The organism is Bacteroides sp. AM16-24 (assembly GCF_003471885.1).
In the GTDB taxonomy this organism is placed as follows: domain Bacteria; phylum Bacteroidota; class Bacteroidia; order Bacteroidales; family Bacteroidaceae; genus Bacteroides.
Genome location: NZ_QRKI01000002.1, coordinates 387,111 through 502,453 on the forward strand (window position 1 = coordinate 387,111; position 115,343 = coordinate 502,453).

At 42.4% G+C, this 115,343-nt stretch carries 81 protein-coding genes and 1 tRNA gene (2 of these 82 cut by a window edge); 39 read left to right on the forward strand and 43 right to left on the reverse strand.

Features of this window, described 5'->3' with window-relative positions:
• A protein-coding gene (locus DW182_RS04115; RefSeq protein ID WP_118294757.1) for a sigma-54 dependent transcriptional regulator crosses the window boundary here: on the reverse strand, nucleotides 1–822 show its 5' portion. It extends 549 nt beyond the left edge of the window; the window shows 822 of its 1,371 coding nt (coding positions 1–822); the start codon lies at nucleotides 820–822; its stop codon lies beyond the left edge, outside the window.
• 196 nt (nucleotides 823–1,018) lie between these two features.
• Between DW182_RS04115 and DW182_RS04120 the strand changes: the two genes are divergently transcribed.
• From DW182_RS04120 to DW182_RS04175, 12 genes are all read left to right on the forward strand, one after another.
• Nucleotides 1,019–2,512, forward strand: a complete 1,494-nt coding sequence (locus tag DW182_RS04120) for a TolC family protein (protein WP_007662562.1) — start codon at nucleotides 1,019–1,021, stop codon at nucleotides 2,510–2,512.
• Between the two features lie 49 nt (nucleotides 2,513–2,561).
• Nucleotides 2,562–3,812, forward strand: a complete 1,251-nt coding sequence (locus tag DW182_RS04125; RefSeq protein WP_115503360.1) for an efflux RND transporter periplasmic adaptor subunit — start codon at nucleotides 2,562–2,564, stop codon at nucleotides 3,810–3,812.
• A gap of 11 nt (nucleotides 3,813–3,823) precedes the next feature.
• Complete coding sequence (locus DW182_RS04130; RefSeq protein ID WP_118294758.1) at nucleotides 3,824–6,127, forward strand: ABC transporter permease; 2,304 nt, start codon at nucleotides 3,824–3,826, stop codon at nucleotides 6,125–6,127.
• Nucleotides 6,128–6,150: 23 nt separating this feature from the next.
• A complete protein-coding gene (locus DW182_RS04135) occupies nucleotides 6,151–8,559 on the forward strand; it encodes an ABC transporter permease (RefSeq protein WP_118294759.1) in 2,409 nt (802 codons plus the stop codon).
• 13 nt (nucleotides 8,560–8,572) lie between these two features.
• On the forward strand, nucleotides 8,573–10,978 hold the full coding sequence (locus DW182_RS04140; RefSeq protein ID WP_118294760.1) for an ABC transporter permease: 2,406 nt from the start codon (nucleotides 8,573–8,575) through the stop codon (nucleotides 10,976–10,978).
• A 40-nt stretch (nucleotides 10,979–11,018) separates the two neighbouring features.
• The gene (locus DW182_RS04145; protein ID WP_118294761.1) at nucleotides 11,019–13,397 is read left to right on the forward strand and encodes an ABC transporter permease; all 2,379 of its coding nucleotides are present in this window, start codon (nucleotides 11,019–11,021) and stop codon (nucleotides 13,395–13,397) included.
• Nucleotides 13,398–14,530: 1,133 nt separating this feature from the next.
• Nucleotides 14,531–16,849, forward strand: a complete 2,319-nt coding sequence (locus tag DW182_RS04150) for an ABC transporter permease (protein WP_118294762.1) — start codon at nucleotides 14,531–14,533, stop codon at nucleotides 16,847–16,849.
• Between the two features lie 38 nt (nucleotides 16,850–16,887).
• Nucleotides 16,888–19,326 (forward strand): ABC transporter permease, encoded by a 2,439-nt coding sequence (locus DW182_RS04155; RefSeq protein WP_115503365.1) that lies wholly within the window; start codon nucleotides 16,888–16,890, stop codon nucleotides 19,324–19,326.
• A gap of 130 nt (nucleotides 19,327–19,456) precedes the next feature.
• Nucleotides 19,457–21,853: an ABC transporter permease gene (locus tag DW182_RS04160; RefSeq protein WP_118294763.1), complete on the forward strand. Its 2,397-nt coding sequence runs from the start codon at nucleotides 19,457–19,459 to the stop codon at nucleotides 21,851–21,853.
• A gap of 11 nt (nucleotides 21,854–21,864) precedes the next feature.
• Nucleotides 21,865–24,150, forward strand: a complete 2,286-nt coding sequence (locus tag DW182_RS04165) for an ABC transporter permease (protein ID WP_118294764.1) — start codon at nucleotides 21,865–21,867, stop codon at nucleotides 24,148–24,150.
• A 30-nt stretch (nucleotides 24,151–24,180) separates the two neighbouring features.
• Nucleotides 24,181–24,855 carry an ABC transporter ATP-binding protein gene (locus DW182_RS04170; RefSeq protein WP_007214190.1) on the forward strand — a complete coding sequence of 225 codons (675 nt, stop codon included), beginning with the start codon at nucleotides 24,181–24,183 and terminating at the stop codon, nucleotides 24,853–24,855.
• A gap of 147 nt (nucleotides 24,856–25,002) precedes the next feature.
• Nucleotides 25,003–27,327, forward strand: a complete 2,325-nt coding sequence (locus DW182_RS04175; RefSeq protein ID WP_118294765.1) for an ABC transporter permease — start codon at nucleotides 25,003–25,005, stop codon at nucleotides 27,325–27,327.
• Here DW182_RS04175 and DW182_RS04180 read toward each other — a convergent pair.
• The 5 genes from DW182_RS04180 to DW182_RS04200 all read right to left on the reverse strand — a co-directional run bounded on the left by DW182_RS04180 (nucleotide 27,314) and on the right by DW182_RS04200 (nucleotide 32,312).
• Nucleotides 27,314–27,913, reverse strand: coding sequence for an aminotransferase class IV (locus DW182_RS04180; protein WP_118294766.1), 600 nt, complete (start codon nucleotides 27,911–27,913; stop codon nucleotides 27,314–27,316). The genes DW182_RS04175 and DW182_RS04180 overlap by 14 nt on opposite strands.
• Nucleotides 27,897–28,901 (reverse strand): aminodeoxychorismate synthase component I, encoded by a 1,005-nt coding sequence (locus tag DW182_RS04185; protein WP_118294767.1) that lies wholly within the window; start codon nucleotides 28,899–28,901, stop codon nucleotides 27,897–27,899. The genes DW182_RS04180 and DW182_RS04185 overlap by 17 nt, the downstream gene beginning before the upstream one ends.
• Before the next feature lie 42 nt (nucleotides 28,902–28,943).
• Nucleotides 28,944–29,630: a hypothetical protein gene (locus DW182_RS04190; protein WP_118294768.1), complete on the reverse strand. Its 687-nt coding sequence runs from the start codon at nucleotides 29,628–29,630 to the stop codon at nucleotides 28,944–28,946.
• A gap of 216 nt (nucleotides 29,631–29,846) precedes the next feature.
• The gene (locus DW182_RS04195; RefSeq protein ID WP_021967258.1) at nucleotides 29,847–30,998 is read right to left on the reverse strand and encodes an acyltransferase; all 1,152 of its coding nucleotides are present in this window, start codon (nucleotides 30,996–30,998) and stop codon (nucleotides 29,847–29,849) included.
• A 126-nt stretch (nucleotides 30,999–31,124) separates the two neighbouring features.
• Nucleotides 31,125–32,312 (reverse strand): aminotransferase class I/II-fold pyridoxal phosphate-dependent enzyme, encoded by a 1,188-nt coding sequence (locus DW182_RS04200; protein ID WP_007214203.1) that lies wholly within the window; start codon nucleotides 32,310–32,312, stop codon nucleotides 31,125–31,127.
• 210 nt (nucleotides 32,313–32,522) lie between these two features.
• On the opposite strand from DW182_RS04200, the gene DW182_RS04205 reads away from it, so the two are divergent.
• The 3 genes from DW182_RS04205 to DW182_RS04215 all read left to right on the forward strand — a co-directional run bounded on the left by DW182_RS04205 (nucleotide 32,523) and on the right by DW182_RS04215 (nucleotide 35,826).
• Nucleotides 32,523–33,554, forward strand: coding sequence for a diacylglycerol kinase family protein (locus DW182_RS04205; RefSeq protein WP_007662542.1), 1,032 nt, complete (start codon nucleotides 32,523–32,525; stop codon nucleotides 33,552–33,554).
• Between the two features lie 107 nt (nucleotides 33,555–33,661).
• Nucleotides 33,662–35,419: an aspartate--tRNA ligase gene (aspS, locus tag DW182_RS04210; protein WP_117706303.1), complete on the forward strand. Its 1,758-nt coding sequence runs from the start codon at nucleotides 33,662–33,664 to the stop codon at nucleotides 35,417–35,419.
• A 17-nt stretch (nucleotides 35,420–35,436) separates the two neighbouring features.
• Complete coding sequence (locus tag DW182_RS04215) at nucleotides 35,437–35,826, forward strand: GtrA family protein (RefSeq protein ID WP_007214210.1); 390 nt, start codon at nucleotides 35,437–35,439, stop codon at nucleotides 35,824–35,826.
• A gap of 35 nt (nucleotides 35,827–35,861) precedes the next feature.
• Here DW182_RS04215 and DW182_RS04220 read toward each other — a convergent pair whose 3' ends face one another.
• Genes DW182_RS04220 through DW182_RS04230 form a run of 3 tightly spaced genes read right to left on the reverse strand, consistent with a single transcriptional unit; the run spans nucleotide 35,862 to nucleotide 38,341 of the window.
• Entirely contained in the window at nucleotides 35,862–36,746 is an 885-nt protein-coding gene (locus DW182_RS04220; protein WP_007662539.1) for a carbon-nitrogen hydrolase, read from the reverse strand.
• 12 nt (nucleotides 36,747–36,758) lie between these two features.
• Nucleotides 36,759–37,802 carry an agmatine deiminase family protein gene (locus DW182_RS04225; protein WP_044532750.1) on the reverse strand — a complete coding sequence of 348 codons (1,044 nt, stop codon included), beginning with the start codon at nucleotides 37,800–37,802 and terminating at the stop codon, nucleotides 36,759–36,761.
• Nucleotides 37,799–38,341: a ferredoxin domain-containing protein gene (locus DW182_RS04230; protein WP_022391572.1), complete on the reverse strand. Its 543-nt coding sequence runs from the start codon at nucleotides 38,339–38,341 to the stop codon at nucleotides 37,799–37,801. Before DW182_RS04230 ends, DW182_RS04225 begins: the two co-directional genes overlap by 4 nt.
• A gap of 185 nt (nucleotides 38,342–38,526) precedes the next feature.
• Here DW182_RS04230 and DW182_RS04235 point away from each other — a divergent pair, with 185 nt between their 5' ends.
• Together DW182_RS04235 and DW182_RS04240 are read left to right on the forward strand one after the other, a co-directional pair.
• The gene (locus DW182_RS04235; protein ID WP_044155178.1) at nucleotides 38,527–39,147 is read left to right on the forward strand and encodes an ATP-binding cassette domain-containing protein; all 621 of its coding nucleotides are present in this window, start codon (nucleotides 38,527–38,529) and stop codon (nucleotides 39,145–39,147) included.
• 16 nt (nucleotides 39,148–39,163) lie between these two features.
• Nucleotides 39,164–39,973 (forward strand): ABC transporter permease, encoded by an 810-nt coding sequence (locus DW182_RS04240; RefSeq protein ID WP_007662531.1) that lies wholly within the window; start codon nucleotides 39,164–39,166, stop codon nucleotides 39,971–39,973.
• On the opposite strand, the gene DW182_RS04245 is transcribed toward DW182_RS04240, so the two are convergent.
• Nucleotides 39,970–40,377 carry a DUF4891 domain-containing protein gene (locus DW182_RS04245; protein WP_021967257.1) on the reverse strand — a complete coding sequence of 136 codons (408 nt, stop codon included), beginning with the start codon at nucleotides 40,375–40,377 and terminating at the stop codon, nucleotides 39,970–39,972. The genes DW182_RS04240 and DW182_RS04245 overlap by 4 nt on opposite strands.
• A gap of 107 nt (nucleotides 40,378–40,484) precedes the next feature.
• Here DW182_RS04245 and DW182_RS04250 point away from each other — a divergent pair, with 107 nt between their 5' ends.
• The 5 genes from DW182_RS04250 (at nucleotide 40,485) to DW182_RS04270 (ending at nucleotide 48,681) form a co-directional block, all read left to right on the forward strand.
• A complete protein-coding gene (locus DW182_RS04250) occupies nucleotides 40,485–41,579 on the forward strand; it encodes a Nif3-like dinuclear metal center hexameric protein (protein WP_044155177.1) in 1,095 nt (364 codons plus the stop codon).
• A gap of 5 nt (nucleotides 41,580–41,584) precedes the next feature.
• On the forward strand, nucleotides 41,585–42,403 hold the full coding sequence (locus DW182_RS04255) for a zinc ribbon domain-containing protein (RefSeq protein WP_044532748.1): 819 nt from the start codon (nucleotides 41,585–41,587) through the stop codon (nucleotides 42,401–42,403).
• Between the two features lie 477 nt (nucleotides 42,404–42,880).
• Nucleotides 42,881–44,353, forward strand: coding sequence for an efflux transporter outer membrane subunit (locus DW182_RS04260; RefSeq protein WP_118294769.1), 1,473 nt, complete (start codon nucleotides 42,881–42,883; stop codon nucleotides 44,351–44,353).
• Between the two features lie 27 nt (nucleotides 44,354–44,380).
• Nucleotides 44,381–45,499: an efflux RND transporter periplasmic adaptor subunit gene (locus tag DW182_RS04265; RefSeq protein WP_118294770.1), complete on the forward strand. Its 1,119-nt coding sequence runs from the start codon at nucleotides 44,381–44,383 to the stop codon at nucleotides 45,497–45,499.
• Nucleotides 45,500–45,528: 29 nt separating this feature from the next.
• On the forward strand, nucleotides 45,529–48,681 hold the full coding sequence (locus DW182_RS04270; protein ID WP_118294771.1) for an efflux RND transporter permease subunit: 3,153 nt from the start codon (nucleotides 45,529–45,531) through the stop codon (nucleotides 48,679–48,681).
• 106 nt (nucleotides 48,682–48,787) lie between these two features.
• On the opposite strand, the gene DW182_RS04275 is transcribed toward DW182_RS04270, so the two are convergent.
• On the reverse strand, nucleotides 48,788–49,237 hold the full coding sequence (locus tag DW182_RS04275) for a type I restriction enzyme HsdR N-terminal domain-containing protein (protein WP_007218551.1): 450 nt from the start codon (nucleotides 49,235–49,237) through the stop codon (nucleotides 48,788–48,790).
• A 114-nt stretch (nucleotides 49,238–49,351) separates the two neighbouring features.
• Between DW182_RS04275 and DW182_RS04280 the strand changes: the two genes are divergently transcribed.
• From DW182_RS04280 to DW182_RS04300, 5 genes are all read left to right on the forward strand, one after another.
• Complete coding sequence (locus DW182_RS04280; RefSeq protein WP_115503377.1) at nucleotides 49,352–50,128, forward strand: AMP nucleosidase; 777 nt, start codon at nucleotides 49,352–49,354, stop codon at nucleotides 50,126–50,128.
• 8 nt (nucleotides 50,129–50,136) lie between these two features.
• The gene (holA, locus tag DW182_RS04285; protein WP_118294772.1) at nucleotides 50,137–51,156 is read left to right on the forward strand and encodes a DNA polymerase III subunit delta; all 1,020 of its coding nucleotides are present in this window, start codon (nucleotides 50,137–50,139) and stop codon (nucleotides 51,154–51,156) included.
• Between the two features lie 1,360 nt (nucleotides 51,157–52,516).
• A complete protein-coding gene (locus tag DW182_RS04290; protein WP_115503378.1) occupies nucleotides 52,517–52,987 on the forward strand; it encodes a helix-turn-helix domain-containing protein in 471 nt (156 codons plus the stop codon).
• Between the two features lie 148 nt (nucleotides 52,988–53,135).
• Nucleotides 53,136–53,912, forward strand: a complete 777-nt coding sequence (locus DW182_RS04295; protein ID WP_115503379.1) for a dihydroorotate dehydrogenase electron transfer subunit — start codon at nucleotides 53,136–53,138, stop codon at nucleotides 53,910–53,912.
• Entirely contained in the window at nucleotides 53,900–54,811 is a 912-nt protein-coding gene (locus tag DW182_RS04300) for a dihydroorotate dehydrogenase (RefSeq protein ID WP_115503380.1), read from the forward strand. Before DW182_RS04295 ends, DW182_RS04300 begins: the two co-directional genes overlap by 13 nt.
• 89 nt (nucleotides 54,812–54,900) lie before the next feature.
• Here the strand turns inward: DW182_RS04300 and trmD are convergent, their stop codons facing one another.
• Nucleotides 54,901–55,581 carry a tRNA (guanosine(37)-N1)-methyltransferase TrmD gene (trmD, locus tag DW182_RS04305; RefSeq protein ID WP_118294821.1) on the reverse strand — a complete coding sequence of 227 codons (681 nt, stop codon included), beginning with the start codon at nucleotides 55,579–55,581 and terminating at the stop codon, nucleotides 54,901–54,903.
• A 79-nt stretch (nucleotides 55,582–55,660) separates the two neighbouring features.
• Here trmD and ligA point away from each other — a divergent pair, with 79 nt between their 5' ends.
• Entirely contained in the window at nucleotides 55,661–57,658 is a 1,998-nt protein-coding gene (gene ligA / locus DW182_RS04310) for an NAD-dependent DNA ligase LigA (RefSeq protein WP_118294773.1), read from the forward strand.
• Between the two features lie 104 nt (nucleotides 57,659–57,762).
• Nucleotides 57,763–58,656, forward strand: coding sequence for a 4-hydroxy-tetrahydrodipicolinate synthase (dapA, locus tag DW182_RS04315; protein WP_007214232.1), 894 nt, complete (start codon nucleotides 57,763–57,765; stop codon nucleotides 58,654–58,656).
• A 271-nt stretch (nucleotides 58,657–58,927) separates the two neighbouring features.
• Here the strand turns inward: dapA and DW182_RS04320 are convergent.
• The 4 genes from DW182_RS04320 to DW182_RS04335 form a co-directional block, all read right to left on the reverse strand.
• Nucleotides 58,928–59,001 (reverse strand) — tRNA-Arg (locus DW182_RS04320).
• Between the two features lie 75 nt (nucleotides 59,002–59,076).
• A complete protein-coding gene (locus DW182_RS04325; RefSeq protein WP_115503382.1) occupies nucleotides 59,077–61,368 on the reverse strand; it encodes a patatin-like phospholipase family protein in 2,292 nt (763 codons plus the stop codon).
• Between the two features lie 186 nt (nucleotides 61,369–61,554).
• On the reverse strand, nucleotides 61,555–63,600 hold the full coding sequence (htpG, locus tag DW182_RS04330; protein ID WP_118294774.1) for a molecular chaperone HtpG: 2,046 nt from the start codon (nucleotides 63,598–63,600) through the stop codon (nucleotides 61,555–61,557).
• A 125-nt stretch (nucleotides 63,601–63,725) separates the two neighbouring features.
• Nucleotides 63,726–66,248: an ATP-dependent Clp protease ATP-binding subunit gene (locus DW182_RS04335; protein WP_007218560.1), complete on the reverse strand. Its 2,523-nt coding sequence runs from the start codon at nucleotides 66,246–66,248 to the stop codon at nucleotides 63,726–63,728.
• A 570-nt stretch (nucleotides 66,249–66,818) separates the two neighbouring features.
• Between DW182_RS04335 and gyrA the strand changes: the two genes are divergently transcribed.
• Nucleotides 66,819–69,389, forward strand: a complete 2,571-nt coding sequence (gyrA, locus tag DW182_RS04340; protein WP_118294775.1) for a DNA gyrase subunit A — start codon at nucleotides 66,819–66,821, stop codon at nucleotides 69,387–69,389.
• Nucleotides 69,390–69,420: 31 nt separating this feature from the next.
• Nucleotides 69,421–70,677, forward strand: a complete 1,257-nt coding sequence (locus DW182_RS04345) for a hypothetical protein (protein ID WP_199678543.1) — start codon at nucleotides 69,421–69,423, stop codon at nucleotides 70,675–70,677.
• A gap of 187 nt (nucleotides 70,678–70,864) precedes the next feature.
• Here the strand turns inward: DW182_RS04345 and DW182_RS04350 are convergent, their stop codons facing one another.
• From DW182_RS04350 to tsaD, 19 genes are all read right to left on the reverse strand, one after another.
• Entirely contained in the window at nucleotides 70,865–71,995 is a 1,131-nt protein-coding gene (locus DW182_RS04350) for a universal stress protein (protein WP_007662481.1), read from the reverse strand.
• An 83-nt stretch (nucleotides 71,996–72,078) separates the two neighbouring features.
• On the reverse strand, nucleotides 72,079–72,351 hold the full coding sequence (locus DW182_RS04355) for a hypothetical protein (protein WP_044154854.1): 273 nt from the start codon (nucleotides 72,349–72,351) through the stop codon (nucleotides 72,079–72,081).
• 198 nt (nucleotides 72,352–72,549) lie between these two features.
• Nucleotides 72,550–73,389 carry a tetratricopeptide repeat protein gene (locus DW182_RS04360; protein WP_007662477.1) on the reverse strand — a complete coding sequence of 280 codons (840 nt, stop codon included), beginning with the start codon at nucleotides 73,387–73,389 and terminating at the stop codon, nucleotides 72,550–72,552.
• Between the two features lie 12 nt (nucleotides 73,390–73,401).
• Nucleotides 73,402–75,246, reverse strand: a complete 1,845-nt coding sequence (locus tag DW182_RS04365) for a BatD family protein (RefSeq protein ID WP_044534361.1) — start codon at nucleotides 75,244–75,246, stop codon at nucleotides 73,402–73,404.
• 22 nt (nucleotides 75,247–75,268) lie between these two features.
• Entirely contained in the window at nucleotides 75,269–75,985 is a 717-nt protein-coding gene (locus tag DW182_RS04370; protein WP_117693550.1) for a tetratricopeptide repeat protein, read from the reverse strand.
• The gene (locus DW182_RS04375; RefSeq protein WP_044534363.1) at nucleotides 75,969–77,015 is read right to left on the reverse strand and encodes a VWA domain-containing protein; all 1,047 of its coding nucleotides are present in this window, start codon (nucleotides 77,013–77,015) and stop codon (nucleotides 75,969–75,971) included. Before DW182_RS04375 ends, DW182_RS04370 begins: the two co-directional genes overlap by 17 nt.
• Before the next feature lie 42 nt (nucleotides 77,016–77,057).
• Nucleotides 77,058–78,041, reverse strand: a complete 984-nt coding sequence (locus DW182_RS04380) for a VWA domain-containing protein (protein WP_007662474.1) — start codon at nucleotides 78,039–78,041, stop codon at nucleotides 77,058–77,060.
• Between the two features lie 58 nt (nucleotides 78,042–78,099).
• Nucleotides 78,100–79,179 carry a membrane exported protein gene (locus tag DW182_RS04385; RefSeq protein WP_044534364.1) on the reverse strand — a complete coding sequence of 360 codons (1,080 nt, stop codon included), beginning with the start codon at nucleotides 79,177–79,179 and terminating at the stop codon, nucleotides 78,100–78,102.
• An 8-nt stretch (nucleotides 79,180–79,187) separates the two neighbouring features.
• A complete protein-coding gene (locus DW182_RS04390; RefSeq protein ID WP_007214248.1) occupies nucleotides 79,188–80,057 on the reverse strand; it encodes a DUF58 domain-containing protein in 870 nt (289 codons plus the stop codon).
• Nucleotides 80,058–80,186: 129 nt separating this feature from the next.
• On the reverse strand, nucleotides 80,187–81,182 hold the full coding sequence (locus tag DW182_RS04395) for a MoxR family ATPase (RefSeq protein ID WP_118294777.1): 996 nt from the start codon (nucleotides 81,180–81,182) through the stop codon (nucleotides 80,187–80,189).
• A 264-nt stretch (nucleotides 81,183–81,446) separates the two neighbouring features.
• Nucleotides 81,447–82,769 carry an HU family DNA-binding protein gene (locus tag DW182_RS04400; protein ID WP_118294778.1) on the reverse strand — a complete coding sequence of 441 codons (1,323 nt, stop codon included), beginning with the start codon at nucleotides 82,767–82,769 and terminating at the stop codon, nucleotides 81,447–81,449.
• A 33-nt stretch (nucleotides 82,770–82,802) separates the two neighbouring features.
• On the reverse strand, nucleotides 82,803–83,075 hold the full coding sequence (locus tag DW182_RS04405) for an HU family DNA-binding protein (RefSeq protein ID WP_022393897.1): 273 nt from the start codon (nucleotides 83,073–83,075) through the stop codon (nucleotides 82,803–82,805).
• A 77-nt stretch (nucleotides 83,076–83,152) separates the two neighbouring features.
• Nucleotides 83,153–84,451, reverse strand: coding sequence for a 30S ribosomal protein S12 methylthiotransferase RimO (gene rimO / locus DW182_RS04410; RefSeq protein WP_118294779.1), 1,299 nt, complete (start codon nucleotides 84,449–84,451; stop codon nucleotides 83,153–83,155).
• Nucleotides 84,448–85,407 (reverse strand): signal recognition particle-docking protein FtsY, encoded by a 960-nt coding sequence (gene ftsY, locus DW182_RS04415; protein ID WP_118294780.1) that lies wholly within the window; start codon nucleotides 85,405–85,407, stop codon nucleotides 84,448–84,450. Before ftsY ends, rimO begins: the two co-directional genes overlap by 4 nt.
• Nucleotides 85,408–85,546: 139 nt before the next feature.
• Nucleotides 85,547–85,705: a DUF4295 domain-containing protein gene (locus tag DW182_RS04420; protein ID WP_007662457.1), complete on the reverse strand. Its 159-nt coding sequence runs from the start codon at nucleotides 85,703–85,705 to the stop codon at nucleotides 85,547–85,549.
• A gap of 12 nt (nucleotides 85,706–85,717) precedes the next feature.
• A complete protein-coding gene (gene rpmG, locus DW182_RS04425) occupies nucleotides 85,718–85,906 on the reverse strand; it encodes a 50S ribosomal protein L33 (RefSeq protein WP_002560155.1) in 189 nt (62 codons plus the stop codon).
• Nucleotides 85,907–85,928: 22 nt separating this feature from the next.
• On the reverse strand, nucleotides 85,929–86,189 hold the full coding sequence (gene rpmB, locus DW182_RS04430) for a 50S ribosomal protein L28 (protein WP_007214256.1): 261 nt from the start codon (nucleotides 86,187–86,189) through the stop codon (nucleotides 85,929–85,931).
• 121 nt (nucleotides 86,190–86,310) lie between these two features.
• Nucleotides 86,311–86,778, reverse strand: coding sequence for a CinA family protein (locus DW182_RS04435; RefSeq protein WP_022393900.1), 468 nt, complete (start codon nucleotides 86,776–86,778; stop codon nucleotides 86,311–86,313).
• Between the two features lie 176 nt (nucleotides 86,779–86,954).
• Nucleotides 86,955–87,977, reverse strand: a complete 1,023-nt coding sequence (tsaD, locus tag DW182_RS04440) for a tRNA (adenosine(37)-N6)-threonylcarbamoyltransferase complex transferase subunit TsaD (protein WP_118294781.1) — start codon at nucleotides 87,975–87,977, stop codon at nucleotides 86,955–86,957.
• A gap of 32 nt (nucleotides 87,978–88,009) precedes the next feature.
• On the opposite strand from tsaD, the gene DW182_RS04445 reads away from it, so the two are divergent.
• On the forward strand, nucleotides 88,010–92,665 hold the full coding sequence (locus DW182_RS04445; RefSeq protein ID WP_233564076.1) for a translocation/assembly module TamB domain-containing protein: 4,656 nt from the start codon (nucleotides 88,010–88,012) through the stop codon (nucleotides 92,663–92,665).
• Between the two features lie 32 nt (nucleotides 92,666–92,697).
• Here DW182_RS04445 and DW182_RS04450 read toward each other — a convergent pair whose 3' ends face one another.
• On the reverse strand, nucleotides 92,698–93,813 hold the full coding sequence (locus tag DW182_RS04450; protein ID WP_118294782.1) for a glycosyltransferase family protein: 1,116 nt from the start codon (nucleotides 93,811–93,813) through the stop codon (nucleotides 92,698–92,700).
• A 294-nt stretch (nucleotides 93,814–94,107) separates the two neighbouring features.
• Between DW182_RS04450 and DW182_RS04455 the strand changes: the two genes are divergently transcribed.
• The 4 genes from DW182_RS04455 to DW182_RS22705 all read left to right on the forward strand — a co-directional run bounded on the left by DW182_RS04455 (nucleotide 94,108) and on the right by DW182_RS22705 (nucleotide 99,104).
• Nucleotides 94,108–95,460: a sigma-54 dependent transcriptional regulator gene (locus DW182_RS04455; RefSeq protein ID WP_118294783.1), complete on the forward strand. Its 1,353-nt coding sequence runs from the start codon at nucleotides 94,108–94,110 to the stop codon at nucleotides 95,458–95,460.
• Nucleotides 95,457–96,824 (forward strand): PAS domain-containing sensor histidine kinase, encoded by a 1,368-nt coding sequence (locus tag DW182_RS04460; RefSeq protein ID WP_118294784.1) that lies wholly within the window; start codon nucleotides 95,457–95,459, stop codon nucleotides 96,822–96,824. Before DW182_RS04455 ends, DW182_RS04460 begins: the two co-directional genes overlap by 4 nt.
• Nucleotides 96,825–97,480: 656 nt before the next feature.
• Complete coding sequence (locus tag DW182_RS04465; RefSeq protein WP_118294785.1) at nucleotides 97,481–98,935, forward strand: potassium/proton antiporter; 1,455 nt, start codon at nucleotides 97,481–97,483, stop codon at nucleotides 98,933–98,935.
• Nucleotides 98,936–98,975: 40 nt separating this feature from the next.
• Nucleotides 98,976–99,104, forward strand: a complete 129-nt coding sequence (locus tag DW182_RS22705) for a hypothetical protein (RefSeq protein WP_255421271.1) — start codon at nucleotides 98,976–98,978, stop codon at nucleotides 99,102–99,104.
• 149 nt (nucleotides 99,105–99,253) lie between these two features.
• Here the strand turns inward: DW182_RS22705 and DW182_RS04470 are convergent, their stop codons facing one another.
• A complete protein-coding gene (locus DW182_RS04470; RefSeq protein ID WP_007214267.1) occupies nucleotides 99,254–99,472 on the reverse strand; it encodes a hypothetical protein in 219 nt (72 codons plus the stop codon).
• A 58-nt stretch (nucleotides 99,473–99,530) separates the two neighbouring features.
• Here DW182_RS04470 and DW182_RS04475 point away from each other — a divergent pair, with 58 nt between their 5' ends.
• The 3 genes from DW182_RS04475 (at nucleotide 99,531) to DW182_RS04490 (ending at nucleotide 103,196) form a co-directional block, all read left to right on the forward strand.
• Nucleotides 99,531–101,195 carry a long-chain fatty acid--CoA ligase gene (locus DW182_RS04475; RefSeq protein ID WP_118294786.1) on the forward strand — a complete coding sequence of 555 codons (1,665 nt, stop codon included), beginning with the start codon at nucleotides 99,531–99,533 and terminating at the stop codon, nucleotides 101,193–101,195.
• A gap of 390 nt (nucleotides 101,196–101,585) precedes the next feature.
• On the forward strand, nucleotides 101,586–102,296 hold the full coding sequence (locus DW182_RS04485) for a DUF169 domain-containing protein (RefSeq protein WP_118294788.1): 711 nt from the start codon (nucleotides 101,586–101,588) through the stop codon (nucleotides 102,294–102,296).
• A gap of 243 nt (nucleotides 102,297–102,539) precedes the next feature.
• Nucleotides 102,540–103,196 (forward strand): DUF4919 domain-containing protein, encoded by a 657-nt coding sequence (locus DW182_RS04490; protein WP_118294789.1) that lies wholly within the window; start codon nucleotides 102,540–102,542, stop codon nucleotides 103,194–103,196.
• A 93-nt stretch (nucleotides 103,197–103,289) separates the two neighbouring features.
• Here DW182_RS04490 and DW182_RS04495 read toward each other — a convergent pair whose 3' ends face one another.
• From DW182_RS04495 to DW182_RS04525, 6 genes are all read right to left on the reverse strand, one after another.
• Nucleotides 103,290–105,443, reverse strand: a complete 2,154-nt coding sequence (locus DW182_RS04495) for a glycoside hydrolase family 97 protein (protein ID WP_118294790.1) — start codon at nucleotides 105,441–105,443, stop codon at nucleotides 103,290–103,292.
• Nucleotides 105,444–105,466: 23 nt separating this feature from the next.
• A complete protein-coding gene (locus DW182_RS04500) occupies nucleotides 105,467–107,965 on the reverse strand; it encodes a glycoside hydrolase family 31 protein (RefSeq protein WP_007662436.1) in 2,499 nt (832 codons plus the stop codon).
• A gap of 353 nt (nucleotides 107,966–108,318) precedes the next feature.
• Entirely contained in the window at nucleotides 108,319–110,109 is a 1,791-nt protein-coding gene (locus DW182_RS04510) for a glycoside hydrolase family 66 protein (RefSeq protein ID WP_007662435.1), read from the reverse strand.
• Between the two features lie 4 nt (nucleotides 110,110–110,113).
• Nucleotides 110,114–111,610: a SusF/SusE family outer membrane protein gene (locus DW182_RS04515; RefSeq protein WP_044154851.1), complete on the reverse strand. Its 1,497-nt coding sequence runs from the start codon at nucleotides 111,608–111,610 to the stop codon at nucleotides 110,114–110,116.
• Nucleotides 111,611–111,632: 22 nt separating this feature from the next.
• Nucleotides 111,633–113,123, reverse strand: coding sequence for a RagB/SusD family nutrient uptake outer membrane protein (locus tag DW182_RS04520; protein WP_118294791.1), 1,491 nt, complete (start codon nucleotides 113,121–113,123; stop codon nucleotides 111,633–111,635).
• A gap of 12 nt (nucleotides 113,124–113,135) precedes the next feature.
• A protein-coding gene (locus tag DW182_RS04525) for a TonB-dependent receptor (RefSeq protein WP_007662432.1) crosses the window boundary here: on the reverse strand, nucleotides 113,136–115,343 show its 3' portion. It continues 792 nt past the right edge of the window; only the last 2,208 of its 3,000 coding nucleotides appear in the window; the start codon falls outside the window, past its right edge — the gene reads right to left on this strand; its stop codon occupies nucleotides 113,136–113,138.

Here is a 115,343-nt window from a genome sequence, read left to right on the forward strand (position 1 = left end):
TCGTTTTTCAATGGCCGTCAGTAGCTTGGCCTGCATAGGCAATGAAAGATTACCGATTTCATCCAGAAACAGCGTGCCTCCCGTTGCCACTTCCATACGTCCGGCTTTCGGTTTTCGGGCATCAGTAAATGCTCCCTTTTCGTAACCGAATAATTCACTTTCAAATAATTGTTCAGGAATACTTCCAAGGTCAATCGTTACAAAGGGGCGGCCATAGCGTGGCGAACAGCGATATAACAAACGTGCTATTACATCTTTACCCGTTCCATTCTCACCAAGAATAAGAATATTAGCATCTGCATCGCGTAATTTCTCTATTGTCGTAAACACCTCTTGCATCGCAGCTGATTCACCAATTATAGATTCTTCTACGCTACTGCCCACACCACTAAGAACTTCCACCTGTTCCTTCAGCAGATTCACTTCACATCGGGAACGACGCAACTTGATACCGGACGAGAGGGTAGCAAGCAGTTTTTCTTTCTCCCATGGTTTGGGGATAAAATCGGTGGCGCCCGCTTTAATTGCCCGTACAGCTTTATCCGTATCTACATATGCTGTCATGAAAATAACAACTGCCTGAGAATCGATACGCAAGATTTGTTCCAGGCTCTCAAAACCTTCCTGCCCGCTTATGGCATCGCGACTGAAATTCATATCCAGTAATATTATATCGGGCTGGAAAGTCGTCATGAAGTGTTCAATACGATCAGGGGTTACTGCTACTTTTATCTTTTCTGCATAAGGTTCCAATAAAAGGTTAAGGGCGAAAAGTACATCCTCATTATCGTCTACTATCAGTATCTTTCCTAATTGTTCCATAAAAGCTATTGTTTTTCTATCATCAGTTGCCGGCAAAGATAAGTAATATATCAATGTGTTGTGTGTGCGTATACGCACTATTTTTGTGCGGTATGGCACAGAGTAAGATTCCCTTTCTCTGAAGTAATATACTATATAACAATTAATTATATTTTTGGCACAAGATTTGAATATCTATTATTAAAAGGAATATACTATGTACAAAAATATACTTTTATCATTGATAGCCTGCGGTAGTCTGGTAACTGCTACTGCCCAAGAACATACCATGGAATTGACCTTAGGGCAAACCATAGAGCGTGCTCGCCGACAATCGCCTGATGCACAAACTGCCCAACATAGCTTCCGCTCGGCTTATTGGAACTACAAATATTATAAGGCTAACTATCTGCCTGCTCTGAAACTGACTTCCGATCCTTATCTCAACCGTGCCATTAACAAAGTCACCATGGGCGACGGTAGTGTAAAGTTTGTAGAACAAAACCTGTTAAGTACCGACCTGACTTTAAGCCTGACGCAGAATATTCCGTGGACAGGTGGTACATTGTTCGTGGAGACCTCTGCCCAACGTCTTGACTTGTTTAGCGATCACTCTACTTCCTGGCAGACATCACCTATAAATATCGGCTACAGTCAGTCGCTTTTCGGATACAACAGTCTGAAATGGAACCGTCGTATCGAACCATTACGTTACCGGGAAGCCAAAAAGACTTATGTAGAAACTCTGGAGCTTGTAGCCGCTAATGCTACACAAAAATTCTTTGCCCTTGCCACAGCACAAAGTAACTATGAAATAGCTTCTACCAACTATGCCAATGCAGATACCTTATATACCTATGCACAAGGACGCTATAATATAGGTACTATTACCGAAAATGAGATGTTGCAACTGGAACTGAATAAACTGACAGAAGAGACCAATCGTATGAATGCCCATATTGAAGTGGAAAACTGTATGCAGGAGCTTCGCTCATACCTTGGTATCCAAGAAGATGTATTGATTAAAGTCGATGTCAGCGACCATGTACCCAATCTTCAGATAGACCTGAATGCCGCTTTAATTACAGCCCGCCAAAATAGTCCAGATATACTGAACATGCAACGTCGCAAACTGGAAAGTGAAAGCAAAGTGGCTAATGCCCGCGCTAATGCCGGACTGAAAGCCGATCTTTACCTCCGTTTCGGATTGACACAGACTGGAGATAAACTTAAAGATGCCTATCATAACCCTTTGGATCAACAATATGTTACCCTCGGTATTAGTCTGCCTATATTAGACTGGGGACGTGGGAAAGGGCAGATTCGGGTAGCCCGATCTAACCGTGACTTAACTTACACTCAGGTAGAACAAGATAAAACAGACTTTGAATTGAATGTCCGCAAACTGGTAAAACAATTCAATCTGCAATCCCAGCGCGTACACATTGCTGCCCGCACGGATGAAACAGCGCAACGACGCGCGGATGTAGCCCGACGGCTCTATATTTTAGGTAAATCAACCGTACTTGACCTCAACGCTTCTATCAGCGAAAAGGATGCTGCACGACGTAATTATATAACTGCATTATATAATTACTGGAGCCTGTACTATACTCTCCGCAGCCTGACACTTTATGATTTTGAAAAAGATGCCCCGCTAACGGAAACTGAGAAAATAGAAGAAGTAATGGATGCAATGATAAAGAAATAAAAAGTCATATCATACGTCTGATCATAAATTGTAAAACAATAAAAGCACTATGGATATTAAACTTGAAAAGAAGCCCTGGTACATTCGCTACCGTTATTATTTGGCAGGAGGAATTATATTCCTTGCTTTCATCATTTACGTTATCATTCTTTCTGCCGGCCCCAGCAAACTGCGCATCGACCAGGAGAATGTACAGATTGCTGAAGTTAAGAATGATAAGTTCATGGAATATGTAGACGTGGAAGGACTTATCCAGCCCATTCTTACTATTATCGTTAATGCCCGTGAATCAGGAAGCGTAGATCGCATTGTAGGCGAGGAGGGAAGCCTGTTACAGAAAGGAGATACGATCCTTGTACTCGAAAATCCCGATCTGATACATAGTATCGAAGAGCAACGCGATGATCTGGAAAAGCAACTGATTTCTTTCCGTGAGAAAGAGATTGAAATGGAGCAAAAGAGCCTGACCCTTCAACAACAAACTTTACAGACCAACTATGAGTTAGCTCGTCTTCAAAAAAGTTTCAATCTCGATAAGGAAGAGTTTAAAATGGGAATTAAAAGCAAAGCTCAGTTGGAAGTTGCCGAAGATGAATACAATTATAATGTTAAGAAGGCAAAGTTACAACGCGAGAGTTTACGTCAGGATTCCGTCGTTGCCATTATTCGCAAGGACTTGATCCATAATGACCGGGAACGCGAACGCAAGAAGTATGAACGTGCTTGCGAACGACTGGACAATTTAATAATTAAGGCCCCCGTCGCCGGGCAGCTCAGCTTTGTAAAAGTCACCCCTGGACAACAAGTAGCATCCAACCAAGGCATTGCAGAAATCAAGGTATTAGATCAATATAAAATTCACACTTCTCTTAGCGAATACTACATAGACCGCATCACAACAGGGCTTCCCGCTACTATTAACTATCAAGGACGCAAATATCCACTCCGCATCACCAAAGTAGTGCCCGAAGTAAAAGACCGCACTTTCGATGTGGATTTGGTATTTACCGGAGAAATGCCTGACAACGTACGTGTAGGTAAAAGTTTCCGCGTACAAATAGAATTGGGGCAACCGGAACAGGCTATTGTTATCCCTCGTGGCAACTTCTATCAATCCACCGGTGGACAATGGATATACAAACTGAATGCATCCAAAACCAAAGCTACACGTGTTCCTCTCAGCATCGGGCGCCAGAACCCGCAGCAATACGAGATTACAGACGGTTTGCAACCCGGAGATTGGGTTATTACAACAGGATATGATAACTTTGGCGAAGCGGAAGAGCTAATATTAAAGTAAAGAACAAATACATGATACAACATTATCTGAAAATAGCAATAAGAAACCTGTTGAAGTACAGAATGCAGACTCTGATCAGCATTATTGGCTTAACCGTAGGTTTTGTCAGCTTTTCCCTGTCCGGCATGTGGATGAATTATGAGCAAAGTTATGATAATTTCCATGATGGAGCCGACAGAGTCTATGTGGCGAGTGTTCCTTCCGTATTTAGAACCAGTGGTTTCTCAACTACGACTTCTCCTTTGCTGGCCCCTCATCTGGTCAATACCTTTCCTGAAATAGAAGTTGCGACTTATACAAACTTCACAACAGAGTATAACGATGATCAGAACAGGCATTGGACCATGATATCGGTAGACAGTGCTTTTATCTCCATGTTTCCGGTTACGGTATTGGAAGGCAGTTTGCAGTTTTTGTACAATACTGCCGATGAGATAGCCATTAGCGATAAAGCTGCCCGCTTGCTTTTCGGTAAGGAATCACCTATTGGCAAGGAGTTTCCGCTTGATAAGAAAATGACTGTTACTGCCGTGGTTCAAAAATGGAAAGGACATTCTAATTATGAATTCGACGTGATTTCAAGGCGAAAAGCCCCGGAATATCTGGACTGGGGCTATGCATCCGGAACTACCTTGTTTCGCGTTGCTCCCGGTACCGACATGGACGCTTTGGGTAAAAAGCTAAAAGATATAGAAGTCGATATGAAAGGAAATATACGGAAATATCCTGTTCACATTACTCCTATAACGGAATATCATTATACACATCCCAAATACAATATATTTATCCGTATAGAATATGTCCGCCTCTTTTGTCTGATCAGCCTGCTAATCGTTTTGGGAGCACTATCCAACTATCTCATTATCTACCTGATACGCATTCGCATGAGGCAGCGTGAATGGGCACTCCGTAAAGTGAATGGAGCATCGGAAAGAAGTCTGGTCGCCTTGCTGATGTCTGAGATTGTATTACTACTGCTGGCTTCAGTTCCTGTCGGCTTCTTATTGGTGGAAGTTTCTCTCCCCATATTCAAGCGCTGGTCTTACATCACTGAAGAGAATAATCTCTTTTTTTATAAAGAGACGCTTATCTATATGTCAATCGTCATAGGAACCGTTCTACTTTTTGCCTGGCTCACCTTGTTGGTTCAACGGCGTTTTACATTACAGTCGGCTATATCTTCCGCTATCACCCGTCGCTTTTCTACCTTCTACCGACGGATAGGGGTTTGGTTTCAATTGGTGGTCAGTATTGGTTTTATATTTTGTACAATAATGATGATGAAACAATTGCATCATCTGCGTACATCTGCCGACATGGGAGTCACCAATACTGATATAGAGTATGTGGCCTATCTTGAAGGTATCCCTGACAGTGATAAAGAACATTGGGTAAAACTAATGAAAGAAATTCCGGACATTGATTTTCGGGAAGTCTCAAATTTCCCCTTACCGGGATTATCCCAATCTATGTTTACAGCCGTAGAATGGGATGGCAAACAACCGGGAGATAAAGAAGTAGCTGTCAATGATTTCCAGATTTCAAAAGAAACATTCGATTTATTAGGATTACAGTTAGTGGCCGGTATTTTCCCGGATGAGTCATCCAGCCCTAATGACATACTGATAAACGAATCATTAGCAAAAAAACTGGGTTGGAAAGACCCTGTTGGAAAGAAGTTTCATAAATCTTATGTGGTAGCCGGTGTTTTGAAAGATATCCGCCTTTCACCCATCACGCAGGCTTTGCCGGCTATATATACTGTATCGAAGTTTCCTCCCCGGAAACAGTATGTTTATACGTATCATGGGGAATATAAAGACGTTCTGAAGGCTATTAACAATCATATAAAGAAAAGTTATCCTGATTTTTACATGTGGTCACGGAGCGTAGGTCATATAATAGAAGAAGCTACCGCTTCCGAGAATATCTTGATGAAGCTGTTAACCTTAGCATCTATTGTTTGTGGGATTATTGCAGTTTTCGGAATATTTTCCTTAGTCAATCTATCATGCGAACAACGACGCAAAGAGATTGCTATCCGCAAAGTGAATGGAGCTACCATTTCGGACATTATCAGTATATTCCTCCGGGAATATATGATATTACTGGCATTGGCTGCAATTGTTGCTTTTGCGGCGGGTTATATCGTCATGCAACATTGGCTGGAAGGATATGTCATTCAGACTTCTATCAATTGGTGGATTTATGTAATAATTCTGATCGTAGTTATTGTAATCATTTGCATTAGTATCGGCTGGCGGATATGGCAGGCTGCATGGCAGAATCCGGCAGAAGTGATTAAAAGTGAATAAAAAACACATTATACTTGAAAAATATGAAAACACTTAAATACGCTTGGCGTTTCCTTATACGCTCAAAATCATACACTATTATTAATATAATCGGGCTGGCACTTAGTCTGGCATGTACTATCATATTAGTCCGCTACATTCACTTGGAACTCCGGGTAAACACACATTGTACGGATGCTGAAAATGTCTATATTCCACTTCGGGACATAGATGGCAACGTATTCCCAGGCAGTGTAGGACCAGACAGCGGAGCAGACACTGTTTATTTTCAGCCTGAGGCCGTCAAAGAAAGGAGTTACTTCATTACATCCTGCAATGATAATGTGACGATTGATGAAAAGCCTTATGCTGTCCAGCTATTGGCTGCTGATACAGCTTTCTTCCATTTCTTTAATTATCCGCTAAAGGGTAAACGCATGGCAGCACCGGAAGAGGCTCTTGTCACCCGGCAATTCGCTAAACGTGTATTTGGAGAAAAAGACCCGATAGGAAAGACTATGGAGTATTCCGGAGGCAAACATCTCACTATCTGCGGCATATTGGATGAACCGGCATGCAAATCCTCACTGACATTTGACATTGTGGTAAACCTGGATCTTAAAACAAGAAGAGAATGGAGCAGAATGTATGTGGAACTATTACGCTTTATGCCCGGAGTCGATGTGGATGCCATTAATGCTTCCAGTAACGTCTACCGCCAGACGTCACAGGGGTTTAGAATACGGTATAACTTCCTACCTGTCAGCCAACTTTATTGGAACAAAGAATTGGCGGCTTCCGGCGATGATCCCGAGATATGGCATTACAGCAGCCGTTCCCACATCCTGATACTCACAGGAGTATGCTTGTTGTTATTACTGGCAGGCATATTAAACTTTGTCAATATCTATTTGGTCTTCATGCTAAGGCGTTCTAAAGAATATGGTGTGAAGAAAGTCTTCGGTGTGCAGGGGCGCACTCTCTTCGTGCAACTATGGACAGAGAATGCATTAATGATATCCATCGCCTTGCTACTGGCATGGTTTTTCATTGAGATATTCTCCGGATATGCCAATCGGTTGCTTGAAAGTGACATTCCCTATACTGCTTTTGACTGGCAGTTGTCATTAGGTATCTGGGTACTTTTGCCATTAGTCACCACAATCTATCCCTTCATCAAATACAATTATCTGCCACCCATCGTATCCATACGCTCCATCGGAGGATCACGCCAGTCTGTTGCCACCCGTACAATTTTCCTGTTTATACAGTATAGCATCACTTTACTGCTCATTATGCTATCCTTGTATTTCAGCAATCACCTCCACTTTTTGCAAGATACTCCTCCGGGATTCCGGACAAAAGGTATATTGTATGCCAACTTAGTACCTCTATCCAAAACTTGGTATTTAGAGAGTGAAGAACAGAAAAAGAAGCACTGGCAAGATGCTCAGAGCATTGAGCAAAAGCTGGAAGAATGTCCCTTCATCGAACAGTGGTTCCGTGGAGAACCCACACAATGTGGCATTTTAGGAGCAGGAAGCACAGGCACGTCCGTTCTTATAAATGATAAAGACGTGAAACAAAATATGATGCTGATGTGGGTTCCTCTTGACTTTTTCAAATTTTATGAGCTACGGATGAAAGAAAATGCATTGCCCGATAAAGTTGAAGGACGCAATAAATATCTGGTAATCATGAACGAAGCTGCCATGAAAGCCTTCGGCTATACGAAACGTGATGAAGCATTTGTCAGGGGAGAGAAAGCACTTTGGATTTCCATGGGCATGGATGGAAATATTATAGAAGGCGGAACATCTCTGATGCCCGTAGAAGCAGTCGTAGAAAACTACTACACCGGACACCTTACTGCTGGTAAGAAGCCTCTTGTATTTATGGTATCTCCCAAGGCAGGTGGTTCGCAATACCAGATAGCCTGTAAAAACGGAAAAGAGAAAGAGCTCATCTCTTATCTGAAAAAGATCAGACAAGAGATTTTTAATACCGAAGAATTTGACCATCACTGGCTGGAAGAAGATGTGCAGGCACTGTATCGCGAAGATCGGCGTGTGTCAACTGTCTTCACGCTTTTCTCTGCCATTTCCATCTTTGTTTCAGCTCTGGGATTGTTCGGACTTTCCTTGTTCGATATCCGCCAACGTTACCGCGAAATAGCCATCCGGAAAGTAAACGGAGCGCAGTTACGGAATTTATATTCAATTTTATTTCGCAAATATATATGGGTGATAGGAGGGGCAACGCTGCTTACCGCACCATTATCTTACTATCTCATAGATACTTATACAAAGGATTTCGTTGTTAAAGCACCTGTCAGTATATCCATATATGTGATTGCCATACTAACTGTTGCGGGCATTTCATTGGGCACTTTGTTATGGCAGGTGAATAAGGCCGCACGCATTAATCCGGCAAAGATTATGAAAACAGAATAAAAACACATAGAGTATGAAACAAATCTTATTATCCATACGCATGCTATTGCGATTTAAGGTGTATACCTTTGTCAATTTCATAGGGTTAGCAATTAGTCTTGCCTGTGTATTTACCATAACACGATATATTCATCAGGAGAATACAGTAGACCACTGTTATCCGGAATACAAACGGATTTGTTTTATCGAACGTTCTATCAGTGACGGCACCAAAGAACTGTCCGGATACCAATCTGACTTAGAGAAGGATCCGGCAGTAGAACGTTATGCGTCATTCACTCCATGTACCGATTTGGTTATGGATTTTGGGAAACAAGAAATTACTGTAAATGCCCTGTCCATAGACAGTACATTCTTTAGTATTTTTCCTTATTCCATTTATATGGGGAGTGGGAAAATAAAGCGCCCCAACGATGCGCTCATAACTAAAGAGTTTTGGCTTCATTCCCTCAATGGAGTACCCAATCCTATAGGCGTGACTTTTAAAAATTCCGTCGGAAGAAAGTTCCGCATTGTAGGTGTATTGGATACTCAGGAAACCAAAACATCATGGCTACCGGACATGTTTTTATCGGACGAACTGGAAGAATTATGGTTTTCAAATCCGAACTACGCTGTAGTTATGACACCGGGTACGGACATTGCCAAATTGAATGAAAAATACAATAAAGAACAGCCACGAGACGAATGGAGTACATTCCAGACCATGCACTACCAGTATTTACCATTGACAGATTATTATTATACGACCTCCCATGAAAAGTCAGCATTATTCCAACACGGAAATAAAGATTATATTCGTGTATTATGGATTGTTTCCTTTCTGGTAGGTATTATAGGCATCCTAAACTTTACCAATATTTATACAGTCATCATGTCCAAACGCGCCCGGGAGTTTGGTATAAAGAAAGTATATGGAGCAGGTAGAAAAGAAATCTTTCTTCAGATATACATTGAGAATATGCTACTTTCAGGAGCTGCACTGTTTATTTGTTGGTTGATTATTGAAATAACCAGACATTTGTTCTACAATGAGATGTATATTCCTACGAACTCAAATTTAAAGTTTGACCTGAATATATCTCTTCTTATTTTATTTGTGCTTCCATTGCTAACCACATTTTATCCATTTATAAAATTTACTCATAACACTCCGGTTTCTTCCATGCGCGAACTTTCTTCCACGCATTTCTCTGTCCGTTCACGCATGCTTTTTCTTGGCTTTCAATATGTCATCACTATCTATATGATTGTCATGTCGCTTTTCTTTGTACGGCAACTTGAATACATGCTTCATTCCGACCTCGGTTTCCGTACTCATGATGTGATAGAATGCAAGATGTACGTCTTCAAAGGAGGCGGTACGTTCCATGCAAAAGAGAAAGAAGATCTTTTGAAAGAAGGGAAAATACAGCAGGCTAATAAAGAGTTAGTAAACAAACGAATGAGTGAAAGTACATTATTTACTCATTGGAGCAGGATACCAATGCCGCTTCACCAGTTCAAGCCGTCACGTTACGCTCTTAACCGGGCAGAGAATGGTTTCAAACCGGTACTAAGAGCCAGAATGTCTCCACGCTCTATGGAATTATTCGAATTCCAACTACTAGAAGGCAGGTTATGGAATGATTCAATAGATGAAATGTTTACCAAAAACAGTTTTAAATGTATCATCAACGAATCTGCCAAAAAAGTATTTGGCATCAAGGATATTACGCGTGACAAACTTCAGGGTGAAGACAAAAGTTGGGCTTCCAGTAATGTTCCATCCGAGTATAATCCTCCTGTTGAAATCGTGGGAGTTATAAAAGACTTCAACGTCAAGCATTTATCACAGTCCGCCGCTCCCATGATTATCGAATATTTTGATGAAAAATATGAGCTTATTACTGTTACTGCTTCGTATCCGCACGAACGGAGGGCAGAAGCTATCGACTTCTTGCGTAAATTATATGAAGAAGCTACGGGAAGCACTGACTTCGAATATAAACTGATAGAAGATGAGATAGCTTCCATGTACAATGAAGATCGGCGGGTGGTGGATATCTATTCATTGTTTGCCAAAGTTGCCATTCTTATATCATCCTTGGGACTATTGGCCATTTCATTATTTGATATCCGTCAGCGTTATCGGGAAATAGGCCTGCGTAAAGTAAATGGAGCACAAGGGAAGAACATATATCCTTTACTCATCAAAAAATATCTCTCAGTATTGGGGATAGCATCACTGATAGCTATTCCATTGTCTTCCGGAGCGATAATACTCTATTTAGAAGACTTTGCCCATAAGGCACCCATCACTCCCGATTTATTTATTATAGGCATAGGCGCAACAGCCTTGATATCATTGTTGACTATTATCTGGCAGATTTATAAAGCAGCCAATGTAAATCCGGCAGAAGTGATTAAATACGAGTAAGAGAAAGAAGAATAAAGAAAATAAAGAAAATAAAGAAACCATGATACAGCATTATCTTAAAATAGTCTTTCGGAATATACTGAAACATAAAACACAAAGTATAATCAGTATTGTCGGTCTGGCAATAGGTCTGGCATGCTTTGCCTTATCCACATTCTGGATACAATATGAGATGACATATGATAGTTTTCACAGGGATGCGGATCGCATCTATCTGATACGGACGGATGAAAATCATTTCGGAACACATTATTACAACTTTGTACCCTACGCTTTAGGTGGGTATTTAAAAAATTCTTATTCAGAAATAGAAGATTGGTGTGCATTCGAACAGCAATCTTTTTTCACGATGCAGAACAAACAGTTGACGGAATATCCATATATAGCGCCTGACTCTACTTTTATGCGGATGATGGATGTAAAAATTTTAGAAGGCAACAATAATTTCTTATCATCATCATCCAATGAGAAAGAAGTTGCCATTACAGAAGAGATGGCTCGCGATTTATTTGGTACTACAGATGTGATTGGGAAAGAATTGATTTCTGGCAACAACATGAAAGGATATCGTATAAGTGCCGTCATAGACGACTGGGGGAAACATTCTAATTTCAAATATTCTGTTATGGGATGGATGAGCAGTGACGACACTTCATGGGGAAACGGTCGATATAGGATGTTGATAAAAGTGAAACACGGGACAGATATCAACGCACTCATAAAAAAAATGAACCGTAACTTTCCGGAAGAGATGAAGAAAGATAAATATAACTGTAAAACCGGATTTACACGCTTCTACCTGGAACCTATTACCCAATTACGATACGCGGATGAATTTGTCCGTGGTGACGAAACAATCGTACAATTTCGTTACATTGTCTACTTCTCAATAACGGGAGTACTTATCATCTTTTGCGCATTGGTGAATTATCTGACTATTTATAGCGATTGTTTCCGCTCACGTAAGCGTGAGATGGCACTGCGTAAAGTAAACGGAGCTTCCGAACATTCGTTGTTGGCGTTGCTTTGCATGGATTTTCTGTTTACTATCTTGCTGGCGTCCATTTTGGGAATGGGCTTCATTGAGTTGCTCAAATCTTGGTTTATACACTATTCCGGAATAGCTGATACAGATATGTCCATCTATGGTTATTGCATATTATACATAGCAGGCATGTCTATATTGGCATATATCATTGCCCTGCTCTCTGTCTACATATTCCGTCGCCGTTCATTGCAACACACGCTCCATCACACAAGCGCCATAGGACGTCTTTTTCGAAGGGGGAGCGTTGTTTTACAACTGATTGTCTGCATCGTTTTCATATTCTGTACAACTATTATGCAAATGCAGCTCTATCATTTACGTAATGTAAATACAGGTATTGATTATCAAAATCGTGCATCTTTAAGTATTTGGATGAATGTGGATATGAATGTTTGGGCCGAAAAAGTAAAGGAACTGCCTATGGTTACAGAAATAGTGAAACCTGTCTATTGGCCTCTAATCAGTATGGGAGCTTATTCTCTTTTTGAGGTAACTTCATGGGATGGCCTGAACGGAACAGCAGATAATCCTATCAGTATAGACCAGTTTTTGGCAGGAGAAGATTTCTTCAAATTCTACAATATGAAGCTATTGGCAGGAGAATGGATCTCGGATAAATCAAAACTCAACGAAGTGAACATCACTGCAACAGCAGCCCGTACTATGGGCTGGACACCGGAAGAAGCTATTGGAAAACGCATCTATTATAATGAAGAAAATACCCAATCTATGACCATAGTAGGGGTAGTGAAAGATTGTGCTTACAGAGCACCTACAAACGATGTACCTAATGCTATATTTGTCAATACAAACAAATTGGAATATATGTGGCCGCGTTGTTTCGTACTTTTCAAATATAAACCGGGAACCTGGGAAGAATGCCGTCGCCGTATTGAGGAGATGCAACTGGCGGAACTTCCCGACCGCAAACTTTTTTTGGATAGTGAAGAAGAACGATACAACAAATACCTGAAATCAGAGGACGCATTATCCGGCCTTTTGAGTTTCTCTTCATTGGTTTGTATTCTGATAGCCGTGTTCGGTATCTATTCCCTGGTCACATTGACTTGCGAACTGCGACGGAAGGAAATAGCTGTCCGTAAAGTGAACGGAGCTACAATTGGCAATATTCTGAGTATTTTCTTTAGGGAATATACTTTGCTTCTAATCATATCTTCACTGATAGCTTTCCCGGTCGGCTATATTATCATGAGACAGTGGATTGAAACTTACAATCGTCAGGTGAATATAGGAGTGTGGCCGTTCATCCTTATATTTATGGGCATTATGATAGTGATTACTCTCAGTATAGGCTGGCGTGTATGGCAAGCTGCACGACAAAATCCAGCAGAAGTGATAAAGAGTGAATAAACGGAGCATAAACATAAAACGCATGGACCTATAACTTGGCAAGTAATGTGATTATGCAAAATAAGCAATGTTCTGCAATGCAAGATTGCTTATTTTGCATAATCACATTGCTTGTTATCGCCTACATTTATACTTTTCACAAGATGTATCTATGTTTTTTCAGTAGACGATAAATGATAATCAAGATATATGTCGATAAATTAAAGAAACAAAAACACAGCTTTGCAAAAATTTTTGGAAGCTATTTTAGGGGTCAAAATAGGGTCAGGGTCACTTATAACCCCACCTGATAGTTGTTTTTTCAAGCAAAAACACATAAACTGCTGTATATCAAAAGATTGTCAATTATTCTTGTCCAATAAAAAAGTGTTTCTACATAGATTTAATATGACAGCATTTTGCACAATACGAACAATCCCGGATTAAGTAAATACTATAAACAAGAAGTTAATATGATCCGTCTCTTTGACTACCTCTTTTTAGTCTGTGTCTTCTTTCCTGCTTAATGCAAATATTTAAGACACAAAAAATGAGAACATGCTACGAAACATTCTTTTTTAAGGAGGGAAGAAGAAAGATGCATCGGCAGATTACCCAGTGTAGACGGGACTAATTTCAATGCATTAGTACTAAGAGTCATATTTTTCTTTACATCCCCTTAAAATGCTTCTTCATCTGTTGTGGGGATTCGGGGTTATAGGTGACCCTGACCCTATTTTGACCCCTATTTTTCCCTTTTAGAAGATATAACATATTGATATACAATAATAAATAATAAAAAGATACTTCTCGTTACGAAATTATTTAATATACAATTTTGAGAGAAAAGTGAAAGACGTTTTCTATAACTTATAAACAAATAACTTTACATTTAATACTATATTCCTTTAGTATTTATATCCCCAATATATTCTCTCTTCTTTGAAAACCTTTCCAATAATTGAGAGTTCAATGTAGATAATGTGCGAATATGCACTATTTTTGTGCAGTATAGCACACCGAATTTATATTTAAGAAATTAATATATACCTAATATACAATCAGTTATATCTTTGGCATAAGATTTGAAAATTAAGTATTAAGAATCCTATAAAAGTCATCAAGAATCAACAACAGATAAGTAAATATAAACTATGATACAACATTACTTTAAGATAGCATTTCGTAATGTACTGAAATACAAGACACAAAGTGTTATCGGCATCTTTGGTCTGGCAGTAGGCTTCACTTGTTTCGCCCTTGCCAACCTGTGGATACATTATGAAATGACGTATGACGCTTACCACGAAGGAGCCGACCGAATGTATATTCTTTGCAAAGAAAGTGTATTTGGAGTAAACGGATATTCCACTTCTATGCCATACCCAGCATCGACTGTTCTGAAAAACGATTTCCCTGAGGTGGAAGCTGCATGCGCCTATACCAGATGGGGACAAAAAGTAGATCTTAAAGCAAATGGTCGGACGGTGGAAACTAATGATCTACAGGCAGACTCCTGCTTCATGAAAATGTTCAATATATCCATTCTATCAGGAAGTATGGACTTTATGTATTCCAATGACAAGATAGCCTTGACTGAAGATGTAGCTATGCAATTGTTCGGTTCAACGAATGTACTGGGCAAAGAAGTTAAAAACTATAATGACGATACACTGACGATTTGTGCCATTCTCTCAAGCCTCAATCACAGTAATCTGTCATTCGGTTACTGGGGACAGGGAGAATACTTTCGCAGCTGGCAGAATGATTGGAATAATGGAAGTTTCGAAATCATTATCAAGTTACGTAAAGGGACTGATCCGATAGCCTTTCAGAAGAAACTTGCTGCAAATGAAACAAAAGCCGATCCGAGAGATCCCCGCAGAGTGTTCGAGGGTATCCGGCTAATACCACTCGACGAGTATCATTATTCATCAGTTAACAGGAACCCATCTTTCCAATTCTACTATTTGATACTATTCTCTGTGGCCGGAGGTTTAGTGATTCTTTGTTCCCTGTTCAATTATCTCTCTCTGTTCATCACTCGCATGAAGATACGTAGCCGTGAAATAGAACTGCGTAAAGTATGCGGTTCCTCCATCGGGGGGCTATTTATTCTACTTTCTGTGGAGTACCTATACATCATATTTTTATCCGGCGTATTGGGGATGGCTTTGGTTGAAACGGCTTTACCCGCCTTTAAGAAAATGTCCGGGGTATCCGGAAATATTTATGGAGAATCTCTTCTCTATTTTGTAGGGATTCTTTTACTGTCTTTATTTCTGTTAGTGCCATTCGCCATCAGACGGTCGCGCATACGAAATAGCGGAAACAAGTACGCACTCCGTAAAATAAGTATTGCATTCCAATTGGTGATAGGGATTCTTGTCACGTTCTGCATAATAGTGATGATGAAGCAAATCTATTTTCTTACGAATGTAGATTTAGGATGGGAAAGAAAGAATATAGCTTCTATCAATCTTTTATATCCGGACAATGATTTTGAAGCCATTGCTGATAAGATCAGGCAATTCTCATGTACAAGGGAGGTGGTGACCGGACATTGTTGCCTATTGCCTAAATCATCAGGCTTTTCACAGACTTTCGATAATTGGGACGGAAAAGAAGATGCGACGAAGAGTATAGATATGCTATGTCTGTGGAATTGTGAAAAGACAGTGTCCTTCTACAATCTGAAATTGCTGGAAGGGGAGATAGTAAAGCCGACAGAAACGAATAGCATAATGATTAATGAATCGGCCGTAAAAGCGCTTGGAATGAGCGACCCGATTGGAAAGAAACTTTATCAGAAGGGCAGAACATGGACCATTGTAGGTATAATTAAAGACTTCCACATCACGGCACCGACAGAACCGGTGCAACCCTATACTTTGGTTGCAGTGGATATTCTTAAGGATATAGGATTTTCTTTAGGAAAAGGACAAATCTTAATTAAGTTTCATGATGGTAAATGGAAAGAACTGAGAAACCGGATAGACAGCATATTCAGTCGGGAGTATCCGGAAGTGAGATATAGATTATACAACACAGCAGAAGAATATGCCGGATATCTTAAGTCCGAAGATGCACTGATAAAGTTATTGAGCTTTGTTGCCATGGTTTGTGTACTTATTGCTGCTTTCGGTATCTTTTCTCTGATTACTTTGAGTTGCGAGCAAAGACGCAAAGAGATAGCCGTTCGTAAGGTGAATGGAGCCACAATCCGGAATATTCTAATTATGTTTATAAAGGAATACATACTTCTGCTCATTATTGCGGCTGTCATCGCATTCCCAATAGGGTATGTCCTGATGAAACGTTGGCTTGAAAACTATATAGAACAGACCACAATTAATGCCTGGATATATTTAGTCATAGCCGGTGGCATAGCCATAATTATCTTTGCATGTATCGGCTGGCGAGTGTGGCAGGCGGCACGGCAGAATCCGGCAGAAGTGATAAAGAGTGAATAAATCAGAGTATAATATATAAACTATAATATGTAAAACTTATGATACAACATTATTTAAAAATAACCTTCCGTAATCTAGTAAAATATAAACTTCAATCCATAATAAGCATTATGGGACTAGCAGTGGGAATTGCATTCTTTATTTTTAGTTTCTATTGGTTGCACTACGAAACTTCGTATGATAACTTTTATCCAGCTTCAAATCGCACTTTCTTGGTCTGTAATCAAGCAGAGACATCCCATTCAATATATCTTTCTCCCGTTATGTCAACATTTATCCGAGAGTATTGTCCGGAAGTAGAAGACATAACCTGCTCGTTTGAAGATTCTGGAATAGATTACTCAGTAAACGACAAAATTATTAAATCTCCTGCTTTTCTATTGGTAGACAAGTCTTTTATGAATATTTTCCCTCAAAAGATACTTTATGGTACTTTACCCAGGCTTGAAAATGAACTTATTATAAGCGAAACATTGGCACGACAATTTTGGAAAACTCCCCAAGAAGCATTAGGTTCCATCCTGAGGCAACAAGGAAGTCGTGGCATACATTTGGCAGATCCTCAGCAACTGCGAATCGTAGGTATAATGGCCGATAGTCCTTCTAATTCTTCTTTCCATTACACAGGATATCGCATAATGAAACAGTTCAAGTATGACATAAATAATGAACAAGAATGGAGGTTTGCCAACGCCATTATCCATGTAATGCTACGGAAAAACCAAAAACATAAAGATTTCACTCAACATCTAAAATCTCTATTAGAGAAACATAAGATGACTCCCGAAGAACTGAAAATCAAAATAACTCCTATATACAAGAAACATTTTGATTTTGCATCTGAAAAATCATTCTCATATTCCTTCATTAGTACATTTACAATTGCGACTTTCCTGCTGCTATGTTGTGTACTATTTAACTTTTTGAATCTATTCTTAAACCGTTATTATCAAAGAACAAGAGAAGTGAAATTACGCAAATCAGTTGGTGCCAATGACATTATTCTTATGAAACAATTAATGACAGAAGCTCTTTTTCACGGTTTAATGGCTTGCTTAATATCCGGATGCTTAATAGAAGTACTCACTCCATTCTTCGAAGAAATATTCCAAATTTCCATTCAGAAAAACACTCTTTGGCTGGAATACCTTGCAATTGCATTTATATCCCTGTCATGTATTGGAATCATTCTCACAGTCCCCATTATACAATTTATTCAAGTGTCCACCAAACAATCTTTAGTCAACAAAGTGCGTCCCCATAGACACCATATATTCCGACGGATAAGTCTGTCTTTACAATTGGTTATCTGCCTGTTTTTCTTAACATCAACAGGAGTATTATATATGCAGTTACGCTTCATCCATAATGTAGATGTAGGTTTCGACACTCAAAATATTATTGAAATGCGCATCAATCCACGTGAGCAAAATGGCAATGATATGTTGGAAGAAATTAAACAGTTGCCTATGATAAAGGCTACCACTACAGCTTCAGATTATATAGTTTGTAAAAATATAACTAGCTTTGAAGAGCGCGTAGAATGGAATGGACAGACAGAAGAAGATAAAAAAAGCCGTTTTGCAAGGCTGGCACTCCAAAATAGCGGAGATAAAATATTTAACTTCAGGCTCATTGAAGGAAGACTGTTCCGTGAAGAAGACTGGGTAACCAATAGTAATACACCTAGAAACATATTCAATTCACCTATCCTGAACAAAATCATATTAACTCAAAGTGCTGTTACTGCCATGAGAATTGAACATCCTATTGGAGAAATAATACGGATTCCTATTGGCATATTCAGAAAAGGTGATCTTGAATGGCACTATAGTGATTATGAAATCATAGGAGTGGTGAAAGACTTATATTCACAAGGAATGAAAACGGAAGTATATCCCACCATCATATCACAAGCACATAATTGGATGCAATCAATTAATTATTTTCAAGTTGTTCCAGGAACAGAAAGAAATGCGATAAAGGCCATCAATGAATTAGCGCAAAAACATCAGTGGGAATACAATGAATACAATACTGAACCGCAAACCGTAGACAATAAAATCCAGGAATTGAATAAGTCAGAAATTGCAATATTCAAGTTATTTTCAATTTTGAGTTTCCTTTGTATTCTCATCTCTTTATTTGGTATATACTCGATTTCATCTTCAATCATCACCCAAAGACAAAAAGAAATAGCTATTAGGAAAGTGATGGGAGCTACTATCAGTGAAATTATCATCATGTTTTTCCAGGAATACATTGCACTAGTATTCGTTGCAGCCATCATTGCTTTCCCATGCTCTTATTATGCCATGTCAATATGGTTGGAACAATATGCCTATCATGTCAATATTAGTATAGATCTGTTTATCATCATATTGAACATTGTAACTATCTTAGTATTATTCACCATATTACATCAAGTTATTAAAACTGCACGGCAGAATCCGGCAGAAGTGATAAAGAGTGAATAAATGGTGCGTATTCGCACTGTGTATGTGCAGTATAGCACACTACCTAAATGTTTCTTTTACATGTATATATTTTATATACAATATATTACAACTTTGGCATAGGATTTGAAACCTATTAAATAAATATAATATGATATTCCATTATCTCAAAATAGCATTCAGAAACTTGTGTAAGTACAAGACACAAAATGTCATTTCCATCATTGGATTGGCAGTAGGTTTGCTCTGCTTCTGTGTCTGCATATATTGCAGTCGCTTTGTAGAAAACACAGACCATTGTTTTGCTAATCATGATCGCATAGCAGAATTAAATCTCTATGATGGCAAAGCAGGCAGATATTTTTCCGGTTCTCCGGTTCCTCTGGCCGAAGAATTGCGCACATGGGCTTTGGGAGAAGCGGAAGCTATCTCATCCGTAACCTATCCTCGTGAACGTCCTTATTATGTAGAGTTATCTCCGGAAAAGACGCTGCCTTATGAACTTGAAACGATTGAAATAGATACTTGCTACAATAGGATCTTCACTCCGGAAATGGTAGCAGGACATTGGAAAATGGCAAGCCAATCTCTTAACTCCGTCATCCTGAGCCAATCTATGGCCATTAAAATATTCGGTAATGCAGAAAGTGCTATCGGTAAACACATGACTCTCATGAGAAGGCTCAATACCTCTCCTGAAAGCACTCCGAAAACAGGAGGTATCGTCTATACCATTCAAGCTGTAATGAAAGATATCCCTCTGAACAATAGCTTAGATTTTATGCAAAACATAGATATGCTGACCGTAAACGACAGTGAAGGACTTCTACAAAGTCCCAAACGGCATAACATGACGGGAGCAAATACCTACGTGCTGTTATCACCACAAACTACATGTACCGATTTAGAAAAGCAATTCTCAAAAAGAGACTATACCTATACTTTGTATGGCGAAGCTTACACTGTCACTGCCAGTAGCATGGGAGCCAGATTAAAGAAACAAGGCGCTTCCTACTTGGGGTTAGTGACCGGAATTATCGGTACACTGATATTATTAGTAGGACTGATTAACTTTTTCCATTTCCTTATCGGTTCTTTCTTCAACCGCACCAAGGAATACAGTATCATGAAAATGATAGGATGCAACTGGAAACAACTTTTCTACTTGCTGTTCACACAGTCATTGATCGTCATATCCATATCTTCCATACTGGTATTATCAGGCATAGAGTTATTGGGGAATCACATGAATTTTTCTTTACCAGGCATTGCAATGACCTTTACCACTGAAACGCTTTTAATACATGCTCTGCAATATATCGTTCTTCTTATCATACTCTGCGCCATTATATGTTTGTCTGTTTCCATTCGTATTCGTCGTATCACCGTGCAAACAGGTATTTATGGAAACAATAAACGCAGAGGGAAACAATGGGGGCGTAACCTCATGCTGGGTATCCAGTTTTTCATTTGCTGGGTATTCGTATCCCTGACAGTCGCTTTATATCTGCAGTCAGAAAAAACAGCCAATACCTTGTTCCACACATTAAGCCAACGAGAGAAAGCGGAGATATTAAGTATTCCGTTGGATTATCCCTTCATGAAGAACGAAGAAAAACTGACTATGATAGAGCGCTTCAAGCAACATGCAGGAGTGAAAGAAATTTTGCTATCAGATGTCGGTTACATGCAAGGGATGTCGGGCAATGGATTAACAACCGAAAAAGGAAATGAGAACTCCTGGATTGATATTAGTGTCATGGCTGTACCCGCCAATTTCTTCTCTTTCATGAATATTCTCATGGAACAAGGAAGACTTCCTCAAACGGAAAAAGATATTGTGGTAGACAATGTCTGGCAGGAGATGCAGAAGAAAGATGTAATCGGTATGAATTTGTATAGCGGTAATACCGACTACACAATCTGTGGAATATCCACACCTTTTCAGGCCGATGTCTATAACCGAAGTAGTGGATATGCTTTCCTACCTTATGATTCATCCGTCTATATAGGCCATTGCTATATCAAGAGCCATCCCGGACAGCAGAAAGAAGTAGCTCAATGGATTGAGAAAGTTTGTCACGAGATGCTTCCTGAAAATATAACTTATCAGGCTAAAACATTCCTGGATGATATCCATGTTTCGCAAGCTCTTGAATACAATCTGAAAGACATCATTTTGTTCTTTGCTGTTATCAGCATCATTATCACACTATTAGGTGTATACTCCAGCATCACGCTTGATACAGAACGACGTCAGAAAGAAGTTGCTATCCGTAAAGTAAATGGGGCGGATGTTCCGCAGATTATCCTGTTGTTTGCCCACCTTTATATCATTCTGTTATTGTGTAGTGCCATCATTGCATTTCCTCTTGTATATGTTGTGTTGATGTTGTGGAAACAAATGTACACAGTATTCTTTGATTGCGGTTTGCTTTTCTGGCTCTGTATATTCTTGATTGTTACTTTTATTACAGGTTTTACAATACTTTTCCGTATCTTGCGGATAGCAAGGAGCAATCCGGCAGAAATCATTAAAAACGAATAGCAAGTGAAACAATGATACTACATTATTTGAAGATATCGCTCCGAAACCTGTTGAAGTATAAAACTCACAGTCTGATTTCCGCCATTTGCCTGGCGGTGGGAATCGTATGCTACGCTTTGGTATGTTTTTTTGTTCAGCAACAGGAAAAGCTCGCCGATTTGCCCAACTGTGAACGACGGCTAAGGATAGAAGTCAGCCAAAGCGAAAGTCCCTTTTTTCGCAGTCATGAAGTGAAGCGGATGGAAGAACAAACAGTCAATGGTTTGGAATGTGTTACTATCCACTCTTATGGCAACTCTACAGAGATAGAAGTCATTGATGACGAACAACGCAATTTGCCTTTCCTGATACGCTATAAAGGAATCAATGCCAATTACTTCGCATACAATGGCAGGAAATTATTGTATGGTAACCGTTTACCCGAGGCACCGGATGAAGTGGTCCTGTCACAACAATTTGTACGCAAAGCCTATGGTAACAGAAATCCCATCGGATCAGTCATACATCTCTCTAATCCTAAAATCATATCAGAGAACCCGATACAAGACTTCAGGGTGGTGAATGTAGTAAAAGACAATGACTTGCGCATTCGGGAAGCAGATTGTTACTTCTCTTATGAAATCTTATCTAATGAAGCATTAAGTGTAGAAGGCTATTTATCTCCTGAGACAGATATAGAAACCCTGAACAAAAATTTGCAGTCGGTAGCGTGGCAGCGGGACGAGCATACGGTGCATCCTTGCGCATACTTTACTATGCGGCAAGATAAAGCTTGGGAGAAGGCAAAATTGGCTATACTGTTTGTTGCTTCGCTTATCTTGATTTCAGGCCTGATAAACTTCCTCAAATTCATAATCCAGATGTTCTACAACCGCCAGCGTGAAGTGGCGTTGCGTAAATGTATGGGTTCGGAGATAAAAGGACTGTTTCTACTTCTTTTCGCCGAGGTATTTTGGATGATGTCCATCGCTTTCCTTCTGTCATTGATGCTGACGGAAGTAGCCATAAATATTGCCGAGACATACATACCGATGCATGACTTACCCAAATTTTCACTGGCTGCAATTTACTCTGTACAATTCCGGATATATGTCGCACTCCTGCCTATATGTATGCTGGTGATATGGTTTCCCATCCGCCGATTACGGCAGGTAAGCATTATCAGCCAAATCAATAACAACCGCAGTCGCCACATTTTCCGTTCAGTCATGATGTGGTTTCAACTCAGCATTTCGATATTTTTCATAAGCGGCACGCTCGGTGTCCATTTGGTATTGGATGAAATTTGGGGGCATGCTTATAGCCCGCTTACTTCCCAAGAGGAGGATGACATTATCGCCCTGAATATAAACAGCCAGCGTATGTGGCAACATCTGAATCCGATATTAACCGATATCCAGGCTTTACCGGAGTGCGTCGGGATGCTCCCCATGATGGACCATATGAAAAACGGATTTTTCTTCATGCGCACCTACAAAAAAGCAGACCAGTCGGAAGCGCGGATTTTCTATACGGAAGGTTCTCCGAGCTACTTTAAGTTTTTAAATATTCCGATGCAAGGGAAAGAAGTAGACGAAGATGCGGAAGGATGCATTTACGTTAGCGAAAGCTTTAAACAACAACTAGATAAAGACAGTGTGCAAGGTATGGTGGAACTTAATGGACAGAGTTATCGCATCATAGGTACCTTCAAAGCGCTCTATAAAGAATCACAGAAAGAAGGAGTCATCGGTTCGGTATTCTTTCCCGGCAACAGTTTCGGAAATTTCTACTTTAAACTTGCACCCGGAACAGGCTCCGACAAAGGCGTCCGTCGTATCACTGATATCTGCCGGAAATATGTTCCTGACACTTTGCCACTCGAAATCCGTACGCTGGCCGATAATAAACAAACCACCCAAGGATCTATATATATCACCCAGGTTGCGATGACGGTACTGGCCATTATCAGCGTCTTATTAGTCGTGCAAAGCATCTATTCAGCCATTTCTATGGATACAGTCAGCCGACAGAAAGAAATTGCCATACGCAAAATCAATGGAGCTACTCCGTGGATTATCGCCGGAATCTTCGGAAAAGCCTATCTGGTTATCTTCTTGCTGGCCTTTGCTATTGCTTATCCATTGATCAGAATCATGTTGCTATCAATAGATGACACTCCGGTGCAATGCATACAAGGATGGGGGTGGGGCATTTCAATCTTCTTCAGTATAGCTTTACTGATATTCCTCACCACCGCATACAAAATTTACCGGATCATGCATATCAATCCGGCTGAGATAATAAAAAATGAATAAACAATATTACTAATTAAAATTATCACTATTATGATTAAAACAGTAAACCTGCAAAAAATCTTCAAGACAGAAGAAGTGCAGACATGGGCTTTGAACAATGTGAACATCGAAGTGAAAGAAGGCGAGTTCGTCGCAATTATGGGACCTTCCGGTTGCGGTAAATCTACATTGCTGAATATCCTCGGCTTGCTTGACAACCCTTCGGGCGGAGAATACTACCTCAATGGAAAGGAAGTATCCAAATACACCGAAGCACAACGCACCAGCCTGCGTAAAGGGGTCATTGGTTTCGTGTTCCAAAGCTTCAACCTGATTGATGAACTGAATGTATACGAAAACATCGAACTGCCGTTGCTCTACATGGGCATTCCTTCCGCCGAACGCAAACGTCGCGTAGAAACAGCAATGGAACGCATGGCCATTACACACCGGAGCAAACACTTCCCGCAGCAGCTCTCCGGTGGTCAGCAGCAACGTGTAGCCATTGCCCGTGCCGTAGTAGCCAATCCAAAGCTGATCCTTGCCGATGAGCCTACCGGTAATCTGGACTCAAAGAACGGTAAGGAAGTGATGGAACTGCTGAATGAACTGAACAAAGAAGGAACCACCATCGTCATGGTGACCCACTCACAGCACGATGCCGGTTTTGCAGGACGTATCATTAATCTGTTCGACGGACAGGTGGTGACAGAAGTGAGTCTGTAAACGTTTCTTTACTCAGTCAATTCCTGTCATCCTGGGCAAGATCGAAGAATCTCATCTCTACAACCTTGTGTTAAGAGAAGATATCTTTCGACGAGCCCAGGGTAGCAGATTGACCTACTTTTCAAATAACATATCAAGATATTAAATATGTACATTCTGAAGTTTGTCCTGCGTAGCTGGTGGCGAAACAAATTGTTCGTCACTATCTCTCTTGTCAGCTTGGTTATCGGTATCGCCTGCACCAACCTACTGACAGCCTTCGTCCTATACGAATACAACATCGAGTATAACAACCCCAACCGTGACCGCATCCTCCGGCTGACACAAACACTACCATTCGCACAACAAGAAATGCAAGGAACATTCGTATATCACGAATCTGTCCCCGAAATCATCTCACAATTCCCTGAGATAGAAGCTTCACTACGCACACAAGCTATCACTCACACAAAAATCCGTGTGGACGACCAAGAATATTCCGAACTGAACCTGCTATCAGCGGACAGCACATTACCTCTATTTATCCCCATCGAAACCCTTGCAGGAAAAATAGAAGAAGTATTGACCCACCCAGGAACCATCGCCATCAGCCAAGCTTTGGCCGAACGCTGTTTCGGTACCACCGACTGCCTCGGCAAGCTGCTGGATATCCCCCAATCCCAAAGTGCCTACCGTATCGCCGCCGTCTTCCGCCTGCCACCGCAAAGCATGTTGCAGGCAGACTTGCTCACGCATCTAAAAAGTCCCGAAGGAACCACCTGTTCGATACTTCTCAAAGAAGGAACAGACCTCAACGCCTTTCGCCAACGCTTCGATACAACCGAACTTCCTACTTTATTAGGCAAAGGGTATTATCGTACCCAGACTTTACAGGAATCCTATTTTACCACTACCACACAAGATAGCAACCAGTGTATCGAGCATCGGCAAAAGACCCTGTTAAGCGTCGGACTGTTATCTGCTTTATTAATCTTGTTCATCGGTTGCTTCAACTATATCAACCTCAGTTTTTCACGCATATTGAAGCAAATACGCACCTTGCACATTGAAAGCCTTTTAGGTGCAAGCCAGCTTCAAATCCGTAAGCAACTCTTTGCCGATACTTTCCTGATGGTGATTACAGCATTCCTGTTGTCCATTCTGTTGATGAGCGACCTGTTAGCAGTATTCAATGCAACCATATCCGCACATCTGTCGTTCTCCTATCTTTTCTCCGTTCAGGTGTTCCCTGTTATCCTGCTGTTTGTCATCATTCTATCCGTTGTTCCGGCAGAATACATGGGCCGGAAGATACAGACCTTGTCCGAAAGCCGTTACCGCAGCTTCTTTACAGGTCGTAAGAAACAGCGCATTGTAGCAGCACTGGTCACTTTACAATTCATGATTTCTATCGGACTGCTAAGTGCTTTTATGATAATCCGTAGCCAAATGGACCTGATAGAGCAGGAGGGAAGCCGCTACAAAGGAATCGTTGAGTTTGGAATCGGCGACTCCCGGCAATCCCCTTTACCTACTTGGATAGAAGACATTAAATCCATCCCCGGAGTAAAATCTGTTGTACCGTCCAAATCAGGTCTTTATACCATGAGTATGGCCGTTCCCCGCCAAAATGGAGAGAAGAATGACCTTCTGATGCTTGAACTTTATGAAAACTGTCCGGACTTCCTGGATATATACGATTTCTACTTGCTGGATGCCAAACAAACATTCCATTTATTACTCCGTACCTCTGTGCCGGTCATCATCAACGAGTCCTTCATTCGCTATCTTGTGCCCGAAGGAGAAGACCCGGTGGGACAACCGATCTCTAAATACGTGCCCGAAAAGAGTGAGAAAGGTACTATTATCGGTGTCATGAAAGATTTCAAGAAATATTCGCTCACAAACAATGTGTTTCCACTGAGAATGATTCTGCACGAAACGCCACAAGATAACTATACCACATTGACCTTACGGTTTGACGAACAAGATCGCACAGCAGTTATCCATCATCTTCGCGGATTATGGGAGAAGAAATACCCCGGTACTCCATTCAATTATGAAGACCCTTATCAGGTACTGATCTCCAATAATCAGGAAGTCACCGACTTTTCCCGCATCCTGCTGATGTATGCATCAATCAGTTTATTCCTAACACTGTTCGGGCTATTCGGCATCACCCATTATGCTATCCAGCAACGTATACGCGAAATAGGAATTCGGAAGATTCACGGTGCATCATTCGGGCAAATATTATGGCTTGTCAATCGCCCGTTCCTGTACTACATAGGCATAGCGTTTATACTCATTGTACCCCTGGTCTGCTATCTGATGAATTATTGGCTGCAACAATTTGCTTACCATGTACACATTGGTATTCTTCATTTCCTGCTTCCTTTGTTCTTCACTGTCTGCATCACCCTGCTCACAGTATGCCTGAACAGTTATCGGGCAGCAAGAAATAATCCGGTAGATAGTATCAAATACGAATAACCGTATCCCGGTTAATCTCCAGAACCAGAGACTGAAAATCAATCATCGCATTAAATAAAGCGATATGTGAATAGGAGGAAATCTCATCTGACGGAATATCACATTCCGTCAGTACCCCCTGTTCCAACAGCAATGCACGTTTTGTGCCTTTCAATAAGGGAGTCCTTGGCGTATACCAGACTCCCTCTTTTTCTAACGCCACATTAGCAATGGAAGTATCTGTCAAAAGATTGTTTCTGACAATCAGCACATCATCCTGGTTATCGCGCAGGGCATACAATGCTTCCAATTCCTTCCGGTTCGTACTTTTGTAGCGATAATCAATCGTATCCGAACCTACCAACCGGAGTGAACGTACAGCCCTTATTGTATAAACGGAAAATGTCACTTCACATACTTCTCTGCCATAAACTACCCGGCATTTATAAAAACCACTTTCAGGGCAATCCTCTATATAATTCAGAATATCCAGTTGATCCACCATTCCGAAAACCACCTGTCTCGTCTCATTCATCCTACGGTTGTGATGGGCAAGATTCTGCAACTTACCGTCACGTACTTGTATCGTTTCAATAAATCGGCACATATATTTTCTGTTTCATTTCTTCATATTCACTGTGGGCGTCACTCTTGAAAGTAATGCCACCACCGCTTTTAAAATACATTCCGTCCGCCTCTTGCTCTACAAAACGTATCATCACGGCACTATCCAGACTGTCTCCATCGAAATATCCGGTTATTCCCGTATAGAATCCCCGTTCATATCCCTCAGCTTCACGAATAATCTGCATCGTCTTCTTTTTGGGTGCTCCGGTAATAGAGCCGGCAGGCAACATACTGAAAAGAATATCACCTAACTGCTGTTTGTAATCTGCTGGAAGTTCACCGCATATCTCCGAGCTGGTCTGCAATATCGGTCCCCGGTTTGTCGGCAACACATCTATATAGCGATAACGCTCCACTCGGACACGAGATGCCACAATACTCAGATCATTCCTGATCAGATCCACAATCGTGGCATGTTCCGCCGCTTCTTTCCCGTCATTCATCAAGGTCTGTACGGCATTGGGCAGGGTAGCGTCTATCGTACCTTTCATGGGATAAGAGCTGATAATCCTTTTCTTTATCCGAACAAAAATCTCCGGAGAGAAAACTACAAAACGATTCTTTACCCATACTTTATATAAAGCACGGGAATTACAATATATATCCTTTAAAGTCAGATTGGTTTGTACCGGAGTCCGGCAAGTTAAATTCGTAAGAAAGCTGTTTCCGGCAAGAATATTCTTTTTCACATACCCGAAAGCTCGCCTGTATTCCTGAAAAGAAACAGGCTGGGAAATCCATTCTACTTGTTCCGGCAAACTCTCCGGAAGCAATTCTTCCGTTAAACCGGCAACTGCTTCATTCGTAAATCCATTCAGGTTATATATCAACTCCTCCGGTGAGACCTCTGCCGTCTCTTCCACATAAACCTGTTCCTGCGAATAATCAATCAGAAAGACGAACGACTTTGAACAGCCTGCCAGCATATTCATGCGTGCGATTGCTTCCTGCTTACTATATAGTTTCATACATCTATTTTCGTTTAGCAGGAAGCAAAGGTAATAAAAAAACTATTTCCGTGCCGCCACTGCCAGCAATACTCCCAGCACAATGCCCAGCAATGCCGCAAACAATACGCGCATGTCCGGTGGAAGCATGAAAGTAATGGTGTGTGCAGGATACCAGAAGAACGGGATTGTCTTCTTAAAAACGAAGTTCCATTGAACGTTCCAGTTCAGTCCGGTGATGATTTTCGTCATCGGGATAGGAGTGATAAGACTCTTAATAGAACCGCCGCACATCAGGATATGAGTATCTGTTATTTTATGGAAAGTCATGAATACCGGAGCAAAGATTGTGTTCATCGTTACCGATATGGCCAGCGCCACCAGCACCTTATCGAGAGACATCGCTTCACTTGTAAACGTTGCGGCAGCATTTGCCATTCCCATATACTCCATGAACTGCGGCACACCTTTTGAAAAGATAATCATAGCGGCATTGATACCCATACCAAGTATGCCCCATACCACCATGCGCGAAATAATACCGAAGCCTTTCCGGTTGTATACTCCCGCACTTATTCGTAATCCCAGCACTTCGCCCAACGAAGACAGAATGGCAAACTTCAGAAAGCTCATCACCATGCCGTGTTCAGCATTGAACGACTTATACCAGTCATAAACCGCGTCACTCAAAAAGAAGGGTAGAAAGACTACCACTACCAGAATAATAAACAGGAAATCTTGCTTTTTCATTGAAAAGACGTGTTTTTCATTAATAATGCGACAAACATACTAAAAAACTTTCAATATCAAAGCAAGATGATAACAAAATAAACAATATTGTAACTAATATGAATCCAAATATTAAAATTAGAGCTGAAATCCTGCGAAATCCGTCTTTGCCCAATCTTATTATATCAGAAAAAGGCGCTTCTTTTCAGAAACACCCCTCAACCCTGTTGTAAACTATCATTTTTTCTTCAAGAAACGTTTAGCCAAGTATTTTCGTATGGGTTCGTCATACCACTTCAAACACAAATAGGCCAGTAATATATTCCATGCATAAACACATAAGGCAACCTGCCAGGTCTGCTCTAAAGTAAAGAGTTGATTTTTAATCAACCATGCATAGAACAGATACATGAACGGATAATGTATCACATAAATCGGATAAGAGATATCTCCCAGAAACTTACATATCTGAGTTGACTTTTTATCCGTAGTAGTTCCCGATGCTCCTATCCATACAAGGACTGGAAAAGCTACAATAATACAAAATGCTTCATAAAGGCCATTTGTGCAAATCGGCTCCGCACCTTCCAGATAGGGTACTGAGAACAAAGCAATCAATACAATGGTACATATCCAGAACGCGCCTTTCACCTTCATAGGCTTGAAGTTACGCGACATAAGCATCCCCACAGAAAACGGGAACAGCATTCTCAATAATCCGCCGCCAAAGTTTACACCGTCCAATGTCCATCCTACACCTATATTTCCATAACCGGAAACATCGAAGACCGCGAATAGCGCCAATGCCACTCCCAACAATACAACGAGCACAGTCAGCGCCTTATTAGATAAGCGACGAATAAACAAAGCATAAAGAATATTACCTATATATTCAAAGAACAATGACCAGCAAGGCCCGTTCAATGGAAACATCTCACCGTTGCCACGAACTTCATAACCTACGCCCGGCATTGCGGGAATAAAGAATATCGTGCAAAGCAGAGACAGCATTATCATGGAGATGCCGATATGTGTTCCATCCCATTGCACGGAACCCTGAATACAAAACGTAATAGCCCCCAAGACAGCCCCCATTATCACCATAGGATGAAGACGTATCAAACGACGCTTAAAGAAATCTTTCATTGTAAGACTCTTACCCCAGCGGTCATCATAGGCATAGCCAATAACGAAACCTGAAAGGATAAAGAAAAAATCTACGGCTAAATATCCATGATTGAACGTCGTAATCATGGTATCGCTTGCAAAAGCATAGCCTTCGAATATATGATACCATATTACCATAAGGGCCGCTACACCACGAAGTCCGTCCAGAAGATCGTAATGCGCCTTGGTATCCGAAAAAGCTGCTGAGGGGGTATTAGACATTTGTTTCTTAGTATTAAGTTAATATTTTCAGATGGCAAACTTACATAATTTTATCAATTCCCTAAAAAAAAGAGACTGCCTTTTGAAGACAGTCTCTTTTCATTTTATCTGATTTTAGGAAAATCCTTATTCAATCACTCCGAGTTCACGGAAACATTTCGTCAACTTCTCGACAGCATAGTCTACCTGCTCTTTGGTGTGAGTAGCCATCAATGCTACGCGTACCAGCGTATCTTGCGGTGCACAAGCGGGCGGAATAACCGGATTGATGAAGATGCCTTCGTCAAACGCCATCTTAGTTACGATAAATGTTTTTTCCGCATCACGCACATACAATGGAATGATAGGAGATTCAGTTTCACCGATTTCGAAACCGGCATCACGGAATTTCTTCAATGCATAGTTGGTGATGTCCCACAAACGTTGCTGACGCTCCGGTTCGTTCATAATGATGTGAAGAGCTTCACGGGCAGCAGCAGTAGCAGCAGGCGTGTTACTTGCCTGGAATATATAAGAACGGGCATTGTGGCGCAACCAGTTGATTACCGAAGCATCTCCGGCAACAAATCCACCGATAGAAGCCAGTGACTTGCTGAACGTACCCATAATCAGGTCGATATCATCCGTCACACCGAAATGATCGCAAACACCACGTCCCTGTTTTCCGAATACACCCAATCCGTGTGCTTCGTCCACCATGATGCTGGCATTGTATTTCTTCTTCAAACGTACGATTTCGGGGAGATTGGCAAGGTCGCCTTCCATAGAGAAAACACTATCCACCACGATCAGTTTGATAGCATCCGGCTCGCATTTCTGGAGTTCTTTTTCCAGATCGGCCATATCGTTATGTTTATACTTTAATTGAGTAGAAAAGGAGAGGCGGCGACCATCTACGATGGAAGCGTGCACGCGGTCGTCACAGATAATGTAATCGTTACGTCCCGTCAATTGCGGAATAACACCCTCATTTACAGTAAATCCGGTGGAAAAACAGAGTGCATCGTCTTTTCCGACAAACTCAGCCAGTTCTTTTTCCAACTCTACGTGTATATCAAGAGTTCCATTTAATAAACGGGAACCTGCACAACCTGTACCGTATTTATCTGTGGCAGCTTTTGCGGCTTCTATTATTCTTTTATCGTAAGTCAGTCCCGTATAAGCATTCGAACCGAACATCAGGACTTTTTTACCATCCATCAACACCTCAGTATCCTGATGGCTGTCAATTGTGCGGAAATAGGGGTATACGCCCATTGCCATATATTGCTGTGGCAGGTCGTATTTCGCCAATTTGTCTTGTAGTAATCCCATGAAATGTTTATTATATAATATGAAATATTTAACTCTTAGTTACAAGCCTTTTGAAAACAGGGGGCAAAGATAGCAAAATATGTGCTTATCTGTTCTTTTTTTACTAAAAAATATATTTGCCCATGGATTAAAGCCCACTCTATGGTTAAAAATTCAAGTATTTGTATTACTTTTGCCATTTATAAAATTGCATAGTGAAACAACCCTTGCATGGACGAAGAAAAAAAGAAAATATCATTCATTATAAATCCGAAATCCGGCACGCAGAGTAAAGAGCAAATCCTCCATTTGCTCGATGAAAAGCTGGATAAGACAAAGTATGCCCAAGAGGTAATCTATACCGAATATGCCGGACATGCTGTTGAAATTGCTGCACAAAAAGCAAAGGAAAATGTGCATGCTGTAGTGGCTATTGGCGGTGACGGTACGATCAACGAAATAGCCCGCTCGCTGGTGCATACAAAAACTGCATTGGGCATCATTCCGTGTGGTTCGGGAAACGGACTTGCACGTCACCTGCAAATTTCGATGGAGCCTAAAAAGGCGATAGAAATCATCAACGAAGGAATTATAGACGTCATCGATTACGGAAAAATCAATGAAGTACCTTTCTTCTGTACCTGCGGTGTGGGTTTCGATGCTTTTGTCAGCCTGAAGTTTGCAAAGGCGGGCAGGAGAGGACCTCTTACCTATTTAGAAAAGACTCTACTGGAGAGCCTGAAGTATCAGCCCGAAACTTACGAACTGGAAACGGAAGACGGTACCTTAAAGTATAAGGCTTTCCTGATAGCCTGCGGCAACGCTTCGCAATACGGAAACAATGCGTATATAGCTCCACAGGCCATGCTGACGGACGGATTACTGGACGTGACCATCCTTGAGCCTTTCACGGTGCTGGATGTGCCCTCCCTGTCTTTCCAACTATTTAATAAAACTATAGATCAAAATAGCCGCATCAAAACTTTCCGCTGCCAGACACTGCGCATCCACCGTACAAAACCGGGGGTAGTGCACTTTGACGGGGATCCCATGATGATGGGGGAAAACATTGACGTGAAAGTAATCAAAGAAGGATTGCAGGTAATCATCCCCCGGTATGCCGAAAAAGACTCTTCGAATGTATTGCAACGGGCACAGGATTATATAAATGGCCTGAAGCAGATCAATGAGGAGATTGTGCATAAGAACAAGATGATATTGGATAAGAGCAAAGAGCAGATTAAGAAGTTAACGAAAATCTGAGTTTTTTATAAAATAAATCTGTATTTTTGCGCGTCATTAGCAATTAAGCGTGTGCCCGACAGCGCAGCCAAATTGTAAATTGTAAATTGTAAATTGTAAATATAAAGATGTTTAGATCACACACCTGCGGAGAACTTCGTATCTCCGATGTCAATAAGCAAGTAACGCTGGCAGGTTGGGTGCAGCGCAGCCGCAAAATGGGAGGCATGACATTCATTGACCTCCGCGACCGTTACGGTATCACCCAGTTAGTTTTCAACGAAGAGGTAGACGCCGCACTTTGCGAGAACGCCAACCGCCTGGGACGCGAATTCGTCATTCAGATTACAGGAACGGTGAACGAACGCTTCAGCAAGAATGCTAATATCCCGACCGGAGATATTGAAATCATCGTATCGGAACTGAATGTGCTGAATGCAGCCCTGACACCTCCGTTCACCATCGAAGATAATACGGATGGTGGCGACGATATCCGCATGAAATACCGTTATCTGGATTTGCGCCGTCCGTCGGTACGCAGAAATCTGGAACTCCGCCATAGAATGACCATTGAGGTACGCCGCTACCTGGACAGCCAGGGTTTCATCGAAGTGGAAACTCCTGTACTGGTAGGCTCTACTCCGGAAGGTGCACGTGACTTCGTGGTACCCTCACGCATGAATCCGGGACAGTTCTACGCTTTGCCGCAAAGCCCGCAGACCTTGAAGCAATTGCTGATGGTATCCGGTTTCGACCGTTACTTTCAGATTGCCAAGTGCTTCCGTGACGAGGACCTTCGTGCCGACCGTCAGCCGGAATTTACTCAGATAGACTGTGAAATGTCTTTCGTGGAACAGGACGACATCATCAACCTGTTTGAAGGTATGACGAAATATCTGTTCAAAGAAATCCGCGGTGTGGAATTGGAAGGTCAGTTCCAGCGTATGGCATGGGCGGACGCCATGAAATATTATGGTAGCGACAAACCCGACTTGCGTTTCGGTATGAAGTTCGTGGAGCTGATGGATATACTGAAAGGTCATGGCTTCTCTGTATTTGATAGTGCCGAATACATCGGTGGTATCTGTGCCGAAGGTGCCGCACACTACACCCGCAAACAACTGGATGCACTGACGGAATTCGTAAAGAGACCGCAGATTGGTGCAAAAGGTATGGTTTACGCCCGTGTAGAGGAAGACGGAAATGTAAAATCGAGCGTTGACAAATTCTATACGCAGGAAGTACTGCAACAGGTGAAAGAAGCTTTCGGTGCCAAACCGGGTGACTTAATTCTGATTTTGAGCGGTGACGACACCATGAAGACGCGTAAGCAGCTTTGCGAGCTTCGCTTGGAAATGGGTAGCCAACTGGGATTGCGTGATAAGAATACATTCGCATGCCTGTGGGTTGTAGACTTCCCGATGTTTGAATGGAGCGAGCAAGAAAACCGCTTGATGGCTATGCACCATCCGTTCACCCATCCGAAGGATGAAGATATAGCCTTACTGGACACTGATCCGGCAGCAGTACGTGCCGATGCTTATGATATGGTAATCAACGGTGTGGAAGTTGGTGGCGGTTCAATCCGTATCCACGATCCGAAGTTGCAGGCAAAGATGTTCGAAATCTTGGGATTCACTCCCGAAAAAGCAGAAGAACAATTCGGATTCCTGATGAATGCATTCAAATACGGTGCACCTCCTCATGGTGGTCTGGCATACGGGCTTGATCGTTGGGTATCTCTCTTTGCCGGATTGGATAGTATTCGTGACTGCATCGCATTCCCGAAGAATAACAGTGGACGTGACGTGATGCTGGATGCTCCTGCGGCACTTGATCCATCTCAGTTGGACGAACTGAATCTGATCGTAGATATCAAAGAATAAGAGTAGGTTAGTTTGTTGTGAGAGAGTCGAGACGCATCTTCCGTTTTGCGGTAATCGGTACGCTGAATGCCCTGATTATAGCAGCAGTCATCTGGCTGATGATGGACGAACTGGACATCGACTATATGCTCTCTAACATAACTGCTTACGTCATTGCACAGACTCATAATTTTATCTGGTGCAAGCACTGGATATTTCCTTTGGATGATAAAGAAAAGAAGAGCAACACCTGGAGGCAGGTGTTGCTCTTTTCTATCGCTTTCGGAATGGCGTATCTGGCGCAATTCCTATTTCTGGTAGTGTTGGTCGAGGCACTGAATTGTGATGAATACTTGGCTCAGTTCCTGGGACTATTTATCTACGGAGGCGTGAATTTTATAATGAACAGGAGAATCACGTTCCGTTAACGTTTTATCAAACTGCGCTTTTACCAAATTGCATTTTAATCGAGGAAGCGTTTCGTCAATCCACCGTATTCGTCGATACGGCGATCGCGTAGGAAAGGCCACCAACGGCGTACATTTTCCGAACGATCCATATCTATTTCCACTACTATATTTTCCGGGCGGTCGTTTCCGGCTTGTGCAAGGAATTCTCCTTGCGGACCTGCTACAAAACTATTTCCCCAGAATTGGATGCCATTCGTCTGCATGGATGGATCGGGTTCGTGACCGACACGGTTAACGGAGATAACGGGAAGTCCGTTGGCTACGGCATGGGCACGCTGGGAGATAATCCAGGCGTTGAGCTGACGTGCCTTTTCATCATCGGCGTCACTGCTTTCCCAGCCAATGGCAGTGGGGTAGATTAATAATTCGGCACCTTTCAATGCCATCAGACGGGCAGCTTCAGGATACCACTGATCCCAGCAAACAAGTACACCCAACTTTCCGAGAGAGGTTTGGATAGGTTCGAAACCTATATCTCCAGGGGTGAAGTAGAACTTTTCATAATAGGCCGGATCGTCGGGGATATGCATCTTGCGATATTTTCCGGCAATGCTTCCGTCACGGTCAAAAACAACGGCGGTATTATGATAGAGTCCCGGGGCACGTTTCTCAAATAGGGAGGTTACCAATACGATCTTATTGGCAGCGGCCAGTTCGGAATAAAATCCGGTGGAAGGGCCGGGAATGGTTTCCGCCAGATCAAACAGTTGCGTGTTTTCAGTCTGACAGAAATACAGAGAGTTGTGCAGTTCTTGTAATACAACCAGTTGCGCACCATGTGCAGCACAGGCTTCTATGCTTTTAGCCAGGTTCATCAGGTTCGTACGAAGATCTGCTGTATTGGCTTGCTGAATAATTCCGACTTTTATTTTTCTCATATCTTTCTAATTTTATTTCAATACACCGGCAGGGTACTGCATCGTAACACAATGGAGTGATCCATGCTGCTTGATCAGTGCCCGGCAATCAATGCCTACAATCTCATATTCCGGGAACGCTTCCTGCAAGACTTCTTTAGCACGTTGGTCATTCTCCGGCTGACGATAAGTAGGATAAAGCACTGCATCATTCATTATCAAGAAATTGGCATACGTTGCGGGGAGGCGTTCGCCCTCTTCCTCAATTTTGTCTACCATAGGCAATGCCAACAGACGATAGGGGTTTCCATTCAAAGTACGGAAGGTTTTCAGTTGCTCTTCCATTTGATGTAGAGCTTCGTAATGTTCATCCTGCGTATCGGTGCATTGCACATAGGCAATAGTATCCGGTGAGCAAAGACGAGCGAGCGTATCGACATGACTATCCGTATCATCTCCTGCCAAATACCCATGATCGAGCCAAAGTACCTGCTTCAGATGAAATACAGAACAGAGATAGTCTTCGATTTCATCGCGGCTCATCTGTCCGTTACGATTGGGAGAAAGCAAACACTCAGACGTGGTGAGCAATGTTCCCAAACCGTCGCTCTCAATGGAACCACCTTCCAGAATAAAGCCCAGACGATTAACATACCGCCCATTCAGGAAACCGGATTCCACAGCCTGACGGGTAATCAGATTGTCTTTATCTGAAGCGAATTTCAGCCCCCAGCCATTGAACATGAAATCAAGAAGCGAAGCGCCTTCTGAATCCAACATGGTAATTGCACCATGATCACGCGCCCAAGTATCATTCGTTTCACACTCCATGAAACGGACATTCTGCATATTGACGGTAGCTGAAATCTGCTTTTTGACCTCCTCCGGTTCGGGAGTTACGATCAGAAGCAATTCCCGTTGGGCTATTTCGCGTGCGATAGCGGCAAAACAGGCTTGTACCTCCGTAAGCATATGCGCCCAGTCAGTTCCGGCATGGGGCCAAGTCAGCTGTATTCCGCTTTGCGGCGCCCATTCGGCAGGTAAAACAGCATTGAATGTATCACTCATATTTATCATTCTTTCTTTTCTTCTTTCGGCTTGCGGTCAAAGAACGGATTCTTGGTCGAAGCACTGACCGGAATAGCATACACGGATCTGCATCCCGGCAACCACTCCAATTGCTGTGCAGCAAGTCCGGCAGAGAACATCACACGGGTATCCACACGCAAATCGGCTGCCGTGGCACAAGCCGAACCGATAGCTATACCTACATCGACCGAATTCACGGCACAAGGCACACCTTCAGGGCGTCCCGCACAAGTGGGGTAACCACAATGGCCGCAATTCAATCCTTGCACCTGCTCGCGCGTACCTATTATAATTACACATTCAGCCTGCAAAATGTTGGCGGCATCCCGCAAAAAGAACTTCATTCCGTGTTCTTCCACCATGGCAACCATCTTGTCCGACAATACTTTTAAATCGTCTCCGGTGACCATGGCTATTTCAATTATATCTACACCTTTTCCTTTCGGAGCGGTACGGGCAGCAGTCATCATCTGCCTTGCTACGTCCAACACATGTTCGTGGCGGCTTGCACGTTCGTTCTGTATCATAATTCTCACTTTTATTAAAAACTGATAGCAAAGATAATGCAAATTGAGTGCAGAACTTTCATGCTTGCATGAAAATGTTATGCAAAAATGCAGCTTATCTTATTTAAAGATACTGATTTCAGCCAAAAATCCGCCGTTTTTTCAGAATTCCTTTCTATATTTGCTTTCAAATGGGAACCAAGACTATACTTCAGATAGACAACGCATGTATCGCTTTCGGAGCAGATACACTTTTTTCCGGTTTTTGCTTACAACTGCACGAAGGGGAAATCGCCTGCATTTCTGGACAATCGGGGCGAGGAAAAACCTCCTTGCTGAATGCTATTTTAGGATTTGTACCCCTCAAAGCAGGAAGCATCACCGTTAACGGCATTTTACTGGAAAAAGGAACTATCGACCAAATTCGCAGGCAAGTGGCATGGATACCGCAAGAACTGGCGCTTCCATCGGAATGGGTGAAGGAAATGGTGCAACTCCCTTTCAACCTGAAAGCCAATCGGAATACTCCCTTTTCACTGGACAAACTATTTGCCTGTTTCGATGAATTGGGGCTGGAAGAGGAATTGTACGATAAACGTGTGAATGAGATCTCCGGAGGACAGCGGCAACGTATCATGATTGCCGTAGCCACCCTGATGCAAAAGCCGCTGCTGATTGTGGATGAACCGACTTCCGCACTGGATTCGGATTCTACGGATAGAGTACTTGCTTTCTTCCGGAAACGAATGAGGGAGGGAAGTGCCATCCTTGCCGTCTCTCACGACCAGGGATTTGCACAAGGATGCAACCAGATGATAACACTATAACTAAGAAATTAATAAAGTGGGAACTATCGACATATCATATACCAGTTTAGCCATCGGATTACTACTGTTGCTTATTCCGCTGTTCTACTTGTGGAAGTTCAAGACAGGGCTATTGTGGGTTACCGTGATTGGTATCGCACGGATGATTGTACAACTTTTCTTTATCGGTATCTACCTGAAATACTTGTTTCTTTGGAATAACCCGTGGATCAACTTTCTGTGGGTGATTATTATGATATTCGTCGCCGCACAAACCGCCCTGGCACGCACCCAACTGAAACGGAAAATACTGTTCATTCCTATCTCCATCGGTTTTTTATGCAGTGTTGTCTGCATCGGCATGTACTTCATTGCCATCGTATTACGGCTGGAAAATGTGTTCAGTGCCCAGTATTTCATTCCGATATTCGGTATCCTGATGGGAAATATGTTATCCAGCAATGTCGTTGCACTGAATGCCTATTACAGCGGATTGAAACGGGAACAGCAATTGTATCGCTATCTGCTTGGCAATGGTGCCACAAGGGCAGAAGCACAGGCGCCTTTTATCAAACAGGCTATCATAAAGTCCTTTAGTCCGTTAATTGCCAATATTGCCGTTATGGGCCTAGTGGCACTGCCCGGCACAATGATCGGACAAATCCTGGGAGGTAGTAGCCCGAATGTCGCCATTAAATATCAGATGATGATTATGGTGATAACCTTTACGGCATCCATGCTTTCGCTAATGATTACCATCTCGTTGGCATCACGTAAGTCGTTCGATTCCAACGGAAAACTATTGCAGGTAATGGTAGAGAAAAAGGAAAAGAAGAAAAGCCGTTAGTGCTCTACTTTTTCAGGAGTATAACGCAACTGTACATACTGTACGCCGGGTTTTATATAAGCACTGTCCATCAACACTTTCCTTACCCTGAACGTCTCAAGACGGCGATTTATATAACTTTTTATATATCCTTTCTGTGGTTTCACATACGAAAGTACTTCTATACGCCCTGCCAAATGGATATTGACTTTGGCTTTCACCGTACGTACCGCACCCGGTCTCTTTGACGGTTGTCCGGGCATTTCCTTATGTTTATCTATCCAAAAGATAGCTGTAGCCTTCGGAGTAGTATCCACAAATTCCTCTTGTGCATCCTCTTCACCGCCATCCTGGGCTTTGGGTGAGGGTTGGCACGAGAAAAGAATGCATAATAAAGTGAAAAACGAGAAAAGTAATGCTTTCATGGTATAGAGTTTTACAATTATCCGAACAAATATATAAAAAAAGAGTAAAACAAACAGTTATTCAGTGCATTTTTACTATATTTGCACCGAAATTTTCTATTCACATAATGAGAATTAAGGAGATAGTAAGCGCCCTTGAACGGTTCGCGCCTCTGCCATTGCAAGACGGATTTGATAATGCCGGCTTGCAAATCGGATTGACAGAAGCGGAAGCAACAGGGGCTTTGTTGTGTCTTGACGTTACTGAAGCCGTGCTGGACGAGGCGATTGCGTTAGGGTACAATCTTGTCATATCCCATCATCCACTGATATTCAAAGGGTATAAATCCATCACGGGCAGGGACTATGTAGAGCGTTGTATCATGAAAGCAATCAAGAATGATATCGTGATCTACTCAGCACATACTAACCTGGATAATGCTCCGGGAGGGGTGAACTTCAAGATTGCCGAGAAAATAGGATTGAGTAATGTACGCGTGCTGGAAGCCAAAGAGAATGCCTTGGTAAAATTGGTGACTTTTGTACCCACAGCACAGGCGGAAGATGTACGCAAGGCCTTGTTTGCAGCCGGATGCGGTTGCATAGGAAACTACGACGCATGCAGCTACAATGTAGAAGGAGAGGGAACTTTCCGCGCCCAAGAGGGTAGCCACCCGTTCTGTGGAAGCATCGGAGAATTGCATACGGAAAAGGAAGTGCGGATAGAAACCGTATTGCCTGCCTACAAGAAATCGGAAGTTATCAAAGCTCTACTGAGTGCCCATCCGTATGAGGAACCTGCATTCGACTTATATCCTTTGCAGAATAGCTGGACACAGGCTGGGGCAGGAGTTATCGGCGAATTGGATACACCGGAAACGGAGTTGGAGTTCCTGAAACGCGTCAAGAAAATCTTTGAAGTGGGCTGCCTGAAGCATAATAAACTGACCGGGCGTGAAATACAGACCGTGGCACTGTGTGGAGGAGCCGGAGCATTCCTGATGCCGCTTGCCATACGCAACGGTGCAGACGTGTTCATCACCGGGGAAATCAAGTATCACGATTACTTCGGACACGATACGGACATTCTGCTGGCAGAGATAGGACATTACGAAAGCGAGCAATATACAAAAGAAATATTCTATACAATAATCCGGGAGTTGTTTCCTAACCTTGCGCTGCAACAGTGCAAAGTGAATACCAACCCCATAAAATATTTATAAGTAAAATGGCTAAAGAAGCAAAAAAAGATCCTCAGGAATTGACCGTGGAACAGAAGTTGAAAGCCCTGTTCCAGTTGCAGACTATGTTGTCTAAGATTGATGAAATCAAGACTTTAAGAGGTGAACTTCCGCTGGAAGTACAGGACTTGGAAGATGAAATCGCCGGTCTGAGCACTCGTATCGACAGAATTAAGGCAGAAATAGCCGAACTAAAATCCGCTATCGCTACCAAGAAAGTGGAGATTGAAACTTCAAAAGCTTCTATCGCAAAATACAAAGAACAACAGGAGAATGTACGCAACAACCGTGAGTACGACTTCTTGAGCAAAGAAATCGAATTCCAGACTCTGGAAATGGAGCTTTGCGATAAACGAATCAAAGAGTTTGCTGCACAGGAACAAGAGAAATCTGCTGAAGCTGCAAAGAGCACAGAAGCCTTGGAAGAAAGACAGAAAGACTTGGACGTCAAGAAGAACGAACTGGACGAAATCATCTCTGAAACCAAGCAGGAAGAAGAAAAGCTGAGAGACAAAGCCAAAGAGCTTGAAACCAAGATTGAACCGCGTTTGCTTCAGTCTTTCAAGCGTATCCGTAAGAACTCTCGCAATGGATTGGGTATCGTATATGTACAGCGTGATGCTTGTGGTGGTTGCTTCAACAAAATCCCGCCCCAGAGACAACTGGATATCCGTTCTCGTAAGAAAATCATCGTTTGCGAATATTGCGGACGTATCATGATTGACCCGGAATTGGCAGGTGTAACCCTTGAACACAAGGAAGAGGTAAAGGAAAAGCCAACGAGAAGAAGGAAGACTGCGGAATAATATTCGGCAGCGTATATATAGGAAAAGACGCCCCTGCAAGCAACATCCAATTGCTTGCAGGGGCGATTTCTTTATATGATAATTATCTGCCATTTTATTATCAGCTATTACTAAATTATTTTTCTCCTATTGGGAAAAAGTATTTTTCCGGTAGGAGAAATAAAGTACACAGTCGTTTTCTCTCATGAAAATTCTGTTTACCCCAAATGGTAACTTTGTTACCCCCGCGCAGTAACTCCATTTACATGCCGAAGTAAAGGTCGTTACATACCGAGGTAAAAACCGTTACAATAGGCGGTAAAGGTCGTTACATCCTGAAGTAAATGCTTTTACATTCTGCGGTAAATGATCGGTAAATACAATCTATTGATTATCAAAAAGCTAACGAAAGTCTATCAGTAATCTTTAATTTCATTTCTAAACAAATGAAGCCCCAGGTTGTTATGAACCCTGTATCACAAAAAACAACCTAAACCTATGAAGATTAAAGCTTGGAGCAGCATGCTGCTCTTATCGTGCCTATGTTCTGCCCTCACGGCACAGAATGGCAACCGTTATCTGGAAAAACCGTTGCCCCGAAACTGGGGGAATACGGTGGTTCCGAACTCTAAAACGGTCCCTACTACCACAGGAATCGCTAATTCTACCACGGCATCTGCAGATGATAACATATTCAGCGGACAGATATTACCGGTAGACGACCAGTGGTGGAAAGCATTCAATGACCCGGTACTGGACTCGCTTATCAGCGTAGCATCCGGCGAAAACTATTCCGTACTTGCCGCTATAGACCGCATGGAACAGGCGCGTGCCAGCCTGCGGATGGAGCGCAGTAATTTTCTCCCTTCTATTACTTTAAATGGCGGATGGCTCCGCCAGCAAAGTAGTGGTAACACCACCGAATTACCCCAATCCATCACACATTATTATGATGCGTCACTCAACGCTAGTTGGGAACTGGATATATTCGGAAGCATCCGGCAACGGGTAAAGGCGCAACGGGAAACATTCCAAGCCAGCCGTGAAGAGTATATCTCCGTACAGGTATCCCTCTGTGCACAAGTCGCTTCTGCCTATATCAACCTTCGGGAACTGCAACAGGAATTGCAGGTAGTGATGCACAACTGCCGGACTCAGGAGGAAGTACTCAATATAACCGAAGTACGCTACAACACGGGACTTGTATCGAAACTGGATGTAGCACAGGCTAAATCAGTGTATTTCAGCACCAAAGCATCTGTTCCACAACTGGAATCTGGAATCAGCCAATACATCAACTCGCTGGCTATTCTGCTGGGAACTTATCCGCAGGAGATACGCCCCACATTGGAAAGAATCGGGAAATTGCCCGACTACATGGAACCCGTTGGAGTAGGATTACCCGCTGATTTATTGCTCCGTCGTCCGGATGTGCGCCAGGCCGAAAGACTGGTTAATGCACAAGCCGCACTATTGGGAGCCAGCAAAAGCGACTGGCTGCCACAAGTATTCCTGAAAGGATCTGTAGGATATGCCGCCCGGGATCTGAAAGACCTGACCCGGCGGAAAAGCATGATGTTTGAAATTGCCCCAACCCTCAGTTGGACACTGTTCAGCGGAACAAAGCTGGTGAATGCCACCAAACAGGCACGTGCGCAACTGGACGAAGCAGTGCATAACTTCAACGAAACCGTGCTTACCGCTGTACAGGAAACGGACAATGCAATGAATAATTACCGGAATTCCATCAAGCAGATTGTCGCCCTCCGGGAAGTACGAAATCAGGGGCAAGAGACACTGAAACTCTCTCTGGAGCTTTATAAACAGGGACTTAGTCCTTTTCAGAATGTACTGGATGCACTCCGTTCGCTACTGACGTACGAAAACCAGTTGACGCAGGCGGAGGGTAGTTCACTGCTGTATTTGGTGTCATTGTACCAGGCACTGGGAGGAGGATATAAAGAGAACTGAGTAATAATTCCTAAACCATAACCATATATGAAAAATGAAATGTACATCATCCTCACGCTGATTCCGTTGCTGGCGGGATGTGGGGACAAAAGAGAAGCAGCGCGCGGAGCGATGCCCGTTCCGGAGATAAGCGTAGCCCGTCCAGTGGTGAAAGACATCACACTGACTAAAGAGTATCCGGGTTATCTGAGTTCGGAAAAGACCGTCGACCTGGTAGCACGGGTGAACGGAACCCTGCAAACCATCGCCTATGCTCCAGGAAGCAGAGTTCGGAAAGGGCAGGTGCTGTTCGTCATCGAACCCACTATTTACCAGGACAATGTAGAACAGGCGGAAGCGGAACTAAACACCGCCCAAGCCAATCTGGAATATGCCCGGAACAACTATGCCCGTATGCTGGAAGCTGTGAAAAGCGATGCTGTCAGCCAGATACAGGTGTTACAGTCGAAATCGAATGTTGCCACTTCGCAAGCGGCAGTCAGCAATGCCGAAGCCGCGCTGAATACAGCACGCACGAATCTGGGTTACTGCACAGTCCGGGCACCGTTTGACGGAACTGTCAGCCGGAATCAAGTCGATGCGGGCAGTTATGTAGGGGGAAGTCTGCAGCCTGTCACCCTTGCCACAATCTATAAAGATGATCTGCTATACACATACTTCAATATCACTGATAACCAGTGGCTTGCCATGCTGATGCAACAAGGAACCGCACAGCAGAAAGATACACTACCCCGGCAAATCACTGTTAACCTGGGGGAAGACGGCATACAACCGTATCCTGCCACACTCGATTACTTCGCACCCAATGTAGACCTGAGCACCGGAACTCTGAATCTGCGTGCCCGCCTGGACAACCCGAAAGGTTTACTGAAAAGCGGACTTTATGTCAGCATCACCTTGCCATACGGCAAAGAATCGCAGGCAATACTGATACCAGACGCATCCATCGGGACCGATCAATTGGGAAAATATGTGTATGTAGTGAACGATTCCGATAGGGTGCGCTATCGCCACATCGAGGTGGGACAACTGATAGATGACACTCTCCGGCAAATAACCGGCGGACTCTCGCCACAAGAACGCTACGTCACCCGGGCACTTATGAAAGTACGGGAAGGGATGAAAGTGAAGCCCACCAGCAAATAACCAATCGTAAATAACTAAATACTAAGCTCATGTTCTCAAAATTCTTCATAAACCGTCCTATCTTTGCTACCGTGCTTGCGCTGCTGATCGTGGTGGCGGGACTGGTCACACTGGGCATACTCCCCATTGCGCAGTATCCGGACATTACGCCGCCTACCGTTCAGGTCAGCGCCGTCTATCCGGGTGCCAACGCGCAGACAGTGGCACAAACCGTGGGTATCCCCATTGAGCAGCAAGTAAACGGAGTGGACGGTATGCTTTATATGTCCTCCAATTCCTCCTCATCGGGTGCCTACTCGCTTACCATTACTTTTGCCGTCGGAACAGATATCGACATGGCAACCGTACAAGTCCAAAACCGCGTCAGCGTGGCACAGGCTTCATTGCCAACCCCGGTAGTGGTACAGGGAGTAACCGTTCAAAAGCAGTCATCGAACATCGTGATGTTCCTCACCATGACTTCCGAAAACAAGGAATATGACGGACTATACCTCAGCAACTACGCCACCCTGAACCTTGCCGACCAGTTGACGCGCGTGCCGGGCGTAGGCGCTGTCAATGTGATGGGAGCGGGAGACTACTCCATGCGTATCTGGCTGGATCCGGCAGCACTGCGTATCCGTAATCTTTCGGCAGCCGATGTCTACCAAGCCATTCAATCACAAAATGTAGAAGTCAGTGCCGGAACCGTGGGACAACCCCTACCGGAAAATCCGGCTCCGGGTAACACCAATGTCGGTAATGTTTCCTCCGGCAGCAATGCCCCTGCCTACCAATACAGTTTGACGGTGAAAGGGCGACTTTCGTCTCCCGAAGAGTTCGGCAATATCATCTTGCGAACAGAAGCGGGCGGGAGAGTGCTTCGCCTCCGTGATGTAGCCCACATCGACCTTGGCTCCGCATCCTACAGTGTCGTATCCCGGTTGAACGGGCAACCTACTGCCGCCATTGCCATCTATCAGCAACCGGGTTCCAATTCGCTGGATGTATCCAAAGGCGTAAAAGAGAAGATGCAGGAACTGTCAGAATCGTTCCCCAGTGGCGTCCATTACAGTGTAACCCTGGATACGACGGACGTCATCCACGCTTCAGTAGACGAAGTGCTGGTAACTTTCCTGGAAACAACCCTGCTTGTGGTACTCGTCATCTTTCTTTTCCTACAAAACTGGCGGGCGGTTATCATTCCGTGTATCACCATTCCCGTATCACTCATCGGTACTCTGGCAGTGATGGCACTCTTCGGATTCTCCATCAATACACTGACACTGTTCGGATTGATACTTGCCGTGGCCATTGTGGTAGATGATGCCATTGTGGTAGTAGAAAACTCCACGCGCTTGCTTGATACGGGACAGTACAATGCCCGGCAGGCGGTCATTCAGGCGATGGGAGAGATCACCGGTCCGATTGTGGGCGTAGTGCTGGTATTGCTTGCCGTATTTATTCCGACAATGCTCGTCAGCGGTATCTCCGGACAGCTTTATAAGCAGTTTGCACTGACTATTGCTGCCAGCACTGTGCTAAGCGGTTTCAACTCGCTGACACTGACTCCGGCATTGTGTGCCTTGATATTACAGCCTACAAAACCTGCACAGTCGCCACTTTTCCGGGGCTTCAACTTTGTGTACGACAAGACTCAAGGGATATATGATAAAACCGTGGGTTGGTTGCTCCGGCGTCCTGCTGCTGCACTGTTGTCTTATGCCGGGTTTACGGCACTTGCTGTGATCCTGTTTATGAAGTGGCCCAGCACCTTTATTCCCGAAGAAGATGACGGATATTTCCTTGCCGTGGTGCAATTGCCGCCCGCTTCAAGTCTGGAACGTACAGAAGCTGTCGGACGTGAGATCAATGAAATCCTCAACAGCTATCCCGAAGTGAAAAATTATATCGGCATATCCGGCTTCTCTGTCATGGGAGGCGGGGAACAGAGTAATTCCGGCACCTATTTCGTTATCTTGAAAAACTGGAACGAGCGTAAAGGAAAGGAACATACGGCTCAGTCTGTAGTAAATCGTTTCAATGCACAGGCTTATGGAATTCAGGAAGCAGAAGTCTTTGCCATGGTGCCCCCTGCCATTCCCGGACTCGGTGCTACGGGCGGTCTACAGCTACAAGTGGAGGATCGTAACAACCTCGGTACCACAGAAATGCAACATGCCGTAGAGACGCTGATGGCAACTTATCACACCAAACCTGCATTGGCATCCGTCAGCAGTCAGTACCAGGCTAATGTACCCCAGTATTTCCTGAACATCGACCGGGATAAAGTACAATTGATGGGGATTCCGCTGAACAATGTCTTCACTTCTTTGGGTTACTACATGGGAGCTGCTTACGTGAACGATTTCGTTGAGTTCGGCCGTATTTATCAGGTAAAACTCGGTGCACGGGATCGTGCCCAACGGATCATTGACGATGTACTGAAGTTGAGTGTACAGAATGTATCGGGAGAGATGGTACCATTTTCAGCCTTTATGCGGGTGGAGGAACAGTTGGGAATGGACCAAATCAACCGTTACAACATGTATTCCACTGCCTCCGTCACTTGCAACGTAGCCCCGGGAAGCAGTTCCGGAGAGGCGATACAGCAAATAGAGGCACTCTTTAAGGAGCAACTGGGTGATGAATTTGGTTATGAATGGACGTCAGTAGCCTATCAGGAAACGCAGGCAGGCACAACGACAACCGTTGTGTTTGTAATGGCATTACTCGTTGCCTTCCTGGTACTTGCAGCACAGTACGAGAGTTGGACGAGCCCGGTAGCTGCGGTCATCGGGCTTCCGGTAGCATTGTTGGGAGCGATGATTGGCTGTCTCATTATGGGAACACCTGTCAGCATCTATACACAAATCGGTATTATCCTGCTTGTGGCACTGTCGGCAAAAAATGGTATTCTGATTGTAGAGTTCGCCCGCGATTTCCGTGCGCAAGGCAACTCCATTCGTGATGCGGCATTCCAGGCAGGGCATATCCGCTTGCGGCCTATCCTGATGACATCCCTGGCATTTGTATTCGGTGTGATGCCATTGCTGTTTGCTACGGGTGCAGGAGCGGAAAGCCGTATTGCACTGGGAGCTGCTGTAGTGTTCGGTATGGCACTGAATACATTGCTTGCCACAGTCTATATCCCTAATTTCTATGAGTTGATGCAGAAGATACAGGAAAAATTTAGATTCTAATCAGTCTCATTGAGAAGGGCTACACCCTTTGCCTCACATGGCTACACCATATCCCCCAAAGGGTGTAGCCATCCGGGGTAAAGGGTGTAGCCCTTTTTAGTGGATATTATAACGTCTGATAATCAGGAATATCCGGAAGAAAAGTATAACTGTTCCGTTCGTAATCCATCCGGCAGCAATAGTGTTGCATCCCATTACTCACCACAAGGTAATCTACTTTCAGCACCATATTGTAACGCGTAATCTGGTCGAACACCGCTTGCGTAATCTCTATGTCCGGCGCTTTATACTCCACAATCATCCGTGCCGTGAGGTCACGACGGTAAAGTACTGTATCACAACGTTTCTTCGTTCCGTTGAGTTGTACCTGTACCTCGTTCGCCATCAATGTCTGCGGATATCCTTTATGGTTCAGCAGAAAATGTACGAAATGCTGGCGTACCCATTCTTCGGGCGTCAGTGCTACATATCGGCGCCGTATCACGTCGAAAATAGCAGGTTTCCCTTCACGGTTCACGACTTTAGCATCAAATACAGGTAAGTTTAACGATAACATATTGATATGTGATAAGTGATTAACAAATTTCCGAATTCTACTTTTTTATTGTACTTTTGTGAGTTAAATAATCGCTCCCTGAAAGTATTTAGGGAACAAATTTAATGAAATCTTATGAAAACAAAGCAAGAAATCGTAGCTAACTGGCTGCCTCGTTACACAAAACGTAAGCTTGAGGACTTTGGAGAGTATATTCTGTTGACTAACTTCAACAAGTATGTGGATATTTTTGCGGAGAAGTTCAATGTGCCCGTTCTTGGTAAAGACGCTAATATGACGTCTGCTTCAGCAGAAGGCATAACCATCATCAACTTTGGCATGGGAAGCCCTAACGCTGCAATTATCATGGATTTACTAAGCGCTATACAGCCCAAAGCCTGCCTGTTCCTAGGTAAGTGCGGTGGCATTGATAAGAAAAACAGAATAGGGGATCTCATCCTTCCTATCGCCGCCATCCGTGGCGAGGGAACTTCCAATGACTACTTCCCGCCCGAAGTACCTGCGCTACCGGCATTTATGTTGCAACGTGCCGTTTCTTCATCCATCCGCGACCATGCCCGCGACTATTGGACAGGTACCGTATACACTACCAACCGCCGCATTTGGGAGCATGACGAGGAATTCAAGGAATATCTGAAGAAAACCCGTGCCATGGCCGTCGATATGGAAACAGCGACTCTCTTTAGTTGCGGTTTTGCCAACCATATCCCTACCGGAGCCATCTTACTGGTTTCTGACCAGCCGATGATTCCTGAAGGAGTAAAAACCGATAAAAGCGATAATCTGGTTACCCAGAACTACGTAACCGAGCACGTTGAAATCGGCATCGCATCCCTGCGTATGATTATCGACGAGAAGAAAACCGTAAAACATCTGAAATTCGACTGGTAAAAACGAATATGGCAAAACAGGAAATCACGTGTGATGACATCTTAAAGGAACTGAGAGCGAAACAATACCGTCCCGTCTATTATCTTATGGGCGAGGACCCCTATTACATCGACCTCATTGCCGACTATATAACCGACAATATTCTGACCGAAACGGAAAAGGAGTTCAACCTGACCGTTGTCTACGGGGCAGATGTGGATATAGCTACTGTTATTAATGCCGCCAAGCGTTATCCGATGATGTCCGAACATCAGGTGGTGGTGGTAAAGGAAGCGCAGAATATCCGTAATATGGAAGAGCTTTCTTATTACCTCCAAAAGCCGCTGCTTTCTACCATATTAGTAATATGCCATAAACATGGCGTACTGGATCGAAGAAAGAAGCTGGCTGCCGAAATCGAAAAGACTGGTGTCCTGTTTGAATCTAAAAAAGTGAAGGATGCGCAACTGCCTGCATTCATCACCTCTTATATGAAACGTAAAGGTATCGACGTGGAACCTAAAGCCACTGCCATGCTGGCTGATTTCGTTGGTGCCGACCTCAGTCGCCTCACGGGAGAACTGGAAAAACTGATCATTACACTTCCAAAAGGTCATACACGCGTTACCCCCGAACAGATAGAGAAGAACATTGGTATCAGTAAGGATTATAACAACTTCGAATTACGCAGTGCCCTCGTTGAAAAGGACGTCTTGAAAGCTAATAAGATAATAAAATATTTTGAAGAAAATCCGAAAACAAACCCAATTCAAATGACTTTATCTTTACTTTTTGGATTCTTTTCTAACTTGATGTTGGCCTATTATGCCCCTGAAAAATCGGAGCAAGGCATAGCCAACATGTTGGGACTACGCACACCCTGGCAGGCCAAAGACTATCTTGCAGCTATGCGCCGATATAATGGAGTAAAGACCATGCAAATTATCGGAGAAATACGATATGCGGATGCAAAATCTAAAGGAGTGGGAAATCCATCTTTAAGTGACGGGGATATTCTTCGCGAACTGGTCTTCAAGATCCTGCATTAACCTTTTTCGCCTCTCTTCATTAAACGAAAATTTTGACTTTTCCTTCAACCCCTTCCATCATTCCTAAACGTATTGTTCCTAAGCAATAGAGTGTGGAAGGGTATCTGACTGTTTTTATATAATATATTACCCGTTGGCGGAATTAGAGGCTGTTCAGCATCCTGTCAGAGCCGTATCAAAGAGGGTTCAAATCCCTATTTGCCCCATACCATCTCCGGGTAGAGGTACTTCTAACCGAATTTACTACGGAGTTGGTACGGACCAAGTACTGTCCAACCCCGGTCTTGGTCTCTATTAGGGCACAGGAAAGAAGCCATTAATTCCGCCAACAGCTAATATATTCTCCTATTCCGAGTAAAACAGACATATTTTTATAGGAAAACAATATACTTTTTCTGAGAAATAGGAAAATTATATTTAGAAAGTGGTCAGCAGATCAATGAAAATAGATCGTCTATTTCTTATTTTAAAGGAGATTGTACTTGTTTACTATATCAGCAATAATAAAGAAGAAAATACTATTTTCACTATCATTATGTCATTTCTCACTTAAAAAAAGGTTGTTTTTCTAGAATGAGAGAATTTTAGAACTAAAAAACAGGGCATAATATATTGTATTACAATTAAATACATTCAAAATAAGCTCCTGAGAATTAAAAAAATCCAGGTTCACGATCATTTGTACAGAAATAGAGCAAGGATTTGCAAATACGAAGACTTTAGAACATATCAATTGAACTCTCCTTATTTTAGTGTAACAAATTATTTCTGCAATATCAAATCTATCATTAAGAATAAATGCAATTAGAGAAGGAAATAGTTGTTATTTCAACTATGAAATATTAAAAATGTAATATATCTATTTTTACAATTGGATATACAACAATTATATACATAACAAACGTAATAAGAATATAGAGTATACGATTGTAATAAGACTGTTTTTAATAAAGTAATGATAAAATAACAAAGGTAATAGGATAGGGGTTAACGAGGATTAAAAATATTATTAAATAACTAATAATCAGCATATATATAACAATTTATATAATCTAACAGTTTATAAATAGAGAAATCAATGTGGAAACAATTGTAATATGGAATATATCACAGATAAAATTTCAATCTACACACATAATAACCAGAAATATACATAGTTTTATTAAAGTAGAAATACAGGGTTAAAATCTAGGTAATATATATCATTACATTTGTATAAATAACATTTGAAACAACACGTACACAATTGTAATATACAAGAAATCACATTTTTAATTTGCTTTTGTAACTTTCTTTTTTTACTTTTGTAATTCAAAAGAAAATCAATACAATTGTAAACGTCACCTATATCGCAACAGTTATGAGCATAAAAGATAGGTTCAAAATGATCATGGATCGGGAAAAATTAACCGCAGGCGCATTTGCCGAAAGTATTGGTGTAGCTCAAGCTACCATCTCACATATTTTAGGTCCGCGTAATAAGTATCCAAGTACAGAAGTTATTCTTCGTCTACATCAAAGATATAATGATATAAATTTGGAATGGCTACTTACCGGACAAGGTGAAATGAGTAATATGTCTTCCGATTCTGACTCTTCTATCGAGAGCGGATTTGACTATCCATTATTCGCTGAGAATTCCGTAAATCCGTCCAAAGAGACAGGTTCGGCCGAAAATCGCAAGGAAATCGCATTAGGAACGCCCGCAAATGCCCCTAAAGAGGTTGTAAAACAGGAGATTATCTATAAAGAAAGGCCTCCCAGAAAAATCACTGAAATAAGAATTTTCTTCGACGATAATACGTACGAGACGTTTAAACCCGAAAAGTAAGGCTCATAAACAACTATTTGCACAATTTCCCGTATCTTTGGATAAGATAAGCATCTCAGCAGAACTTTTTCATGCAAGCATGAAAGTTCTGCATTCGATTTGCATTATCTTTGTGCCCTGAATAAAATTCACCTCTTTATATAGGATAATGAAAAAATACATTTTAGATTTGACAGTGACTGAGAACGTCCGACTGCACGCTAATTATGTGCTATTGAAACTGACGTCTCCGTCTCCGCTTCCGGATATGCTTCCGGGACAATTTGCGGAAATACGTGTGGACGGATCTCCAACTACTTTTTTGCGCCGCCCCATTTCCATTAATTATGTAGATAGACAACGCAATGAAGTATGGTTTCTGATCCAACTGATTGGAGACGGAACTAGGCAATTAGGCGAAGCAAAAGCAGGAGACACGGTCAACGTAGTACTTCCTTTGGGAAATGGCTTCACAATGCCTGAAAAGGCTTCTAATAAGCTTCTGTTAGTAGGTGGAGGTGTTGGTACAGCTCCCATGCTCTATCTGGGCGAGCAATTAGCTAAAAACGGTAGTAGACCGACGTTCCTTCTGGGAGCAAGAAGCGACAAGGACCTGCTGCAACTGGAGCAGTTTGCAGCGTATGGTGATGTGTATACAACTACCGAGGACGGCAGTCATGGTGAAAAGGGATATGTGACACAACATTCCATATTGAATAAGGTGCAATTCGAGCAGATTTACACTTGTGGCCCTAAGCCCATGATGATGGCGGTGGCTAAATATGCCAGAAGTAAAGATATAGCTTGTGAAGTATCATTGGAAAATACAATGGCGTGTGGTATAGGTGCTTGCCTCTGTTGTGTAGAAAATACAACGGAAGGGCATTTATGTGTATGTAAAGAAGGTCCGGTTTTTAATATAAACAAACTATTATGGCAGATTTAAGTGTAAACATTGGAGAATTACAAATGAAGAATCCGGTAATGACGGCTTCCGGTACATTTGGGTATGGTGAAGAGTTTGCCGATTTCATTGATATTACGCGAATAGGTGGTATAATTGTAAAGGGCACGACTCTTCACAAACGTGAAGGTAACCCATATCCGCGTATGGCAGAAACTCCGTCAGGTATGCTAAACGCTGTGGGACTGCAAAATAAGGGAGTAAATTACTTTGTTGAACAGATATATCCGCGTATTAAGGACATCGAAACCAATATGATTGTAAATGTTTCGGGTTCTGCTATAGAAGATTATGTAAAAACAGCGGAAGCCATTAACGAACTTGACAAAATTCCTGCCATTGAATTGAACATCTCTTGCCCTAATGTGAAACAAGGTGGAATGGCTTTTGGCGTCACCGCAAAAGGAGCCGAAGAAGTGGTAAAAGCTGTGCGTGCAGCTTACAAAAAGACACTTATCGTAAAGCTGTCTCCCAACGTGACAAGCATCGCTGAAATAGCCCGTGCGGTAGAAAATGGCGGTGCAGACAGCGTTTCATTAATTAATACACTGCTTGGAATGGCTATAGACGCGGAACGCAGGCGTCCTATACTCTCTACCATAACAGGTGGTATGTCCGGCGCAGCAGTAAAACCAATCGCACTCCGCATGGTGTGGCAAGTTGCTCAGGCGGTAAAAATACCTGTCATAGGTTTAGGAGGTATCATGAACTGGAAAGACGCAGTGGAATTTATGCTTGCCGGAGCTTCAGCCATCCAAATCGGTACGGCAAATTTCATCGATCCGACAGTTACAATTAAAGTAGCGGAAGGTATAAACGACTACCTCGATAGACACGGATATAAGTCCGTGAAAGAAATTATTGGTGCGCTTGAGGTATAACTAATAACAAGTGAATATCATTCGCATCTGTTTTACATAAAAAAGGACATTCATTGCGAATGTCCTTTTTCTATTTTTATACAACTGATTTATTCCTCTCCCAGCAAATCCGGGCGGAGTCTGCGCGTCCGTTCCAAAGACTGTTGCAACTCCCATTCCTTAATCTTAGCCTCATGCCCGGATAATAAAATTTCCGGAACTTTCCAACCATTGTAATCGGCAGGTCTTGTATAGACCGGAGCAGCCAAAAGATTATCCTGGAACGAGTCGGACAAAGCTGACTGTTCATCGGAAATAACACCGGGGATAATACGAACAATAGCATCCGCCATCACTGCTGCCGCCAGTTCTCCACCGGTCAGCACATAGTCCCCAATACTGATTTCTTTAGTGATCAGATGCTCGCGAATGCGATAATCGATACCTTTAAAATGCCCGCAAAGAATAATAAGGTTCTGGACAAGTGAAAGTGTATTGGCCATTGGCTGATTGAACTGCTCACCATCAGGAGTCGTAAAAATGACCTCATCATACTCCCGTTCTGCCTTTAAGGCGTTGATACAGCGCTCTATAGGCTCTATTTTCATCACCATTCCGGCAAAACCGCCAAAAGGATAATCATCCACCCGTCGATATTTATCTTCAGTATAATCACGTAAATTATGAATATGTATTTCTGCAAGCCCTTTATTCTGAGCACGTTTCATAATGGAGCAATTGAAAAAGCCTTCAATCATCTCCGGTAGAACTGTTATTATATCAATGCGCATATTAATTTTAATTTTCTGCAAAAGTACAAATATTAGAGGAGAAACCTGTATTTTTGCGTTCAAACAATCTGAAATAGCTATGACTGCAAAAGAAAAGATAGATCAGCTCCGTGCCGAATTGCATCGGCACAACTACAATTATTACGTGTTGAATGCTCCCGAAATCTCTGACAAAGAGTTCGACGACATGATGCGGGAATTGCAGGAGATGGAGCGAGAACATCCTGAATATCAGGATGAAAATTCGCCAACCATGCGCGTAGGAAGCGATTTGAATAAGAATTTCACGCAAGTGACACACAAATATCCAATGCTTTCGTTGGGTAATACCTATTCCGAAGGTGAGGTATCCGACTTTTATGATCGCACTCAAAAAGCCCTGAACGAAGATTTTGAAATTTGTGCCGAGCTTAAATATGACGGTACTTCCATCTCACTGACATACGAAAACGGTAAATTAATACGTGCTGTAACCCGTGGTGACGGTGAAAAAGGCGATGATGTAACAGATAATGTGAAGACAATCCGTACTATCCCCCTTGTTTTGCATGGTGATTATCCCCAATTATTTGAAATCAGAGGGGAAATACTAATGCCGTGGGAAGTTTTTGAGGAACTAAACCGCGAAAAAGAAGCACGCGAAGAACCTCTTTTCGCTAATCCGCGTAATGCTGCATCAGGCACTTTGAAATTACAAAACTCTGCTATAGTTGCTTCCCGCAAACTGGATGCCTACCTTTATTATTTATTAGGCGAAGAACTTCCATGCGACGGACATTATGAAAACCTGCAGAAAGCCGCACAATGGGGATTCAAAATCTCCGACCATATGAAGAAGTGTCACAGCCTGCAGGAAGTATTCGATTACATCCATTATTGGGATACGGAACGGAAGAATTTACCTGTAGCCACGGATGGCATTGTTTTGAAAGTTAATAGTCTGAAACAGCAGAAAAACCTCGGTTTCACCGCAAAATCTCCTCGTTGGGCCATCGCATACAAGTTCCAGGCAGAGCGTGCATTGACCCGCTTAAACAAGGTGACTTACCAGGTGGGAAGAACCGGAGCAGTAACCCCTGTTGCCAACCTGGATCCGGTACAATTATCGGGTACTATCGTAAAACGTGCCTCTCTGCATAATGCAGATATCATTGAAGGGCTTGACTTGCATGTCGGCGATATGGTTTATGTAGAAAAAGGCGGTGAAATTATACCCAAAATTACCGGAGTAGATAAAGATGCCCGGAGTATGATGGCAGGTGAAAAAGTGAAGTTCATCACTCATTGCCCTGAATGTGGCAGCAAATTAATCCGTTACGAGGGAGAAGCTGCGCATTATTGCCCCAACGAAACGGCTTGTCCGCCTCAGATAAAAGGAAAGATCGAGCATTTCATCAGCCGGAAGGCTATGAACATTGACGGATTAGGCCCGGAAACTGTGGATACGTTCTACCGGTTAGGGCTCATTAAGGATACGGCAGATCTGTATAAGCTGACTGTGGACGATATCAAGCATCTAGACCGTATGGGAGATAAGTCGGCGGAAAATATCGTCAAGGGTATTGCCCAAAGTAGGGAAGTGCCTTTTGAGCGAGCGTTGTTCGCCCTCGGTATCCGCTTTGTCGGTGAAACTGTAGCAAAGAAAATAGCTAAGTCCTTCACTGACATAGAAGAACTGGAAAATGCAGATCTTGAAAGATTGATAAATATCGATGAAATCGGTGAGAAAATAGCGCAAAGTATCATTTCCTACTTCGCTAATCCTCTGAATAGAGAATTAATAGAGCGACTGAAAATTGCCGGATTACAGTTTAGCCGAAAGGAAGAAGACCTGAGCGGCTATACCGATAAACTTGTCGGACAGTCTATTGTAATCAGCGGCGTGTTTACCCATCACTCCAGAGACGAATATAAAGATTTAATAGAGAAGAATGGAGGAAAAAATGTAGGTAGCATTTCTGCCAAGACCAGTTTTATCCTAGCAGGAGAAAATATGGGACCCGCTAAATTAGAAAAAGCGCAAAAGCTGGGTGTACAGATAATGAGCGAAGATGAGTTTTTAGCGCTCATTTCGTAACATTTTTCCAGTGAAATCTTTTTTATAGCTTATATTTGCTGTAGAAATCGAAAATATTCGTACTTTTGCGAGTCATTTAATTAGAGATTACTTAAATTTCACTCATGATACAGACTAAATTGAAAGGAATGGGGGTAGCGCTGATTACTCCTTTTAAAGAGGATGAAAGCGTTGATTACGATGCATTGATACGTTTGGTGGACTATCAACTTCAAAACAATACTGATTTTTTGTGTGTGCTGGGCACCACAGCAGAAACTCCGACACTGACGGAAGAAGAAAAAAAGAAAATCAAGAAAATGGTCATCGAACGCGTAAATGGTCGGATACCTATCCTGCTCGGTGTTGGTGGAAATAATACGCGTGCCATTGTGGACACGCTTCAAAACGACGATTTTACCGGAGTAGATGCCATTCTGTCTGTTGTTCCCTATTATAATAAACCTTCTCAGGAAGGTATTTATCAACATTATAAAGCAATTGCAGAGGCTACAGAGCTTCCAATTGTACTCTATAATGTTCCCGGCCGTACCGGTGTAAATATGAAAGCAGAAACCACGCTGCGCATTGCCCGTGACTTCAAAAATGTTATTGCTATCAAAGAAGCTTCCGGTGACATCACTCAAATGGATGATATCATCAAGAATAAACCAGCTAATTTTGACGTTATTTCGGGAGATGATGGTATTACCTTCCCTTTGATTACCTTGGGAGCTGTTGGCATCATATCGGTCATCGGAAATGCATTTCCACGCGAATTTAGCCGCATGGTAAGACTGGCATTGCGAGGAGATTATGCAAATGCATTGACTATCCACCATAAATTTGCCGAGTTATTCAAGCTTCTTTTTGTGGATGGCAATCCGGCAGGCGTAAAAGCAATGTTGAATGTTATGGGAATGATTGAGAATAAACTTCGCCTCCCGCTTGTGCCTACCAGGATTACTACTTTTGAAGCCATGCGGAAGATTTTGGATGAGTTAAACATTAAATGCTAAGAAAAAACAAAGATACTTCTTTATAAAACATCCCCTGAGATAGATTATTTCATATCAGGGGATGTTTTTTTCGTCTCACAAGCTGATTTTTACTGTCTCATGAGACGGATGTATTCATCTCAGGAAAGAAATTAATACTTATATCTGCACAAGCACACAGTTATATCTGTATCAACTCACACACATATTTGCATGAGTCTACACAGATATAACTGTTACCCTACGGTGTATAGCAAAAAACCTCTGCAAATTACTTTGCAGAGGTTTTTCGTGATCGCGACAGGATTCAAACCTGTAACCGGCTGATCCGTAGTCAGCTACTCTATTCAGTTGAGCTACGCGGCCTTTTCGTTTAACGGGTGCAAAGATACGGACTTTTTCCGAAACTGCAAGCATTCTACAAACTTTTTTTGAAGAAAATTATTCGATGAAACGGTAATTAAACAGTTGCCAGCCGATACTCAGCCCCACATTCCATTCCCTTCTCGGTGAGCTATAATGATTTACATAAGCAGAGATCGCTCCAAAAGGTAATTGGCAAATAACAGAAACTTCTCCCATATATTCTACCTTTGAGAAAGCTTTTCCATAAAATGCTTTGTTTTGCGTATTCTTCTCGATAGGAAAAATAGGCATAAATCCATAAAATTCTCCTCTCAGATGAAACATATCATTGAAAATGAACATAGGCTTGATACCGGCAGCCAAAAACTGATTGGCACGGAAAGCCTCATTATACATCAGCTTACTATGCGGAGTCGGTGAAAACTCTGCAGCCTGCATCATTGTTGCCGTAAAATTCTCCGAGAAGTTTCTCGATGAATACAGCGCTTCCGCCATCCATCCCAAAACAAATTTAGGCGCCATACTATGATATGCTTCTTTCATATAAGAAATCTGTAACCATGATTGCCGTTCCTGTGTAACAGGCTGTTCTGTCGGATTTCCAGGCTTATATCTTTCTTTTCCCGTAAAAATCTGAGCTATTAATTTCTCGTTATATCCTTTTGTAGCGTATTGACGAGAATTCAGTGTACTTCCATAAAAACTAATAGAACCGCCTATAAGCCTGTATAAGCTCCTGTCCGAACGGTCTTCTTCAAAGTTTATCACACTGGATTGAAAATAGTTATCTTGCAATTTCCCAATACCAAAGCCAAATTCAGCCCGTTTATTCGCTAAGAACGGTAAAGCGATAATCAACTTCAGAAATCGTTCATCCTTTGAATTAAAGGAAGGTTTATCGTTTTTAGAGAACAGTTTCTCCTTCTTGTAATAATCAAAAGTACTGATAGACGCAATAAGCCGATATGAAGTAGGAATATGAGTAGGCAAGTCTATACGCGCCATCAGTTGGGCATTATTATAAACTTTACCCAATTGGCCATCAAACGTAAACTCTTTAGCATAATAATTTAAGTTCTGATAGCCCAATCCCAGATATATCTGATTGGAACTCGTCGTAGACACACTACCCCCCAAGCGGACAGAGAAATTATCCTCCATCTTTACTTTCAGATGCAAATCGTACATATCGGTTTCCTCATTGAATACCGCCTTCGGAATGATTTCCGATATCATGTTATCCGCAAGTAAACGGAAATATCCACGCTTCAGATCTTCGTAAGTGAATGGTTCATCTTCTTCATCATGAAATTCCTTCTGAATATAAGCCTGTTGCTGGGGGTTAGCTCCATCAATATAAATTTTCTGGAAATAGAGCTGCGGCAGATTACTGCGATAAACCAAACGGCGTAAACGCACATTATCTGCATTCACCCTACGATGAATACGCCCCTTTATAGAATCCATCAGGCTAAGAGTGCGATTGTAACCTATATCATGGAGTTCCTGAAGACGGTCGAAATCAAGTAAGTTCACATCATCATACTTGAATGTCATGAGGATGCCGACAGAATCCGGAATAGAATAGTCCGTCTTCTGCATCACCATGTTCTCAATCTGACTCATAAGGTCATTTTCTTTAGGCTTGGATGGATTAGCAGCCACCACACTACCAATGATAATATCCGGATGAAAATCATCCCGCATTACATCTGTTGGAAAGTTATTGTAAATACCACCATCATAAGCCAGCACGCTATCTATCTCAATAGGCTTAAAAACAAACGGGAAACTCATAGAAGCACGGACAGCATCTCCCAGGTCACCTTTCCCTAACACTATTTGCCGTTTATTGTATACATCGGAAGCGATACAGCGGAAAGGAACAAACAGCCTATCAAAATCACCGTCACAAGCAGCCGTAGCACGGGCAAAAAGCTCCACAAACACCAGATTCATTTGGATGGGGTTAACCATACTGGTCGGTAATTGCGGTTTGACATTCAAGGAGTCCTTAAAATCAAAGCGGATATTAAAAAACTCCGGTGTGGGAATACTTTTCTTGAAATAATAGGCATATTTAGGTTCTACTTTTCCCGAATACCAGCGTTTAAAGTCTTCTGAACGCAACAAAGCCTCCATATCATCGGGAGAGTATCCCATGGCATACAACGAACCGATAATGGCTCCCATGGATGTACCGGTAATATAATCGATAGGGATATTGTTTTCTTCCAAAGCCCGAATGATGCCGATATGCGTCATACCTTTCGCACCACCACCACTCAATACAAGTCCAACTTTTTGGGCATGCAACATGGGCAGCAACAAGAAACAAAACGATAAAAGCAAAAGAATTCTTTTCATACTTCAAAGTTCCGAGCTGAAAATATATTATTATCAAAGCTCAAATATATGCAATTGTTTCGAAATTGGACGTATCCAACGCTAAAAAACAAGCATTCCCACACAAAATATACGAAAAAAGGAGCATTACAACTTTTATAAAAGTTGCAATGCTCCCGGCATATAGATTGTGAATAAAGGGCGTATTTAGATTAGCTCGATGCTTCTCTTCACAAAATTATTCAAAGCTTCACCTTTCAGCATGCCATTTTGCAGCAATGCCAGGTCAATCAATTGGCGGACAACTTTATTTTTAGCAGCATATCCGGCAAAGACTTCGTCTTTCTTTGTTTTCAGTTCTTCCCACTTCTGATCCAATCCGTTCACTTCGTCTTTTTCAGCAGTAGAAATTTCTTCGTCTTTCTTACCTTTTTGTTTATCTTTCAGCTCATTACGACGTTTGTCTACGTCATTCATTTCTTGCTGAATAGGAGCTACAGCAGAGTCGCATTCTTTTTCTTCGTCTGCAAGAACTTCTTTCACCAGTTTGTGATCTGAATTCAGCACAAGGTTGAACATATCGGGCATTTCTCCATAGAAACTCATACCAGCCTGAATATTAGCCATTTCTTTCATACGGCGCATATATTCACTTTGGGTAATCATCACAGGAGAAGAGTTTTCACCCAAAGCCTGCGCAGTGATATTAAACTCAACCTTTTCCAGCTTAGGCAACTGGCTCTTGAACACAGCAGAAAGAGCTTCTTGTTTGCCTGCTTCCAGAGTTTCACCTTTCTTATCTTCTTTGATAATCAGATTATCGATAACATCACTATCTACACGGGTAAAGCGAGATTTCTCAAACTTTTGCTCCAACATGCTTACTACAGCAATATCCAGTTGGCCATCCATCAGCAATACATTATATCCCTTGTTCTTAGCAGCCTCGATATAGCTGAATTGCTCATCTTTATGATTAGCATACAAATAGATCAAATTGCCATCTTTATCAGTCTGATTATCTTTGATCAGCTTCTGATACTCTTCAAATGTATAGCATTTACCATCCGTATCGGTGAAAAGGGCAAAATCTTTTGCTCTGTCATAGAAGTCTTCCTGAGTAAGCATTCCGTAATTGATGAAAATCTTTAGGTCATTCCACTTTTCCTCGAACTGTTTGCGATCATTTTTGAAGATAGATTGCAAACGATCAGATACTTTCTTTGTGATATATGTCGAAATTTTCTTCACGTTAGAGTCGCTCTGTAAATAAGAGCGGGATACATTCAACGGAATATCCGGAGAATCGAGCACACCATGCAACAGTGTCAGAAAGTCAGGTACGATACCTTCTACTGAATCCGTAACGTATACCTGGTTACTATAAAGTTGTATCTTATTCTTATTCAATTCGATATTGCTCTTTACTTTCGGGAAATAGAGGATACCTGTCAGATGGAACGGATAATCTACATTCAGATGTATCCAGAACAGAGGTTCATCAGACATCGGATACAGGTCACGATAGAACTTCTTATAATCTTCATCCTTCAGTTCGCTGGGTTTCAATGTCCACAACGGATTGCTGTCATTGATGATGTTATCTTCGTCTGTTTCAACCTGTTTTCCATCTTTCCAGTCTTTCTTTTTGCCAAAAGCAATAGGTATGGGAAGGAAACTACAATATTTCTTCAACAGAGAAGAAATGCGGGCCTCTTCCAGGAATTCTTTACTTTCATCGTCAATGTAAAGTACTATATCTGTACCACGGTCAGCTTTATCAATGTTCTCAATGGTGAACTCCGGACTGCCATCGCAACTCCATTTCACTGCTTGAGCACCTTCTTTATGAGATTTCGTGATAATTTCCACTTTCTTAGCCACCATGAAAGCTGAATAAAAGCCTAAACCGAAGTGACCGATAATTGCATTAGCATCATTCTTATACTTCTCCAGGAAATCGTTGGCACCTGAAAAAGCAATTTGGTTGATATATTTGTCGATTTCTTCGGCAGTCAAACCAATACCACGGTCTGAAACAGTAATTGTATCTTTTCCTAAAGACACATGTACGGTCAAATCGCCAACTTCACCTTTAAACTCGCCAATAGAGGCTAAGGTTTTCAATTTCTGCGTAGCATCTACGGCATTAGAAACTAACTCGCGGAGAAAAATTTCATGATCGCTGTACAAGAACTTTTTGATAACGGGGAAAATGTTTTCGGTAGTTACCCCAATATTTCCTTTTTGCATACTACTTATGATTTATATTTTTAAGTTTATATATTTAATCGTTTGGCAAGTGTAATGCAAAAAAAATGCCAGTCCATAAGGACTGACATTTTGACTGTTTATCATCTTCTAAGAAGACTTCATTTTCAGGCTTTCTTGATGTCCAGTTCTCCTTTTTCTTCGTTCAAAGAGACAGAAATCGTATCACCCGTCTGCAATTCGGAAGAAATAATCAATTCCGAAAGTCCATCTTCCAGATAAGTCTGGATGGCACGCTTCAACGGGCGGGCACCAAACTGCACATCATATCCTTTAGATGCCATGAACGTCTTGGCTTTAGCATCAATAACAAGCTTATATCCAAGAGATTCCACGCGCTCATACAAGCCTTTCAACTCGATATCGATAATCTTTTCGATAGCATCCAGCGAAAGCTGGTCGAAAGTAATAATCTCGTCGACACGGTTCAGAAACTCAGGGGCAAACGACTTATTCAAAGCCTTTTGTATCACGCCGCGTGAATATTCTTTATCATCCGTACGATTCTGAGCGGCAAAACCTACACCACGACCGAAGTCTTTCAATTGACGTGTACCGATGTTAGAAGTCATGATAACCACTGTATTCTTAAAGTCTACAGTTCTGCCATAACTGTCAGTCAGACGACCTTCATCCATCAGTTGTAACAAGATGTTGAATACATCCGGATGGGCTTTCTCAATCTCGTCCAACAATACGATAGAGTAAGGTTTACGACGCACTTTCTCTGTCAACTGTCCGCCTTCTTCGTATCCTACGTATCCCGGAGGTGCACCAACAAGACGAGAAACGGTAAACTTCTCCATATATTCACTCATATCCACACGTATCAGCGCATCGGCAGAGCCAAACATATATTTCGCCAACTGTTTCGCCAAGTGAGTTTTACCTACACCCGTAGGCCCCAGGAACAAGAATGTTCCGATAGGACGGTTAGGATCTTTCAATCCTACACGACTACGCAGAATAGCCTTCGTCACCTTTTCAATAGCCGGGTCCTGAGCTATAACTTTAGCTTGCAGCTCTTCTTTCATACCCGCCAACTTGATACCTTCAGCCTGCGCCATACGCTGTACAGGCACACCGGACATCATAGAAACCACATTCGCAATTTCCTCTTCACCAACTATCTGGCGATCATCTTTTAAGCGAGCTTCCCATTCAGCCTTCATCTCTTCCAAACGAGCAGAAAACTCTTTCTCATGATCACGGAAGCTGGCAGCAAGTTCGAAATTCTGCGATTTCACTGCATCCGCCTTTTGTTGGCGGGCTTCTTCGATCAGCTTCTCCTGTTCTTCAATCTCTTTCGGAACAGTAATGTTTGTCAGATGGACGCGCGAACCGGCTTCGTCCAAAGCATCAATAGCCTTATCCGGGAAATTGCGATCAGTAATGTAGCGGTCTGTCAACTTGACACATGCTTCCAGCGCTTCATCCGTATAAGTCACATTATGATGGTCTTCGTACTTCTCTTTGATATTCTTCAATATCTGGAGCGTTTCCTCGGCAGTAGTCGGTTCAACAATCACTTTCTGAAAACGGCGTTCCAAAGCACCGTCCTTTTCTATATTCTTCCGGTACTCATCAAGGGTAGTGGCACCTATACATTGTATTTCGCCACGTGCCAATGCAGGTTTCAGCATATTGGCAGCATCCATAGAACCGGCAGCTGCTCCGGCACCCACAATCGTGTGAATCTCGTCAATAAACAGAATAACATTCGGATTCTTCTGTAACTCATTAATGATAGAACGAATACGCTCCTCAAACTGTCCGCGATACTTGGTTCCGGCTACTACAGAAGCCATATCAAGCATTACCACACGTTTATCAAACAGAATACGGGATACTTTCTTCTGAACAATACGTAATGCTAATCCCTCTACAATAGCTGATTTACCTACACCAGGTTCACCTATCAATACCGGATTATTCTTCTTACGACGGCTCAATATCTGAGCCAACCGCTCGATTTCACGTTCACGACCTACCACAGGATCCAGTCTACCTTCTTCCGCAGCCCGGGTCATATCCATACCAAAGTTATCCAATACCGGAGTATCATTGGATGGTTTCTTAGACGCTGTTTGCGTAGAAGACTGTGAACTACCACTTTGAGAAGAACGTGAAGACATGTTCATTTCATCTTCTTCCTCGTCATCATCTTCCGTAAATCCCATACCTGCGTTAGGGCTAGCTTTCATAGAAAGCTGTTCGAACACTGACTTATAATCTATATTATTTTCTTCCAATACCGTAGCGGCCAAATTATTACCGTCTTTCAAGATAGCCAGCAATACATGTTCAGTATCAGCAGTGGCACTCTTCAGCAGACGAGCCTCGAGTATACACATTTTCAATATCTTAGCTGCCATAGGAGACAATGGAATGTCTGCATCGGGCAACAAGTTATCATCTTCAATCTCTTTTAAAAAACCTTCCAGACGTTTCTTAACTCTGTTTAGGTCTATATCCAGTTTCTGCAATATTTCTATAGCTTTCCCTCCGCCGTCTCGCAACATGCCGAGTAGAAGATGCTCCGGACCGATATATCTATTCTTCAGCCGGTTAGCTTCTTCCTTGCTGTAAGTGATAATGTCAGAAACTCTTTGTGAAAACTGATTATTCATACTTAATATTCTCCTTCCTTATTCTAAGGTGTTACTTAATACAAAGATACGCATTTATAATTTCCAGTACGTATTCTATCGTTTTATTTATTATTTATATACAAAACCCGTGCCACAGTTTATATCCGTTCATCAGTATCATACTAAAATGCTTTCATTCTTGTGAAAAAGCTCCTTATTAATACCTTATTTATATATTATAACCCGTTGGCGGAATTAGAGGCTGTTCAGCATCCAGTCAGAGCCGTACCAAAGAGGGATCAAAACCCTGTTTGCTCCGTATCCTCTCCGTACAGAGGTACCTCTAACCGAACTTGCTACGGAGATGGTACGGACCAGGTACTGCCTAACTCCAGTCTTGGTCTCTATTAGGGCACAGGGAAGAAGCCATTAATTCCGCCAACGGGTTATATTATAAGAACAAAGTAGGTGTTGTTATAAGAACAAAGTAGGTGAGAGAATGGTTCTGGAATAAAGTTTATGGGTGAAAACTTTTGTATATCGTAAAAAAGCAGTACTTTAGCGTGGTTTTTCATGAACCAAAGTATGTATAATTAATAATCTTTTTAAATGCTTGAACAAGACAGAATTATAAAGATTAACATCGAGGAGGAAATGAAGTCATCGTACATTGACTACTCCATGTCGGTCATCGTTTCGCGTGCCCTTCCGGATGTTAGAGATGGTTTTAAGCCTGTCCACCGTAGAATTCTCTTCGGAATGATGGGACTGGGAAATACGTCTGATAAACCTTATAAAAAATCAGCCAGAGTTGTAGGTGAAGTATTGGGTAAGTATCACCCGCATGGTGACTCTTCCGTTTACGGTGCATTAGTTCGTATGGCACAGCCTTGGGCAATGCGTTACATGGTGGTAGATGGCCAGGGTAACTATGGTTCGGTAGACGGCGATAGCGCAGCAGCTATGCGTTACACCGAGTGTCGCTTGCGCAAGATTGGTGAAGATATGATGCAAGACCTCGACAAAGAAACCGTTGATATGCAGAACAACTTTGACGATTCTTTGCAGGAGCCTACCGTTATGCCTACCCGTATTCCAAACCTTTTGGTAAACGGTGCTTCTGGTATTGCTGTAGGTATGGCAACCAATATGCCGACACACAACCTTTCAGAGGTTATTGATGCTTGCATCGCATACATCGAGAACAATGATATTGAGATAGAGGAGTTGATGAACTATGTGAAAGCTCCCGATTTCCCAACAGGAGGATATATATATGGTATGAGTGGCGTACGCGAGGCATATCTTACTGGTCGCGGTCGCGTTATCATGCGTGCAAGAGCAGAAATTGAAACCAGTTCTACACATGACAAAATTGTCATCACGGAAATCCCGTATGGTGTCAATAAGGCGGAACTGATCAAGAATATCGCTGATTTAGCCAATGATAAGAAAATAGAAGGTATTTCCAATGCCAATGATGAGTCTGACCGTGAAGGTATGCGTATCGTGATTGATATCAAACGTGATGCCAACGCCAGCGTAGTCTTGAATAAGCTCTATAAGATGACGTTATTACAGACTTCTTTTAGTGTGAACAACGTAGCATTGGTACACGGACGTCCCCGTTTGCTGAATCTGAAAGACATGATTAAGTACTTCGTAGAACATCGCCATGAGGTGGTTATCCGTCGTACTCAATATGACTTACGTAAGGCTAAAGAACGTGCTCATATATTAGAAGGCTTAATCATAGCATCAGATAATATCGATGAAGTAATCCGCATCATCCGTGCTGCAAAGACACCTAATGATGCCATTGCTGGCTTGATGGAACGCTTCCAATTAACTGAAATTCAGTCTCGTGCTATCGTAGAAATGCGTTTGCGCCAATTAACCGGACTGATGCAAGATCAGCTCCACGCTGAATATGAAGAAGTAATGAAACTGATAGCTTATTACGAAGAAATTCTTTCAAATGACGAACTTTGCCGCAAAGTTATTACTGATGAATTAATTGAAGTAAAAGCAAAATACGGAGATGAACGTCGTTCTGAGATTGTTTATTCATCCGAAGAATTCAATCCGGAAGATTTCTATGCAGATGACGAAATGATTATCACCATTTCTCATATGGGCTATATTAAACGTACTCCATTGAGTGAGTTCCGTGCTCAAAACCGTGGTGGAGTAGGCTCCAAGGGTACAGATACCCGCGATGCAGACTTTATTGAACACATATATCCGGCAACCATGCACAATACCATGATGTTCTTTACTCAAAAGGGTAAGTGCTATTGGCTCAAAGTATATGAAATCCCTGAAGGTACCAAGAATTCCAAGGGACGTGCTATCCAGAACTTGCTGAATATTGATTCTGATGATGCTGTAAACGCATATTTGCGTGTGAAGAACCTTTCTGACACAGACTTCATCAACAGCCATTATGTCTTATTCTGTACCAAGAATGGTGTTATCAAGAAGACATTACTTGAACAGTATTCCCGCCCTCGCCAGAATGGTGTAAACGCTATTACTATCCGTGAGGACGATCGCGTTATCGAAGTACGTATGACTAACGGTGACAACGAAATTATCATTGCCAATCGTAACGGACGTGCTATTCGCTTCCACGAAAGTGCTGTACGCGTTATGGGACGTACTGCAACCGGTGTGCGTGGTATGACACTTGACGAAGACGGACAAGATGAAGTGGTAGGAATGATTTGTATCAAAGATCCTGAAGCAGAAACCATTATGGTAGTTTCTGAACAAGGCTATGGTAAACGTTCTGATATCGAAGACTACCGTAAGACTAATCGTGGAGGCAAGGGTGTTAAGACGATGAATATCACCGATAAAACAGGTAAATTGGTAACAATTAAGTCTGTAACAGATGATAATGACCTAATGATTATCAATAAATCTGGTATCACCATTCGTCTGAAAGTTGCTGATGTCCGTATTATGGGTCGTGCTACTCAGGGTGTTCGTCTGATCAATCTTGAAAAGAGAAACGATGAGATCGGTTCAGTATGTAAGGTTACATCAGAAAGTATGGAAGATGAAATACCTGTTGATGATGAAAATTCTCCGATTCCGCCTACTATAAATGAAGTAGAAGGAGAGGAGAAAGACTATAACTCTGATAATGAAGTCAATAATGAAGATGAAGAATAGACATAATATTAATTTTAATTTTACAACTATCATGAAAAGAGTATTATTTTCAGTGATTTTATTGCTCGCTGCAGGCTTCACTTTCGCTCAAGAAAAGACTGTGAAAGAAGCTAAAAGCATTGCGAATGAAGTAAAGCCGAATTTTAATAAGGCCGAACAGCTCATCAATCAAGCCTTGACTAATCCTGAAACAAAGGATAATGCCGACACTTGGGATGTAGCCGGTTTTATTCAAAAAAGAATTAATGAGGAGGAAATGAAAGACGCATTTTTGAGAAAACCTTATGATACTCTTAAGGTATACAACAGTGCATTAAACATGTGTAAGTACTACCTCAAATGTGATGAACTGGCACAAGTTCCAAATGAAAAGGGAAAGATCAAGAACAAGTACAGAAAGGCTAACGCCGCTGCAATTATTGCAGAGCGTCCTAACTTGATCAATGGAGGTATTCAATACTATAATTTGGAGAAGAACAAAGAAGCATTAGATTTCTTTGGAACTTACATTGAAATAGCTCAAAATCCTATGTTTGAAAAGGAAAATTTCCTGCAAACAGATACTATTTTACCACAGATTGCATATTATGCAAGTTTGGCAGCGGCTAAAATGGAAGATTACCCTAGCGTTCTGAAATATGCTCCTTATGCACAGAATGATAAGGAAGTAGGTCAGTATGCGATGGAATTCATCTCTACAGCTTTAAAAGCACAAGGTGATACTGTTAAGTGGGTTGCTTCTTTAAAAGAAGGTTTGCAGAAATATCCTCAACATTCATTCTTCTTCGGTCATTTGATTGATTATTATAGCAATAATAATAAATACGATGAAGCTATGCAGTTTGCTGATGATATGTTGGCTAAAGATCCTAATAATACATTCTATCTGTATGTAAAAGGATATCTTTATCATAATATGTACACTAACCTGAAAAATGAAAAGAAAGAGCAAGAAGCTGCAGATGCACTCAATAATGCTATCAAGTATTATGCTAAGACAACAGAAATAGATCCTAACTACGCAGAAGCATTTTCTAATTTAGGTTTGATCTACTGTCTGCAAGCACAAGACTTCTCAGAGAAAGCAACAGCAGATGTAAATGATCCTAAGTATAAAGAAGATCAAGCAACTTTGAAAGCTTTCTATGAAAAAGCAAAACCTTGCTATGAAAAAGCAAGAGCATTGAAGCCTGACCAAAAAGATTTATGGTTGAATGGTTTATACCGAGTATACTACAATTTGGATATGGGACCTGAATTCGAAGAAATCGAAAAAATGGTTCAATAAACACACCAATAGTTTTTAATAAAAAGCCTAATCAACATGGTTGATTAGGCTTTTTATTTTTTAGGAGCTTCGTATTAAATACTTAATTTTCATAATAGGGAAGTATAATAATCTGGTCCAGTGAATACTAGTATTACATATTAAACATAATACTGATTATTAATTCAAAATGCTTGCGTTATTTATTTTAGCTTGGACGCCCATAAATAACTAACAGCGGTGTATCGGAATGAAAAATCATTTTCCGAGCAATACCTGGATTAAATAAGCGAGAGAATATATTGCGTTTATAAGTAGTCAACGTAATTATATCAATATGATTAGTTTTTATGTAATTATCTAAGCTATTCAAGAAATCATCATTCATCACGACATCATAATGAATTTCCAGGTCCGGATACTGTTTTTGAAAATATTCCTTAATACCACCTAATTTAATTTCATTCCAAGTGTCCTTAACATCTGACAAATGAATCAAAGATACAGAGAAATGAAATGGCTTTAAAGCGGCAATCAAAGAATCGAATGCAATTAAATCTCGTTGATCAAAATTGGTGATAAATGCAATACGTTTAGCTTCTGCTAGCTGTCTAAATGGAGTATTCTCCGGAATGGCTAAAACTGGTACGCGACTTCGTTCAATTACCTCAGCAGTTACACTACCAATTAAATCTATATCTTTTTGATTTTTACCACGAGTCCCCATAATCACAATACGTGGCCGATATTCCTTCGAATAACGAAGAATTTCCTCTTCTGGAATACCTTCACGCAATACACAACTATATTTTACATTCGGAAACTCTCCTGAAGCTACTTTTGCTTTTACCTTATCAGATAAAGTATTTAAGTCTGCATGAACTTTTTGTAATATGTTTTTTACATTTTCATCGTCTGTAAGCTGATAATTAAAAACATCTCCATAAGGCAATGATGTGGTATAGATTGGTGTAAAATAAACATGAAGCAGCACAACTTCCGCTCCCATATTCTGAGCAAAATTAAAACCAAACTCACATGCTTTCATTGAATAATTAGAAAAGTCTACGGGAATTAAGACCTTGTTACTCTCCTTTTCTACTTTGGGTGACTTCCCTCCCACTACCTCTTCAGAAAGCCAAGCAGAGCTCTCAGTAATCTTCAATGCACGCGGTAAATCGCTTTCTCTTATACGTAAGCGCACACCTGAAGACACTACAGGTTGTATTTGATTTACATTATGAATATAGGTTTCAATACCTTCATTTTCAAGCACATTCTTCAATATCTGAGCTTTTGCATAAGTCAGAATAGCTAAGGTTACTAACTTGTCTTCCATAATCAACTGTTTTTACTTTATAAACAAATAAGAAATCCCAATTGTTTGTCTATCAATTGGGATTCATTTATAACTTTCTTTTCTTAAGCTCGAACAGGCTCAGCACTGGCATTTATTTCATCTAGAATTTTTAGAGCTCTATCAAGGACGGTAGTATCATCCAACATAACCAAACCACCATCTGGACCAGGCTCTAAATGTATCCCAACACTCTTACCCTCCTTAAAATTGTGACCGCCAAAAAAATTTCTAACCGTATCAACGTTCAATCCGAGCTCATCGGCTATTCTATGCATACTACCAGTAGGTAATGAATCTTTAATCCTGCGAAGTTCATTAAATGTTATTGTTCTCATATTTATAAATTTAATGGTTAATAACTCTGTGAGTTTCACTTATCACGCTATAAACTTAAGAAAAAAAAAAGATAAAACAAACTATTTCGGTATCTTTTTTACTAAAATAAAGAAGCCTGTCAAAAGGAGATTTGTATTTTCCCTTTCAACAGGCTTCTTTCTATTATTAACTATCTTATTATGAAATAATTACATCTATCAGATAACTTCAACAGATGATGCAGGTACCCATCCTACTTTACCATCTTCTAAGCGGATTTCTTTCCATTCACGCATGGAGTTATCTTTAATTTCAACCTTCCGTCCCTCATGCAATATGAACAAACTAGTGCCACTTTCACTCGGAGTACTACGTACTGTTACACTTGGAGTTAGTACGATAGCACTGTTACGGTTTAATAGCTCATTTTTCTGTTGAAAAGCAAAAACGTTCGCTAATATAACTAATACCAGAAATACTATCCCTGCAATAAATCCTATTTTCTTCCACACGATTTGCTTGGAAAAGAAGAAGAAGTAAAGAGATGCAAGCAACAAAAAGAAACAAACGACGCCTACCTTTGCCCAAGCATCCACACTCAAACAATTAATCAATGATTTCGTCCAAGATACAAAGAAAACCTCGGGTACAGGAATCACTTTATCAATCGTTTTTGCACGAGCAATTTCCAAATTAGCCCGAATATCAGCATTGCCTGGCTGTATTAAAAGTGCACGCTCATAATTTAAAATGGCTTTGGCTATATCACCGGCCTTATAGTAGCTATTTCCTAAGTTATAGTATACCTCAGCCGCTTCTCCTTCTTTCAGCAGAGCTTCATATATCTGAATAGCAGAGGCATAATCATTCTTCACATATGCGCTATCTCCTTCTGCTTTTGTCACACTATTCTCTTGCACAGCAGCTGAAAATTCAGTGTGTGAACCTATTGTTACCGAATCATTCGCTTGTTGTAATGTATCCGATGTAGTCTGTCCAGAAGAGGTCAATGCCATTAACAGGCCAACAAAAGTAAAAAACAGTATTTTTTTCATCATATAACCTCCTAATTAATGTTTAATCGAATTCTCCATTTTACTTATTACTGCTAATGAAGCCGAATAGACTTTATCCATAGCCTGATTATCATCGCCAGGAGCAAAACGTGCAAACTCACAATCATTCAATGCTGCCAAGAATTCTTTAATCAAAGCATCCTCCACTCCATATTTACGAAGTTCCTCTTCAATATTATCTTTTGAAAGTCGAGAAACCGGAATATTCAATTTATCGCTTATATATCCCCAAAGAGCCTTCAAGACTTCGTCATAGAAAACATCTTTTTTATTCTCAGCCAACAACTTACCAGCTAACTTCATACGTTTAACAGCAACCTTATTTGCCTTTTTCGTACGCATTTTCGCAACATTAGCATTAGCAGATATCTGCTTACGGTAAATGATAAAGAAAATGATAAACGCAACGCCAGGTACTAAATAGAGCAACCAGTACAACATAGAGTCAAAGAAGAAGTCTCCCTTTTGAGAAAGCGTCACATCATTTTGCTTGATGAAGCGAATATCCTCATTCAGGACTTTCAAATCCTCTTTATTCGTAAAGTTAGCAATAGTTTGAGCTGCATTTCCTTCACCTTTCTCTACATGCAATTCATACTCTTCGGTAGTCAAGATCTTATAAGTACGGGATTTGATATCAAAATAGCTGAATTTCACCGCTGGTATTTTAAATGTTCCGGCATTACGCGGAATAGCCAGATATTCAATAACCTTACTGCCCGAGAGTCCTGCACTTGTCAGCCTGAATTTATTATCAACTTTAGGGTCATATACCTCAAAGTCATCTGGGAATTTCACCTCAGGATCACCTATCAACTTCAAATTACCTGTACCGGAAATGACAAGTTTAATAGTTACAGCATCGTTTGTCTTTACATTAGTACTATTAATGGAAGAAGAAATGCTAAACTCTCCCACTCCACCGGAGAAATCAGCAGGTTTATCACCCGGTAAAGGCTTCACATCTACAGTTAGTTTCGGTGTCATCAATGTCTTTTTGACTTCAATGTAGTTACTGCCACCATTAAAGAAAGCTTCAAACGGATCAGATACATGAGTAGCTTTAGCTATAGAAGCATCAAAACGTGCCGGATCAATAGTCAAATTACCAGACTGCTGCGGAAACAGCACAAATTGCCGGTAAACGGTAGTTTGATAATTCCGTCCCTTATAATGTTCCAAGCTCCATTTTCTATCACCCGGAAGTTCTACTTCTTGTGAATGAAATCCCTTAAAATCAGGAAGTTTAACATTGTCAAAACCGCGAAGGTCAACCAGAGTGTAAATTTTATAAGTCAGCAAGAATGCTTCTTGTTCATACACATTGGTCTTACTAATAGTAGGCAAAATAAAGAGGTCCTGATTGGAAACAGAAGTTCCTGAAGAAGCACGGCTGGTATTACCCTGCTGGCTACTATTACCTCTGCCTGAAGAAGCTGCTCCGGCCTGATCTGCTGGTAAAACCTTGATTTGCACAGAATTAGAAACCATCTGATTGCCATCAGCCGTAATTGTAGCTCCCGGAATTGTGAAACTACCTTCAGCAGTAGCCATCAGTATATAAGTGAAAGTAATACTGCTGGTTGAGGTCGATACCCCATTAACTATTTGCATACTACTTTGCTGAGAGCGACTGGGTCCCATCAGTACGTCAAATCCCTTAATAGAGGGAGCACGGAAATCTCTCACCTTCTGTGTAGTCACTGTATATGCCAGCCTGAACTGGTCGCCCACCGCTACAGCATCAGGAGCTGACGCGGTAAATGACACCTTGTCATTAGCCAAAGCTTGCAGACTGACTACTACCAGTGCTATCCATAAGAAAATTAATTTTCTCATATATTATCGTATCTTTTATTATTTACCAATCCTTTTCCAAACGACCACCTTGGATAACTTGCTGTTTCTTCACCTTATCCTGTACATCTTTCTCATCCTGCATCACCGACTTCAAAAGTTGTTCAGCATTTTCCTTTGACATCTGATTTTCTTGTGGCTGAGGAGGTTGCTGCTGTTGATCCTGGTTTTGCTGATCTTGTTCTTTTTGGTCTTGTTTGTCTTTATCTTGTTCTTTTTCCTGCTCCTTTTTGTCCTGATTCTGATCTTGGTTCTGATCTTGATTCTGCTGATTCTGTTCCTGATCTTTCAGCATTTTCTGAGCCAAAGCCAAGTTATAACGCGTCTCGTTATCTTTCGGATTATTACGCAATGACTCTTTGTATGCTTCCACAGCTTTGGCATAATCCTTACCGGACTGGAATATTACTCCCATATTATGGTAAATTTGAGCAAGATTACCCTTATCTTTCTCCATTTTAGTGGCAGCAACAAACTGCTCCATAGCCTCCTGCAACTTATTCTGTTGCATAAGCGTATTACCTAGATTATACATGGATATCGCAGACTTTGGATTCACATCAATAGCCTTCCGATAATTCACTTCAGCATTTACATACGTACTATCTTTATAAGCACGATTTCCCTTACGAATATAGTCTCGTTCCGCTTTCTGTGCAGAAACTGAAATAGCCGTCAGTAGCAGCAAGATAATTCCGATAGTTCTATTTCTCATCATCATACCTTTCTTCCTTTTTAAACAGATGGATATTACGGAATAACGGGTTTTTACGTTCCAAAATCAGCATTTCAGCCAACAACAGTAACAATATAATCCATGCAACAGCCTGGAATTGTTCGTTGAACTCTGTATAAACCTGTGTTTCCACATCCGCTTTCGCCATTTTATTAATCTCTTGAGCAATTGCCTTTTGCGCAGCATTTGAATTGTCTACACGCACATAAATCCCATCTCCTGCCTGAGCTATTTCCTGACACATCTGCTCATTCAAGCGAGTTACAACCACGTTTCCGTCACGGTCACGGCGGAAGTCATTGGTTCCTTCTACGGGGATAGGTGCACCATCAGGCATACCCACACCCAGAACACTAACTTGAATACCTTTTTCCGCAGCAGCTTTAGCAGCTTCCACAGCTCCGCCTTCATGGTTTTCACCGTCAGTAATAACGATGACGGCACGTCCAACTCCTTCCTGGGGGGTAAAGCTGCGAGTAGCCAGATTAATAGCTGCACCGATAGCCGTACCCTGCTTGGATATCAATGACGGATTAATAGATTCCAAAAACATCTTGGCAGAAATATAATCGCTTGTAATAGGCAACTGTGTAAAGGCATCACCGGCAAACACAATCATACCTACCTTATCATTCTCCATTTTGTCAACCAACTGTGCTACCAATCTCTTGGCTTTCTCTAGACGACTGGGTTGTACATCTTGTGCCAACATAGAGTTAGAAATATCCAACGCAATCATTACCTCTACCCCTTGACGCTTCACTGTCTCCAGTTTGGAGCCAAACTGCGGGCGTGCCAGCAATACAGCAAACAGTCCGATTGCAGCAAACACCAGCCAAAACTTCACATCCGGACGATATTTAGATACATCCGGCATCAACTGTGCCATTAGCACCGGGTCGCCAAACTTGCGGATCGCTTTCCGTCTCCGATAATTGGAGTACAGGTAGAAAGCCGCCAAGAAAGGCAACAGGAGCAACAGGTATAAATATGTAGGTTCTTCAAATCGAAACATCTTTCTATGTACAATTTAGTAATTTACAATTAATGCATTGTTTTAAGGTATCTTCTTCAAGATAGAATTACGAAGCAATACTTCAAGTAACACGCACAAGAATGCCGCCAAAGCAAACCAACGATATTCTTCCTGGCGCTTGCTGTATTCCTTCACATTCAACTTGGTTTTCTCCAACTTATCGATCTCCTCATATACCTCTTTCAGCTTAGAATTGCTGGTGGCACGGAAATAATTACCTTCTGTGGTAGCCGCAATCTGCGTCAGTGTCTTTTCATCAATCTCCACTGGCATATTGACATACTGCACAGTGTTACCCACCGGATAAGGATACGGAGCCATTCCGTTTGTACCTACACCAATTGTATAAACCCGGATACCAAAACTCTTAGCTATTTCTGCCGCAGTCAGCGGAGATATATCTCCTTTATTATTTGTACCATCTGTCAACAGAATGATTACTTTAGACTTCGCTTTACTATCTTTCAAGCGAGTAACTGCATTAGCAATACCCATACCGACTGCTGTTCCATCTTCAATAATACCACACTTAATGCCTTGAAACAGATTCAAAAGCACTGCATGATCCACCGTCAACGGACATTGCGTAAAACTTTCACCGGCAAATAAAGTTATACCGATATTATCATTGGGCCGACCATTGATAAACTCCGCAGCCACATCTTTAGCAGCTTCCAGACGATTCGGTTTCAAGTCCTCTGCCAGCATACTGGTAGATACGTCGATGGCCATCATAATATCTATACCTTCAATTTCACTGTTTTGCCAGCTATTAGTAGTTTGAGGACGCGCCAACACTACGATAATCAATGCCAAGGCAATAATCCGTAACATAAAAGGCACATGCAACAAATAGTTCTTATAGCTCTTCGGCGTATGAGCATATACACGAGCATCCGAAATCTGAAGTGTAGCTTCATTATTCCTCCGCCTCATGATATACCATACTATATAAGGTATAAGCAACAGCAGCAAAAACAAATATTCAATATTGGCAAAAACCATTGTATTTACTATTTAACAATTTACAATTTAAGATTGGAGTTACCCTTAAATTCTGCTATCATGCAAAATAATTGTATAACTGCATTCCAATATAAACGAACGAACCAATCAAGGCAACCGATAAAACTACGATGCCTATGCCCAGTAATATTTTAGTACGCAATGAACGTTTCTCAATGATGGTAATTTCAGTGGGTTGCGGTTTTGCATTCTCCACTTCTTTCTCCTTGGTTTCATTGATAAATTCGATGGCACTGATCAGATTTGCATCATTTTCGTTCATCAACGGATTATGCTTAGCAAACTTCACCAAATCGGCAGTCTCAAAAAGAGAACGTAAATCTGCAATAGCTTCTTTATCTTGCATTTCAAGCAGCTTTTCTATAATCTCCGAAGAGGTCATTTCCAAAGCATTGAAACCAAAACGCTCTTTAATATACGTACGCAAAGTATCTGTCAATTCCGTGTAATACTCCTTCGACTGTCCCTTTTGCCATACTTTTTCCCCTTTGATACGCTCTATTTCTTTCATCGCCATCTGATGCGGAGGTAACTTCGGTTCAACCTTTACCTTACGGATGATAGGTTTATTGTCACAGATACGCATGATCAGATAGATAAGTAATAACGCAATCGGAATAAGCAATATGCCACAGGTGATAATCCCATACCAGTCTTCCCACACAAAAGGAGGTTGCATTACTGTCTTCGGACCAAAAAATTGTTCCGGATTCTCAGGATCCAATGGTACATTCATCGAATAGACCTTCAGTGCCAAAGCCTTCGAACGATATGCCTTATTATCCACCAATACTTCCATCGGTGGCAGATAATACAATGCCGAGTCGAATGATGTAACAGTATACTCCTGCGTAATCAGCATTCGTTTATCATCATTTATATACTGCGTATCCGGCTTTGCAACATCTATAATCTCCACACCACTTACCAGCGTATCCGTATAAACAGGGAAAATAGCCCGTTTATCGGCATCCAAGGCTACCTGAAGTTTAATCTTCGCCTGGTCACCGATATAAATTTGCAGAGAATCAATGGTAGCATCTACTGTTACCGACTGAGCCACTGCCTTGCCAGTCAACATCCCCAATAGGGTTATCAGAAATAGATATCTTTTCATTTTTCCGATTAATTTCGTTTCGCAAACAAATTCATCAATGCTTTGACATAGTCCTGATCGGTGCGTACCGACACATTATCGACATTACTTTTAGTGAATGTTTCGTTCAGTTCCACCTGTTTATTCACCCACCAGTCGTGATGAGCACGACGAACAGCACGCGACGAAGTATCAATCCACTGCTCATGTCCAGTCTCAGCATCCTTTATTTTCATCAAACCGATAGCCGGCAGTTCCTCTACCCTGCGGTCATACACCTGGATAGCCACCATATCATGTTTCCGGTTGGCGATAGTCATTGCATTCTTAAAGTTCCCCTGATCGATGAAATCGGATAACAGGAAGGCTGTACAACGACGCTTCATCACGTTTGTCAGATATTCCAGTCCGAGCCGGATATCAGTCCTTCGACTCTCCGCTTTAAAGTCAATCAGTTCGCGAATAATATATAAGATATGCTTACGCCCTTTCTTAGGCGGAATGAATTTCTCTATCCGGTCAGAGAAAAAGATAACCCCGATTTTATCGTTGTTTTGGATAGCCGAAAAAGCCAATGTTGCAGCTATTTCCGTCACCATATCCTTTTTCATCTGCTTCACCGTACCGAATTCCAAACTACCGGAAACATCCACCAGCAACATAACGGTCAGTTCGCGCTCTTCTTCGAACACCTTCACGTAAGGCTTATTGAAGCGAGCGGTCACGTTCCAGTCAATGTCGCGTATGTCATCGCCAAACTGATATTCGCGCACCTCGGAAAATGCCATACCCCTACCCTTGAAGGCCGAATGATACTGGCCGGCAAAGATATTGTTGGATAATCCGCGCGTCTTGATTTCAATCTGACGGACTTTTTTTAACAGTTCACTTGTTTCCATCTATATCGTTAAATAATTCCGTTAATAAATACCGGCAACGTTCTTTAAAAACGTTGGCTAGATTCTTTAAAAACGTTCACACCATTTATTAACAGGCCTCGGAAGACCTTTAAAAAAATGATTACTTAATTAAGGTACTTCAACCTTATTCAGTATTTTGCTGATAATCTCGTCAGAAGTCAGGTTGCTGGCCTCTGCTTCGTAAGTCAATCCGATACGATGGCGCAATACGTCATGAGCCACAGCACGAACATCTTCTGGAATCACATAACCACGACGTTTGATGAAAGCATAAGTACGGGCAGCCAATGCCAGGTTGATAGAGGCACGGGGAGAACCACCGAAACCAATCATATCTTTCAGTTCCTTCAGATCATATTTCTCCGGATAACGAGTGGCAAATACAATATCAACAATGTAGCGTTCAATCTTCTCATCTAGATATACCTGACGAACGACTTTACGTGCTTCAATAATCTCCTGAGCTTTCAGAATAGGCTTCACATTGAATTTATCGCCATTGATGTTCTGGCGGATAATCAGTTTTTCTTCTTCCATCTTCGGATAGTCGATAACCACTTTCAGCATGAAACGGTCTACCTGGGCTTCAGGCAACGGATAAGTACCTTCCTGTTCGATAGGGTTCTGTGTAGCAAGTACAAGGAAAGGTTCAGGCAACGGGAATGTTTCCGTACCAATAGTTACCTGACGTTCCTGCATTGCTTCCAGCAAAGCACTCTGTACCTTGGCCGGAGCACGGTTAATTTCATCTGCCAGAACAAAGTTGGCAAAAACAGGTCCTTTCTTTACTAGAAACGTTTCGTCTTTCTGACTGTAAACCATTGTACCGATAACGTCGGCAGGCAGCAAATCGGGAGTAAACTGTACACGACTGTATTGTGCATCGATCAGTGAGGCAAGCGTCTTAATCGCTAATGTCTTTGCCAAACCGGGCACACCTTCTAATAATACGTGTCCATCGGACAGCAAACCGATTAACAATGACTCTACCAGATGTTTTTGTCCTACAATGATCTGGTCCATACCAGCAGTAAGGTTGGTAACAAAAGAACTTTGTCTTTCAATCCGCTCGTTCAGTTCGCGGATATCAATTGTTTCAGCCATAAATACTATTATTTTTATTGTTTAAATTCCATTGATTTCTCCAGTATGCTACTGGTAATTATTTTTTTCGCTCCCAAAAGTACAGGAATAAATTAACCATACCAACTAATTTTTATTAAAAAACAATTAGATTAAACTACTTTCATAGAGTTTAGTAGTTAACAATAGTTTCTGAAAAGAATTTCAAATTCGCAGACAGGGATAAATAGCAAATCACCCCTGCAAGTGAAGTATTATCAACTTGCAGGGGTGCAATATTTTCTTTTATTTCTTTTCGAGCTCCGGTATCTTGATTACAGTACCATACGGCACATGATCGGGATTCTTTATAACACCCGAATTATGCTTCACAATATAGGGCCACAGAGCCTTAGTTCCGTAAAAGCGAAGTGCAACCTTTGTCAGAGTTTCTCCTTCTTGGATAGTATAAGTAGTTTTCGTACCTACAATCTTATAATTTACAGAGTCTGGCTCAAAAGGAGTTGCAGCAGCCTTCTTTGTCTCTTTTTTAGGAGCAACAACAGGAGTTTCCTGTTTTACAACCGGCTTCGGTTCTTCAACAACTTTAGGAGTAACAACTTCTGCCACAGTATCTTTCTTCGCAACCACAGTTGCGGTATCTTTTCGAGTAATACTATCCGTCAGAACGACTGGAGCAGCTGGTTTCTCTACTTTTTCATCAGCAACTTCCTCTTTTGATGGCGTAGACATCCTATCCAATAAATCCGGATAATACATAAAAGTAACAGCACCTACACACAGTAATACAACAAGTACTACAATTCCGATAAAAAACTTCATGGTAGAACTGTCTGCTTTATTCACAGGAGGTAATGGAGGCTCAGGAACCTCATAAGTAGGCACTAAATCTTCTTCATCTTTTTGTTCTACAGGTTCTTCTTCCACAGGCTCATCCATTGAAATTACTGATTCTACTACAACTGGGTTAGATTCTTTGGACGATACCACTGATTCCTCGGATGAAAGCGCTGATTCAGCCTGATAAACAGAGGGGGCTTCTTCCGAAACCGGCTGTTCTTTTATATCCTCCACGACTTCCTCAACAGTCTGAATCACTTGTTCTTCAACTGTCTCTATCAATTCTTCTTCAGCATTTTCAGTTTTCTCTTCAATTACTTCAGCCGTTTCTTGAACAACAACCTGCGATTCTACAACAACTGTAGAACTTTCAGGCTCTACAAAATTCTCTTCTTTTTCCTCTTCTTCAGAATTATCCCCCATTGCCGTATCTTCTAACACTGTTTCATCGTTCAATACCACAGTTTCAAAATGCGAAAAAGGTTTGTTTATCAAATCTTTTAAAGTTGGCTCCGGAGTAAATGAAACCTTTGTATGTCCTTGTATTTCAAAACGTTCACCCGTGTTTATATTTACGCTTTCACGACTATCCACGTCAATCAGCTTAAATGTACCCAAGCCTTTAATCTTCACATACTTATCGCTCTCCAATGATTCTTCAATCAACTGAAAAAATTCTTTTACGAAGCTCTCAGCATCCGTTTTATCCATGCCATGCTTTTCGGCAAGCATTTCTATTAAATTCTGTATGTTCAGCTTTTCATTCATATTTATGAAGGGTTACTTGAGTAGAAGACGACATTATTTAAACTTATCTTTCAGAGTCGTACTGGGTCTATAGGTCAGCACCAACTTAGGTGGAACCAACATACGCAACTTTGTCGTTGGATTGATGGTAATACGCTCCGCTTTCTTCTTTACCTCAAAAGTACCGAAACTTTGTACGGAAACAATATTCCCTTCTTGCAGCTGTTGTGTCATATCCGACAGTAAAGATGCAATAAGTTCGGATGTATCCTTTATGGTATATCCCAATCTTCGTGACAGTTCTGAAGTAAATTCTTTATTATTCAAAATCCAGCTATTTTTATAAAGTTCGGTGCTATATTAGCAAAACTTCCGCATATACACAAATTCTTCGGGAAAATTATTTAAATAACCTGTCCAAAAAGGTCGAAATCATCGGAACTTATTATCTCTACCTGGTAAAAGTTACCAATAAGCAATGTTTGTTCACCACACTCTATCAATACTTCCGGATCCACTTCAGGAGAGTCAAATTCAGTACGACCGATATAATAATCCCCTTCCAGACGATCAATGATAACTTTTATGGATTGCCCCACTTTTGCAGCGCTCAATTCGGCAGAAATACCTTGTTGAATGAACATCAACTCATCCAAACGCGCCTGCTTTACTTCCTGAGGTATTTCATCCGCATAATGCGCAGCCGCGTAAGTACCTTCTTCTTCCGAATATGCAAAAGCCCCCATTCTATCGAAACGCACCTTACGAACAAACTCTTTCAACTCTTCAAAATCCGCCTCTGTTTCTCCGGGATGCCCTACCATTAAAGTCGTACGCAAATGGATACCAGGCACTTCTTTGCGGAATTGTTCTATCAGTTGATAAGTTTCTTCCTGAGTTACATGACGACGCATTTTTTCCAACATCGGATTGCTAATATGCTGAAGAGCTATATCCATATACTTACACACATTAGAACGCTCACGCATCACCCGAAACAAATCTGTAGGAAAATGTGCGGGATAAGCATAATGTAAACGAATCCATTCTACCCCGGGAATTTCAGATATACGTTCTATAAGTTCAGGAAGCATTTGCTTCTTATACAGATCCACACCATAGTAAGTCAACTCCTGAGCAATTATCTGAAACTCTTTTACTCCCTTATTCACCAGGTAACGGACTTCATCCAAAATTTCCTCCACCGGTCGCGATACATGCCGTCCTGTAATAATTGGAATAGCACAATACGAACACTTCCGGTCGCATCCCTCCGATATTTTCAGGTATGCATAGTGCTTAGGAGTAGTGAGAGTACGCTCTATATGAAGTTCTTTGTGATAAGCTTTACCCAGATCCTGCAATAACTCCGCCCAGTTAAATTTACCATAAAACTTATCCACCTGCGGAATTTCAATCGCCAATTCTTTCAGATAGCGTTCAGAAAGACAACCCATTACATATAACTTTTCCAGATTTCCTTCTTCTTTTGCCTGTGCAAATTCCAAAATCATATTAATGGACTCTTCTTTAGCATCACCGATAAAACCACAAGTATTGATAACGGCAATCTCTCCTTTAGGCTTTTCCGTATCATGAGTCACGTGATATCCGGCTTCTTCCAGCTGGCGCATCAAATGCTCCGAATCCACTAAATTCTTAGAGCACCCTAAAGTTATAATATCAATTGTTTTCCGTTTCATGCATTCTCCCCAAACAACGAGTCAACAAATTCTTTCTTACGGAACACCTGTAGATCTTCCATACCTTCACCCAAGCCAATATACTTAACAGGTATCTTAAACTGATCAGAAATGCCGATAACAACTCCACCTTTCGCCGTTCCATCCAGCTTAGTGATAGCCATCGCGGTTACTTCCGTAGCTAACGTAAATTGTTTAGCCTGTTCAAACGCATTCTGCCCAGTAGAACCATCCAGCACCAATAGTACTTCATTGGGAGCATCAGGAACTACTTTCTTCATTACATTTTTAATCTTAGTCAACTCATTCATCAAGCCAACCTTATTGTGAAGGCGGCCGGCAGTATCAATAATTACCACATCAGCATTATTAGCAACAGCAGAGCTTAATGTATCGTAGGCCACGGAAGCCGGATCAGCTCCCATCTTTTGTTTTATGACAGGTACTCCTACACGTCCACCCCAGATATCCAACTGTTCCACAGCTGCTGCACGGAAAGTATCCGCCGCTCCCAAATAAACGCTTTTACCTGCTTTCTTGAATTGGTAAGCTAACTTACCAATAGTAGTTGTTTTGCCAACGCCATTCACCCCTACTACCATAATTACGTAAGGTTTCTTCGCAATCGGTGCTTCAAAATCATCTACATCGTCCGAATTATTTTCCGTTAACAAAGCAGCGATTTCATCGCGCAAGATAGTATTCAACTCCTGCGCATTCATATATTTTTCAGATGCGGCACGCTTTTCTATACGTTGAATTATATTTAACGTCGTCTCTACCCCCACATCCGAAGTAATCAGCACTTCTTCCAGATTATCAAGCACTTCATCATCTACTTTCGACTTTCCTGCCACAGCACGGGCAATCTTTCCGAATACACTTTCTTTCGTCTTAGATAATCCTTTATCCAAAGTTTCCTTCTTTTCCTTTGAGAAAAAACTAAAAAATCCCATATCCTATTTTTTTGTACAATACATTATGCTACAAAGATATAACAAAGTAATGAAAGTACGGGGATAAAGTACAAAAAAAATCCCCTTACCGGAATACGATAAGAGGACTTTATAATCAAACGTCTTTCGACGGACTATCTTATTTCTTGAAAAAGTCTTGTACTTTTTCGTTCAATACCATTTGTTCATCAAAGATGTAAGCACCAGTCTTCGGAGACTTAACCATCTTGATAACCTTTGTATAAGCACGACCTTCTTTAGAACCTTCGTGCAAACTTGCTACAGTTTTCTTTGCCATGGGTTATACTTATTATTTAATTTCTTTATGTACTGTTACTCTCTTCAGGATCGGATTATACTTCTTCAATTCCAATCTTTCAGTTGTATTCTTTCTGTTCTTAGTAGTGATATAACGAGAAGTTCCCGGCATACCGCTATCTTTGTGTTCTGTGCATTCCAGAATCACCTGTACTCTGTTACCTTTTGCTTTCTTTGCCATAATCAGTATTCTCCTCTACTTTTTAGCCAATTACTTTAATGCTTTTCCAATCACAATAACCTTTTGCTACTGCGTCGTTCAAAGCAGCGTCCAGTCCTTTCTTATTAATAATACGCAGACCGTTAGCACAAATGCTAAGGCTGATCCAGCAATCTTGCTCTACATAGTAGAACTTCTTGTTAAACAAGTTCAAATCAAAGGTTCTCTTAGTTCTTCTCTTTGAGTGTGAAACATTGTTGCCAATCATGGCTTTCTTTCCGGTAATTTGACAAATCTTCGACATTTCTATCTTATTTTTATAGTTTTTATCTATACTTATTTCAAACAGAGCGCAAAGTAAGTACTTTTATCGATACCAAACAAGTTTTTCATAAAATAATTCATTGTCTGATAGCATTTTTTCTTCATTTTAAGCACTCACAGAGCATCATTAGAGCATTTCGAATGGCTTTTTGTACATTTCCACCCCTTCCATCATCTCCCTCTTGTCTGAATGTTACAATTTCATTTTTATAGGCAGCAGCAATCCATACCGTTCCGACAGGCTTTTCCGCAGTTCCCCCTCCGGGGCCTGCAATTCCTGATGTAGCGACAGCGCAATCTGTTTTCAACGCTTTCATCGCACCTTTTACCATCTCGATAACAGTCTCCCGACTGACAGCTCCATATTTCTCCAAAGTTTCAGCAGAGACATGGAGCAGAGACATCTTTACCTCATTAGAATATGCCACAATCCCTCCGTTAAAGTATTCCGAGCTCCCTGGAACTGAAGTCACCAAAGCTGCAATACTGCCTCCTGTACAACTTTCTGCGGTGGAAAGGGACAAATTCTTCGATTTTAATAACTCCCCAATCTTTTCTTCCAGCTTCATATACCTTATTATATATATTATTTCTGTATTTTGTTCCACTTTTCCTCTCCATATCACCAAATCCGTATCAACTCCGTGTTTGCTCCGTATCTATACACTTGGACTTGGTATGGAGTTGGTATGGACCAGACACGGACCAGGTACGGTGCAGGCCGAAAAGTGCTCTAAAACTCCTTTTATTGCAACGTTACACGTGAGTAAGCCGGTGCATCTATCGAACAGAAATCTTTATCCTGATATTTGAAATAACCTGTAATCGCAATCATAGCGGCATTATCCGTCGTATAGCTGAACTTGGGAATAAAAATCTTCCACCCATACTTTTCAGCATGTTCACGAAAGGCATTGCGCAAGCCATTATTAGCAGAAACACCACCAGCCACGGCTACTTGCTTTATCCTATATTCTTTAGCAGCCTTGCGGAGCTTATCCATCAGGATATCCACTACGGTAGCTTCGAGCGAAGCCGCCAAATCTACCTTGTGATGCTCGATGAAATCGGGGTCTTCCTTTATCCAGTCACGCAAAGAATACAGGAATGAGGTTTTCAAACCGCTGAAACTATAATCTAATCCAGGGATATGAGGTTTGCTAAAAGTAAATGCCTTCGGATTTCCCTGACGGGCCAACTTATCAATAATCGGACCACCGGGATACCCCAATCCCATTACCTTCGAACACTTGTCGATGGCTTCTCCAGCAGCATCATCAATCGTCTGCCCTAAAATCTCCATATCATTGTATGCCTTTACCAGGATAATTTGCGAATTTCCTCCCGATACAAGCAAGCAAAGGAAAGGAAATTCAGGCTGAGTATTCTCTTCACCTTCTGCTTTAATAAAATGGGCTAACACATGACCTGTCAAATGATTAACATCAATCATAGGAATACCTAAAGAACGAGCAAAACCTTTGGCAAATGACACACCTACCAACAAAGAACCCATCAATCCCGGTCCTCTGGTGAACGCCACTGCACTCAATTCTTCCTTAGTCACTCCGGCGCGTTTCAATGCTTCATGCACCACCGGAACTATGTTTTGCTGATGTGCACGTGAAGCTAATTCGGGAACTACACCGCCATAGGCTTCATGCACCGCCTGACTGGAAACGACGTTTGATAGCAGGTATCCATCTTTGATGACGGCAGCAGAGGTGTCGTCGCAAGAGCTTTCTATTCCTAAAATTATTGTACTCATATCGTTATTTACGTTTAAACGCTGCAAAAGTAATGATAAAAGTAGGATTGATAACGTATTATTTCATATTTTTGTTGGCTAATTCAAACAAACCGCCTATCAGAAAGTTAAAAAAGACAGTTCGCTGGGTGCTCGGTATTATACTTAGTTTGTATATCGGGACTATATTGTTGTTGAACATTCCTTACGTTCAGCGACAAATATCTGTGTTGGTTGCAAACGAATTAGCTAACGTTCTGGGTACACAATTGACCATCGGGCGGATAAATATGGGACTGCTAAACCGCATCATAATTGATGACTTATTATTGAATGACCAGTCCGATAAAGAAATGCTGAAGATATCCCGTCTTTCAGCTAAATTCGATATATTACCCCTATTCAAGGGGAAAGTTTCCATCAGTAACGTGCAGTTATTTGGTTTTAACATCAATCTGGAAAAGAAAACACCGGAAGATATACCCAATTTCCAGTTCGTACTTGATGCATTTGCCTCTAAAGATACCATCAAAAAAGAAAGTAATCTGGATATCCGCATCAATTCTTTATTGATACGGCGCGGCAAGCTGTCCTACAATGTGCTGTCGGCAGAAGAAACACCGGGAAAGTTCAATGCACAGCACATACAGCTACGTAACATTATTGCCAATATCTCCTTAAAAGCACTTCAAAATGATTCTATAAATGCTGCTATCAAACGTTTAAGTATAGAAGAAGAAAATTCCGGATTTGAGTTAAAGAGGCTGAGCTTAAAGGTTGTTGCAAATAATCAGAAGATGAATATCGAGAATTTTGCAATCGACCTGCCCAATACTTCACTTGCCATGGACACCATACGTATGGAATATGACAGTCTGGGGGCTTTTGGTAATTTTGTTAATGACGTGCACTTCTCGTTCCGTATGCTGCCTTCAGATATCGTACTTCGTGACTTGGCAGCATTTGTTCCCGCATTTTCTCCTTTTAAAGAAAAGCTGCAAATAGCTGTAGAAACAAACGGTACCATTAACCAGCTGAACTGTCCCCACCTGTCAATCACAGGAGGACCGCATTTCCGTTTGAGAGGAGATGTATCTTTACAAGATCTATCCCGTCCTCAGGATGCATTTGTATTTGGTAACCTGTCCAATTTATATGCCGATCCGGAAGGGGTTGCTTTTTTTGTACGCAACTTGAGTAAGAATTACGAGGGTGTTCCTCCTATATTACAACGTTTGGGCACCATTTCATTTCATGGAGAAGTATCAGGCTATTTCACGGACATCGTAACTTATGGTTTGATATACACAGACATTGGCTCCATCAAGACAGATTTGAAAATAAGTTCAGATAAAGAAAAAGGTTATTTTGCATATTCGGGTGCCGTAAAGACTGAAGAACTCGAATTGGGCAATATGCTGGATAACGAAAAGCTGGGAAAAGTAACTTTCAATCTTGACATTGAAGGCAGCCACTATGAAAATCAATACCCTTCCATTGTGATGAAAGGATTGATTGCTTCCATCGACTATAGTGATTATAATTATGAAAATATCACACTGGACGGAGAATACAAACAAGGCGGTTTCAATGGAAAAGTAGCATTGGATGACGAGAATGGTTCTATTCTGCTGAACGGTAATATCAATACCGTCAGCCGTATACCGACTTTCAACTTTCACGCCAGCATTCGCAATGTGCGTCCGCACGAACTCCACCTAACCCCCAAATATGAGGATACAGAACTTTCAGTTCAATTAACAGCCGACTTCACAGGTGGATCTATTGATGAAATGAATGGAGAAATCAATATCGACAGTCTGCAATTCACTGCACCCGATAAGGAGTATTTTCTGGATAACCTGAAAATCGCTGCCAGCCAGAGGGATAGTTCTCATAAGCAACTGACAGTAACCTCTAATTTCCTGAATGCAAGCATCGAGGGGGATTATTCCTATCGTACCCTGCCTGCCAGTGTAATGAATATCATGCGGAAATACATTCCCGCTCTGATATTACCGGACAAGAACCCCATAGAAAGCGAGAATAATTTCCATTTTGATGTAAACATCTTCAATACGGATTTATTGTCCACCGTATTCAATGTTCCCATTAAAATCTACACACACTCTACTCTAAAAGGTTATTTCAATGACAAAGCGCAACGCTTGCGGGTAGAGGGCTATTTTCCACGTCTGCGTTATGGAGATAAATTCATTGAATCCGGAATGCTATTATGCGAAAATCCGGGTGACAAAATTCATGCCCGACTGCGCTTCAATAACCGCAAGCCGACAGGTGCAATAAACATTGCATTGGAAGCTCAGGCCAAAGACGACCTTATTCAGACTTCCCTAAACTGGGGTAACAGCAGTTCCGTCACCTATAGTGGCAAACTGGCTGCTACTGCACATTTTCTCCGTGCACAAGCCGAAGAACGAGATAACAAGCGTTCCCGCAAGGCAGTTTCGCCCTTGAAAACGGTCGTAGATGTACAAAAGACAGATATCATTCTGAATGATACTCTATGGGAAATACACCCCTCACAAGTAGTCATAGATTCCGGGAAAATACATATTAATGATTTCTATTTCAGCCATAAAGACCGACACTTGCGCATCAATGGGGTCATTTCAGAAGAACCCAATGACACGGTACGCCTGGACTTGAAAGATATTAATATAGGATATGTATTCGATATAGCCAACCTTGGGGTTAACTTCAAAGGCGAAGCTACCGGTCCAGCCTATGCCAGTGGAGTATTAAAAACTCCCGTTATGTATACCGACCTGTTTATCCGAAGTCTTGGGTTGAACGACGGATTATTGGGCGATGCCAATATTCATGGAGAATGGCATCACGAAGTAAAAGGAATTTATCTCGATGCACATATTCGTGAGAAAGACATAGCCAAAAGTCATGTATATGGATATATCTATCCCATAAAACCCACAAGTGCACTCGACTTACAGATTGAAGCGGACAGCACCAATCTTAAGTTTATTGAACACTACATGAGTAGTATTACACCGGAATTTAACGGACGAGCCAGTGGCAACGTACATTTCTATGGTAAATTTAAAGGGCTTACCATGGAAGGACGCGTACTTGGCGATGCTTCCATGAAAGTAGACGTATTGAACACCACTTTCTTCATAAAAGACAGTATTCTCATAGAGCCGAACGGGCTGACTTTCCATAATAACCGCATTTTCGACCCTCAGGGCAACCAGGGACACGCAAACGGTTACCTGCACTATGAACACTTCAAGAATCTGGAATATCGTTTTCAGTTTGACGTAAATAATATGCTGGTGATGAATACAAAAGAATCGCTTGACTTGCCTTTCTATGGTACGGTATATGGAACAGGCAATGCTCTGATTGCCGGAAATGCGCGAGATGGCGTAAATATAGATGTAGCTATGACTACCGACCGAAATACTAATTTTGTTTATATAAAGGATAATGTATCTTCAGCTGCCAGTACCCAATTCATCAAGTATGTAGATAAAACACCTCGTCGTGCTGTGCTGGACTCCATCAATTTGCCCTCTGATTATGAGCTGGCACAACAAGAAATACAACAGGAAGAAGAAAGTCATACCGATATCCGCCTAAATCTGCTTGTAGAAGCTACCCCGAATGCAACCATGAAGATTGTTATGGATCCCATTGCAGGCGACTACATCAGTGGACGAGGGTCCGGAAATATCCGCACAGAGTTTTACAACAAAGGCGATGATGTAAAAATGTTCGGTAGTTACCGCATCAGTCAGGGAGTTTATAAATTCAGCTTGCAGGAAGTGATACGCAAGGATTTTACAATAAAAGACGGAAGTACTATCAGTTTCAACGGTCCTCCGTTGGATGCCACCATGGATATTCAAGCAAACTATATGGTGAATTCCGCATCATTGAATGATCTGGTACCCAATGCAAGTAGCTATGGAATCCCTACGAATATCCGGGTAAACTGTACCATGAATCTGACAGGTCACCTCACTTCCCCTGACATTAAGTTGGGACTGGAAGTGCCTAATGAACGAGATGAAGTACAAGCACTTATACGCAACTATATCCCTACGGACGAACAAATGAATATGCAGATCCTCTATCTGTTAGGTATCGGCAAATTCTATACACCCGAAAATGTAGATGCCACGCAAAATTCGAATATGATGACTTCCGTGCTTTCATCGACCCTTTCAGGACAACTAAACAATGCACTTTCCAACATTATTAATAGTAACAACTGGAATATAGGTACCAACCTCAGCACCGGAGAAAAAGGCTGGACGGATATGGAGTTCGAAGGAATGCTATCGGGACAATTACTAAACAACCGTCTGCTTATCAACGGTAACTTCGGATACCGCGACAATCCGATGGCAAATACGAACTTTGTAGGTGACTTTGAAGCAGAATGGCTTGTGAACCGTAGCGGAGATATCCGTCTGAAAGCATATAATGAGACGAATGACCGCTATTATACAAGAACCAATCTGACAACACAAGGCATTGGCATCATTTTCAAGAAGGACTTCAACCGATGGAAAGAGCTTATGTTCTGGAATAAGTGGAGGTTGAAAAGACTGAGACGGGAAATGGAACAAAAGGAAGCGGAAAAAAATACCGAAGAGCAAACGGAAGAAACTAAGACTACTGCTTCCCATGCGGCAGCAAAAGAAAAGAGAGGGGGAAGTTAATTTTCCCCTTCTTTATTTTCATATCACTTTTCTTATTCATATATCAATTTATAATCATTTATAAAGTCTGTTCCTTCCACCGTTTCTATACAGTTCAGTAACCGCCACTCGCAACTGCGTACCCAGCTACGGAAATTCTCTTCGGGTTGATACTCACTCCGGGCGAATTCCAACAAACGGTCTACCTCAAAATTATCGGAAATAATACCTGCTCCGCCGCGTGCCGCATCATAAGCGTTACAATCCTGTTCAATGTGTGCCGGTACCATCAGCAAAGGCTTACCCAGATACATAGCCTCGCAAACGGATTCAAAACCTGCCGTAGTGGCATACGCCCGGCAACCCGACATATAGCGAAGGAATTTTTCGTCATCCAACTGATGGAATGACAATGTTTCATCCATTCTGCATACTTCCGGTTCATCCGGTTTGTCCCAGAAGAAGTGCAAAGGCACTTCGGGGTGCTGCTCATGCCATTGGGAGATACTTTTTCCAAATCCGGCATTAACCATATAGCCATGTACATACTCTCCGGCAACAGCTTCGCAACAAAGCACTTCGCGCCGCAGTAAAGGCGGTACCACGCGTATATGCGCTTCTTCGTCCGTTTCCATCGGACGGAATGAGAGAGCCAGCTTCTTTTTGGCTCCGATACACGTGAGTCGTGTAAAAAAGCGGAGCATCAGCAGACTCACGGGATTCTTTTTGGGAAACTCAAAGTCATGATGTAGGAAAAGATATTGATGGCCGACACTGATCTGCGGTACAGAAGGGCGGAAAAAAAGATAAGTCAAGCCCGTCAGTAACTCATAAAAGTTGATTACGAGGTCCGCATCAGTTTCATGGATACGCCGGTGAATATAACAGATGCTACGCATATAAGCAGGAACCTGCATCAGATTATATGCGATACTGCGAGACATACTAACCCGCTTATTGGCAAGCGTAGGCAGAAAGTTCGGACTGAGAAAACGTTTCACAGGTGCCTGTATATTACGGTTAAAGAAACCCGGCAGGCGACGGGTGTTACTCTTCCCCACCAGTACTTCTACTACCTCGTGACCGTTGCGCCGTAGAATTTCTTCCAGCGTGATGGCCTGCGTCAGATGACCGCGGCCTTCTCCTTGAACAATAAAAAGAACCTTCATCTTTATATTTATAATTTTTAGTAATTTATAATACCATCGCATTTACGTGCGTGGACAAACTTCACCAGTTCCTCTTCAAAATTGGGAATATAAGAAACTGCGAATGTTGTAGGCAAAGGTCAGCTATTCGTATTACGCCGGTATGTAGAAAATATGACAAGTCTCTTTCATTTTTTTCGCGAACCTCCTTATCTTTACAGAAGATAAGCCGCATCTCAGCATAACTTTTTCATGCAAGCATGAAAGTTATACCTTCAATTTGCATTATCTTTACCCCTCAAAAGAAACTCTCGTATGAAAAAGCCCGGAAATATCCTTATTGTTGATGATAACCGCGGTGTGCTCACCGCAGTGCAATTGCTGTTGAAACCCCATTTCGAAAAGATCATCACGCTCCCTTCACCTGTCACACTAACCTCTGTGTTACGTGAAGAAAATCCATCAGTGGTGTTACTTGACATGAATTTTACCTCAGGTATCAATACGGGAAACGAAGGATTATTCTGGTTACAGGAAATCAAACGCCTTCGTCCCTCCTTGCCTGTGGTTCTTTTCACTGCTTATGGAGATATTGATCTTGCCGTGCGTGGCATTAAAGAAGGAGCTACAGACTTTATTGTCAAGCCATGGGATAATCAAAAGCTGGTGGAAACCTTACTGAATGCAGCCCAAGCCATTCATAATAAAAATAACGGAAAAATCGCCTCTCCTGTAACCCCTGCCATGTATTGGGGAGAAAGTCCCATCATGCAGCAATTGCGCTCGCTGGTGGAGAAAGTCGCCACAACCGATGCAAATATCCTTATCACCGGAGAAAACGGTACGGGAAAAGAGATGCTGGCACGTGAAATTCATGCACTTTCTTCCCGCCGTACGAAGGAAATGGTTGCCGTAGATATGGGAGCCATCACCGAAAGCCTCTTTGAAAGTGAGCTTTTCGGGCATACAAAAGGCTCTTTCACAGATGCATACGCTGACCGTCCCGGTAAGTTCGAAACAGCAGACCATAGCACACTGTTTCTCGATGAAATCGGCAATTTACCCTATCACCTGCAAGCCAAACTACTGACCGTATTGCAACGCCGCAGTATTGTCCGTGTAGGCAGCAACCAGCCTATCGCTGTTGACATCCGTTTGATTTGTGCCACCAACCGCAATCTGAACGAGATGGTACAACGCAATGAATTCCGTGAAGACTTGCTTTACCGCATCAATACTATCCATCTTGAAATTCCTCCTTTGCGCGAACGGCCGGAAGACATTCTTCCTCTTGCCGAACGCTTTATAACACGCTTCTGCAAGCAATATGATAAAGCATTATTACGGCTTTCCGGTGCTGCCTGTACCAAATTGAAAACACACCCCTGGTACGGAAATATCCGCGAACTGGAGCATGCCATAGAGAAAGCAGTCATTATCTGCGATGGCAACGAACTGCCGGCGGAACTGTTCCAGTTGCCTAAACGTACTGAAACCTCACGCACCGGAAGCGATGCCGGTACAGAAGCAGCCACCCTTGAAGAAATGGAACGGAAAATGATACAGAAAGCTTTGGATACCTGTAACGGCAATCTATCCGCTGTTGCCGCACAACTCGGCATCACCCGACAGACTCTCTATAATAAAATGAAAAAGTTCGGATTATGAAACATTACTCCCGATACATCACCGACCGCTACCTTTTCCGCATTGTCATCTCTCTCCTGCTGACGGGAGCCGTCACGGTATCCATTATTTATAAAGACTTTCTATGGATCGTCATCTCTTCCTTGCTGTTGTTGACGAGTCTGCGCTGGCAATGGAAACTGTATCGTCGGCATACACAGAAGGTTTTGTTTCTGCTCGATGCCATTGAAAACAACGATGCATCCATCCATTTCTCCGAGCACGAAGACATTCCGGACAACCGTATTGTAAACCAAGCCCTGAACCGCGTTGCATCCATATTATATAATGTAAAGAGCGAAACTGCACAACAGGAAAAGTATTACGAACTCATTCTCGACTGCATCAATACCGGTATCTTGGTACTGAACGATGCAGGTGCTGTTTACCAGAAAAATAATGAAGCCCTCCGCCTTTTAGGGCTGGAAGTCTTCACCCATGTCAGCCAACTTAGCCGTATTGATACAAACCTTATGGGACTTTTCGCCCATTGCCGTCCCGGAGATAAGTTGCAAACCCGCCTGTCCAACGAACGCGGTACGGTCAATCTCTCCATCCGCGTCTCCGACATAACCATCCGTCAGGAGCATTTTCGTATCCTTGCCCTGAATGATATCAATAACGAACTGGATGAAAAGGAAATCGACTCCTGGATACGCTTGATCCGTGTACTGACACATGAAATCATGAATTCTGTGACTCCCATCACTTCATTGAGCGACACATTGTTGACACTGATACAGGGAAGTGAAGAATTAAAAGCGAAAAGTGAATCCATCTCTTCCGACAAAGAAACTGCTGACGAGATCCGCAATGGCCTGCACACCATCAGCACCACGGGCAAAGGGCTCCTCTTTTTCGTAGAAAATTACCGCCGTTTCACCCGTATCCCCAAACCGGAACCTTCCTTGTTCTACGTCAAAGGTTTTATCAATCGTATGGTGGAACTGGCACGGCATCAATATCCTAATTCACATATCACCTTCCACTCCCACATCACTCCGGGTGATCTTATTCTTTATGCAGATGAAAACCTTATCTCGCAGGTACTTATCAACGTATTGAAAAATGCCATTCAGGCCATTGACGCAGCAGGAATTCCGGAAGGCATCATCACCCTACACGCTTATTGCAATGAAAATGAAGCCGTACTCATCGAAGTATCCAATAACGGCCCTGCCATTCCTCCTGAAGTAGCAGAACACATTTTTATTCCTTTCTTCACCACAAAAGAAGGTGGCAGCGGCATCGGTTTGAGCATTTCCCGTCAAATTATGCGGCTGTCAGGTGGCAGCCTTTCCCTGCATCCCGGAAAGGAAACCATGTTTATACTAAAATTCAATTAGGTAACGTCTAAAAAACAAAGTGGTATTAATGATTTTTTTCTCCTACTGGAGAAAAACTTTTTCCCAATAGGAGAAAAATAATTCAATAATAGACTAATAATACGAATCAAGATTTGGATTATGTTCATTATTGCTGAGTTATGAACAAAATGTGATAAGGTGGTAAGGTGATAAAGTGATAGCGGGATAAGACTCTGTGATATATAGCGCAGCTACTTTATCGCCCTATCACCTTACCACCTTATCACTCCTTTATTCTTTCTTTTCCGATATGAGTTAAATGATGATTCATCGTACATTTCATCAGTTAATAATTATGTTTACAAAAAAACGTAAATTTCTTCCTTTTCCGCAGCTACTCCTCCGACTCGTTGAGTGAATCTGATTCAGTCAGGGACTGAATGCCTTTCACTCACTGACTGAATGCCTTTCAGTCCCTGACTCATTGTACCCCCATTCAGAAGGCATCTGAGAGGGGGTGGAAAAAGTGACAAGACAAGAAAGGAAAAAAATGAAAATTACACACAAAAAACATAGATTGATTCATTTTGGACGGAATCTGAACATTTTACCCCTTGCAATTGTTTAAAAATAGGTGTAACTTCGCTTTGCGATAACTAAATCCTTGAATAAACAACTTAAATAATACCTAATTTATGATTTTTACAGCAGAAAACATTCTTTTAATTGGTTCTATCTTACTTTTCATTAGTATTATTGTCGGCAAGACCGGCTATCGATTCGGAGTCCCTGCCCTGTTACTATTCCTTGTCGTCGGCATGATTTTCGGTAGCGATGGTTTCGGACTACAGTTTCATAACGCTAAAGAAGCACAATTTATTGGTATGGTTGCTCTTAGCGTTATTTTGTTTTCCGGCGGTATGGATACTAAATTCAGCGAAATTAAACCGATTCTTGTTCCGGGTATTGTCCTCTCCACATTCGGCGTACTGCTTACTGCCGTCTTTACAGGATTTTTCATCTGGTGGATTGCCGGCATGAGTTGGTCAAATATTTATCTTCCTATCACTACATCCCTACTGCTTGCCTCCACCATGTCATCTACCGATTCCGCTTCTGTATTCGCCATCTTACGTTCGCAGAAAATGAATCTGAAACACAATCTTCGCCCCATGCTGGAGCTTGAAAGTGGTAGTAATGACCCGATGGCTTACATGCTTACCATCGTGCTGATACAGTTCATACAATCTGGTGGAATGGGTATTGGAGGTATCTTCGGTTCGTTCGTTATCCAATTCATAGTAGGTGCGGCTGCCGGATACCTTCTTGGCAAACTTGCCATCCTCATGCTAAATAAACTCAACATTGATAATCAGGCCCTTTATCCCATTCTTCTGCTTGCATTTGTATTCTTCACTTTCGCCATTACCGATCTTCTGAAAGGAAATGGTTACCTCGCTGTTTACATTGCCGGTATTATGGTAGGTAACAACAAGATAATGCATCGTAAAGAGATTTATACTTTCATGGATGGATTAACCTGGCTGTTCCAAATCATCATGTTCCTTTGCCTCGGTTTGTTGGTAAATCCTCACGAATTACTCGATATTGCTTTGGTGGCAACACTTATCGGTGTATTTATGATTGTTATCGGTCGCCCACTCAGTGTCTTCCTCTGTTTGCTACCTTTCGGCAAGAGGATCACAAACCGTTCGCGACTTTTTGTTTCCTGGGTAGGTTTGCGTGGAGCAGTGCCTATCATCTTCGCCACTTATCCGGTAGTAGCGCAAGTACCGGGTGCCGATGTGATCTTCAATATCGTATTCTTTATCACGATTGTTTCTCTCGTTATCCAAGGTACTACCGTTTCCTTGGCCGCCCGCATGCTGAAACTTTCTACTCCGTTGGAGAAGACCGGCAATGAATTCGGTGTGGAATTGCCCGAAGAAATAGACAGCGATCTCAGTGATATGACCGTTACCACGGAAATGCTGGAAGAAGGCGACACCCTGAAGGATATCACTCTGCCTAATGGAGCACTCGTAATGATTGTGAAACGAGGCACGGAGTTCCTGATACCGAACGGATCACTGAAATTGCATTTGGGGGATAAGCTGTTGCTGATTTCGGATAAGAAGAGTAGTGATTAATATGTGTGTACTTTTTCTTTCGTTTGCCCGAAAGAAAAAGATGCCAAAAAGAAAGGGCACGGGCTACGTCTACGGTGCTACTCCGATACTGCCATGCGCAGACGGGGCTCAAACTCGTTACGCCCAAACAGATCGCCCCTTACCTGCGCCTGACAATATCTCCGCCTAACGCACCTACGCCTATGCCTGAAGGCTGCGCGATAGAGTGCTCGCAATAAAGCGTTGCGCGCACAAGACTGTGAAGCACCTATGTGATACAGAATCACGTAATATTTCCTCATTCACGCCGAATGGTCTCCCGGCCTCACTGTAGGGGCGTTAAGCGTAGAAAGTATTTTCGGCGTTAAGAAGGGCAGGCTGTTTGAGCGAAGCGAGTTCCTGCCCTTTAGCTGAAAATACTTTCGGAGTAGCCCCGGAAGTGCAGCCTTGATTTTTTCTTTGGTATCTTTCTTTTGCATCAAGGCAAAAGAAAGTACAATTGGTTATTTTTTCTTTTTCTTTCGCCTCCCACCAAAGAATAAATATATAAACTTGCACGCCATCACATTTAGCTCTATATTTGCGCAGTTTTAACTAAAGTGTGCAAATTTAACAGATGGAACAGGAACAACACTTCATTGATTACATTGAACAAAGCATCATTCGGAACTGGAACTTAAACGCCTTGACTGACTATAAAGGTGCTACTCTCCAATATAAAGACGTGGCTCGCAAGATTGCAAAATTCCATATTGTACTGGAAAGTGCCGGTATCCAACCGGGTGATAAAATTGCCGTCTGCGGTCGTAACAGTGCACACTGGGCAGTTACTTTCTTGGCATCCATCACTTATGGAGCTGTTATTGTGCCTATCCTTCACGAATTTAAAGCGGATAATATACATAATATCGTCAATCACTCAGAAGCCAGACTGCTTTTTGTGGGAGACCAGGTGTGGGAAAACCTGAATGAAGACGCCATGCCGCAATTGCTGGGCGTTATTCTGATGACTGAATTCACCCCTGTAGTCTGTCGCGACAAACGATTGATGGAAGCTTTTGAGCACCGCAATACTCTATATGGACAGCGCTATCCTAAAAACTTCCGCCCCGAGCATATCTGTTACCGGAAGGATGAGCCGGAAGAACTTGCCATCATTAACTATACTTCCGGTACTACCGGATATTCCAAAGGTGTTATGCTCCCCTATCGCAGCCTTTGGTCCAACGTAAATTACTGCCATGAGATGCTTCCGGTGAAACCGGGCGATAACATAGTTTCCATGCTTCCTATGGGACATGTGTTCGGAATGACTTACGATTTCCTTTACGGTTTTTCAGCCGGGGCACACATCTACTTCCTCACTCGCATGCCGACTCCTAAAATTATCGCACAGTCTTTCGCTGAAATCAAGCCACGTGTCATCTCATGTGTGCCTCTGATTGTAGAAAAGATTATCAAAAAGAATATTCTGCCCCGTGTAGATAATAAAATCGGTAAGTTACTGCTCCATGTTCCTATCATCAATGACAAGATCAGAGCTCTTGCCCGCAAAGAAGCAATGGAAATATTCGGTGGTAACTTCGATGAAATTATCATCGGTGGAGCCCCGTTTAATGCAGAAGTAGAACGCTTCCTCAAACAGATAAGCTTCCCCTACACCATCGCTTACGGTATGACGGAATGTGGCCCGATCATCTGTTCCAGCCGCTGGGAAACCATGAAGTTGGCATCATGCGGTAAAGCAGCCACACGCATGGAAGTGAAGATAGATTCGTCTGATCCAGAAAAGATAGCAGGAGAAATCATTTGTCGGGGTACCAACCTGATGCTGGGATATTATAAGAACCAAGAAGCAACTTCACAAATCATTGACGTAAATGGCTGGCTGCATACAGGCGATTTAGGCACAATGGATGCGGAAGGTTATGTAACCGTTCGCGGGCGCAGCAAGAATATGTTGCTCACTTCCAGCGGACAAAACATCTACCCGGAAGAGATTGAAAGCAAACTGAATAATATGCCTTACGTTTCCGAGTCACTCATTGTGTTGCAAAAAGAAAAATTGGTAGCACTGATTTATCCGGACTTTGACGATGCATTTGCCAATGGACTGCAACAAACGGATGTAGAGCGTATGATGGAAGCTAACCGTAACGAACTCAACCAGCAATTACCGGCTTATTGCCAGATATCAAAGGTGAAGATACATTTCGAAGAATTTGAAAAGACAGCCAAAAAATCTATTAAACGGTTTATGTATCAGGAGGCTAAAGGTTAACAAAGATATAAGATTAAGTCTATATTTTTAATTAATGTTATAGAACATACTTTTTTATTTGGATAATTTGCAGTTATCCCGAAAGTACGTATCTTTGCATTGTGTTTTTCATAGTATTAGATTTAAGGTTAACAAAGGTTGGAGTACAGCGGTACTCCTTTTTTTATGTTCGTACTTTCCGGAATATTTATATCAGAAGCGGAAGTTGCCACAAAGTATCATCTTCTCCTTTCACTATCTGCACAAAGAAAAAAACAAATAGGAAGAAACAAGAAATGCGTGCTTTCATAATCAATATGGAATTATAGTTTTCTATGCAAAAATAAGTAAAATCCTCAATAATCCGGCAATCAATTGTTATCTTTACTTCCAAACCAAAACTCTGTTATCATGGATATACATACTTTTATGACTAATTATCGGGAAGCATTTGGTGAACGTGCTGAACTTCCCATCGCCTTCTGGTACTCTGACAAACAGGAAAACGAAACAGAAAAAATCAGCGGTTGCTTCTTCAAGGGCCTGCAACAGGTAAGGGAAGGTAAAACCATCAGCCTGAACAGCGACGTCATAGGATGTGGCGGCGGAAAATTCTACACCGGTTTCACGGAAATGCCGATACACGTACCTAACTTCGTATCCCTGAAAGAGAAGTACAAAAAGACTCCTGAAATGGTAACAGATTTCATAAAACAAATCCAGGTACCACGTACAGAAAAAGCCTATCTGCATTTTGCTCGGATAGATAAACTTGCTTCTTTCGATGATGTAGAGGGTTTGCTGTTCCTTGCTACGCCTGATATCCTGTCAGGACTTACCACATGGGCTTTTTATGATACGAATGCATTCGATACCGTAGCTGCTCCTTTCGGTTCCGGTTGCAGTTCTGTTGTAACCCTTACTGTTCTTGAAAACCAAAAAAACGGTAAGCGCTGTTTCCTCGGCTTCTTCGATCCGTCCGTGCGTCCCCACTTTGAAGCCAATCTGTTGAGTTTCACTATTCCCATGTCCCGTTTCAAAGAAATGTATCACACCATGCGCGAAAGTTGCCTGTTCGATACACACGCCTGGGGAAAGATAAAAGAGCGTATCAACGAATAAAACCTTGAAAAAAAGTAAAGAAACAGTATCTATCTTTTAATTAGTGTTATAAAAACACTTATATTGACCTAATCATTTGGAAATACGCAGAATATCCGTACCTTTGCACTGTGTTTTTCATAGTATTAGATTTAAGGTTAACAAAGGTTGGAGTACAGCGGTACTCCTTTTTTTATGTCCATACGTTTGGAATATCCTCGCAAAAGGCTTTTCTTTGTGGTAATACTTTAAAATAATAATGCCATGAAAAGAACACTGTTACTCATCAATCTTCTTCTACTCTCCGTATGTGTATTCCCGCAAGAGAATATCGAAGTAAACTATGCTACTATTAAAAAGTATGTGGAAAACCAGTCGGATGATTACCAACAGCTGATTGAACGCTTTGAAGTTAATGATAGCTTATTATCCTTAAACGATTACGCGCTCATCTACTACGGTCATTCTTTCACCCCAAAATACAAAGGGAGTATGGAGCTTTGGAAAGAGCTTGAGACGCTAATGGAAGAAAAGAAATGGGAAGAAGCCTATGCCCTATTAAAGGAATGTCGGAAAAAGAATCCTGTATCTCTTAAATTACTCATTTATGCCATGAATCTGGCGAGTGAGTTGCAAAGAGAAGAAGAAGTTCAGGCTTATATAGATAAATACATAAAACTTTCCTCTGCCATCATATCCAGTGGAGATGGCACAAGCGAAGATACAGCATTCAAAGTCATCAGCGTCAATGATGAATATCAGATATTAAACAATGTTTTCAAAGTAGAAGGCCTGAAGCAACAATCATTGGTGAACAATTGCGACCTGATGGAATTTGAAAGCAGTCCATACTATGAGGGTACTCAAATCTACTTCGATATCAGCCGTTCATTGGACTATATGGAAGATTTATTCAAATAAAAAACAATATCCCCTTCCTCCACTCCTAATTACCGTACTTGGTGATCGGAGAATTGAAGAAGGGGATTTTTATCTATCAGATATTCCGGTTTATCAGATATAACCGGACAGTTTTTTCAATCCTTTCAATTCCGCCTTATCTTTCACCTCCATAATGCTGATAGCGTAGCCACCACCCGGAGCCGCTTTCAATTTCAGTACGGTTTTAGGAGAAACAATCCCTTTACGGATTACGTAAGCCTGCGGATTCGTTTTATAATCAGCATCCTTTGCGTCCGCATAAACAGTAGCTATATACTGTTTATCAGCATCCAGAAAATCCAATTTCAGAGTAGAAGCATGTCCCTGCTCACTACTGGTACAACCTATAAACCAATCATTCGTACCTTTCGCCTTGCGGGCAGCCGTGATATAGCGTCCCGGTTCTGCTTCCAGGTATCGGCTGTCATCCCAATCCAGAGCCACATCTTTAATGAACTGGAAAGCATCCATAAAGCGTTCGTAGTTCTCAGGCAGATCGGCTGCCATTTGCAGAGGGCTGTACATCGTGACGTAGAGTGCCAACTGACGCGCCAATGTAGAGTTTACATGAGCGTGACTATTCGGATTCAGTTTATTCATATCCATTTCAAAGATACCTGGCGTATAATCCATCGGTCCACCTTGCAGACGGGTGAAAGGAAGAATGGTCGTGTGGAAAGGCTTGCTGCCTCCGAAAGCTTCATATTCCGTACCACGGGCAGATTCATTTCCTATCAGGTTCGGATACGTACGGCACAAACCAGTGGGGCGTACAGCCTCGTGGGCATTCACCATAATTTTATGCTTGGCAGCTTCGGTCACGGCATACAGGTAATGGTTGTTCATCCACTGCCCATAATGATATTCACCGCGCGGAATGATATTGCCCACATAACCGCTTTTCACGGAATTGTAACCGTATTGGTTCATCAAGTCATAGGCGGCCTCCATGTGGCGTTCGTAGTTGCGTGCGGAAGCTGATGTCTCATGATGCATCATCAGTTTGACACCTTTGGAGTGGGCATACTCATTCAGATATTTGATGTCAAAATCAGGATATGGAGTGAGAAAGTCGAAAACATAATCCTTACTGTTGCCGAACCAGTCTTCCCAACCGGTATTCCAGCCTTCTACCAATACCTGGTCGAAACCATGCTCCGCAGCAAAATCAATGTACTTCTTTACATTCTCCGTATTGGCGGGATGAATACCATTCGGTTTCACTTTCGTATAATCCGTTTCATCCAGTTTTACAGAAGGGAGATCAAATGTATAAGCCCACGGCTTGCCTGCCGCAATCATTTCCCACCATACGCCTACATACTTCACAGGCTTAATCCAGGAAGTATCCTCATACTTGCAGGGATCATTCAGATTCAGTATCAGATTGGAAGCCAGCATTTCACGGGCATCATCACTGACTATCACCGTACGCCACGGAGTATGACAAGGTGACTGCATATACCCTTTATCACCCTGTGCATCCGGTGTCAGCCAGGATTCAAAGACAAGGTTCCTATCATCCAGATTCAGGTGCATACACGAATAATCCACCAAAGCGGCTTCATGGAGATTCAGATAGATTCCGTCAGCCGTTTTCATCTGGAGGGAAGTCTGTACACCTGTCGGTGAAAACTGGTTTTGTGACGCATTATCAGTAATGGCTCCCTGCATCAAACCGCGAATTTCCGAAAGTTTGGATTCCGTATAATCATATTCCTGAGTATCGTAATCACCGGGAATCCACCAGGCGGTATGATCGCCCGCCATAGCAAACTGGGTATGTTCGTCCTTTATCACAAAGTAAACCAGGTTCTTCTGTTGTGGAAACTCATAACGGAATCCTACGCCATCATCATATACACGAAAACGAAGGTTCATATAACGATCTGTAGCGGGCTGTTTCAATTCAACCAGCAATTCGTTGTAGTAATTACGAATATCTTTCGTCTCTCCCCACACCGGTTGCCAGGTTTCGTCGAAGGTAGAGGTAGAAGCTTTCAGGACTTCAAAACCATCCAACAGATTATTGGCATTCTTCAATTCCAGTCCCAAGGTGCTGGGCTTAATCACGAATTTCCCTTTATACTCCACCTGATAGGTTGGAGTGCCATTCTTTGATAATTCGAAATCCAGCTTCACCTGGCCCGAAGGAGACGACACTCCTTCCGCTTTCCCCGCTAAGGCAAAAAGAAGACAAATTGCACTAAGCATTAACTTTCTCATAACTATACTTTTTATGGTTGGTATTAATAAATAAATTCAATCGTGTGTTTCACCCCGTCATCCGGCAATCTCAACATACAAAGATTCTGTTTCTTATCCGGACACCATGCGGTAACCTTGAACTCCGTTTCCATCCCTTCATTCAGTTTTTCCGCTTTCATCTTCCTTACTTTCTGTCCGTCAATAAGCGCTTCCTTCGGCATCTGCCCGGTATAAATGCAAAACATTAGGTTGCGTTCTCCCGGAAGGGCATACTTTTCTCCCATCTTTTCCCCGACTTCAAATACATATCCCTTTTCCGTTGTCCGGCAAGATACAGGAGTACGCATAAATTCTCCACGCTGATACCCCAGATCAGTTCCTGCATCTTCATACAGGGAGAAAGACGTTTCACCGCCCACCGCAGCCGGAAATACCTCAAATGTAATCGGATAAACCGCTTTTTCATCCGTATAATTCATCACAGGCATCTGAGGGATGATACTTCCTTTCCGCACAAACATAGGAATGGTATTCAGGGGAGCATTTGCCGTAGTCCACTGTTCACCGCTATATTCCGTGCGCTTGTCATTATAATCTATCCAGATACCTTCGGGCAGATAAACATTCTTATTAGTTGCCCCCTTCTTCACCACCGGAGCCACCAGCAGTTCGCTACCAAACATGAATTGTGCATCCGTAGAGACCGTTTCCAAATCCGCCGGATATTCCATAAACATAGGGCGCATAATCGGCAAACCCGTTTCATACGCTTCGCGGGCATAAGTATAAATATAAGGCAGCAAGCGATATTTCATTTCTATGGCAGCTTTAACGTTCTTCTCCGCTTCCTCCCCAAAGAGCCACGGTTCTACCGCCACATCTCCTTCATGGTGAATACGGCTCAGAGGATTGAACGCTCCCAACTGTACCCAACGGGTATAAAGTTCCGCCATAGCGGGATAATTTTCAATGTCCCCGCAATAACCGGAAATGTCACATGCCACGAAAGGAATTACTCCCAGTCCGGCAGATAAAAGTACCGGGATCTGATTAGCCATCTGTCCCCAGCCTTGCAGCACATCATCTCCATTGCCGCAATCTCCGGTCCAGCCGAAGGTGTAACGCTGTAATCCTGCATAGGCGGCGCGTGTCATCTGGAAGACACGAAGATCCGGATTCCGTTTCTCAAACTGTTCCTTTACCACCTTGTCCCAAGTCAGACCATACACGTTATGAATTTCATCGTGCATACCCAGATGGTGTTTCATTACAAGACGTTCCGTTTGTTCCTCATTGCTCCAGGCAGGTTCACCCATATCCGTCCAGAAGCCGGCAATGCCGTCATCTATCGGTTTCTGCTGATAGGCTCCCCACCAGTCCGCCACTTCGGGAATGGTAAAGTCCACCACACCACAGTTGCCACCCCACGGCCAAGGCATATCATAGCTTCTACCCGTGGTGGAGTCTTTCACCAGATAGCCGAGGCGGTCCGCTTCTTCCCATTGCTTTTTATTGGCCTGGGAGATGACAGGGTCTTGCGAAACAATCACCTTGAAGCCCATCCTTTTCAGGTCGGCAAGCATCTTCTTCGGATTCTGATAGTTTTCTTTCCGCCAGTTGAAATCCTGTAGGTATTGTGTCCAACCGATATCCTGATAGATGATGTCACAAGGAATGCCACGCTTGCGATATCCTTCGGCTATTTCATAAGAGAGCTTCTCGGTAGTCAGCAGACCACGGCATTGTGCAAAGCCCAGTGCCCACTTCGGAGGCATGATGGGTTGTCCGGTCAATGCGACATACTGCTTCATGATTTCCTTATAATCCTTACCAAAGATAAAATAGTAAATCATCTCCCCACCGGGAGCTTCAAAGCTGTAATAATCACGGCTTTCAGTACCGAATTTAAATTCTGTCTTATACGTGTTATCCAGAAATATACCATAGCGATAGCTGCTCATAAAGAAAGGGATACTCTTGTACAGGGGATCCTCCACAATGCTGTAACAAGGTTTATCACTGTTCCACATCTTATAAGATTCGCCTCGGCGGTCCAGCTTGCCAGTCTTTTCACCCAAACCGAAAAAATGCTCATCCCGACGTAGAGTCTTATACTCCACTTTACGCTCTCCGTCGCTGATATGTCCCTTGTCGGCATAGTCACTGAATAAAAGCTTCTGATACTTGTCGAATATCTGCAAGCTGAACGGAGCCTTGTTGACGCGGATACGCAGTTTAGGCGTAAATATCTCATAGCAGGCATTCTGTTCGTCCACCCGAACAGTGCCTACATCTTCCAATTTTTCATTAATCACCGCAAAGGAAGGATTTCCCCGCTGCAACTTACCGTCCGGCGAAAACCAGACGCGCACAACGGAGGAACTGCAAAGTTGCAACTGCACAGCCGAATTATCGTCTATATGAAACGTAACATCTCTCCCTTCCTGCGAATAAGAAGTACAGTTTCCCGTTACATTTCCGCCATATAAATGCAGAGACAGGCAACACAGCATTAAAAATAAATATATATATTTTCTCATGGTTCTATATCTTTTATAATCTGTTCTTTCTGTAGCGATTATGAACTGAAAAAACAGGGTAGTGGTGTATATTGTTTACAAATTATGTATATTCCCAAAATAGTCGTATACTGAACCTAATTCAGTCGTATACTGAATGCCATTCAGTCGTATACTTAATAGGGTTCAGTCGTATACTGAATAGGGCGTGGTTTAGTGGTATTGATAATCAGAAAGTTACAAAAGCCACATTGCCGTTAATAAATTCTAACAAATCTCTGCGATATATAACGCAGCTACTTTATCGCCCTATCACTTTACCCCCTTACCACTCTTTTCTTTCCAATTTATTTTGAATCAACCCCAATAACCGTTTATTCTATTATAATCATGCTCCAGTATTTCAGTGAAGGAAGCGTAAAGGTTATCGTTCCGTCTTTCTGTTCAAAAGCTAATTCCTGCGAAGCTCCGGCATGTGCGTCTGGAGTAGCCACCCACACTTTGCTCACTTTCCCCGCAACATTCAACTTCAAGGGCACTTTAGTCACCAACCGTGGTTCGGGCATTGTCCCGTTCAGGTCTCTCCAACTTAAACTGTTTGCACTAAGGAAGTTCAGCAGATGAACCACCTGTTTACCGTTCACCCTTCTGGCGAAAGAAGTAATGGCTGATTTCTGTGGTGGCCAAGTGTTCAGATTCAGATTCTTGCTCGCATCCGTACATACCAAAGTTACCTCGTCTTCCTTCCCGCCATCGCGAAGAAGATTCTGATAAGCAGTCATAAAGTCATAATAGCGCACAACAGCCGTCTTCAAGGCATCACTCATCTGCAAACGGGTATTCGGGAAGTATTCGCTGCACAACATGTGGTCGCCTCCCAATTCTAGGTGCGAACCGCCCAGAGCAAACATCACCGCATCCGTCAGCAAGATTCCCGGCATATTGAATTCACCGGAACTCTTCTCATAATTCATATAAGCCGCAAACACCGTCTTCAGTGCCTGATTTCCGTACTGATGGTTCGCTTTCAGGATCGTATATAAGTCCGTGAAATCAGCTTCATCCCCCCAAACTTCATTATACAGGAAGTCGACTTTGCCCGTACCTGCAATCTGGGATGCCCCGTAGCTACTTACTGCATTCATCACCAGTCGTTTATCAGGATGTTTCCCCTTCATGGCTTCAATAAACGAAACATAAGTCTTAGGCAGATTCACCTTATTCCCCTTGTAATCATAGCGGTCGCCACGGTTGCCCAACTGGTCTATCTGATAGCCATCAAAGTCAAGATTGGCATAGACATCATCGTTGCGCTGGGCAATATATGCCTGCCACTCGGCATTACCCGGATCGAGCAAATAGATATTGCTTTTCCAACTGTCGGGCAACGTATGGGCATCCTTATCCGTATGTCCTGTGCCTTTAAAGATGTACCATTCTTCTTTCACACCGTCACCCGCTGCATCATCGAGCGCACCGAAGCAAAGATTATAGAACATCGCCTTCATTCCATACGAGTGCTGGACGCGGATATAATCCTTTACCGACTGTGTATAGATATCCCGGTTGGCAATATCCTTATATACTGCATCGAGATGTTCGCGCGTACCGCCCAACGGCCAGTGGTGCTTGTTGTGCCAATCCTGAAACTGCACACCATTGATATGGCAACGGTTCAGAAAAGCCATTTCCTCCTGAATTTTACTTTCCGTTTTAGAAGCGTCGAAAGTGGCGACAAAGCCATAACGCGGGAAGCGTGTCCAGTCGCTGGATACATCGACGGCAATAGTACCGAGAATAACTTCCGTACCGTCTTCTTTAGTGCGATAAACGTCCGCCAGATATCCGGTGAAATCCGTTGCAGGGGCAGTCCACGTCCAAGAACTGCCTGCAGCTGCCTGTTCGGAGATTACCTGGTTCAAAGTGCGGTAACGTACCTTTGCTCCCGCAGGCAGGACATCGGCTGTGAAGGAAACGGTTTCACCCGGTCGGTAGCAAGCCTTGTCAGTGGTCAGGTTCACAGTCAAATCGGAGGTAACAGGAGTGACATCAGTCACTCCTCCTGTTTCTCCTCCACCACCGTTACCACCGCCGGTTTCATCATTGTCTTTGCTGCACGAAGCCAAAAAGAACGTGGCAGCCATTGCATAAACTATATATTTCATCGTTTCACTGTTTCACTATCGAAATCGTCTCTTCCAGTTGATTCAGGGTAATCTTATAAGAACCTGCCGTCGTGATCTTCCATTTCTGGTCGATGCCTCCAATCATTACATCCGGATATTGAGCTTTGAAAGCATCACTGGCCTTATCCAGGAACAGCATTGGTTCCGTCTCGCCCGAAGGCTGCCGGTCGGCTACGGTCGGCATAAACCAGGCACCGTTCCAGTCCTCTTTCTTATCACAGGTCAGCTTCAACTCACCCACATTCAGTACACCTTGCCAGGTAAATACATACGGACTATCTGTGGCCTGCATCGGTGTGGCATCTCCAATGCTCCATCCCGCAGGCGTAGCATCCCCTACCATATAAATCATCTCATAAGGAACAAATTCGCTCATCATCATACGCTCTTTCCCTGCACGGATATCGACACATATCTTATAAGCCTTACCACATTCGACATCTTTCAGCACCCATTTATTGTCAGGATCGAACCCTTTCACAAATACCATTTCCGTATCGGTGTAAGCGGCATCGGCATTCTTTGCCTTATACATATTCTCCCAGCTTCCTTCCGAAGTTCCGAACTTAAATTCCCCACCCTGACCAGCATCGAACAAACGGGCATAGCGGAACAGGAACGGATCGAGCACATCCTTTTTCATCGGCACAAATCCCCAGTCGTTCATACCTCCTACGAAATAAAGTTGATCGTAAGCCGGTCTGAGGTTCTCGGTCTGAGTCAGGGTAACAACACCAGTAAACAGATTCGCTTCAACAACATAGTTGAACTCTTCTTCAATCGTAAACGGTTCGTCCGGCTGATCAGCACTGGTACGAAGCACCAGCTTTCCGTCAGTTCCTTTGTTGTATGACGGCAAGAAAGAACCCAGCGTAGTGATAAACTTGAAGGAACCCGCAGTCATTTTTCCCGTCCATGTAAAGATACCATTGTCTTTCCGGGTCATTTCCGTTGCATCATCCGCACTCCAACCGCCGGGAGTGGCATCCCCTATCAGGTAAAGAGTGGAAGTCAACGGTTTGTAGGCAGTGACACTAAAAGAGGTGGTGGCTACCTGCGTCTCTTCCCGATCCGTTACTTTGGCTGTTAAGCGTGCTTCCAGAGAGATGTTTTCAGTAGCTTCCGCACCGAAATATTCACGAAGGATGTTATTCAATTCCTCCACGCTCTTCTTCCAGGTATATTCCTGCACGACATCCTCCAAAGCCACATAAGGAGCGGTAAAATTACTGCCCGCCTTGGCTAGTTCCAGTGTATAGGAAATCTTATTTCCCGTACCATAATTCGTGCCCGTTGTCCAAGAAAGTTCCAGGGCATCATCGCCATGCGCCTGTTCGTTCAAAACGACTTCCGTGTTGCTGGTGGAAAGCGCCAGCTCATTGTGCCCCTTGTCCAGTTCCATATAGTCATTGTCCACGCATGCAGACAATACCATGCAACCCAGCAATGCAAATACTAGATGTGAGATATATCTTTTCATATTCTTCTTCTGATTTAAGTGATTAATAACCCGGATTCTGTGTCATCAGTATATTCGCATCCATTTCCGTCTGCGGAATGGGGAACAACAGGCGATTCTTGTTCACACTGTTCTTCCCAATGGATTGCAGGAAGCGAATGGCATACTCTCCATTATTGATGCGGATCATATCGAACCAGCGATGTCCTTCGAAAGCCAGTTCCATGCGACGCTCGTGAATAATCTTCTCACGCATCGCCTCCTGCGACAGGCCCGAAACTTCAGGCAATCCGGCACGTTTGCGAACGATATTCAAGGAAGCGGCAGCCTGCCCGGGTTGTCCCATTTCATTCAGCGCTTCCGCTTTCTTTAGCAAGACATCCGCGTAGCGGTACACAACAAAGTTATTGGGATTCGTATTGTATTCCGGTGAAATAGTCTTGGAAACCAGGAATTTGCGGACATTATATCCGGTATTGGAATAAGAACTCTTGTAAGTCTTCCCGTCGAAGTCCGGACAACCTGCATAAAGAATCGTCAGATCCTTCCGTTTATCACCTTCTTCATACTGGCTCACAAATTCATCCGTAGGCTGATTCCAGCCGTAGCTGCCTGCAACAAAGTCCGAGTTACGAGGCCCCATGAAAGTGGAAAGCCAAGAAGACTGACCGTCCGTTCCCCAGAAATCATATTCCGTACTTCCGGAATACTGAACCTCAAACAGAGATTCAGGACCGTTATTGATGGTAGCATCGAAGTTATTTTCATACTTGCAAATGGAAAGGTCGTACCCCAGGTTCGTAATCTCATTGCACAGTTCCACCACGTCTTCATAATAGCTCGTATGGTTGGGAGCCAGTGTCAGGTAGATATCCGCCAGCATGGCAAGGGCAGCATCCTTACAGGCACGTCCTTTTTCTTCTTCATTATATTCCGCTTTCGCCGGAAGCAAATCGACTGCATTCTTACAGTCCGAAATGATCTGCTCATAAGTCTGATCCAACGTAGTGCGTGCTATTGCAGTAGATCCACCCGGATTATAAGGTTCCAGACGCAAAGGAACACCGCCATACAAACGGGCTAAGATATAATAGTAATGGGCACGAAGGAAATATGCTTCACCCATACAACGGTTCTTTATGCTTTCCGATACGGCTTCGGCCTGCGGAAGACTGGTCAGTACAATGTTGCACTGCCCGATGCCTACCCACGGAGAACGCCACATATACAGAGCCATCCCATTATCGCTCTGCGTGATAAAGTTGGATGCCTGTATGGTTTCCAGACCATCCGTACCACCACCTGCACCTACCAGACTGTTACCCGCAACGATATCCAGCGACCACATACGCTGATTGTAGAGATTGGAAGACTGAAGCGCCTTGTAGCAAGCGTTTGTCAGTGCCACGGCCACATCATCGGTCACGGTTGTTTCAGGATCAACGGCATATTTGGGCGACTTATCCAGGAAGTCGTTACATGATACCAGCGTCAATACAGCCAGCACGTATAGTAAGTTTGTTATCTTTTTCATATCCGAATCTATTTAAAAGTTAAAGTTTAATCCTACACTGAATGTACGGGAAATGGGATAACGGGACAAATCAATACCGTTAATATCCACCTCCGGATCGAAACCGGAATATCCGGTAATGGTAGCCACATTCTCACAGGAAAGGGAAAGGCGTGCATTCTCTATCTGTAACTTCTGCAACCATTGTTTCGGGAAGGTATAAGAGAGTGTGATGTTCTTCACACGCAAGTAAGATCCGTCTTCTACAAAGCGGTCGGATACACGGCAGTTCTGATTAGGATCACCGAACACGGCACGCGGCATGGAGTAGCTTGTCCCCTCTCCGCGCCAACGGTTCAGCACATCAGTCGTCTGGTTGTATGCGGCAGCCATTCCGACGTTGTCGATATTGTTGGCGTTATAAATCTTATTGCCGGCCACTCCCTGAAAGAATACGGAAAGCTCGAATCCTTTGTAAGACAAGTTGTTGTTCATTGAGAAGAACCAACAGGGATTAGGATTGCCAATCACCGTGCGGTCACTGTCGTTGATGACACCGTCGTTGTTCAAATCCCTGAAACGGATATCGCCCGGTTCAGCTCCCGGCTGCACGGCATGCGCATCCACTTCCGCCTGATTTTGGAACAAGCCGTCCGTCACGTAGCCGTAGAAGGCATTAATCGGATAGTCTTTTGCCAGCATCGTCACATACGAGTTATTGATCTGGTTGATATAGTAAGGAACCGCGCTGTTCAGGTCCTTAATCTTATTCTTATTGTACGTGGCGGTCACGTTCGTTTCCCAGCCCAGTTCTCCAGTCAGGTTGATAGTGTGCAGACTCATTTCCAAACCTTGATTGCGCACTTTACCGGCATTCGTATAAGTGGTGGTGGTATCTTCAAATCCCGATGTGATGGGGATGGATGCCTTTACCAGCATATCCCTTGTCTCTTTCAGATAAGCATCCAGTGAGAATACAATCCGTGAATTAAACAGGGACGCATCGAAACCGATATTCGTCTGTGCCACCTCTTCCCAATGAATGTAAGGATTGGCAAGCGTAGAGGAAACCAATGCGGTCTGATTGCCGCTCGTTGTTCCGAATGGATATACACTGGTGTTGTAAGATGCCAGGTAACTATAATTACCGACACTTGCCTGGCTACCCGTCACTCCATATCCTGCACGTATTTTCAGGTCGTTCACAACGTCGTTCTTCGGGAACCAGCTTTCCTGCGAAATGCGCCATGCGGCAGATACAGAAGGGAAAGTACCCCAGCGGTTCTTTTTACCGAAACGGCTGGAACCATCACGGCGGACAGTTGCCGTCAGCATATAGCGGTCTTCGTAAGAGTAGTTGATACGTGCCATGTAAGAGAGCAACGCCCATTCATTGGAACTGCCGCCAATGGCGTACATCTCCTGACCGTTATCCATTTCATGTACATTGTCGAACATGAAGACATTCTTTTGCGCATTCAGGTAATCATTCTCATTCCACTGTGCAGACGAACCCGCCATTACTCCCACACGATGCTTTTCTGCAAAGGTATGGTCAAACAGGAAATAGTTATCCCACAGATAAGTGAATGATTTATTATCGCTCTTGTAGCGTGAAGTTTCTTCCGTCGGAATAGGTTTCCAGTTATATTTCGGCGTGAAGTTATCGATGAACCAGAATTTGGCATCGTAGCCGAAAGTGCTCTTGAATTTCAGCCATTTGGTAAAAGTCAGTTCCGCCGTCAAGTTGGCAAGGAAGTTATAACCTTTCGTCTGGCTCTTGTTCAGTTGCGTAGGTCCTATCGGGTTGCGGATGCTACCGTACCATTCTGAATTACCTTCCGGACCACTCCATGAACCGTCTTCATTCTTCACCGGAAGAACGGGAAGAGCCTTCAGCGCATCACCGATATTATAACTGCCCGAATCCTTCGTATCAGTACTGAAAGTTATATTATTGGAGAACTTCAACCACTTCAGCACCTGTGCGTCGCTGTTGGACTGAAACGTAAAACGGCGATAGTTTACACTACGCACCGTACCCGACTGATCGAGAAAACCACCGGATACATAATAATGAGACTTCTCGTTTCCTCCGGAATAACTTACCGTATAGTTCTGCATCACACCCGTGCGCAGCAATTCGTCCATCCAGTCGGTACCTGCACCCAGTTCCGAAGGATTTGCCCAATTCGGGTTCGGGTTGCGACCGCTGTTCACCATCATATCATTACTCAAATC

Coding starts and splice junctions, on each gene's coding strand:
- DW182_RS04120 (WP_007662562.1), top strand. CDS start 1,019: ATGTACAAAAATATACTTTTATCATTGATAGCCTGCGGTAGTCTGGTA.
- DW182_RS04125 (WP_115503360.1), top strand. CDS start 2,562: ATGGATATTAAACTTGAAAAGAAGCCCTGGTACATTCGCTACCGTTAT.
- DW182_RS04130 (WP_118294758.1), top strand. CDS start 3,824: ATGATACAACATTATCTGAAAATAGCAATAAGAAACCTGTTGAAGTAC.
- DW182_RS04135 (WP_118294759.1), top strand. CDS start 6,151: ATGAAAACACTTAAATACGCTTGGCGTTTCCTTATACGCTCAAAATCA.
- DW182_RS04140 (WP_118294760.1), top strand. CDS start 8,573: ATGAAACAAATCTTATTATCCATACGCATGCTATTGCGATTTAAGGTG.
- DW182_RS04145 (WP_118294761.1), top strand. CDS start 11,019: ATGATACAGCATTATCTTAAAATAGTCTTTCGGAATATACTGAAACAT.
- DW182_RS04150 (WP_118294762.1), top strand. CDS start 14,531: ATGATACAACATTACTTTAAGATAGCATTTCGTAATGTACTGAAATAC.
- DW182_RS04155 (WP_115503365.1), top strand. CDS start 16,888: ATGATACAACATTATTTAAAAATAACCTTCCGTAATCTAGTAAAATAT.
- DW182_RS04160 (WP_118294763.1), top strand. CDS start 19,457: ATGATATTCCATTATCTCAAAATAGCATTCAGAAACTTGTGTAAGTAC.
- DW182_RS04165 (WP_118294764.1), top strand. CDS start 21,865: ATGATACTACATTATTTGAAGATATCGCTCCGAAACCTGTTGAAGTAT.
- DW182_RS04170 (WP_007214190.1), top strand. CDS start 24,181: ATGATTAAAACAGTAAACCTGCAAAAAATCTTCAAGACAGAAGAAGTG.
- DW182_RS04175 (WP_118294765.1), top strand. CDS start 25,003: ATGTACATTCTGAAGTTTGTCCTGCGTAGCTGGTGGCGAAACAAATTG.
- DW182_RS04180 (WP_118294766.1), bottom strand. CDS start 27,913: ATGTGCCGATTTATTGAAACGATACAAGTACGTGACGGTAAGTTGCAG.
- DW182_RS04185 (WP_118294767.1), bottom strand. CDS start 28,901: ATGAAACTATATAGTAAGCAGGAAGCAATCGCACGCATGAATATGCTG.
- DW182_RS04190 (WP_118294768.1), bottom strand. CDS start 29,630: ATGAAAAAGCAAGATTTCCTGTTTATTATTCTGGTAGTGGTAGTCTTT.
- DW182_RS04195 (WP_021967258.1), bottom strand. CDS start 30,998: ATGTCTAATACCCCCTCAGCAGCTTTTTCGGATACCAAGGCGCATTAC.
- DW182_RS04200 (WP_007214203.1), bottom strand. CDS start 32,312: ATGGGATTACTACAAGACAAATTGGCGAAATACGACCTGCCACAGCAA.
- DW182_RS04205 (WP_007662542.1), top strand. CDS start 32,523: ATGGACGAAGAAAAAAAGAAAATATCATTCATTATAAATCCGAAATCC.
- aspS (WP_117706303.1), top strand. CDS start 33,662: ATGTTTAGATCACACACCTGCGGAGAACTTCGTATCTCCGATGTCAAT.
- DW182_RS04220 (WP_007662539.1), bottom strand. CDS start 36,746: ATGAGAAAAATAAAAGTCGGAATTATTCAGCAAGCCAATACAGCAGAT.
- DW182_RS04225 (WP_044532750.1), bottom strand. CDS start 37,802: ATGATAAATATGAGTGATACATTCAATGCTGTTTTACCTGCCGAATGG.
- DW182_RS04230 (WP_022391572.1), bottom strand. CDS start 38,341: ATGATACAGAACGAACGTGCAAGCCGCCACGAACATGTGTTGGACGTA.
- DW182_RS04245 (WP_021967257.1), bottom strand. CDS start 40,377: ATGAAAGCATTACTTTTCTCGTTTTTCACTTTATTATGCATTCTTTTC.
- DW182_RS04250 (WP_044155177.1), top strand. CDS start 40,485: ATGAGAATTAAGGAGATAGTAAGCGCCCTTGAACGGTTCGCGCCTCTG.
- DW182_RS04255 (WP_044532748.1), top strand. CDS start 41,585: ATGGCTAAAGAAGCAAAAAAAGATCCTCAGGAATTGACCGTGGAACAG.
- DW182_RS04260 (WP_118294769.1), top strand. CDS start 42,881: ATGAAGATTAAAGCTTGGAGCAGCATGCTGCTCTTATCGTGCCTATGT.
- DW182_RS04265 (WP_118294770.1), top strand. CDS start 44,381: ATGAAAAATGAAATGTACATCATCCTCACGCTGATTCCGTTGCTGGCG.
- DW182_RS04270 (WP_118294771.1), top strand. CDS start 45,529: ATGTTCTCAAAATTCTTCATAAACCGTCCTATCTTTGCTACCGTGCTT.
- DW182_RS04275 (WP_007218551.1), bottom strand. CDS start 49,237: ATGTTATCGTTAAACTTACCTGTATTTGATGCTAAAGTCGTGAACCGT.
- DW182_RS04280 (WP_115503377.1), top strand. CDS start 49,352: ATGAAAACAAAGCAAGAAATCGTAGCTAACTGGCTGCCTCGTTACACA.
- holA (WP_118294772.1), top strand. CDS start 50,137: ATGGCAAAACAGGAAATCACGTGTGATGACATCTTAAAGGAACTGAGA.
- DW182_RS04290 (WP_115503378.1), top strand. CDS start 52,517: ATGAGCATAAAAGATAGGTTCAAAATGATCATGGATCGGGAAAAATTA.
- DW182_RS04295 (WP_115503379.1), top strand. CDS start 53,136: ATGAAAAAATACATTTTAGATTTGACAGTGACTGAGAACGTCCGACTG.
- DW182_RS04300 (WP_115503380.1), top strand. CDS start 53,900: ATGGCAGATTTAAGTGTAAACATTGGAGAATTACAAATGAAGAATCCG.
- trmD (WP_118294821.1), bottom strand. CDS start 55,581: ATGCGCATTGATATAATAACAGTTCTACCGGAGATGATTGAAGGCTTT.
- ligA (WP_118294773.1), top strand. CDS start 55,661: ATGACTGCAAAAGAAAAGATAGATCAGCTCCGTGCCGAATTGCATCGG.
- dapA (WP_007214232.1), top strand. CDS start 57,763: ATGATACAGACTAAATTGAAAGGAATGGGGGTAGCGCTGATTACTCCT.
- DW182_RS04325 (WP_115503382.1), bottom strand. CDS start 61,368: ATGAAAAGAATTCTTTTGCTTTTATCGTTTTGTTTCTTGTTGCTGCCC.
- htpG (WP_118294774.1), bottom strand. CDS start 63,600: ATGCAAAAAGGAAATATTGGGGTAACTACCGAAAACATTTTCCCCGTT.
- DW182_RS04335 (WP_007218560.1), bottom strand. CDS start 66,248: ATGAATAATCAGTTTTCACAAAGAGTTTCTGACATTATCACTTACAGC.
- gyrA (WP_118294775.1), top strand. CDS start 66,819: ATGCTTGAACAAGACAGAATTATAAAGATTAACATCGAGGAGGAAATG.
- DW182_RS04345 (WP_199678543.1), top strand. CDS start 69,421: ATGAAAAGAGTATTATTTTCAGTGATTTTATTGCTCGCTGCAGGCTTC.
- DW182_RS04350 (WP_007662481.1), bottom strand. CDS start 71,995: ATGGAAGACAAGTTAGTAACCTTAGCTATTCTGACTTATGCAAAAGCT.
- DW182_RS04355 (WP_044154854.1), bottom strand. CDS start 72,351: ATGAGAACAATAACATTTAATGAACTTCGCAGGATTAAAGATTCATTA.
- DW182_RS04360 (WP_007662477.1), bottom strand. CDS start 73,389: ATGATGAAAAAAATACTGTTTTTTACTTTTGTTGGCCTGTTAATGGCA.
- DW182_RS04365 (WP_044534361.1), bottom strand. CDS start 75,246: ATGAGAAAATTAATTTTCTTATGGATAGCACTGGTAGTAGTCAGTCTG.
- DW182_RS04370 (WP_117693550.1), bottom strand. CDS start 75,985: ATGATGATGAGAAATAGAACTATCGGAATTATCTTGCTGCTACTGACG.
- DW182_RS04375 (WP_044534363.1), bottom strand. CDS start 77,015: ATGTTTCGATTTGAAGAACCTACATATTTATACCTGTTGCTCCTGTTG.
- DW182_RS04380 (WP_007662474.1), bottom strand. CDS start 78,041: ATGGTTTTTGCCAATATTGAATATTTGTTTTTGCTGCTGTTGCTTATA.
- DW182_RS04385 (WP_044534364.1), bottom strand. CDS start 79,179: ATGAAAAGATATCTATTTCTGATAACCCTATTGGGGATGTTGACTGGC.
- DW182_RS04390 (WP_007214248.1), bottom strand. CDS start 80,057: ATGGAAACAAGTGAACTGTTAAAAAAAGTCCGTCAGATTGAAATCAAG.
- DW182_RS04395 (WP_118294777.1), bottom strand. CDS start 81,182: ATGGCTGAAACAATTGATATCCGCGAACTGAACGAGCGGATTGAAAGA.
- DW182_RS04400 (WP_118294778.1), bottom strand. CDS start 82,769: ATGAATGAAAAGCTGAACATACAGAATTTAATAGAAATGCTTGCCGAA.
- rimO (WP_118294779.1), bottom strand. CDS start 84,451: ATGAAACGGAAAACAATTGATATTATAACTTTAGGGTGCTCTAAGAAT.
- ftsY (WP_118294780.1), bottom strand. CDS start 85,407: ATGGGATTTTTTAGTTTTTTCTCAAAGGAAAAGAAGGAAACTTTGGAT.
- DW182_RS04420 (WP_007662457.1), bottom strand. CDS start 85,705: ATGGCAAAGAAAACTGTAGCAAGTTTGCACGAAGGTTCTAAAGAAGGT.
- rpmG (WP_002560155.1), bottom strand. CDS start 85,906: ATGGCAAAGAAAGCAAAAGGTAACAGAGTACAGGTGATTCTGGAATGC.
- rpmB (WP_007214256.1), bottom strand. CDS start 86,189: ATGTCGAAGATTTGTCAAATTACCGGAAAGAAAGCCATGATTGGCAAC.
- DW182_RS04435 (WP_022393900.1), bottom strand. CDS start 86,778: ATGAAGCTGGAAGAAAAGATTGGGGAGTTATTAAAATCGAAGAATTTG.
- tsaD (WP_118294781.1), bottom strand. CDS start 87,977: ATGAGTACAATAATTTTAGGAATAGAAAGCTCTTGCGACGACACCTCT.
- DW182_RS04445 (WP_233564076.1), top strand. CDS start 88,010: ATGATAAAAGTAGGATTGATAACGTATTATTTCATATTTTTGTTGGCT.
- DW182_RS04450 (WP_118294782.1), bottom strand. CDS start 93,813: ATGAAGGTTCTTTTTATTGTTCAAGGAGAAGGCCGCGGTCATCTGACG.
- DW182_RS04455 (WP_118294783.1), top strand. CDS start 94,108: ATGAAAAAGCCCGGAAATATCCTTATTGTTGATGATAACCGCGGTGTG.
- DW182_RS04460 (WP_118294784.1), top strand. CDS start 95,457: ATGAAACATTACTCCCGATACATCACCGACCGCTACCTTTTCCGCATT.
- DW182_RS04465 (WP_118294785.1), top strand. CDS start 97,481: ATGATTTTTACAGCAGAAAACATTCTTTTAATTGGTTCTATCTTACTT.
- DW182_RS22705 (WP_255421271.1), top strand. CDS start 98,976: ATGCCAAAAAGAAAGGGCACGGGCTACGTCTACGGTGCTACTCCGATA.
- DW182_RS04475 (WP_118294786.1), top strand. CDS start 99,531: ATGGAACAGGAACAACACTTCATTGATTACATTGAACAAAGCATCATT.
- DW182_RS04485 (WP_118294788.1), top strand. CDS start 101,586: ATGGATATACATACTTTTATGACTAATTATCGGGAAGCATTTGGTGAA.
- DW182_RS04490 (WP_118294789.1), top strand. CDS start 102,540: ATGAAAAGAACACTGTTACTCATCAATCTTCTTCTACTCTCCGTATGT.
- DW182_RS04495 (WP_118294790.1), bottom strand. CDS start 105,443: ATGAGAAAGTTAATGCTTAGTGCAATTTGTCTTCTTTTTGCCTTAGCG.
- DW182_RS04500 (WP_007662436.1), bottom strand. CDS start 107,965: ATGAGAAAATATATATATTTATTTTTAATGCTGTGTTGCCTGTCTCTG.
- DW182_RS04510 (WP_007662435.1), bottom strand. CDS start 110,109: ATGAAATATATAGTTTATGCAATGGCTGCCACGTTCTTTTTGGCTTCG.
- DW182_RS04515 (WP_044154851.1), bottom strand. CDS start 111,610: ATGAAAAGATATATCTCACATCTAGTATTTGCATTGCTGGGTTGCATG.
- DW182_RS04520 (WP_118294791.1), bottom strand. CDS start 113,123: ATGAAAAAGATAACAAACTTACTATACGTGCTGGCTGTATTGACGCTG.